This window comes from Pseudomonas sp. GLN_2 (assembly GCF_043106005.1).
In the GTDB taxonomy this organism is placed as follows: domain Bacteria; phylum Pseudomonadota; class Gammaproteobacteria; order Pseudomonadales; family Pseudomonadaceae; genus Aquipseudomonas; species Aquipseudomonas alloputida.
In genome coordinates, this window is record NZ_JBICMC010000087.1 from 1 (window position 1) to 111,798 (window position 111,798).

General features: G+C 61.6%; 106 protein-coding genes and 1 pseudogene (1 of these 107 only partly in view). 53 read left to right on the forward strand and 54 right to left on the reverse strand.

The window, feature by feature from the left end; translation table 11 throughout:
• Positions 1-17 precede the first annotated feature (17 nt).
• A complete protein-coding gene (locus tag ACF8Q6_RS20915; protein WP_392499408.1) occupies positions 18-1,685 on the reverse strand; it encodes a putative bifunctional diguanylate cyclase/phosphodiesterase in 1,668 nt (555 codons plus the stop codon).
• Positions 1,686-1,977: 292 nt separating this feature from the next.
• Here ACF8Q6_RS20915 and rep point away from each other — a divergent pair, with 292 nt between their 5' ends.
• Positions 1,978-3,987 carry a DNA helicase Rep gene (rep, locus tag ACF8Q6_RS20920; RefSeq protein WP_003253537.1) on the forward strand — a complete coding sequence of 670 codons (2,010 nt, stop codon included), beginning with the start codon at positions 1,978-1,980 and terminating at the stop codon, positions 3,985-3,987.
• A gap of 64 nt (positions 3,988-4,051) precedes the next feature.
• On the forward strand, positions 4,052-4,624 hold the full coding sequence (locus ACF8Q6_RS20925; RefSeq protein WP_003253535.1) for a xanthine phosphoribosyltransferase: 573 nt from the start codon (positions 4,052-4,054) through the stop codon (positions 4,622-4,624).
• A 110-nt stretch (positions 4,625-4,734) separates the two neighbouring features.
• On the opposite strand, the gene ACF8Q6_RS20930 is transcribed toward ACF8Q6_RS20925, so the two are convergent.
• From ACF8Q6_RS20930 to dadA, 6 genes are all read right to left on the reverse strand, one after another.
• Positions 4,735-6,594 (reverse strand): acetyl-CoA hydrolase/transferase C-terminal domain-containing protein, encoded by a 1,860-nt coding sequence (locus tag ACF8Q6_RS20930; protein WP_392491953.1) that lies wholly within the window; start codon positions 6,592-6,594, stop codon positions 4,735-4,737.
• A 78-nt stretch (positions 6,595-6,672) separates the two neighbouring features.
• Positions 6,673-7,524 carry an RHS repeat-associated core domain-containing protein gene (locus ACF8Q6_RS20935; protein ID WP_392491954.1) on the reverse strand — a complete coding sequence of 284 codons (852 nt, stop codon included), beginning with the start codon at positions 7,522-7,524 and terminating at the stop codon, positions 6,673-6,675.
• Between the two features lie 308 nt (positions 7,525-7,832).
• Positions 7,833-8,237 (reverse strand): cytochrome c5 family protein, encoded by a 405-nt coding sequence (locus ACF8Q6_RS20940; RefSeq protein WP_033723760.1) that lies wholly within the window; start codon positions 8,235-8,237, stop codon positions 7,833-7,835.
• 154 nt (positions 8,238-8,391) lie between these two features.
• The gene (locus ACF8Q6_RS20945; protein ID WP_003253526.1) at positions 8,392-8,940 is read right to left on the reverse strand and encodes a cupin domain-containing protein; all 549 of its coding nucleotides are present in this window, start codon (positions 8,938-8,940) and stop codon (positions 8,392-8,394) included.
• A 107-nt stretch (positions 8,941-9,047) separates the two neighbouring features.
• On the reverse strand, positions 9,048-10,121 hold the full coding sequence (gene alr / locus ACF8Q6_RS20950) for an alanine racemase (protein WP_392491955.1): 1,074 nt from the start codon (positions 10,119-10,121) through the stop codon (positions 9,048-9,050).
• A 143-nt stretch (positions 10,122-10,264) separates the two neighbouring features.
• Positions 10,265-11,569, reverse strand: coding sequence for a D-amino acid dehydrogenase (gene dadA / locus ACF8Q6_RS20955; protein WP_012054090.1), 1,305 nt, complete (start codon positions 11,567-11,569; stop codon positions 10,265-10,267).
• A 156-nt stretch (positions 11,570-11,725) separates the two neighbouring features.
• Between dadA and ACF8Q6_RS20960 the strand changes: the two genes are divergently transcribed.
• Complete coding sequence (locus ACF8Q6_RS20960) at positions 11,726-12,214, forward strand: Lrp/AsnC ligand binding domain-containing protein (protein WP_003253520.1); 489 nt, start codon at positions 11,726-11,728, stop codon at positions 12,212-12,214.
• Positions 12,215-12,216: 2 nt separating this feature from the next.
• On the opposite strand, the gene ACF8Q6_RS20965 is transcribed toward ACF8Q6_RS20960, so the two are convergent.
• Positions 12,217-12,570 (reverse strand): YkgJ family cysteine cluster protein, encoded by a 354-nt coding sequence (locus tag ACF8Q6_RS20965; RefSeq protein WP_392491956.1) that lies wholly within the window; start codon positions 12,568-12,570, stop codon positions 12,217-12,219.
• 130 nt (positions 12,571-12,700) lie between these two features.
• Here ACF8Q6_RS20965 and ACF8Q6_RS20970 point away from each other — a divergent pair, with 130 nt between their 5' ends.
• Positions 12,701-13,678, forward strand: a complete 978-nt coding sequence (locus ACF8Q6_RS20970) for an RHS repeat-associated core domain-containing protein (RefSeq protein ID WP_392491957.1) — start codon at positions 12,701-12,703, stop codon at positions 13,676-13,678.
• A 78-nt stretch (positions 13,679-13,756) separates the two neighbouring features.
• Positions 13,757-15,049, forward strand: coding sequence for an NAD(P)/FAD-dependent oxidoreductase (locus ACF8Q6_RS20975; protein WP_392491958.1), 1,293 nt, complete (start codon positions 13,757-13,759; stop codon positions 15,047-15,049).
• 199 nt (positions 15,050-15,248) lie between these two features.
• Here the strand turns inward: ACF8Q6_RS20975 and ACF8Q6_RS20980 are convergent, their stop codons facing one another.
• Positions 15,249-15,479 carry a DUF1127 domain-containing protein gene (locus tag ACF8Q6_RS20980; RefSeq protein ID WP_003253515.1) on the reverse strand — a complete coding sequence of 77 codons (231 nt, stop codon included), beginning with the start codon at positions 15,477-15,479 and terminating at the stop codon, positions 15,249-15,251.
• A gap of 178 nt (positions 15,480-15,657) precedes the next feature.
• On the opposite strand from ACF8Q6_RS20980, the gene ACF8Q6_RS20985 reads away from it, so the two are divergent.
• Both ACF8Q6_RS20985 and ACF8Q6_RS20990 read left to right on the forward strand, forming a co-directional pair.
• Entirely contained in the window at positions 15,658-17,088 is a 1,431-nt protein-coding gene (locus ACF8Q6_RS20985) for a PLP-dependent aminotransferase family protein (RefSeq protein ID WP_346641119.1), read from the forward strand.
• Between the two features lie 60 nt (positions 17,089-17,148).
• A complete protein-coding gene (locus ACF8Q6_RS20990; protein WP_392491960.1) occupies positions 17,149-18,702 on the forward strand; it encodes a phospholipase D family protein in 1,554 nt (517 codons plus the stop codon).
• Positions 18,703-18,738: 36 nt separating this feature from the next.
• On the opposite strand, the gene ACF8Q6_RS20995 is transcribed toward ACF8Q6_RS20990, so the two are convergent.
• Entirely contained in the window at positions 18,739-19,878 is a 1,140-nt protein-coding gene (locus ACF8Q6_RS20995; protein WP_392491961.1) for an MFS transporter, read from the reverse strand.
• A 110-nt stretch (positions 19,879-19,988) separates the two neighbouring features.
• Positions 19,989-21,482: an aldehyde dehydrogenase gene (locus ACF8Q6_RS21000; protein ID WP_010955785.1), complete on the reverse strand. Its 1,494-nt coding sequence runs from the start codon at positions 21,480-21,482 to the stop codon at positions 19,989-19,991.
• Between the two features lie 196 nt (positions 21,483-21,678).
• Between ACF8Q6_RS21000 and ACF8Q6_RS21005 the strand changes: the two genes are divergently transcribed.
• Together ACF8Q6_RS21005 and ACF8Q6_RS21010 are read left to right on the forward strand one after the other, a co-directional pair.
• Positions 21,679-22,038 (forward strand): cupin domain-containing protein, encoded by a 360-nt coding sequence (locus ACF8Q6_RS21005; protein ID WP_003258971.1) that lies wholly within the window; start codon positions 21,679-21,681, stop codon positions 22,036-22,038.
• A gap of 95 nt (positions 22,039-22,133) precedes the next feature.
• Entirely contained in the window at positions 22,134-22,337 is a 204-nt protein-coding gene (locus ACF8Q6_RS21010; protein ID WP_020190325.1) for a hypothetical protein, read from the forward strand.
• A gap of 66 nt (positions 22,338-22,403) precedes the next feature.
• Here ACF8Q6_RS21010 and rpmG read toward each other — a convergent pair whose 3' ends face one another.
• Both rpmG and rpmB read right to left on the reverse strand, forming a co-directional pair.
• On the reverse strand, positions 22,404-22,559 hold the full coding sequence (gene rpmG, locus ACF8Q6_RS21015; RefSeq protein ID WP_003253507.1) for a 50S ribosomal protein L33: 156 nt from the start codon (positions 22,557-22,559) through the stop codon (positions 22,404-22,406).
• Positions 22,560-22,570: 11 nt separating this feature from the next.
• On the reverse strand, positions 22,571-22,807 hold the full coding sequence (gene rpmB, locus ACF8Q6_RS21020) for a 50S ribosomal protein L28 (RefSeq protein ID WP_003253504.1): 237 nt from the start codon (positions 22,805-22,807) through the stop codon (positions 22,571-22,573).
• 361 nt (positions 22,808-23,168) lie between these two features.
• On the opposite strand from rpmB, the gene ACF8Q6_RS21025 reads away from it, so the two are divergent.
• The gene (locus ACF8Q6_RS21025; protein ID WP_392491962.1) at positions 23,169-24,758 is read left to right on the forward strand and encodes an ABC transporter substrate-binding protein; all 1,590 of its coding nucleotides are present in this window, start codon (positions 23,169-23,171) and stop codon (positions 24,756-24,758) included.
• Positions 24,759-24,891: 133 nt separating this feature from the next.
• Here ACF8Q6_RS21025 and radC read toward each other — a convergent pair whose 3' ends face one another.
• A complete protein-coding gene (gene radC, locus ACF8Q6_RS21030) occupies positions 24,892-25,572 on the reverse strand; it encodes a DNA repair protein RadC (protein WP_392490223.1) in 681 nt (226 codons plus the stop codon).
• Between the two features lie 126 nt (positions 25,573-25,698).
• Here radC and coaBC point away from each other — a divergent pair, with 126 nt between their 5' ends.
• The 4 genes and pseudogenes from coaBC (at position 25,699) to argB (ending at position 29,819) form a co-directional block, all read left to right on the forward strand.
• The gene (gene coaBC, locus ACF8Q6_RS21035; protein ID WP_003253409.1) at positions 25,699-26,910 is read left to right on the forward strand and encodes a bifunctional phosphopantothenoylcysteine decarboxylase/phosphopantothenate--cysteine ligase CoaBC; all 1,212 of its coding nucleotides are present in this window, start codon (positions 25,699-25,701) and stop codon (positions 26,908-26,910) included.
• Positions 26,911-26,915: 5 nt separating this feature from the next.
• Positions 26,916-27,371, forward strand: a complete 456-nt coding sequence (dut, locus tag ACF8Q6_RS21040; RefSeq protein WP_003253408.1) for a dUTP diphosphatase — start codon at positions 26,916-26,918, stop codon at positions 27,369-27,371.
• A gap of 144 nt (positions 27,372-27,515) precedes the next feature.
• Positions 27,516-28,883: pseudogene (locus tag ACF8Q6_RS21045) on the forward strand (phosphomannomutase/phosphoglucomutase); the annotation flags it as partial.
• A gap of 30 nt (positions 28,884-28,913) precedes the next feature.
• Positions 28,914-29,819 (forward strand): acetylglutamate kinase, encoded by a 906-nt coding sequence (gene argB / locus ACF8Q6_RS21050; RefSeq protein WP_004575216.1) that lies wholly within the window; start codon positions 28,914-28,916, stop codon positions 29,817-29,819.
• Positions 29,820-29,978: 159 nt separating this feature from the next.
• Here the strand turns inward: argB and pyrE are convergent, their stop codons facing one another.
• The gene (gene pyrE, locus ACF8Q6_RS21055; RefSeq protein ID WP_003253405.1) at positions 29,979-30,620 is read right to left on the reverse strand and encodes an orotate phosphoribosyltransferase; all 642 of its coding nucleotides are present in this window, start codon (positions 30,618-30,620) and stop codon (positions 29,979-29,981) included.
• 80 nt (positions 30,621-30,700) lie between these two features.
• On the opposite strand from pyrE, the gene ACF8Q6_RS21060 reads away from it, so the two are divergent.
• Entirely contained in the window at positions 30,701-31,480 is a 780-nt protein-coding gene (locus tag ACF8Q6_RS21060; RefSeq protein WP_003253401.1) for an exodeoxyribonuclease III, read from the forward strand.
• Between the two features lie 33 nt (positions 31,481-31,513).
• On the opposite strand, the gene ACF8Q6_RS21065 is transcribed toward ACF8Q6_RS21060, so the two are convergent.
• Together ACF8Q6_RS21065 and rph are read right to left on the reverse strand one after the other, a co-directional pair.
• Positions 31,514-31,882 carry a DUF4870 domain-containing protein gene (locus ACF8Q6_RS21065; RefSeq protein ID WP_003253399.1) on the reverse strand — a complete coding sequence of 123 codons (369 nt, stop codon included), beginning with the start codon at positions 31,880-31,882 and terminating at the stop codon, positions 31,514-31,516.
• Positions 31,883-31,905: 23 nt separating this feature from the next.
• Positions 31,906-32,628, reverse strand: a complete 723-nt coding sequence (gene rph / locus ACF8Q6_RS21070) for a ribonuclease PH (RefSeq protein WP_003253397.1) — start codon at positions 32,626-32,628, stop codon at positions 31,906-31,908.
• A gap of 228 nt (positions 32,629-32,856) precedes the next feature.
• Between rph and ACF8Q6_RS21075 the strand changes: the two genes are divergently transcribed.
• Together ACF8Q6_RS21075 and gmk are read left to right on the forward strand one after the other, a co-directional pair.
• A complete protein-coding gene (locus tag ACF8Q6_RS21075; protein WP_019752794.1) occupies positions 32,857-33,720 on the forward strand; it encodes a YicC/YloC family endoribonuclease in 864 nt (287 codons plus the stop codon).
• A gap of 13 nt (positions 33,721-33,733) precedes the next feature.
• On the forward strand, positions 33,734-34,354 hold the full coding sequence (gene gmk / locus ACF8Q6_RS21080; RefSeq protein WP_004575215.1) for a guanylate kinase: 621 nt from the start codon (positions 33,734-33,736) through the stop codon (positions 34,352-34,354).
• Positions 34,355-34,882: 528 nt separating this feature from the next.
• Here the strand turns inward: gmk and ACF8Q6_RS21085 are convergent.
• From ACF8Q6_RS21085 to ACF8Q6_RS21095, 3 genes are all read right to left on the reverse strand, one after another.
• Positions 34,883-36,424 carry an APC family permease gene (locus ACF8Q6_RS21085; protein WP_003253391.1) on the reverse strand — a complete coding sequence of 514 codons (1,542 nt, stop codon included), beginning with the start codon at positions 36,422-36,424 and terminating at the stop codon, positions 34,883-34,885.
• A gap of 119 nt (positions 36,425-36,543) precedes the next feature.
• On the reverse strand, positions 36,544-37,311 hold the full coding sequence (locus ACF8Q6_RS21090; protein WP_012054103.1) for a gamma-glutamyl-gamma-aminobutyrate hydrolase family protein: 768 nt from the start codon (positions 37,309-37,311) through the stop codon (positions 36,544-36,546).
• 4 nt (positions 37,312-37,315) lie between these two features.
• Positions 37,316-38,698, reverse strand: a complete 1,383-nt coding sequence (locus ACF8Q6_RS21095) for a glutamine synthetase family protein (protein WP_003253387.1) — start codon at positions 38,696-38,698, stop codon at positions 37,316-37,318.
• Positions 38,699-38,903: 205 nt separating this feature from the next.
• Here ACF8Q6_RS21095 and ACF8Q6_RS21100 point away from each other — a divergent pair, with 205 nt between their 5' ends.
• The 5 genes from ACF8Q6_RS21100 to ACF8Q6_RS21120 all read left to right on the forward strand — a co-directional run bounded on the left by ACF8Q6_RS21100 (position 38,904) and on the right by ACF8Q6_RS21120 (position 43,640).
• Positions 38,904-39,776 carry a LysR family transcriptional regulator gene (locus ACF8Q6_RS21100; RefSeq protein WP_003253385.1) on the forward strand — a complete coding sequence of 291 codons (873 nt, stop codon included), beginning with the start codon at positions 38,904-38,906 and terminating at the stop codon, positions 39,774-39,776.
• 240 nt (positions 39,777-40,016) lie between these two features.
• Complete coding sequence (gene rpoZ, locus ACF8Q6_RS21105) at positions 40,017-40,280, forward strand: DNA-directed RNA polymerase subunit omega (protein WP_003253383.1); 264 nt, start codon at positions 40,017-40,019, stop codon at positions 40,278-40,280.
• Positions 40,281-40,339: 59 nt separating this feature from the next.
• On the forward strand, positions 40,340-42,448 hold the full coding sequence (gene spoT / locus ACF8Q6_RS21110; RefSeq protein ID WP_047603718.1) for a bifunctional GTP diphosphokinase/guanosine-3',5'-bis pyrophosphate 3'-pyrophosphohydrolase: 2,109 nt from the start codon (positions 40,340-40,342) through the stop codon (positions 42,446-42,448).
• Positions 42,449-42,471: 23 nt separating this feature from the next.
• Entirely contained in the window at positions 42,472-42,852 is a 381-nt protein-coding gene (locus tag ACF8Q6_RS21115; RefSeq protein ID WP_009684531.1) for a RidA family protein, read from the forward strand.
• Positions 42,853-42,908: 56 nt separating this feature from the next.
• On the forward strand, positions 42,909-43,640 hold the full coding sequence (locus ACF8Q6_RS21120) for a hypothetical protein (protein ID WP_012054105.1): 732 nt from the start codon (positions 42,909-42,911) through the stop codon (positions 43,638-43,640).
• Positions 43,641-43,809: 169 nt separating this feature from the next.
• On the opposite strand, the gene ACF8Q6_RS21125 is transcribed toward ACF8Q6_RS21120, so the two are convergent.
• Complete coding sequence (locus ACF8Q6_RS21125) at positions 43,810-44,667, reverse strand: SDR family oxidoreductase (protein WP_392492008.1); 858 nt, start codon at positions 44,665-44,667, stop codon at positions 43,810-43,812.
• Between the two features lie 189 nt (positions 44,668-44,856).
• Here ACF8Q6_RS21125 and exbB point away from each other — a divergent pair, with 189 nt between their 5' ends.
• From exbB to ACF8Q6_RS21155, 6 genes are all read left to right on the forward strand, one after another.
• A complete protein-coding gene (exbB, locus tag ACF8Q6_RS21130) occupies positions 44,857-45,831 on the forward strand; it encodes a tonB-system energizer ExbB (RefSeq protein WP_143495791.1) in 975 nt (324 codons plus the stop codon).
• 3 nt (positions 45,832-45,834) lie between these two features.
• The gene (gene exbD, locus ACF8Q6_RS21135; protein WP_167066201.1) at positions 45,835-46,263 is read left to right on the forward strand and encodes a TonB system transport protein ExbD; all 429 of its coding nucleotides are present in this window, start codon (positions 45,835-45,837) and stop codon (positions 46,261-46,263) included.
• Positions 46,260-46,991, forward strand: a complete 732-nt coding sequence (locus ACF8Q6_RS21140) for an energy transducer TonB (protein ID WP_010955804.1) — start codon at positions 46,260-46,262, stop codon at positions 46,989-46,991. Before exbD ends, ACF8Q6_RS21140 begins: the two co-directional genes overlap by 4 nt.
• A 94-nt stretch (positions 46,992-47,085) precedes the next feature.
• Positions 47,086-48,012, forward strand: a complete 927-nt coding sequence (locus ACF8Q6_RS21145; RefSeq protein WP_003253362.1) for a hydrogen peroxide-inducible genes activator — start codon at positions 47,086-47,088, stop codon at positions 48,010-48,012.
• 3 nt (positions 48,013-48,015) lie between these two features.
• Positions 48,016-50,094, forward strand: a complete 2,079-nt coding sequence (gene recG, locus ACF8Q6_RS21150) for an ATP-dependent DNA helicase RecG (protein ID WP_014861179.1) — start codon at positions 48,016-48,018, stop codon at positions 50,092-50,094.
• A 78-nt stretch (positions 50,095-50,172) separates the two neighbouring features.
• Complete coding sequence (locus ACF8Q6_RS21155) at positions 50,173-51,576, forward strand: aminoacyl-tRNA deacylase and HDOD domain-containing protein (protein ID WP_012054109.1); 1,404 nt, start codon at positions 50,173-50,175, stop codon at positions 51,574-51,576.
• Positions 51,577-51,705: 129 nt separating this feature from the next.
• Here ACF8Q6_RS21155 and ACF8Q6_RS21160 read toward each other — a convergent pair whose 3' ends face one another.
• The 4 genes from ACF8Q6_RS21160 to ACF8Q6_RS21175 all read right to left on the reverse strand — a co-directional run bounded on the left by ACF8Q6_RS21160 (position 51,706) and on the right by ACF8Q6_RS21175 (position 54,048).
• The gene (locus ACF8Q6_RS21160) at positions 51,706-52,080 is read right to left on the reverse strand and encodes a helicase (RefSeq protein ID WP_161773576.1); all 375 of its coding nucleotides are present in this window, start codon (positions 52,078-52,080) and stop codon (positions 51,706-51,708) included.
• Positions 52,081-52,228: 148 nt separating this feature from the next.
• A complete protein-coding gene (locus ACF8Q6_RS21165) occupies positions 52,229-52,528 on the reverse strand; it encodes an HU family DNA-binding protein (RefSeq protein ID WP_003253355.1) in 300 nt (99 codons plus the stop codon).
• Positions 52,529-52,715: 187 nt separating this feature from the next.
• The gene (locus tag ACF8Q6_RS21170) at positions 52,716-53,864 is read right to left on the reverse strand and encodes an NAD(P)/FAD-dependent oxidoreductase (protein WP_392492005.1); all 1,149 of its coding nucleotides are present in this window, start codon (positions 53,862-53,864) and stop codon (positions 52,716-52,718) included.
• Positions 53,865-53,880: 16 nt separating this feature from the next.
• Complete coding sequence (locus ACF8Q6_RS21175; protein WP_003253349.1) at positions 53,881-54,048, reverse strand: rubredoxin; 168 nt, start codon at positions 54,046-54,048, stop codon at positions 53,881-53,883.
• A 225-nt stretch (positions 54,049-54,273) separates the two neighbouring features.
• On the opposite strand from ACF8Q6_RS21175, the gene ACF8Q6_RS21180 reads away from it, so the two are divergent.
• Positions 54,274-54,831, forward strand: coding sequence for a chorismate lyase (locus ACF8Q6_RS21180; RefSeq protein ID WP_012054112.1), 558 nt, complete (start codon positions 54,274-54,276; stop codon positions 54,829-54,831).
• Complete coding sequence (ubiA, locus tag ACF8Q6_RS21185) at positions 54,831-55,721, forward strand: 4-hydroxybenzoate octaprenyltransferase (RefSeq protein ID WP_004575206.1); 891 nt, start codon at positions 54,831-54,833, stop codon at positions 55,719-55,721. The genes ACF8Q6_RS21180 and ubiA overlap by 1 nt, the downstream gene beginning before the upstream one ends.
• Before the next feature lie 120 nt (positions 55,722-55,841).
• Here ubiA and ACF8Q6_RS21190 read toward each other — a convergent pair whose 3' ends face one another.
• A complete protein-coding gene (locus tag ACF8Q6_RS21190; RefSeq protein WP_012054113.1) occupies positions 55,842-56,213 on the reverse strand; it encodes a hypothetical protein in 372 nt (123 codons plus the stop codon).
• Positions 56,214-56,386: 173 nt separating this feature from the next.
• On the opposite strand from ACF8Q6_RS21190, the gene phoB reads away from it, so the two are divergent.
• The 3 genes from phoB to ACF8Q6_RS21205 all read left to right on the forward strand — a co-directional run bounded on the left by phoB (position 56,387) and on the right by ACF8Q6_RS21205 (position 59,946).
• Positions 56,387-57,076: a phosphate regulon transcriptional regulator PhoB gene (gene phoB / locus ACF8Q6_RS21195; protein ID WP_003253341.1), complete on the forward strand. Its 690-nt coding sequence runs from the start codon at positions 56,387-56,389 to the stop codon at positions 57,074-57,076.
• Positions 57,077-57,124: 48 nt separating this feature from the next.
• Positions 57,125-58,432, forward strand: a complete 1,308-nt coding sequence (gene phoR / locus ACF8Q6_RS21200; protein ID WP_003253338.1) for a phosphate regulon sensor histidine kinase PhoR — start codon at positions 57,125-57,127, stop codon at positions 58,430-58,432.
• A 173-nt stretch (positions 58,433-58,605) separates the two neighbouring features.
• A complete protein-coding gene (locus tag ACF8Q6_RS21205; protein ID WP_003253336.1) occupies positions 58,606-59,946 on the forward strand; it encodes a hemolysin family protein in 1,341 nt (446 codons plus the stop codon).
• A gap of 120 nt (positions 59,947-60,066) precedes the next feature.
• On the opposite strand, the gene ACF8Q6_RS21210 is transcribed toward ACF8Q6_RS21205, so the two are convergent.
• The 8 genes from ACF8Q6_RS21210 to ACF8Q6_RS21245 all read right to left on the reverse strand — a co-directional run bounded on the left by ACF8Q6_RS21210 (position 60,067) and on the right by ACF8Q6_RS21245 (position 70,575).
• On the reverse strand, positions 60,067-60,963 hold the full coding sequence (locus ACF8Q6_RS21210) for a peptidoglycan DD-metalloendopeptidase family protein (protein WP_012054114.1): 897 nt from the start codon (positions 60,961-60,963) through the stop codon (positions 60,067-60,069).
• Between the two features lie 146 nt (positions 60,964-61,109).
• Positions 61,110-61,994: a response regulator gene (locus ACF8Q6_RS21215; RefSeq protein ID WP_012054115.1), complete on the reverse strand. Its 885-nt coding sequence runs from the start codon at positions 61,992-61,994 to the stop codon at positions 61,110-61,112.
• Positions 61,995-62,157: 163 nt separating this feature from the next.
• On the reverse strand, positions 62,158-62,928 hold the full coding sequence (phoU, locus tag ACF8Q6_RS21220; RefSeq protein ID WP_003253329.1) for a phosphate signaling complex protein PhoU: 771 nt from the start codon (positions 62,926-62,928) through the stop codon (positions 62,158-62,160).
• 101 nt (positions 62,929-63,029) lie between these two features.
• Complete coding sequence (gene pstB / locus ACF8Q6_RS21225) at positions 63,030-63,863, reverse strand: phosphate ABC transporter ATP-binding protein PstB (protein ID WP_003253327.1); 834 nt, start codon at positions 63,861-63,863, stop codon at positions 63,030-63,032.
• 72 nt (positions 63,864-63,935) lie between these two features.
• A complete protein-coding gene (gene pstA / locus ACF8Q6_RS21230) occupies positions 63,936-65,552 on the reverse strand; it encodes a phosphate ABC transporter permease PstA (RefSeq protein ID WP_202607546.1) in 1,617 nt (538 codons plus the stop codon).
• Between the two features lie 71 nt (positions 65,553-65,623).
• Positions 65,624-67,912, reverse strand: a complete 2,289-nt coding sequence (locus ACF8Q6_RS21235; protein WP_392499426.1) for an ABC transporter permease subunit — start codon at positions 67,910-67,912, stop codon at positions 65,624-65,626.
• A 138-nt stretch (positions 67,913-68,050) separates the two neighbouring features.
• Entirely contained in the window at positions 68,051-69,049 is a 999-nt protein-coding gene (locus tag ACF8Q6_RS21240) for a phosphate ABC transporter substrate-binding protein PstS (RefSeq protein ID WP_012054118.1), read from the reverse strand.
• A gap of 236 nt (positions 69,050-69,285) precedes the next feature.
• The gene (locus ACF8Q6_RS21245; RefSeq protein WP_003253318.1) at positions 69,286-70,575 is read right to left on the reverse strand and encodes an MFS transporter; all 1,290 of its coding nucleotides are present in this window, start codon (positions 70,573-70,575) and stop codon (positions 69,286-69,288) included.
• Positions 70,576-70,936: 361 nt separating this feature from the next.
• Here ACF8Q6_RS21245 and ACF8Q6_RS21250 point away from each other — a divergent pair, with 361 nt between their 5' ends.
• Positions 70,937-71,335, forward strand: coding sequence for an acyl-CoA thioesterase (locus tag ACF8Q6_RS21250; protein ID WP_003253317.1), 399 nt, complete (start codon positions 70,937-70,939; stop codon positions 71,333-71,335).
• 71 nt (positions 71,336-71,406) lie between these two features.
• A complete protein-coding gene (locus ACF8Q6_RS21255; RefSeq protein ID WP_392493829.1) occupies positions 71,407-72,303 on the forward strand; it encodes a D-hexose-6-phosphate mutarotase in 897 nt (298 codons plus the stop codon).
• A 60-nt stretch (positions 72,304-72,363) separates the two neighbouring features.
• Here ACF8Q6_RS21255 and ACF8Q6_RS21260 read toward each other — a convergent pair whose 3' ends face one another.
• The 4 genes from ACF8Q6_RS21260 to purE all read right to left on the reverse strand — a co-directional run bounded on the left by ACF8Q6_RS21260 (position 72,364) and on the right by purE (position 74,884).
• Entirely contained in the window at positions 72,364-72,897 is a 534-nt protein-coding gene (locus tag ACF8Q6_RS21260) for a DUF3299 domain-containing protein (protein WP_012054120.1), read from the reverse strand.
• Between the two features lie 48 nt (positions 72,898-72,945).
• Complete coding sequence (locus ACF8Q6_RS21265; protein ID WP_003253308.1) at positions 72,946-73,191, reverse strand: GlsB/YeaQ/YmgE family stress response membrane protein; 246 nt, start codon at positions 73,189-73,191, stop codon at positions 72,946-72,948.
• 108 nt (positions 73,192-73,299) lie between these two features.
• Positions 73,300-74,382: a 5-(carboxyamino)imidazole ribonucleotide synthase gene (locus ACF8Q6_RS21270; protein WP_010955825.1), complete on the reverse strand. Its 1,083-nt coding sequence runs from the start codon at positions 74,380-74,382 to the stop codon at positions 73,300-73,302.
• 10 nt (positions 74,383-74,392) lie between these two features.
• On the reverse strand, positions 74,393-74,884 hold the full coding sequence (gene purE, locus ACF8Q6_RS21275; protein ID WP_003253304.1) for a 5-(carboxyamino)imidazole ribonucleotide mutase: 492 nt from the start codon (positions 74,882-74,884) through the stop codon (positions 74,393-74,395).
• Positions 74,885-75,153: 269 nt separating this feature from the next.
• Between purE and ACF8Q6_RS21280 the strand changes: the two genes are divergently transcribed.
• Entirely contained in the window at positions 75,154-75,780 is a 627-nt protein-coding gene (locus tag ACF8Q6_RS21280; RefSeq protein WP_392493830.1) for a zinc-dependent metalloprotease family protein, read from the forward strand.
• Here the strand turns inward: ACF8Q6_RS21280 and ACF8Q6_RS21285 are convergent.
• A complete protein-coding gene (locus ACF8Q6_RS21285) occupies positions 75,772-76,689 on the reverse strand; it encodes a LysR substrate-binding domain-containing protein (protein ID WP_010955826.1) in 918 nt (305 codons plus the stop codon). The two genes, ACF8Q6_RS21280 and ACF8Q6_RS21285, sit on opposite strands and share 9 nt — an antisense overlap.
• A gap of 182 nt (positions 76,690-76,871) precedes the next feature.
• Between ACF8Q6_RS21285 and aspA the strand changes: the two genes are divergently transcribed.
• From aspA to ACF8Q6_RS21305, 4 genes are all read left to right on the forward strand, one after another.
• On the forward strand, positions 76,872-78,296 hold the full coding sequence (aspA, locus tag ACF8Q6_RS21290; protein ID WP_029380744.1) for an aspartate ammonia-lyase: 1,425 nt from the start codon (positions 76,872-76,874) through the stop codon (positions 78,294-78,296).
• 231 nt (positions 78,297-78,527) lie between these two features.
• Entirely contained in the window at positions 78,528-79,520 is a 993-nt protein-coding gene (locus ACF8Q6_RS21295) for an AraC family transcriptional regulator (protein ID WP_392489551.1), read from the forward strand.
• 292 nt (positions 79,521-79,812) lie between these two features.
• A complete protein-coding gene (locus ACF8Q6_RS21300) occupies positions 79,813-80,856 on the forward strand; it encodes a histone deacetylase family protein (protein ID WP_003253293.1) in 1,044 nt (347 codons plus the stop codon).
• On the forward strand, positions 80,856-81,959 hold the full coding sequence (locus tag ACF8Q6_RS21305; RefSeq protein WP_010955830.1) for a polyamine ABC transporter substrate-binding protein: 1,104 nt from the start codon (positions 80,856-80,858) through the stop codon (positions 81,957-81,959). The genes ACF8Q6_RS21300 and ACF8Q6_RS21305 overlap by 1 nt, the downstream gene beginning before the upstream one ends.
• 31 nt (positions 81,960-81,990) lie before the next feature.
• Here the strand turns inward: ACF8Q6_RS21305 and ACF8Q6_RS21310 are convergent, their stop codons facing one another.
• Complete coding sequence (locus ACF8Q6_RS21310; RefSeq protein ID WP_392489550.1) at positions 81,991-83,520, reverse strand: PLP-dependent aminotransferase family protein; 1,530 nt, start codon at positions 83,518-83,520, stop codon at positions 81,991-81,993.
• Positions 83,521-83,609: 89 nt separating this feature from the next.
• Here ACF8Q6_RS21310 and ACF8Q6_RS21315 point away from each other — a divergent pair, with 89 nt between their 5' ends.
• Genes ACF8Q6_RS21315 through ACF8Q6_RS21325 form a run of 3 tightly spaced genes read left to right on the forward strand, consistent with a single transcriptional unit; the run spans position 83,610 to position 85,376 of the window.
• Entirely contained in the window at positions 83,610-84,239 is a 630-nt protein-coding gene (locus ACF8Q6_RS21315) for an FMN-binding negative transcriptional regulator (RefSeq protein WP_392489549.1), read from the forward strand.
• 11 nt (positions 84,240-84,250) lie between these two features.
• Positions 84,251-84,697 carry a GNAT family N-acetyltransferase gene (locus ACF8Q6_RS21320; protein WP_012054127.1) on the forward strand — a complete coding sequence of 149 codons (447 nt, stop codon included), beginning with the start codon at positions 84,251-84,253 and terminating at the stop codon, positions 84,695-84,697.
• Positions 84,698-84,704: 7 nt separating this feature from the next.
• On the forward strand, positions 84,705-85,376 hold the full coding sequence (locus ACF8Q6_RS21325; protein WP_004575198.1) for a GNAT family N-acetyltransferase: 672 nt from the start codon (positions 84,705-84,707) through the stop codon (positions 85,374-85,376).
• A 161-nt stretch (positions 85,377-85,537) separates the two neighbouring features.
• On the opposite strand, the gene oadA is transcribed toward ACF8Q6_RS21325, so the two are convergent.
• Positions 85,538-87,346 (reverse strand): sodium-extruding oxaloacetate decarboxylase subunit alpha, encoded by a 1,809-nt coding sequence (gene oadA / locus ACF8Q6_RS21330; protein WP_003253282.1) that lies wholly within the window; start codon positions 87,344-87,346, stop codon positions 85,538-85,540.
• 11 nt (positions 87,347-87,357) lie between these two features.
• Positions 87,358-88,773: an acetyl-CoA carboxylase biotin carboxylase subunit gene (locus ACF8Q6_RS21335; protein WP_003253279.1), complete on the reverse strand. Its 1,416-nt coding sequence runs from the start codon at positions 88,771-88,773 to the stop codon at positions 87,358-87,360.
• A 189-nt stretch (positions 88,774-88,962) separates the two neighbouring features.
• Here ACF8Q6_RS21335 and ACF8Q6_RS21340 point away from each other — a divergent pair, with 189 nt between their 5' ends.
• The gene (locus ACF8Q6_RS21340) at positions 88,963-89,925 is read left to right on the forward strand and encodes a LysR family transcriptional regulator (protein ID WP_003253277.1); all 963 of its coding nucleotides are present in this window, start codon (positions 88,963-88,965) and stop codon (positions 89,923-89,925) included.
• Here the strand turns inward: ACF8Q6_RS21340 and ACF8Q6_RS21345 are convergent.
• Together ACF8Q6_RS21345 and hexR are read right to left on the reverse strand one after the other, a co-directional pair.
• A complete protein-coding gene (locus tag ACF8Q6_RS21345; protein ID WP_392489548.1) occupies positions 89,867-90,085 on the reverse strand; it encodes a PA3496 family putative envelope integrity protein in 219 nt (72 codons plus the stop codon). The genes ACF8Q6_RS21340 and ACF8Q6_RS21345 overlap by 59 nt on opposite strands.
• Before the next feature lie 211 nt (positions 90,086-90,296).
• Positions 90,297-91,163 (reverse strand): transcriptional regulator HexR, encoded by an 867-nt coding sequence (gene hexR / locus ACF8Q6_RS21350; RefSeq protein WP_003253273.1) that lies wholly within the window; start codon positions 91,161-91,163, stop codon positions 90,297-90,299.
• A 103-nt stretch (positions 91,164-91,266) separates the two neighbouring features.
• Here hexR and zwf point away from each other — a divergent pair, with 103 nt between their 5' ends.
• The 4 genes from zwf (at position 91,267) to ACF8Q6_RS21370 (ending at position 96,616) form a co-directional block, all read left to right on the forward strand.
• Positions 91,267-92,709, forward strand: coding sequence for a glucose-6-phosphate dehydrogenase (zwf, locus tag ACF8Q6_RS21355; RefSeq protein WP_017148034.1), 1,443 nt, complete (start codon positions 91,267-91,269; stop codon positions 92,707-92,709).
• Positions 92,710-92,923: 214 nt separating this feature from the next.
• Entirely contained in the window at positions 92,924-95,110 is a 2,187-nt protein-coding gene (gene uvrD / locus ACF8Q6_RS21360) for a DNA helicase II (protein ID WP_004575197.1), read from the forward strand.
• A 130-nt stretch (positions 95,111-95,240) separates the two neighbouring features.
• Positions 95,241-96,095 carry a Tim44 domain-containing protein gene (locus tag ACF8Q6_RS21365; RefSeq protein ID WP_003253268.1) on the forward strand — a complete coding sequence of 285 codons (855 nt, stop codon included), beginning with the start codon at positions 95,241-95,243 and terminating at the stop codon, positions 96,093-96,095.
• A 113-nt stretch (positions 96,096-96,208) separates the two neighbouring features.
• Positions 96,209-96,616 carry an SMI1/KNR4 family protein gene (locus tag ACF8Q6_RS21370; RefSeq protein WP_003253266.1) on the forward strand — a complete coding sequence of 136 codons (408 nt, stop codon included), beginning with the start codon at positions 96,209-96,211 and terminating at the stop codon, positions 96,614-96,616.
• Positions 96,617-96,774: 158 nt separating this feature from the next.
• Here ACF8Q6_RS21370 and ACF8Q6_RS21375 read toward each other — a convergent pair whose 3' ends face one another.
• Positions 96,775-98,535: a cation:proton antiporter gene (locus ACF8Q6_RS21375; protein WP_003253264.1), complete on the reverse strand. Its 1,761-nt coding sequence runs from the start codon at positions 98,533-98,535 to the stop codon at positions 96,775-96,777.
• A gap of 339 nt (positions 98,536-98,874) precedes the next feature.
• On the opposite strand from ACF8Q6_RS21375, the gene ACF8Q6_RS21380 reads away from it, so the two are divergent.
• Positions 98,875-99,360 carry an acyl-CoA thioesterase gene (locus tag ACF8Q6_RS21380; protein WP_003253263.1) on the forward strand — a complete coding sequence of 162 codons (486 nt, stop codon included), beginning with the start codon at positions 98,875-98,877 and terminating at the stop codon, positions 99,358-99,360.
• Here the strand turns inward: ACF8Q6_RS21380 and pdxY are convergent.
• Positions 99,357-100,229 carry a pyridoxal kinase PdxY gene (gene pdxY, locus ACF8Q6_RS21385; protein WP_003253261.1) on the reverse strand — a complete coding sequence of 291 codons (873 nt, stop codon included), beginning with the start codon at positions 100,227-100,229 and terminating at the stop codon, positions 99,357-99,359. The two genes, ACF8Q6_RS21380 and pdxY, sit on opposite strands and share 4 nt — an antisense overlap.
• Before the next feature lie 120 nt (positions 100,230-100,349).
• Here pdxY and ACF8Q6_RS21390 point away from each other — a divergent pair, with 120 nt between their 5' ends.
• Positions 100,350-100,742, forward strand: a complete 393-nt coding sequence (locus ACF8Q6_RS21390; protein ID WP_003253259.1) for a DUF3301 domain-containing protein — start codon at positions 100,350-100,352, stop codon at positions 100,740-100,742.
• Here ACF8Q6_RS21390 and ACF8Q6_RS21395 read toward each other — a convergent pair whose 3' ends face one another.
• From ACF8Q6_RS21395 to zigA, 3 genes are read right to left on the reverse strand one after another with little or no spacing between them, the layout of a single operon-like run.
• Positions 100,743-101,714, reverse strand: coding sequence for a CobW family GTP-binding protein (locus ACF8Q6_RS21395; RefSeq protein ID WP_392489763.1), 972 nt, complete (start codon positions 101,712-101,714; stop codon positions 100,743-100,745).
• Between the two features lie 40 nt (positions 101,715-101,754).
• On the reverse strand, positions 101,755-102,381 hold the full coding sequence (locus ACF8Q6_RS21400) for a DUF1826 domain-containing protein (RefSeq protein ID WP_392489764.1): 627 nt from the start codon (positions 102,379-102,381) through the stop codon (positions 101,755-101,757).
• The gene (gene zigA, locus ACF8Q6_RS21405) at positions 102,378-103,586 is read right to left on the reverse strand and encodes a zinc metallochaperone GTPase ZigA (protein ID WP_392489765.1); all 1,209 of its coding nucleotides are present in this window, start codon (positions 103,584-103,586) and stop codon (positions 102,378-102,380) included. The genes ACF8Q6_RS21400 and zigA overlap by 4 nt, the downstream gene beginning before the upstream one ends.
• Positions 103,587-103,700: 114 nt before the next feature.
• Here zigA and ACF8Q6_RS21410 point away from each other — a divergent pair, with 114 nt between their 5' ends.
• Complete coding sequence (locus ACF8Q6_RS21410) at positions 103,701-104,081, forward strand: hypothetical protein (RefSeq protein WP_014754895.1); 381 nt, start codon at positions 103,701-103,703, stop codon at positions 104,079-104,081.
• Between the two features lie 272 nt (positions 104,082-104,353).
• On the opposite strand, the gene ACF8Q6_RS21415 is transcribed toward ACF8Q6_RS21410, so the two are convergent.
• Positions 104,354-104,881: a DUF3617 domain-containing protein gene (locus ACF8Q6_RS21415; RefSeq protein WP_003253248.1), complete on the reverse strand. Its 528-nt coding sequence runs from the start codon at positions 104,879-104,881 to the stop codon at positions 104,354-104,356.
• Positions 104,882-105,013: 132 nt separating this feature from the next.
• Here ACF8Q6_RS21415 and cls point away from each other — a divergent pair, with 132 nt between their 5' ends.
• Positions 105,014-106,453, forward strand: a complete 1,440-nt coding sequence (gene cls, locus ACF8Q6_RS21420) for a cardiolipin synthase (RefSeq protein WP_392489766.1) — start codon at positions 105,014-105,016, stop codon at positions 106,451-106,453.
• Positions 106,454-106,525: 72 nt separating this feature from the next.
• Here cls and cfaB read toward each other — a convergent pair whose 3' ends face one another.
• Positions 106,526-107,710, reverse strand: a complete 1,185-nt coding sequence (cfaB, locus tag ACF8Q6_RS21425; protein ID WP_020190282.1) for a C17 cyclopropane fatty acid synthase CfaB — start codon at positions 107,708-107,710, stop codon at positions 106,526-106,528.
• Between the two features lie 207 nt (positions 107,711-107,917).
• Here cfaB and lpdA point away from each other — a divergent pair, with 207 nt between their 5' ends.
• On the forward strand, positions 107,918-109,318 hold the full coding sequence (lpdA, locus tag ACF8Q6_RS21430) for a dihydrolipoyl dehydrogenase (RefSeq protein WP_088512625.1): 1,401 nt from the start codon (positions 107,918-107,920) through the stop codon (positions 109,316-109,318).
• A gap of 70 nt (positions 109,319-109,388) precedes the next feature.
• On the opposite strand, the gene ACF8Q6_RS21435 is transcribed toward lpdA, so the two are convergent.
• The 3 genes in view from ACF8Q6_RS21435 to ACF8Q6_RS21445 are tightly spaced (at most 18 nt apart) and all read right to left on the reverse strand, a layout consistent with a single transcriptional unit that may run on beyond the window.
• Positions 109,389-110,396 carry a transketolase family protein gene (locus tag ACF8Q6_RS21435; protein WP_392489767.1) on the reverse strand — a complete coding sequence of 336 codons (1,008 nt, stop codon included), beginning with the start codon at positions 110,394-110,396 and terminating at the stop codon, positions 109,389-109,391.
• Positions 110,393-111,241: a transketolase gene (locus ACF8Q6_RS21440; RefSeq protein WP_392489768.1), complete on the reverse strand. Its 849-nt coding sequence runs from the start codon at positions 111,239-111,241 to the stop codon at positions 110,393-110,395. Before ACF8Q6_RS21440 ends, ACF8Q6_RS21435 begins: the two co-directional genes overlap by 4 nt.
• Before the next feature lie 18 nt (positions 111,242-111,259).
• Positions 111,260-111,798, reverse strand: the final stretch of a protein-coding gene (locus ACF8Q6_RS21445; RefSeq protein ID WP_392489769.1) for an MFS transporter. The gene runs 763 nt beyond the window's last position; the window shows 539 of its 1,302 coding nt (coding positions 764-1,302); its start codon lies beyond the right edge, outside the window — the gene reads right to left on this strand; the stop codon is at positions 111,260-111,262.

Genomic DNA, 111,798 nt, shown 5'->3' on the forward strand with positions numbered 1-111,798 from the left:
GTGCCCGCGAAGAGGCCCTAAAGGACAGCCTCCAACTGGCGTCCGGGCGCCTGCAGCAAATACGCCATCAATTCCCCTATCGGTAGCGGTTTGCTGACCAGGAAGCCTTGCACCTGGTCGCAGCCAAACCCGCGCAGCAACGCCAGTTGCTCTTCACTCTCCACACCCTCGGCCACCACCTCGAGGTTGAGGTTGTGCGCCAGGTTGATCATGGCGTGTACCAGCTTGCGGTTCTCTTCGCGCATTTCCATTCCCGCAACAAAGCTGCGGTCCACCTTGAGCAAGGTGATCGGCAGGCTGTTGAGGTGCACGAACGAAGAAAACCCGGTGCCGAAATCATCGAGCGAGAAGCGCACGCCCAGGCGACCCAGCGCGTCCATGGTCTGGCGCACCACCTCGTTGCGGCGCATCACCGCCGTCTCGGTCAGCTCGAACTCAAGCCAGCGGGCATCCACACCGTGCTCGAGGATCAGGCGACTCAACGTGGCGAGTAGCTGGCTGTCCTGGAATTGGCGAAAACTCAGGTTGACCGCCATGTGCAGCGGTTCCAGGCCGCGCTCGCACAATGCCTGCATGTCACGCAGGGCACGGGAAATAACCCAATAACCCAAGGGCACGATCAGGCCGCTCTGCTCGGCCAGTGGCACGAACTCACTGGGTGGCAGCAGCCCGCGCTCGGCATGGCGCCAGCGCACCAGCGCCTCCAGGCCAACAATGCGCCCGTCAGCCAGGTTCAGGCGGGGCTGATAGTGCAGCTCCAGTTCGTCGCGGCGCAGGGCGCGGCGCAACTCGCTTTCCAGGTCGGCAAGGCTGCGGGCGTTGCGGTTGATGCGTTCGTTGAACACATGGAAGGTGCAGCCCTGGCTGCCCTTGGCCTGACGCATGGCGATGTGCGCGTGCCACATCAGCGGATCGGCGCCGCTCTGCGCGCGAGCATGTGCAAGGCCCAGGCTGCAGCCCAGCAGCAGGCTTTCGCCGTCGATCCAGTAGGGCTCTGCCAAGGCCTCGACGATGCGTTCGGCAATCCATTCGGCGCGGTTGACATCACGACGGGTGTCGATCAGCAGGGCGAACTCATCGCTACCCAGACGTGCCAGCTGGTCGCCCGCCTCCAGCTGATGCTTCAGCCGTGCCACCACCTGCAGGATCAACCGGTCACCGCTCTGGTGGCCCAGGGCGTCGTTGACGTGGCGGAAGTTGTCCAGGTCAAGGTGGCCAAGCGCGACACCACGGCCTTCGTTTTCGGCCAGGCGTGCATTGAGCAAAGCCTGGAAGCCCTGGCGGTTGGCGATGCCGGTCAGCGGGTCCTGCTCGGCAAGGCGCTGCAAGGTGGCGACCAGCACCCCTCGCTCTCGCACATGGCGCAGTGAGCGGCGCAAGGTATCGGCGTTGAGCTGGTCGCGCACCAGCCAGTCACTGACAGCGCTGGGCGCCGCCTCAGGCTCGTGTTCAAGCAGCAGGATAGTCGGCAGCTCGCAACGCCCGGGGGCGGGCTGCAAGCCTGGTGTTGCCAGCACGACGGCCTGGCGATCATGGCTGAACAGGCTGTCGACCGCCTCCCAGTTTGGCGCAGTCAGTAGCACGGCGCTGCCACCCAGTGCGGGCATGCACGCGTGCAACGAGGCAGCCCATTCCGGCTCATCGGCCAACAGCAGCAAACGCAAAGGTTCGACAGGCGTGGACAAGCGGGCTCCTTAGGGCTTGACGGTGCAACGAGATCTGGATGCTACTGCATTCAATGAAAATGATTTTCACTTTTATACATGGTTTTTTCGAGCGTAGCATTCCGACGTATTTTGTCGTGCATCCTGCGCGAAACGAGTCAAACCGGCAAATATGATTTTTTCAGCTACTAGCATTAGTGACACTAATGATTAGGCGGACAAAAGTCTGACTCAGACGTCAGACGGTCGCGCCACAACGGCCCCATGCCTGTTAGAATGCGCGGCTATTTTCTGGCGACCCCCGGTTTCTAGCATGTCCCGACTCAATCCCCGGCAGCAGGAAGCCCGTGACTATGTCGGCGGCCCTCTTTTGGTGCTCGCCGGTGCAGGTTCGGGCAAGACCAGCGTGATCACGCGCAAGATTGCCCACCTCATCCAGAACTGCGGCATCCGCGCCCAGTACATCGTGGCGATGACCTTCACCAACAAGGCCGCGCGCGAGATGAAGGAGCGGGTCGCCACCTTGCTGCGCCCGGGGGAAGGCCGTGGCCTGACCGTGTGTACGTTCCACAACCTGGGCCTGAACATCATCCGCAAGGAACACGAGCGCCTGGGCTACAAACCGGGTTTCTCGATCTTCGACGAGTCCGACATCAAGGCGTTGCTGTCGGACATCATGCAGAAGGAATACTCCGGCGACGACGGCATCGACGAGATCAAGAACATGATCGGTGCCTGGAAGAACGACCTGGTCCTGCCGCCTGAAGCCCTGGAAAAGGCGCGCAACCCGCGCGAGCAGACCGCCGCCATCGTCTATACCCACTACCAGCGCACGCTCAAGGCGTTCAACGCGGTGGACTTCGACGACCTGATCCTGCAGCCGGTCAAGCTGTTCCAGGAGCACCCCGAGGTGCTGGAGCGCTGGCAGAACCGCGTGCGCTACCTGCTGGTGGACGAATACCAGGACACCAACGCCAGCCAGTACCTGCTGGTAAAAATGCTGATCGGCATGCGCAACCAGTTCACCGTGGTGGGCGACGACGACCAGTCGATCTACGCCTGGCGTGGTGCACGCCCCGAGAACCTGATGCTGCTCAAGGAGGACTACCCCTCCCTGAAGATCGTCATGCTCGAGCAGAACTACCGCTCCACCAGCCGCATCCTGCGCTGCGCCAACGTGTTGATCGCCAACAATCCGCATGCGTTCGAAAAGCAGCTGTGGAGCGAAATGGGCGTGGGCGACGAGATCCGCGTGATCCGCTGCAAGAACGAGGAAGCCGAGGCCGAACGCGTGGCCATGGAAATCCTCACCTTGCACCTGCGCACCAACCGCCCGTACAGCGACTTTGCCATCCTTTACCGCGGCAACTACCAGGCCAAGCTGATCGAACTGAAGTTGCAGCACCACCAGGTGCCGTATCGCCTGTCGGGCGGTAACAGCTTCTTCGGCCGCCAGGAGGTCAAGGACCTGATGGCCTACCTGCGCCTGCTGGTGAACCCGGACGATGACAACGCCTACCTGCGGGTAATCAACGTGCCGCGCCGCGAGATCGGCTCCACCACCCTGGAAAAGCTCGGCAACTACGCCACCGAGCGCGGCATTTCGATGTACGCCGCCAGCGAAGAGCTGGGCCTGGGCGAGCACCTGGACGCGCGCTACACCGAGCGCTTGCAGCGTTTCAAGCACTGGCTGGACGGGGTGCGCCACAAGGTTGCCCTGGAAGACCCGATTGCCGCACTGCACGAAATGATCCGCGACATCGACTACGAAAACTGGATCCGCCAGCAGACCGCCAGCGACAAAGCTGCCGAGTTCCGCATCAGCAACGTCTGGTTCCTGGTCGAAGCGCTGAAAAACACCCTCGAGAAGGACGAAGAGGGTGACATGACCATCGAGGATGCCATCGGCAAGCTGGTGCTGCGCGACATGCTCGAGCGCCAGCAGGAAGAAGAAGAGAACGCCGAAGGTGTGCAGATGATGACCCTGCATGCCTCAAAGGGCCTGGAATTCCCCTACGTGTTCATCATGGGCATGGAAGAGGAAATCCTCCCGCACCGCTCCAGCATCGAGGCCGACACCATCGAAGAGGAACGCCGCCTGGCCTACGTGGGCATCACCCGCGCGCGCCAGACCCTGGCCTTCACCTTCGCCGCCAAGCGCAAGCAGTACGGTGAAATCATCGACTGCACGCCCAGCCGGTTCCTCGACGAACTGCCACCGGACGACCTGGCCTGGGAGGGCCTTGACGATGCGCCGGTCGAGGTGAAGGCCGCTCGCGGCAACAACGCCCTGGCCGATATCCGGGCAATGCTCAAACGCTGATCAACCATTACTCTTTAACTTTGCCGCCTCCAGCGGCAACCTTTGTTACATCGAGGAAATCACAGTGGAAGCACTGCATCAGAAGATTCGCGAAGAAGGCATCGTGCTTTCCGATCAGGTTCTCAAAGTCGACGCGTTTCTCAACCACCAGATCGATCCGGCGCTGATGCAGCTGATCGGTGACGAGTTTGCCCGCCTGTTCGCCGATGCCGGCGTGACCAAGATCGTCACCATCGAAGCCTCGGGCATTGCCCCAGCGGTAATGACCGGTCTGAAACTGGGTGTGCCGGTCATCTTCGCTCGCAAGCACCAGTCGCTGACCCTGACCGAAAACCTGCTGACCGCCTCGGTGTATTCCTTCACCAAGCAGACCGAGAACACCGTGGCCATTTCGCCGCGTCACCTCAACAGCAGCGACCGCGTGCTGGTGATCGATGACTTCCTGGCCAACGGCAAAGCCTCGCAGGCGTTGATCTCGATCATCAAGCAGGCAGGTGCCACCGTGGCGGGCCTGGGTATCGTGATCGAGAAGTCGTTCCAGGGCGGCCGTGCCGAACTGGACAGCCAGGGTTACCGCGTTGAATCGCTGGCCCGGGTGAAGTCGCTGGAAGGTGGTGTGGTCAGCTTCATCGAATAAGGCCTCACCGTCCCGGTGTAGGAGCGGGTTTACCCGCGAATGCGATATTGAATCTGCCATCGCATTCGCGGGTAAACCCGCTCCTACACGGGGCCAGTGTGCGCAAGCGATTAACCTGTAGCCTGTAACCCTGCCAGCAGTAGCCGCTGATAAAGCTCCTCTTTCAACCCTTGCGGAACCTCCAGCCGCATCCGCGCCAGATGCCGCTCATACCCCTCCGGCCCCGGTGCATCCAACGCTGCCTTGCCCAGCTCCAGCACCTCGCTCAACTTGAACTTGCTCTTCAACCAGTTCAGCGCCCGCAACAGATCCTGCTCCTCGGCCGTAAAGTCCGTGCCCATCGGATACTCCGGGAACAGCCGCACATGCTGTGCCCTGATGGCCTCCAGGCGTTGCGGGGTATTGTCGGTAAAGCGCGCCTCCAGCTGAAAGTCGTCGGCAAGCTTGCCAGCGTCTTTGGCCTGCTTGATCAGGCCCGGCTGAAACCGCGAATCGCTCACCGCCAACAACCGCGCAATCACTTCGCTGTCAGTCTGCCCACGCAAGTCCGCAATACCGTACTCGGTCACCACGATATCGCGCAGGTGCCGGGGGATGGTGCAGTGGCCATAGGTCCAGAACAGGTTCGAGGTCACCTCCCCGCCTGCCTCGCGCCAGCTGCGCAAGAGCAGGATCGAACGCCCGCCCTCCAGCGCATGGCCCTGGGCAACGAAGTTGTACTGCCCGCCCACGCCACTGAGCACGCGGCCGTCTTCCAGCTGGTCGGCCACCCCGGCGCCGAGCAGGGTCATGCCAAACGCGGTGTTGATGAAGCGCGCATCACGACGTTGTCGGCGCTTGAGTGCCTCCTGCCCATAGAGCTCGTTGATGAAGCTGATACGGGTCATGACAAACTGCGCGCGCTGCTCCAGCGGCATCTCGCGCAAGCGCTGGTAGAACGCTTGCGGGCCGAGGAAAAAGCCGCCATGCAGTATTGCGCCCTGCTCGTCCGCCGGGCGTCGTAGCAACCCTGCTTCGGCCAGCACCAGCAGGCCGTTGACGAACATCTCGCTGCAGCCGTACAAGCCGTGGCTAAGGGTGTCCAGGCCCCCTTCTCGCTCGATCAACGCCTGCCACGGTCCGACATCCAGCGCCTTGAGCACTGCACGGTAACCGGCGTTGTCGCCCTGACGTGCCAGCAATGCCGCGGCAACCGCATCGCCCATGGCACCAATGCCGATCTGCAGGGTGCCGCCGTCACGCACCAGGCTGCTGGCGTGCAGGCCGATGCAGTGGTCCTGAATGCCAACCGGCATGTTTGGTGTGGAAAACAGCCGACGTTGCTCGACTTCATCGAGCAGCAGGTCGAAGGCATCGATGGGCAGCTCGGCATCGCCTGGCATGTAGGGCAGTTCGGCATGCACCTGGCCCAGCATGAGGATGGTTTCGCCTGCAGCGCGGCGCTTGGCGATCATCGGCAGCAGGTCGAGAGTGATGTCTGGGTTGCAGGCCAGGCTCAGGTGCACGGGCTTTTCGGGGGTGGCGGCCACCAACTGGGCGACCAGGTTCAGGCCCTTGGCGTTGATATCACGTGCGGCGTGGCTGTAGTTGCTGCTGACGTAGTCCTGCTGGGCCGATTCGCTGTGCAGCAGGCTGCCGGGTTGCATGAAGAACTGTTCGACCCGAATATTGGGTGGCAACGTGTCGTTGCGCAGGTCTGCGAGGTAACTGAGCTCTTCATAGTCAGCGAAGACTCGCTCGACGAAGGGTTCGAGAAAGCGCCGCTGCAGGCCATCGCCCAGTGGCGGGCGGCCGAGGGAAAGTGCGGTATAGATGGTCAGGCGCCGTTCGGGCAGCTCGCGTACGCGGGCGTAAAGCGCGTTGACGAAGGCATTGGGTTTGCCCAGGCCCAAAGGCAGGCCCATGTGGATATGGGTTGGCAGCCGGGACAAAACCTCCTCGACAGCCTGGTCGATGGCGCAGAGGTGCATCAGAGCCTCCTGAAACATCCGTGGGTTCAGGGGTTGGACATGAGCTCAAGCGGGTTGGTTGCCTAGGGCAAACGCTGGTCAACCCCACCTTACTTTAAGCGTCTTACTAATTAAAAATGGAAATACCACTTCTTCGCTCACATGAACCTTGTGATACGCGCTCTTATCGATCGCTATCGCATTTTTATGAACATACCAATAGTCCTTACCGCGGACCCAGGATTCAGACTCATGGACGTAAAACCCTACTATAGATCCGTCCTGGCCTGTGTAGTTGCTGGCCGCATCAATATTCGTTGTGCCATAAACGTGCGCGCCGTAGGATCCATTCTTTGCATAGCCAGGATCGAGCCCGCTCAACAATGATTGAACATGCTTTTTCTGAGTGCCATGCACCATCCTCAATACATAGCCATCCGGCACACTTTTCAGCGATTTGACCACTTTGATCTTTGTATCGGAAGGTATATCACTGTAGGTCTTGGTAATTACTTCGGTTTCAACAACAATCGCCCGTTGCAACGTACCAGACGTCGTAGGCTTTTTCTTTGGAAAAAAATACCTGAACAATCGCGAGATAGGTTTGAATAAAGAGAAATAACCACTCGGATCTTCCCGGTTTACCGGATCCCCTAGACAGTAGGCATATGAGTTCAGACCACCCGCTGCGAACGGGCTCATGCTGTCGGGGCTAATGAAGCGCATCAATGATGGGTTGAATGCTCGACGACCGTTACCCAGTAGATAACAGCCAGTAACAGGGTCCTGTCGGCCACCATTAAAACCGAGCATGCTGTGGGACGTCGAGAGATAGCCATAAGGCGAATAGGGCAGAGGCCGAATAGCGCTGCCGGAGATGAGCCTTTGCGGCAGTGCTCGAGCGGCTGCATCCTGCTCAGTACAGTTATTGCTCACGATTTCCGGGTCCATTGTTAACCACCACCGCAATCAGAAACTTGAGTGTTCTCCACCCCTCCGAAAAATAGAACTGGTAAAAATGCTAGTTTTCATGGATCAGACTCAGACCCATTGGGGCCTCCTGGGATATCCATGGTTTTGACGCTGACGATTTGACAGCCTGCGCCTGCCCTTTTGCGGCTAAAGCCCTACAGGGGCCTCACTGCCTTGAATGCTGTGCTGTGCCTGTGGGAGCGGGCAAGCCCGCGAAAGGGCCAGCGCTGGCATCACAAAAACAAAGCCCGCCATCAACGGCGGGCCTCATGCAATTCAGCTGTAAATCACAGCCCGGACATTTTCTTGATCGCCCCTTTCAGGTCTTCATCCGAGCAGTCTGCACAGGTGCCCTTTGGCGGCATGGCGTTGATACCAGTAATGGCCTTGGCCAGGATGCCATCCAGGCCGCCCTGGTGGTCGGCGCGTTCTTTCCACGCGGCGGTGTCACCAATTTTAGGCGCGCCGAGCAAGCCGCTGCCATGGCAGGCGTTGCAGTGCTTGGCGATGATTTCATCCGGCGTTTTGGCTCCCCCGCCACCCGCTGCAGCGGCCACTTCCATGCCTTTGCACTCCTGGCCCTGGACGCACACCTGGCCAACCGGCTCCAGGCGCTTGGCAATGTCGTCATTGGTCGCAGCGGTTGCGCTCATTGCCCAGAGGGCGAATACGGCTGCTGGTACGGCCAGCATCTTCTTGATTTGATTCACGCGAACACCCTCATGGTGGCTAATCACGCTCGCGGCCACGGATCGGCGAGCGTTGAAAAGTATAGCGGGAACCCAGAGGCCGTGAAACGACCCCACACAGGAAAGGGGTATTGCCGAATCAATGCACTGCGCTGGATCAAAAGTTTGAAGGCGTCGCCGCACTGATCAGCCGCGCCGGCTGGTCGAATGGGTTGCGGAAGCGGTGCGGGCGGGTGCTTTCGAAGTAGTAGCTGTCGCCTTCTTCGAGAACGAAAATCTCGTTGCCGACCACCAGTTCCAGGCGGCCTTCAAGCAGGATACCGGTCTCCTCGCCGTCGTGGGTGAGCATCTCGGCACCGGTATCCGCACCTGGCGGGTACACCTCGGTCAGAAAAGCGATGGCACGGTTGGGGTGAGACTTGCCCACCAGCTTCATGGTCACCGCACCGTCCGAGATATCGATCAGCTCGTGGGCCTTGTAGACGATCTGAGTGGGGCTTTGGGGCTCCAGCTCGACCGAAAAGAATTCGACCATGGACATGGGAATGCCGCTCAGCACTTTGCGCAGCGAGCTGATAGAGGGGCTTACGCTGTTCTTCTCGATCATCGAGATGGTGCTGTTGGTCACGCCAGCACGCTTGGCGAGTTCGCGCTGCGACAGGCCCTTGAGCTTGCGGATGGCTTGCAGTCGTTCGCCGACGTCCAAAGCTGGAGCCTCCTGAAACGGTTAAAGGGGGGTGGATGTGAACGATATCATGGCAATGCCGTTCAGTATTTACAACACACCGCCCCCAACCTGTCCGCTTCAGCGTCTCATTCGCCGACGTAGTCCCGTGGTACTCGCTTCAGGTTGCAGAAGATCTGGTACGGAATGGTGCCCGCCTGCGCGGCCACTTCACTGGCCAGCACCTGCTTGCCCCAGAATTCGACCGGGCTGCCGACACTGGCTTGCGGTACGTCGGTGAGGTCGATGCTGAGCATGTCCATCGACACCCGGCCGATCAGCTGGGTGCGCTTGCCAGCGACCAGCACCGGGGTGCCGTTGGGCGCCTGGCGCGGGTAGCCATCGGCATAGCCCATGGCGACCACACCCACGCGGGTCGGCCGAGGGCTGACGAACTTGGCACCATAGCCCACCGGCTCGCCGGCAGGCAGCTCGCGTACGCTGATCACCCGCGATTGCAGGGTCATCACCGGTTGCAGGCGTGCGGCCTCGGCCTGCGCCACTTCGAACGGCGTGGCGCCGTACAGCATCAGGCCTGGGCGTACCCAGTCGCTGGGCGCTTGCGGCCAGCCCAGCACGCCGGGTGAGTTACGCAGGCTGCATTCGGCGGCCAGGCCCTGTCGGGCAGCTTCGAACACGGCAATTTGCTGGGCGGTAGCGTCAGCGTCCAGTTCGTCGGCGCGAGCGAAGTGGCTCATCAACACGATGCGCGAAACCTTGCCACTGGCCAGCAGTCGCTGGTAGGCATCGTGGTAGTCCTTGGGGTGCAGGCCAACGCGGTGCATGCCACTGTCCAGCTTCAGCCATACGGTGAGCGGTTTGTGCAGCGGGGTTTTCTCGATGGCTTCCAGCTGCCACAGCGAGTGCACCACGCACCACAGGTCGTGCTCGGCGATCAGTGCCAGTTCGCTGGCTTCGAAAAAACCTTCCAGCAGCAGCACCGGGGCATTGATACCGGCGGCGCGCAGGTCCAGTGCCTCCTCGATGCAGGCCACCGCAAAGCCGTCGGCCTCGGCCTCCAAGGCCAGGGCGCAGCGCACGGCGCCGTGGCCATAGGCGTCGGCCTTGATCACGGCGAGGGCTTTGGCACCGGTCAGTTCACGGGCCAGACGGTAGTTGTGGCGCAGGGCCTGGAGGTCGATCAGGGCGCGGGCGGGACGCATGGCGGCTGCCTTATGGTGGTTCGGGTTGAAATCAGTGGTGGATTCTTCGCGGCTTGTCCGCTCCCACAGGTCGTGCACAGCTTTCAAAAGCGGTGGTGCTCCTGCGGGAGCGGGCAAGCCCGCGAATGGGCCGGCACAGGCTATTACTGCTGGTGAGCCGGCGCGCTTTGCCCGTGCTTGGCCACTTCCCGGCTGTTGCCATACCGGGAAATATCCAGGCCTTCGGCACTGATCTGCGGCTTCTTGCGCGCAATCAGGTCGGCCAGCAAGCGACCGGAACCGCACGCCATGGTCCAGCCCAAGGTACCGTGACCGGTGTTCAGGAACAGGTTGCGGAACCCCGTGGCACCCACGATCGGCGTGCCGTCCGGGGTCGCCGGGCGAAGGCCGGTCCAGAAGCTGGCCTGGCTCAAGTCACCGCCGCGAGGATAAAGGTCGTTGACGATCATCTCCAGTGTTTCGCGCCGGCGCGGGTTCAGCGACAGGTCAAAGCCGGCGATTTCAGCCATCCCGCCAACGCGGATGCGGTTATCGAAACGGGTGATGGCAACCTTGTAGGTCTCGTCGAGAATGGTCGAGGTCGGAGCCATGTCGGCGTTGGTGATCGGCACGGTCAGCGAATAACCTTTCAGCGGGTACACCGGAGCCTTGATGCCCAACGGCTTGAGCATCTGTGGCGAGTAGCTGCCCAGCGCCAGCACGTAGCGGTCTGCCGTCTCCAGCTTGCCGTCGATCCACACGCCATTGATGCGGTCACCGGCGAAGTCCAGGCGCTGGATGTCCTGGCCGAAGCGGAACTCCACGCCCAGCTTCAACGCCATGTCGGCGAGCTTGGTGGTAAACAGCTGGCAGTCGCCAGTCTGGTCGTTCGGCAGGCGCAGGGCGCCGGCCAGGATATCTTTCACGCCGGCCAGGGCGGGTTCGACGCGGGCAATGCCGTCGCGGTCGAGCAACTCGTAGGGCACACCGGACTGTTCGAGTACGGCAATGTCCTTGGCCGCAGCATCGACCTGGGCCTGGGTGCGGAACAGCTGGGTGGTGCCCAGGCTGCGGTTTTCGTAGTTGATGCCGGTTTCGGCGCGCAGCTCGTCGAGGCAGTCACGGCTGTACTCGGACAGGCGCACCATACGCTCCTTGTTCACCGCGTAACGGCTGGCGGTGCAGTTGCGCAGCATCTGTGCCATCCACAGGTACTGGTCGACGTCGCCCGTGAGCTTGATGGCCAAGGGGGCGTGACGCTCCAGCAGCCATTTGATGGCTTTGAGCGGTACACCAGGGGCAGCCCAGGGTGAGGCATAGCCGGGCGAGATCTGGCCGGCGTTGGCAAAGCTGGTTTCCATGGCCACCGCCGGCTGGCGGTCGACCACCGTGACTTCGAAACCTTGCCGGGCCAGGTAGTAGGCACTGGCGGTTCCGATTACACCGCTACCAAGTACCAGAACTCGCATCGTTTTATCCCTCACACGCGGCGCGCCGCACACTTTTATTGAAATGGCATGAATGGGCGCAGTATAGGAATTTGAGACCAGTGCAATTCACTATATAAAAGCCTATTATTGGCGAGAATTCTCGGCAAAATCGCCTTTCACGGAGGGGCATCCCCTATGAGAACCCAGCACCAGACCAAGCGTGAACTGGACAAGATCGACCGCAACATCCTGCGTATCCTGCAGAATGACGGGCGTATTTCCTTCACCGAACTGGGCGAGAAAGTTGGGCTGTCCACCACCCCTTGTACCGAGCGGGTTCGCCGCCTGGAGCGCGAGGGCATCATCATGGGCTACAACGCCCGCCTGAACCCGCAGCACCTCAAGGGCAGCCTGCTGGTGTTCGTGGAAATCAGCCTGGACTACAAATCAGGCGATACCTTCGAGGAGTTCCGCCGCGCGGTTTTGAAGTTGCCCCACGTGCTGGAATGCCACCTGGTATCGGGCGACTTCGACTACCTGGTGAAAGCGCGTATTTCGGAAATGGCCTCGTATCGCAAGCTGCTCGGGGACATCCTGCTGAAACTGCCGCACGTGCGCGAGTCGAAGAGCTACATCGTGATGGAAGAGGTGAAGGAGAGCCTCTGTCTGCCGATCCCGGACTGAGGCTAGACCAGCACCTGGCGGGTGGTGGCAATGAACTGGTGGACCAACTGTTCAGCGGCGGGGTCGATCATCGGTTCAGGGCCACGACCACGCGGGCAGGCCATGCGCGGGGTGGTACCGAACAGCCGGCAGACCATCGGCCGCTCTTCATACACCGTGCAGCCGTTGGGGCCCAGGTGCACGCAGTCCAGACGCTCCAGAGCAGCGTCCTGCTCGGCCTGGGACTTGCGCGGCAGCCGGGCCATTTCTTCCGCCGAGGTGGTGACCGGGCCGCAGCAGTCGTGGCAGCCGGGCTCGCACTCGAAAGAGGGGATGAGTTCGCGCAGGAAGTGGATCTTGTGGCGGTTGCAGGACATGGCTGTAATATTTGCGTAACGCTTGTGCTGGATGGAAGCAGTGGACCTGATAATTTTGGCAGTTGTGGGAAAGCCTACTCATTCTACAAACTGACGAGACATCCCCCTTCAGCTAAGCGAGCCCCAGCTGATGAAGAACCACATTCTGTTCTTTTACAGCGGACTGAAGCTTATCGTGCTGAAAAGCACTCGGGAAACACAACGCATCTTCCGGGCATCAGATTTCTCCCTCGCCGAAATTAAGCCCACAGTCACCAATCTGCAAGCTATTGATCATCGGAAAACACCTTTGATGGGAAGCTCGGATGGTGCGGGTCGACCATTCACCTTTACTCCTTTTGGCCATATTTTCGCTAACTGCTCAACAAACATTGGCTTCACGGGGGAACGTTTGGATCTTGCCAGTGGATGCTATCCGCTCGGCGCCGGTCGCCGCAGCTATAGCCCTGTGTTGATGCGCTTCCTTAGCGGTGACTCACAGAGCCCGTTCTTCAAAGGTGGGACCAATGCTTATGCCTATTGTTTGAACGACCCCATCAACTACACCGACCCGTCGGGGTGCGCTGGAGAGTTCGGGAACTGGATCAGTTCAAAAGTCCTGCGCCGCCATCACCGGGCCCCGGCTACTCCGCCTCCCTACTCACCAACCCCTCCCGGCGTGCCAGCCCAACCGCTTGGGGCCGCAAACAATGAACAAGCTCCTCCTTCCTACTTTGGCTGGGGGGAAGCTCCCCCCCTGTACGATCAAGATGCGCCGCCCATCAACAGCAACAATCGATCACGGCCATACAGCAGTACACCGCAGCCAAGGGAGTCGGTTCTGGAACTGCGTGAAGGCAAACTGATAATGGTCAACTCACTCGCCGAGATTACTCAGGCGAAGTCGCAAGCCAATGACCCAGCGCTTTCACCGACTATCCGCCTTAGTGCGTCAAACACGCTGATACGCATGAGTCGCAACAATCTGCCCACACAAACCGACAGCGGAATACTTGCCGCAATCCGTACCGCTCATCAGCTATACGACATTCGTGGTGCCGGCACTATGGATGCGCCTGAACCAACGCAGGCCTTTGCCTTGCCGGTTGAGAGAGCCAGACGCCCCTGAATGGGCCGTTTGGTTGCCCCCTTCTTGATCCCGAGCTTATGCTCCATTTTTGGCCGATAACAACTCAGGACCTACCCAATGATCCACAGCGCGCAGCACGCCGCCTCCTATTACGCCGCCAGCAGCGCGCCACACCCCGACCACGCCTTCCTGCAAGGCGAACACAACGCTGACGTGTGCATCATCGGCGGCGGCTACTCCGGCCTGAACACAGCCATCGAGCTGGCCGAGCGTGGTTTCTCGGTCATCCTGCTGGAAGCGCGCAAACTTGGCTGGGGCGCCAGTGGGCGCAATGGCGGGCAACTGATCCGAGGGGTCGGCCATGGTCTGGAGCAGTTCCTCCCGGTCATCGGCGAAGAAGGCGTGCGCACCATGAAACTGATGGGCCTGGAGGCCGTACAGATCGTGCGCGAGCGGGTTGAAAAGCATGCCATCGCCTGCGACCTGGCCTGGGGCTACTGCGACCTGGCCAACAAACCCGCCGAGCTGCTGGGCTTTGCCCAAGACGCCGAGGACCTGCGCAGTCTGGGCTATGCACATGAGCTGCGGCTGGTCGGCAAGGACGATATCCACAGCGTGGTGGGTGCCGACTGCTATGTGGGCGGGCTGGTCGACATGGGCTCCGGGCATCTGCATCCGCTCAATCTGGCTTTGGGTGAAGCCGCCACAGCCGCCCGCCTGGGCGTGAAGTTGTTCGAGCAATCCGAAGTCACCCGCATCGACTACGGCACTGAAGTGCAGGTGCATACTGCCCAAGGCCGGGTACGCGCCAAGACCCTGGTACTGTGCTGCAACGCCTACCACAACGACCTCAACCGCGAGCTGGGCGGCAAGGTGCTGCCGGCCGGCAGCTACATCATCGCCACCGAGCCGCTGGGCGAAGAACGCGCACGCGCATTGCTGCCGCAGAACATGGCGGTGTGTGACCAGCGCGTAGCGCTGGACTACTACCGTCTGTCCGCCGACCACCGCCTGCTGTTTGGCGGTGCCTGCCACTATTCAGGCCGCGACCCGAAGGACATCGCCGCCTACATGCGGCCAAAGATGCTCAAGGTGTTCCCGCAGCTTGCCGACGTGCGCATCGACTACCAGTGGGGTGGCATGATCGGCATTGGTGCCAATCGCCTGCCACAGGTTGGCCGCCTGGCCAGCCAGCCGAACGTGTATTACGCCCAGGCCTACTCGGGCCATGGGCTCAACGCCACCCACCTGGCCGCACGCCTGCTGGGTGAAGCCATCAGCGGCCAGGAAAGCGGGCGCTTCGACCTTTTCAACAAGGTGCCGCACATCACCTTCCCTGGCGGCAAGCACCTGCGCTCGCCACTGCTGGCGCTGGGGATGCTGTGGCATCGCCTGAAAGAGCTGGCCTGAAAGTCCCCATCCTTGTGGCAGCAACTGTCTTGCTTAAAATCTAAGAGCTGACTAGCCCCTGTGGGAGCGGGCGTGCCCGCGAACACGGGCGAAGCCCGTGCCATCCTCCGCGACGCCTGCTTCGCGGGCGTGCCCGCTCCCACAGGGTCGGTGCAAGTTTCAAGTCTGGGGCACAACAGGCCCTCCAGCGACCACCGTGTCAGTCCTTCCAGAAGGGTTTCCGCCCTTCGATCCGGGCCTGCTCCCAGCTCAGCCCGACATCGCGCAACTCGTCATCGGTCAGCTGCAGCAACGCCCTGCGGGTATGCCAGCGATGCAGCATCAGCCCCCAACGCCCCAAACCCTCTGGCGCGTTGAACACCTTGGCCTGCTGCCCGGCTTCCAGTTCCTTGGCCAACAGTTGCAAGCGCACATCGCTCATGCCACCCATCACCGCATCCCCCCGTTCAGTGGTTACCGTGGAGAAAGCATGCGCGTCGGCACCCTCGACAATACAGATCCAATACAGCCTTATTATTCCCATACAGAATTGGCCGCTGGCCGACTGAATGCTGTATTTTCAGCCCAACTGTACCGGTCGCTATGCCAATGCAGCGCAGGAGTATGCCGTGACCCTCTACCTGAATCTCGCCGAAATACTCGGCGCCCGCATCGAGCAGGGGCTCTATCGCCCCGGCCAGCGCCTGCCGTCCGTGCGCGCACTGAGTGAGGAGCACGGGGTCAGCCTGAGCACCGTGCAGCAGGCCTATCGCATGCTCGAAGACAGCGGCATGGTCTCGCCGCGGCCCAAGTCCGGCTACTTCGTCAGCGACCAACGCCAGTTGCCGGCACTGCCCGCAGTCAGCCGCCCGGCCCAGCGCCCGGTGGACATCTCGCAGTGGGAACAGGTGCTGGAGCTGGTGCGCAGTACGCCGCGCCAGGATGTGGTGCAACTCGGCCGCGGCATGCCCGACATCGACAGCCCCACCCTGAAGCCGCTGCTGCGCAGCCTTGCCCAGTTGAGCCGGCGCCAGGACATGCCTGGCCTGTACTACGACAACATCCACGGTAACCTGGCCCTGCGCGAACAGGTGGCCCGGCTGATGCTCGACTCCGGCTGCCGCCTGGGGCCGGCCGACCTGGTGATCACCACCGGCTGCCATGAGGCGCTGTCATGCAGCATCCGCGCAGTCTGCGAGCCAGGCGACATCGTCGCGGTCGACTCGCCCAGCTTCCACGGCGCCATGCAAACCCTCAAGGGTTTGGGCATGAAAGCGCTGGAAATCCCCACCGACCCGGTCACCGGCATCAGCCTGGAGGCGCTGGAGCTGGCCCTGGAGCAGTGGCCGATCAAGCTCATCCAGATCACCCCCAGCTGCAACAACCCGCTGGGCTACATCATGCCCGAGGCACGCAAGAAGGCCCTGCTGAGCCTCGCCCAACGCTATGACGTGGCGATTCTGGAAGACGATGTGTACGGCGACCTGGCCTATACCTACCCACGCCCACGCACCCTGAAGTCGTTCGACGACGATGGCCGCGTGCTGCTCTGCAGTTCGTTCTCCAAAACCCTCGCGCCCGGCCTGCGGATCGGCTGGGTGGCGCCCGGGCGCTATCTGGAGCGCGTGCTGCACATGAAGTACATCAGCACCGGCAGCACCGCCAGCCAACCTCAGCTGGCCATCGCTGACTTCATCGCCGGTGGGCACTACCAGCCCCATGTGCGGCGCATGCGCAGCCAGTACCAGCGTGGCCGTGACCTGATGGGCGACTGGGTGACCCGCTACTTCCCGGCGGGCACCCGGGTCAGCCGGCCCCAGGGCGGCTTCATGCTGTGGGTGGAATTACCCGAACATCTCGATACGCTTCGGCTGAACCGCGCTTTACTGGAGCAGGGCGTGCAGGTGGCCGTGGGCAGCATCTTTTCGGCCTCGGGCAAGTTCCGCCACTGCCTGCGCATGAACTTCGCCGCCAGGCCAACGCCGCAAATCGAAGCCTCCGTGCGCAAGGTTGGTGAAACCGCCCTTCGTCTACTGGATGACGAAAGCGCCGACGCGTAACTTTGCGCCGCCCGTCACGGTCAAACCCCTAAAGCCCTTGCTGCACAGGACGGTCCACCCTTGAGACTCCAGCGAGCCTTGCCTCTGCTGCTGGTGTTGTTGCTCGGCCTTGCCGGTTGCACAAGCATCAGCGCGCCCCGCGAAACCAGTCAGGCGTTGCCTGCCCACGACTCGGCCTTTGGCCGCTCGGTGCTGCGCCAGGCCGCGCCCTATGGCGGCCGCTCGGGCTTTCGCCTGCTGCCCAACAGCAATGAGGCATTTCGCGCCCGCGCCGAACTGATACGCAACGCCCAGGCGAGCATCGACCTGCAGTACTACATCGTCCACGACGGCCTCAGTACCCGCGCCCTTGTGCATGAACTGCTGCGCGCTGCCGACCGTGGCGTGCGCGTGCGCATCCTGCTCGACGACACCACCAGCGACGGCCTGGACACTGTCATGGGCACCCTCGATGCCCACCCGAACATCCAGATTCGTGTGTTCAACCCACTGCATCTGGGGCGCAGTACCGGCGTTACGCGCGCCGTGGGCCGGCTGTTCAACTTGTCGCGCCAGCACCGGCGCATGCACAACAAACTGTTCCTGGTGGACAACAGCATGGCCATCGTCGGCGGGCGCAACCTGGGCGACGAGTATTTCGATGCCGAGCCCAACCTCAACTTCACCGACATCGACCTGCTGGGCGTGGGCCCGGTAGCCGAGCAGCTGGGGCACAGCTTCGACCAATACTGGAACAGCGCCCTCAGCCGGCCGATCACCGACTTCCTCTGGCATGACCCGGATGCCAACGACCTGCGGGCCAGCCGCCAGCGCCTGGAAGTGTCGCTGGCCAAAGCCAGGACCCAGCGCAAGGCCCTGTACGACCGCTTGATGGCCTACCAGTCGCAGCCGCGCCTGGATGTGTGGCGCAACGAGCTGATCTGGGCTCACGCACAGGCGCTATGGGATGCGCCCAGCAAGGTGTTGGCCGAAGGCGAACCGGACCCGCAATTACTGCTGAGCCAGCAACTGGCACCGGACCTGGCTAACGTTCACCGCGAGTTGGTCCTGACATCGGCCTACTTTGTACCGGGCGAACCGGGGCTGCTGTACCTGACCGGCCGCGCCGACGCTGGCGTTTCGGTGAAGCTGCTGACCAACTCGCTGGAAGCCACCGACGTGCCGGCAGTGCATGGAGGCTATGCACCCTATCGTCGTGCCTTGCTTGAGCACGGGGTGCAGCTTTACGAGCTTCGCCGCCAGCCAGGCGACCCCAGCGCGGGGCGACTGAGTTTCCGTGGCAGCTCGGATTCGAGCCTGCACACCAAGGCGATCGTGTTCGACCGGCGCAAGACCTTCATCGGCTCGTTCAACTTCGACCCGCGCTCAGTATTGTGGAACACCGAGGTTGGGGTACTGGTGGACAGCCCGGAGCTGGCCGAATACACCCGCGAGCTGGCCCAGCAGGGTATGGCGCCAGCGCTGAGCTATCAGGTGAAACTGATAGGTAACAAGCTGGTATGGGCGACCGAGGACAATGGCCAACGGCACGTGCTGACGTCTGAGCCGGGTGGGGTCTGGCGGCGGCTCAATGCCTGGATCAGCAAGGCGGTTGGCTTGGAGAAGATGCTGTAGCTGCGATTCCGTGGGCCTTGCGGCCCCCAACAATCATCAGGCAGAAACCGGCTCAAAGGCTCCGCGCCGCCGGGTCAATACCACCAACCCCGCAGCCCCGGCCGCCATCAGGAACAGCAATGCATGCCCGCTGACCCACTGGCTCCCCGCCCCCGCCAACAACGGCCCGAGCAAACAGCCAATACCCCACAGCTGAGCCACGTGGGCATTGGCCCGTACCAACTCATCATCGCGGTAGCGCTCACCGATCAGCACCAGCGACAAGGTGAACAGGCCGCCGGCACTGGCGCCGAACAACACCCACAATGGCCAGATAACCGGTGTGTGCAACAGCAGCGGGATCGCCAGGCTGGACACCAGCAGGGTTACCGCGCAGCCAGTGAACAAGGTACGTCGCGACATATGGTCGGCCAGCGCGCCGATGGGCAACTGCAGCACCGCATCACCCACCACCACGGTACTCACCATGAACAAGGCGATTTCGGTACTGAAGCCCTGCTGCAGGCAATACACCGGCAGCAAGGTGAGGATCATCGCCTCGAACGAGGCGAACAGGGCAATGGCCCAGGCAATTACCGGCAAGCGTCGGCAGAAAGCGAACAGGTCGCCAAAGGTGACACTGCAGGCTTCCGTGCTCGGCGCCCCACCACGCCCCAGCAGAACCAGCGGCGCGGCCAGCAGCAGGCCGGTCGCCGCCCAGAAGCCGAAGTCGTCATCAGAGCCGAGGAAACCCAGCACCAACGGCCCGGCCAACTGGCTCAGGGCGTAGCTGCTGCCATACAGCGCCACCAACCGGCCACGCCACTGTTCGACCACCAGTTGGTTGATCCAGCTTTCGCCAAGGATGAACACCACGGTCAGGGACATGCCGATCATCAGCCGCAGCAGCAGCCATAACGGGTAACTGGGCAGCAGCGCGAGCAGGCCAATCGACAGCGCCCCGCCCCACAGGCACAGGCGCATCGCCGACGGTACGCCAACCCACCCTGCCAGGCGGCTGGCCAGGCTGGCGCCGGCCAGTACGCCCAACGCCGGCATTGCCGCCATCACGCCGATGGCGAAGCTGCCGTAGCCCCAGGCCTCCAGGCGCAGGGACACCAGCGGCATGCTCACGCCGAGCGCCAGCCCGACACTGAGCACCGATGCCAGTACGGCGAAGTAGGTACCCCAACGCATTGCAGCCTCCCAGCCAATATTTCCAGGGGCCCATTTGCGGGCAAGCCCGCTCCTGCATCGGTCGCGAAGACCTGCAGGAGCGGGCTTGCCCGCGAAAAGGACCTACCGGGTTACAGCTTGATCCAGGTCGCCTTCAGCTCGGTGTACTTCTCCAGTGCGTGCAGCGACTTGTCACGGCCGTTGCCCGACTGTTTGAAGCCACCGAACGGCGCGGTCATGTCGCCACCATCGTACTGGTTGACCCAGACGCTGCCCGCACGCACGGCACGGGCGGTCTTGTGGGCCTTGGAAATGTCCGAGGTCCAGATACCGGCTGCCAGGCCATACGGGGTGTCGTTGGCAATGGCCACGGCTTCTTCGGCGGTGTCGAAGGCAATCACCGACAGCACCGGGCCGAAGATTTCTTCCTGGGCAATGCGCATGGCATTAGTCACGCCGTCGAAGATGGTCGGCTCGACGTAGGTGCCGCCGGTCTCTTCCAGGGTGCGCTTGCCGCCGGCCAGCAGCTTGGCGCCGTCCTTGTGGCCAGCCTCGATGTACGACAGTACGGTGTTCATCTGCTGGGTATCGACCAAGGCACCGACAGTAGTCTGCGGGTCCAGCGGGTTGCCTGGCTTCCAGCCTTTCAGGGCCTCTACCACCATCGGCAGGAACTTGTCCTTGATCGAACGCTCGACCAGCAGTCGGGAACCTGCAGTGCACACTTCGCCCTGGTTGAAGGCGATGGCGCTGGCGGCGGCTTCGGCGGCAGCTTGCAGGTCCGGGGCGTCGGCAAAGACGATGTTCGGGCTCTTGCCACCGGCTTCCAGCCAGATGCGCTTCATGTTCGACTCGCCCGCGTAAACCATCAGCTGCTTGGCGATCTTGGTCGAACCGGTGAACACCAGGGTATCGACGTCCATGTGCAGGGCCAGTGCCTTGCCCACGGTGTGGCCATAGCCTGGCAGCACGTTCAGCACGCCAGCCGGGATACCGGCTTCGATTGCCAGTTGGGCGATGCGGATGGCAGTCAGCGGCGATTTTTCGGACGGCTTGAGCACGACCGAGTTACCGGTGGCCAACGCCGGGCCGAGCTTCCAGCAGGCCATCAGCAGCGGGAAGTTCCAAGGTACGATGGCACCGACCACACCTACCGGCTCGCGGGTAACCAGGCCAAGCTGGTCATGCGGGGTCGGGGCAACTTCGTCGTAGACCTTGTCGATGGCTTCGGCAGTCCAGTGGATGGCTTGGGCCGCACCAGGGATGTCGATGCTGGAGGAGTCGCCAATCGGCTTGCCCATGTCCAGCGTTTCCAGCAGCGCCAGCTCTTCGACGTTCTTGCGCAGCAGGTCGGCGAAGCGGATCAGCTTGGCCTTGCGCTTGGCCGGGGCCAGCTGCGACCACACGCCGGAGTTGAAGGTGGCACGGGCGTTTTCAACAGCGCGGTTGGCATCGGCCAGGTCGCAGCTGGCAACCTTGGCCAGGAAGCGTCCGTCGACCGGGCTCAGGCACTCGAAGGTTTCACCGGATACGGCATCGGTGTATTCGCCGTTGATGAAGGCACGGCCTTCGATCTTCAGTTGCTGGGCACGTTGTTCCCAGTCCGCACGGGTCAGGGTGGTCATACGAAACTCCTCCTCTTGTTTAGGTGCAACGCCGCACTGAGGACTCACAGGCGTTGTCAGAATTCTGGCCGGGCGCCACGCGCACACTGGCAAGCGATACCCTAAACCAGCCGGGGTAAACTATCAATATATTTGACACGAGAGGCTCAAAAGCCTACTGATGTTCATTTTATTAAACAACAACAGGAGCCGAACCATGAGCATTGATAGCATCATCGACTTCGCCCAGGTCATCACCGAGGCCGAACGCTACCGCCCGGCTGCAGAGAAAATCCTCAAGGGCGAGCCGGACCAGGCGGTCTACAACCATTATTCCAGCCCGTGCGGGCAGTTTGCCGCTGGCGTATGGGAAGGTGAGGTGGGCCAGTGGACAGTGAACTACACGGAGCACGAATACTGCGAGATCGTCCAGGGCGTTTCGGTGCTGCGCGACCAGGACGGTGGGGCGAAAACCCTGCGTGCCGGCGATCGGTTCGTCATCCCCGCCGGCTTCAAAGGCACTTGGGAGGTGCTGGAGCCGTGCCGCAAGATCTATGTGATGTTCGAGCAGAAATAACCACAGAAGTATCTATGTAGCGCAGGCAGTGCGCAGGCATGCGTGAGGATGGCCCTGCCCATGTCGGGCCATCCAACTTCAACAGGAAGAACGCCATGACCAACGAAGAAGTGCTGCGAACCCTTGCCCACCTGGTCGGCACCCCTTACGCGCCAGCGCTCAAAGACACCATCCGCACCCTCACCGGCCGCACCCGGGTGGTCGGCCCAAACGAGATGTGCACCCGCGAGTACGACGTCGAGCGCATCCAGATCAAGGCCGGTGCCGACCTGCTGATCCAGGGCTTCGACTTCAACTGACCCTGCAACAGCCAAAAAAAAACCCGCATCCGAAAGGAGGCGGGTTTTTTTCAGGTCGCCGATCAATTACTTGATCTTGGCTTCCTTGTACACCACGTGCTTGCGAACAACCGGATCATATTTCTTGATCTCGATTTTGTCCGGGGTGGTGCGCTTGTTCTTGTCGGTGGTGTAGAAGTGGCCGGTGCCGGCACTCGAAACCAGACGGATCAATTCACGCATGATGCTCTCCCTTAAACCTTGGCGCCAGCTTTACGGATGTCAACCAGAACGGCGTCGATGCCGCGCTTGTCGATGATACGCATGCCTTTGGCGGAAACGCGCAGACGCACGAAACGCTTCTCGGATTCAACCCAGAAACGGTGGTGCTGCAGGTTCGGCAGGAAACGACGACGGGTTTTGTTGTTTGCGTGGGAAATGTTGTTCCCGGTTACTGGACCCTTACCAGTAACTTGACAGACTCTCGACATGACTCAGCCCTCTAAAACCACATGCCCAACCCGGCATGGGTTGGCCGCTTAATCTCTCAGTCTTTGGCGCCTGAGCGCCGTGATTCTGGAGGCCTTATCGACCGGATCCGCTTATGCGACAGGCCGAGCCCCTAGAAAAGAGCGCTGCTTTATACCAGAAAGACTTGGCTGCAACAACAGTAGATGCACATTACCGCTAGCCAGAACGCGCCGGGCCAGCATAGCGGCAGGCCCCGCCAGTCGTCGACCGCTCGTCGCAAGATTTGCAAAAAAGGGTGTGGTCATTTGCCGGCGGGCGCACTAGGGTAAGCCTTTTCCAGACTGCACTGGCAGATGGGCCACTGACAGCCAAGGAGCCACCATGCGTGTCGCCGCACTTTCCTTATTGTTCACCACCCTGTTCGCCACTGGCGCTGCCCAGGCCGCTCCGCTGAGCGTTTGCAGCGAGGCCAGCCCCGAAGGTTTCGACGTGGTGCAGTACAACTCGCTCACCACCACCAACGCCACCGCCGACGTGCTGATGAACCGCCTGGTGGAGTTCGATGCGGCGCAAGGCAAGGTGGTGCCGAGCCTGGCGACCAGCTGGACGGTATCGGCCGACGGCCTGGTGTATGACTTCACCCTGCGCGATGACGTCAAGTTTCACAGCACCCCCTACTTCAAGCCAAGCCGCAAGCTGAATGCCGACGACGTGCTGTTCAGCTTCCAGCGCATGCTCTACCCGGCCCATGCCTGGCACAAGACTGCGCCGGGCGGCTACCCGCATGCCCAATCGCTGCAGCTGGGCAGCCTGATCAAGGCGATCGAGGCACCGTCGCCGAACACCGTGCGCTTCACCCTCAGCCACCCGGACGCCACCTTCCTGGCCACCCTGAGCATGGGCTTCGCCTCGATCTACTCCGCCGAATACGCCGACAAGCTGCTCAAGGCCGGCACACCGGAAAAGCTCAACAACCAACCGATCGGCACCGGGCCGTTCGTGTTCCAGCGTTTCCAGAAAGACGCCGTGGTGCGCTACCGCGCCAACCCGGACTACTTCGCCGGCAAGCCGGCGGTCGACCCGCTGATCTTCGCCATCACCACCGATGCCAACGTGCGCCTGCAGAAGCTCAAGCGTGGCGAGTGCCAGGTTGCCCTGTCGCCCAAGCCGTTGGACATTGCCGAAGCGGGCAAGGACGGTAACCTCAAGGTGGCCACCACCCCGGCATTCATGACTGCCTTCGTCGCCATCAACAGCCAGCACCCGCCGCTGGACAAGCCGGAAGTGCGCCAGGCGATCAACCTGGCTTTCGACAGGCAGGCCTACCTCAAGGCCGTGTTCGAAGACTCTGCGGTGGCTGCCAACGGCCCCTACCCGCCTAATACCTGGAGCTACGCCAAGGACCTGCCCGGCTACCCGCTGGACCTGAAGAAAGCCAAGGCCCTGCTGACCAAGGCCGGGCTGGCCGAAGGCTTCAGTACCACCATCTGGACCCGTCCCTCGGGAAGCCTGCTCAACCCCAACCCCAGCCTTGGCGCGCAGATGCTGCAAGCCGACCTGGCGAAGATTGGCGTGAAAGCGGAGATCCGCGTGATCGAGTGGGGCGAACTGATACGCCGCGCCAAGGCTGGCGAGCATGACTTGCTGTTCATGGGCTGGGCGGGCGACAACGGCGACCCGGACAACTTCCTCAGCCCGCAGTTTTCCTGCGCGGCGGTCGAGTCAGGGACCAACTTCGCACGCTTCTGCGACAGCCGCCTCGACCAGCTGATCAGCGCCGGGCGCACCACCAACGACCAGAGCGTGCGCAGCCGGCTGTACCAGCAGGCGCAGACACTGATCCAGCAGCAGGCGCTGTGGGTGCCACTGGCGCACCCGACGGCGGCGACCTTGCTGCGCCAAGGCGTCGAGGGGTACCAGGTGAGCCCGTTCGGGCGGCTGGATTTCAGCAAGGTGACGGTGACCAAGTAAGCCTGTACCGGCCTCTTCGCGGGTGAACCCGCTCCTACAGGACAGCGCCAGCCTGGCAGTTGACGCTACCCCTGTAGGAGCGGGTTCACCCGCGAAAGGGCCGACACTGGCGGCACAAGTTCCACAGGCTTCTTCAGACCACAATCCACCCATGCTCGACCATCGACAACGGCTCCCCATCACCAATGATGATGTGATCCAGCACCCGCACATCGATCAACGCCAGCCCCCGCTTCAACGACAGGGTCAAATGCACATCGTCCTGACTCGGTTCACTGATTCCTGAAGGATGGTTGTGGCACAGGATCAATGCCGCAGCGTTGTGCACCAGCGCCCGCCGCACCACCTCTCGCGGATAGACACTCGCCCGATCTATCGTGCCCCTGAACAGGATCTCGAATGCCAGTGGCCGGTGCTTGGTATCGAGAAACAGACACCCGAACACCTCGCTGGCCTCATGCCTGAGCATGGCTTTCAAGTAGCGTCGCACCGCTGCCGGGCTGTCCATGGCAGACTCCCGCTCAATCGACGTTGCAAGGTGCCTGCGGCCGATCTCAAGCAGTGCCTGCAGCTGGCTGTACCTCACCGGGCCCAACCCGAGCTCGCCGACGAAGGCCTCGCGGTCGGCCTCCAGCAACCGGCGCAAGCTGCCGAACTTCACCAACAAGCCTCGCGATAGCTCCACGACATTGCGCCCACGTATGCCTGAGCCGAGAAAAACGGCCAGCAGCTCCGTATCTGTCAGGCTCCCTGCCCCGCGCTGCAACAACTTCTCCCTAGGCCGTTCTTGCGCCGGCCACTCCCTGATGTTCATTCCGCCCCTGCCTTTGCTGCGGCCCATTTCGGCCCTGTGTTAATCTATTTCGCCTCGTACATGCGACGTTCCGCCGCAGGCATTTTCAAACGTCGCCGCCCGCTCTCACTGGAAAAAGGCAAGCCTATGCAGCGGCTGTATCGCAAGCGCATCGTTCTCGGCGTGGGTGGCGGCATTGCCGCCTACAAAAGCGCCGAGCTGATTCGCCGTCTCCTCGAGCACGGCGCGCAGGTGCGCGTCGTCATGACACGGGGTGGTGCCGAATTCATCACCCCGCTGACCCTGCAGGCGCTGTCGGGCCACCCCGTGCACATGGACCTGCTCGACCCGGCCGCCGAAGCAGCCATGGGCCATATCGAACTGGCCAAGTGGGCGGACCTGGTGTTGATCGCCCCAGCCACCGCCGACCTCATGGCACGCATGGCCCAGGGCATGGCAGACGACCTGCTGACTACGCTGGTGCTGGCCACTGACGCCACCGTCGCCGTGGCGCCGGCGATGAACCAGGCCATGTGGCGCGACCCGGCCACCCAGGCCAACCTCGAGCTGCTCAAGAGCCGTGGCATTCAGGTGTTCGGCCCGGCATCCGGCAGCCAGGCCTGTGGCGACGTCGGCCTGGGGCGCATGCTAGAAGCCACCGACCTGGCCTGGTGCGCCGCGGAAAGCTTCAAGCGCCAGGCACTGACCGGCAAGCACGTGCTGATCACCGCCGGGCCGACCCAGGAAAACATCGACCCGGTGCGCTACATCACCAATCATAGCTCCGGCAAGATGGGCTTCGCCCTGGCCGAAGCGGCCGCCGAAGCAGGGGCTCGGGTGACCCTCGTCACGGGCCCTGTGCACTTGCCGACCCCTGACCGGGTCAGCCGCATCGACGTCGTCAGCGCGCGAGACATGCTCGCGGCCTGTGAAGCGGCCATGCCGTGCGACCTGTTCATTGCCTCGGCAGCGGTTGCGGACTACCGCCCCGAAGTCGTTGCCACACAAAAACTGAAGAAAGATCCTACGACCGGCGACGGCATGCTGCTGCAGATGGTGCGTAATCCCGATATCCTTGCCACCATTGCTGGCCGCGCCGACCGCCCGTTCAGCGTCGGCTTTGCCGCCGAAACCGAGCACCTGCTCGATTACGCCACGCGCAAGCTCAAGGACAAGAACCTCGACCTGATCGTCGCCAATGATGTGGCCAACCCCAGCATCGGCTTCAACAGCGAAGAAAACGCCTTGACCGTGATCGACCGCCAGCAGCACCAGACCCTCTTCGCGCAGACCAGCAAGGGCAAGATCGCCCGGCAACTGGTCGCCTTCATCGCCGAACGGCTTAACCAGGTTCAATAAGTTACATGCACGCTCTTCAAGCCAAGATCCTCGACCCACGCCTGGGCAGCGAATTCCCGCTACCCGCGTACGCTACCCCCGGCTCCGCCGGCCTCGACCTGCGCGCTCTGCTCAAGGAAGACACCCTCCTCGAACCGGGCCAGACCATCCTGATTCCTACCGGCCTGTCGATCTACATCGGCGACCCGGGTCTGGCAGCAGTCATCCTGCCGCGCTCGGGCCTGGGCCATAAGCACGGCATCGTGCTGGGCAACCTGGTCGGCCTGATCGATTCGGACTACCAGGGCGAGCTGATGGTGTCGTGCTGGAACCGCGGCAACACGCCGTTCACCATCGCGGTTGGCGAGCGCATCGCCCAGCTGGTGCTGGTACCGGTGGTGCAGGCTCACTTCGACATCGTCGAAGCATTCGACGAAAGCCAGCGTGGCGCTGGCGGCTTCGGCCACTCCGGCAGCCACTGAGCCGGCAAATGACCGTTCAGGCCAAGGATGGCGAACTCTCTGGCGAAACCACCGTCCAAGCGTTCAGTTTGCGCCTGCCCAGAAAGCCTTTGACTAATGGAGCTTCCAGAGATGAACGACATGGCCCACCTGGTCCCCGCCGCATTGCCCGACAGCATTTTCCGCGCATATGACATACGCGGCGTGGTCGGCAAGACCCTTCACGCCGAAACCGCCTACTGGATCGGCCGCGCCATCGGCGCGCAAAGCCTGGCCCAGGGCGAACCGCAGGTTTCGGTAGGGCGCGATGGCCGCCTGTCGGGCCCGATGCTGGTGGAACAGCTGATCAAAGGCCTGGTCGATGCGGGCTGCCACGTCAGCGACGTCGGTCTGGTGCCTACCCCGGCGCTGTACTACGCAGCCAACGTGCTGGCCGGAAAGTCCGGTGTGATGCTGACCGGCAGCCACAACCCTTCGGACTACAACGGTTTCAAGATCGTCATCGCCGGTGACACCTTGGCCAACGAACAGATCCAGGCCCTGCTGACCCGCCTGAAAACCAACGACCTGACCCTGGCCCAAGGCCGCGTGGAAAAGGTCGAGATCCTCGACCGCTACTTCCAGCAGATCGTCGGCGACGTAAAGCTGGCGAAAAAGCTCAAGGTGGTGGTGGACTGCGGCAACGGCGCCGCTGGCGTGATTGCACCGCAACTGATCGAAGCCCTGGGCTGCGAAGTGATCCCGCTGTTCTGCGAGGTCGACGGCAACTTCCCCAACCACCACCCGGACCCGGGCAAGCCGGAGAACCTCGAAGACCTGATCGCCAAGGTCAAGGAAACCGGTGCCGATATCGGCCTGGCCTTCGACGGTGACGGCGACCGCGTTGGCGTGGTGACCAACACCGGCAGCATCGTCTACCCCGACCGCCTGCTGATGCTGTTTGCCCAGGACGTGCTGTCGCGCAACCCGGGCGCCGAGATCATCTTCGACGTCAAATGCACCCGCCGCCTGACCCCGCTGATCGAACAGCACGGTGGCAGCGCCTTGATGTGGAAAACCGGCCATTCGCTGATCAAGAAAAAGATGAAGCAGACCGGTTCGCTGCTGGCAGGCGAGATGAGCGGTCACATCTTCATCAAGGAACGTTGGTACGGTTTTGACGACGGTATCTACAGCGCTGCGCGCCTGCTGGAGATCCTCAGCAAGACCGAGCAGAGCGCCGAAAACCTGTTTGCCGCCTTCCCGAACGATATTTCCACGCCGGAAATCAATATTGATGTGACCGACGAGGGTAAATTCAGCATCATTGATGCACTGCAACGCGACGCCGACTGGGGCGAAGCCAACCTGACCACCATCGACGGTGTGCGGGTCGACTACGCCAACGGCTGGGGCCTGGTACGCGCCTCCAACACCACCCCGGTGCTGGTGCTGCGTTTCGAGGCCGACAGCGACGCCGAATTGCAACGTATCAAGGATGTTTTCCGCACCCAGTTGCTGCGGGTAGAGCCTGAGCTGCAACTGCCGTTCTGACCGACTATCTGTTCCTTACAGGAGCCCTGCATGACCCTCGATCGCGATGCCGCTTCCCATGTAGCCGAGGTTTTGTCCGAAGCACTGCCTTACATCCGCCGCTTTGTCGGCAAGACCCTGGTGATCAAGTACGGCGGCAACGCGATGGAGAGCGAGGAGCTCAAGACGGGCTTCGCCCGTGACATCGTGCTGATGAAGGCTGTGGGCATCAACCCGGTGGTGGTCCACGGCGGTGGCCCGCAGATCGGCGACCTGCTCAAGCGCTTGTCGATCGAGAGCCACTTCATCGACGGCATGCGCGTCACCGACTCGGCGACCATGGACGTGGTGGAGATGGTGCTGGGTGGCCAGGTCAACAAAGACATCGTCAACCTGATCAACCGCCACGGCGGCAGCGCCATCGGCCTGACCGGCAAGGACGCCGAGCTGATCCGCGCCCGCAAGCTGACCGTCAGCCGCCAGACACCAGAGATGACCACCCCGGAAATCATCGACATCGGTCACGTCGGTGAAGTGGTGAGCGTGAACACCGACCTGTTGAACATGCTGGTGAAGGGCGACTTCATCCCGGTCATCGCGCCAATCGGCGTGGGTGCCAACGGTGAGTCGTACAACATCAACGCCGACCTGGTGGCGGGCAAGGTGGCCGAAGCGCTGAAGGCCGAGAAGCTGATGCTGCTGACCAACATCGCCGGCCTGATGGACAAGCAGGGTCAGGTGTTGACGGGCCTGACCACCGAGCAGGTCAACGAACTGATCGCTGACGGCACCATTTATGGCGGCATGCTGCCGAAGATCAAGTGCGCGCTGGATGCGGTGCAGGGCGGCGTGAACAGCTCGCACATCATTGATGGCCGCGTGCCGAATGCAGTGCTGCTGGAGATTTTCACCGACAGCGGCGTGGGCACCCTGATTACCAACCGCAAGCCGCGCTGATTGATCGGCTAGCTTGCACTGGCCTCTTCGCGGGTAAACCCGCTCCTACAAAGGAAATCCCCGTGTAGGAGCGGGATTACCCGCGAAAGGGCCAGATCAGGCGGCACAAAAAAAGGCGACCCTCTGAAGAAGGTCGCCTTTTTCATTCCTAGGCCAGGATCAGATCCCGTACTGCGCCCGATAGGCCTCCACAGCCGGCAGGTGCTGCTTCAACTGTGGATCGTCAGCCAGGAACTCCAGCACCTGGGTCAGCGAAACAATGCTGACCACCGGGATACCGAAGTCGCGTTCCACTTCCTGAATCGCCGACAGTTCGCCATTGCCGCGCTCTTCACGGTTCAGCGCAATCAGTACACCAGCGGCCTTGGCCTGCTGGGCGTTGATGATCTGCATGACTTCACGAATGGCGGTACCGGCGGTAATCACGTCGTCGATGATCAGCACGTCACCGGCCAGCGGCGCGCCGACCAGGCTGCCACCTTCGCCGTGGTCCTTGGCTTCCTTGCGGTTGAAGCACCATGGCACGTCGAGCTGATGCTGGTCGGCAAGGGCCACGGCGGTAGTCGCCGCCAAAGGGATACCTTTGTAGGCCGGGCCGAACAGCACATCGAAGGGGATTTTGCTGTCGACGATGGCGGCGGCGTAGCAACGGCCTAGTTCAGCCAGGGCGGAACCGGTGTTGAACAGGCCGGCATTGAAGAAATACGGGCTGGTACGCCCCGATTTCAGGGTGAATTCACCGAAACGCAGTACCCCGCGATCGATGGCAAAACGGATAAAGTCGCGCTGATACGGCTGCATGAATAGTCCCGGACACCACGGATTTAGCTAAATGGGTTGAGCTCGGGTATCATACACGCACGAGATTTATGGGGCCATTTATGCGGATCATCAGTGTGAACGTAAATGGCATTCAGGCTGCGGCCGAGCGTGGTTTGCTCAGCTGGCTGCAAGCCCAGAATGCCGACGTCATCTGCCTTCAGGATACCCGCGCCTCGGCCTTTGAACTCGACGACCCAGCTTTCCAGCTCGATGGCTATTTCCTTTATGCCTGCGACGCGGAGGTGCCTGCCCAAGGTGGTGTGGCCCTTTACTCGCGCATGCAGCCCAAGGCAGTCATCACCGGCCTGGGCTTCGAGACAGCCGACCGCTACGGGCGTTACCTGCAAGCAGATTTCGACAAAGTCAGTATTGCCAGCCTGCTGCTGCCTTCGGGCATGAACGGCGACGAAGACTTGAACCAGAAGTTCAAGTTGATGGACGACTTCGCCAAGTACCTGGACAAGCAGCGTCGCAAGCGTCGCGAATACATCTATTGCGGCTCGTTCTACGTGGCGCAGCAGAAGCTCGACATCAAAAACTGGCGTGACAGCCAGCAGTCGCCAGGCTTCCTGGCGCCAGAACGCGCCTGGATGGATGCAATCACTGGCGAGATGGGGTATGTCGATGCCTTGCGCGAAGTCAGCCGTGAAGGCGACCAGTACAGCTGGTGGCCAGACAACGAGCAGGCCGAGATGCTCAACCTGGGCTACCGGTTCGACTACCAGATTCTCACCCCGGGCCTGCGCCGCTTTGTACGCAACGCTCGCCTGCCGCGTCAGCCACGCTTCTCCCAGCATGCGCCGCTGATCGTCGACTATGACTGGACGCTGACCATCTAAACGGCCATTGGGGCTGCGTTGCAGCCCCAATGGCTATTTGATCGGCCGCCAGATCATCGGGTAGCGATAAGGCTTGCCCTCATTCGCCCGCACCGCCGCAATGATGATCAATATCATCACTGCCACCGTGAGCATGGCAAACAGCACCAGCCCGATAAACACGAACATCAGCAGAAAGCAGATGAACCCGGCAATGGTCACGCTGATTTGAAAGTTCAGCGCCTCTTTGCCCTGGGCGTCGATAAAAGGGTCTTGCTCGCGCTTGAGGTGCCATAGCACCAGCGGGCCCAGCAGGTGCCCGAGCGGCACTACCAGGCCCAACAGCGCGGAGAGGTGGCAGAACATCGCCCATTGCCGGATTTCGGCATTGGGCGGGGTGATCGACAGGTTCGAATCGCTCATGCCCCGCACCTCCGTGGCTGGCTTCAGTCAGCCAGTGCTGCCTGCTGCAGCTCGAAAATCTCGTTCATGCCCTTCTGCGCCAGAGCGAGCATGGCGTTGAAATCTTCCGGCTGGAACGGTGCGCCTTCGGCAGTACCCTGCACTTCGATGAAACCACCAGCGCTGGTCATGACCACATTCAGGTCGGTTTCGGCTGCGGAGTCTTCCAGGTAGTCCAGGTCGAGCACCGCTTCGCCCTGGTACATGCCGACAGATACCGCTGCGATCATGTGCTTGAGCGGGTTGCCGCCCTTGAGGCCGCCGCGCTTCTTGATCACTGCCAAAGCGTCGCACAAGGCAACCATGGCGCCGGTGATGGACGCGGTACGGGTACCGCCATCGGCCTGGATCACGTCGCAATCGACGTACAGGGTGATGTCACCGAGCTTGCTCATGTCCAGCGCGGCGCGCAGCGAACGGCCGATCAGGCGCTGGATTTCCAGGGTGCGGCCACCCTGCTTGCCACGGCTGGCCTCACGCTGGTTACGTTCGCCGGTGGAGCGCGGCAGCATGCCATACTCGGCGGTCAGCCAGCCTTGGCCCTGGCCTTTGAGGAAGCGCGGTACACCGTTTTCAACGCTGACCGTGCAGATGACTTTGGTGTCACCGAACTCGACCAGTACCGACCCTTCGGCGTGCTTGGTGTAGTTGCGGGTGATGCGGATCGAGCGGAGCTGATCGGCAACGCGACCACTTGGACGTTTCATCTGGGATACCTGTACTGGGACTTTGAATCTGCCGAGCATTATAGAGCCCGCAGCCCGGGGAAGACATGCCTATTGTCGCGCCCGGCACAGCCCGTCGCCTTTTCCTACCGCAGTAGCCACCCGTCGGTAACATAGGCGGATTGGGCGCCACGGCGACACTGCGCTACAATCCTGCGCCTTGCAGCCGAGAGGCTCCCACCGTTCATTCATCTACGCGAGGTACTCCCCATGGTGCACAGCATGACCGCTTTTGCTCGTGTCGAGCGCGCCGGCAGCCAAGGCACCCTGGTCTGGGAGCTGCGTTCGGTCAACCACCGTTACCTGGAGCCGCACCTGCGCCTGCCCGAGGCCCTGCGCGACCTCGAAGGCGGTGTACGTGAAGGCCTGCGCCAGGGCCTGTCACGCGGCAAGGTGGAATGCACCTTGCGCCTCAACGAAGACAGTAATGGCAAACCGCTGAAAGTGGACCATGAGCGCGCCGCGCAACTGGTTGCCGCCGCCGAGGAAGTGGCCAGCCTGATCAAGCAGCCTGCCCCCCTGAACCCGCTGGAAGTGCTGTCATGGCCAGGCGTGCTGGTGGCCGACACCAGCGACCCACAGGCACTGAACGCCGAAGCCATGGCGCTGTTCGACGAAGCGTTGGCCGAACTCAAGGCCGGGCGCCAGCGCGAAGGCCAGGAACTGGCGCGGCTGATCAACGAACGCCTGGACAACATGGCCAGCGAAGTCACGACCCTGCGCGCCCTGGTGCCGCAGATGCTGGCGGCGCAGCGGCAGAAGATTCTCGACCGCTTCGGCGACATGCAAGCCGAGCTGGACCCACAGCGCCTGGAGCAAGAGATGGTACTGCTGGCCCAGAAAAGCGACGTGGCAGAGGAACTCGACCGCCTCAGCACCCACGTCACCGAAGTGCGCCGCGTGCTCAAGGGTGGCGGCGCCGCTGGCCGGCGCCTGGACTTCCTGATGCAGGAGCTCAACCGCGAGGCCAACACCCTTGGCTCCAAGGCCTTCGACCCACGCAGCACGCAAGCGGCGGTCAACCTGAAGGTACTGATCGAACAGATGCGTGAACAAGTACAGAACATCGAGTAAGGCCACCCCGACCATGAACCACAGCAGCGGCACCCTCTACATCGTTTCGGCCCCCTCGGGTGCCGGCAAGACCAGCCTGGTCACCGCCCTGACCAAAGACGACCAGCAGATTCGCGTCTCGGTCTCGCACACTACCCGCGCCATGCGCCCGGGCGAGCAGCACGGGGTGAACTATCACTTCGTCGTCCACGAGGAGTTCAAGACGCTGATCGCGCAAGGAGACTTTCTGGAGCATGCCGAAGTGTTCGGCAACTTCTACGGTACTTCGCGCAGCGCGCTGCAGCACACCCTGGACCAAGGCTACGACCTGATCCTGGAAATCGACTGGCAAGGTGCCCAGCAAGTGCGCAAGCTGATGCCAGAGGCGCTGTCGGTGTTCATCCTGCCTCCAAGTCAGGAGGCGCTTCGCCACCGCCTGGACGGACGCGGGCAGGACAGCGAAGAGATCATTGCCGGGCGCATGAAGGAAGCGGTCAGCGAGATGGTGCACTACGACGAGTATGACTACGTGATCATCAATGATGATTTCGACGCGGCGCTGGCAGACTTGAAAGCGGTGTTCCGCTCGAATCGGCTGCTGTTGAAGAAGCAGCAGCAGCGTCATGCGGCGCTGCTGAAGCAAATGATCGGCTAAAGATCGATGGGGGCTGCATTGCAGCCCTTCGCGGGCACGCCCGCTCCCACGGGTTAATCACTGCCTTGAGGCTTGTGCCGCACCTTTGGGAGCAACTGTCTTGCTCAATTTCTAAAAGCTGGCGCGATCCGAGTGGGAGCGGCCTTGTGTCGCGAAAGGGCCGCGAAGCGGCCCCCGCATTATTTGCATCGACGCTGAAATCCCGGGGCTGCTGTGCAGCCTTTTCGCGACACAAGGCCGCTCCCACAAGGACTGCGCCAGGCTTTAGATGTGGACGGCGACTTTTAGGGCTTCCAGCGCCGGTTCGACCCTGATGCCCAGCACTGCCGCCAGTCCATTACCCGTGCCAGGTCCTGCTGCCCCACCATGACCATCTACAGTTCATACCTGTAGGAAACAACGGCGACCCTAGGGTTGATGGGTGGGCTTGCGGTGATGATGTTTCTCGATACCGCGCTGGGCTGAGGCTGAGCACCGGCCTGTGGGAGCGGGCGTGCCCGCGAAGGGCCGCAGAGCGGCCCCATTGGTTTATTCCTGCAGTGGCAAGGTAGCCTGCTGACGCAGGGTAGCCCCGAGGAAGTACGCCGGCGCACGCATGCGCGACAGCATCATCAGGCCGATACCAAGCACCGAGATGATCGCGGCAATCACGAACACCAGCCCCAGACCGCCCACATGCGAGCCGCTGCCGAAGTCCGGCGACGCACTGTCGATGGCGGTACGCACGAAGATCACCGACAAGATCACCCCACCCACCAGCGGGCACAGGCCGCGCATGATGAAGTGGCGCAGGCTGTCGAACAGGCTGCCGCGGAAATACCAGACGCAGGCAAATGCGGTCAGCGAATAGTAGAAGCAGATCATCATGCCCAATGCCGTGATGGTATCTGCCAGCACGTTCTCGCTCAGCGTACGCATGGTCACGTAGAACAGGCCTGCGGCCAGGCCGGCGCAGATGGTGGCATAGCGCGGCGTTTGCGAGCGCGGGCAGACGCTGGCGAACTTCTGCGGCACCGCGCCGTAATAACCCATGGCCAACAGGGTGCGCGCCGGCGCCACGAAGGTGGACTGCAGCGACGCCGCCGTACTGGCCAGCACAGCGATGGACATCAGGATCGCCAGCGGCCCCATGACCGGGCCGGCCAGGTGGGCAAAGACGTTCTCCTGGATGCGCGGGTTGTTCAGGCCCAGGCCCGTTTCACTGATACCGGCAAACTGCAGGGTGGCGATGGCAGTGAACAGGTACAGGCCGAGAATCAACATCACGGTCCAGGTAGCGGCCTTGCCCGGCACCTCTTCGCTGCCCACCGATTCTTCACTGACGGTCAGGCAAGTGTCCCAGCCCCAGAAGATGAAGATCGACAGTGACAGGCCAGCGGCAAAGGCCGAGAACGACTCGACACCGAACGGGTTGAACCAGGCGAAATCGAACGCCAGCGGTGGCGGCGCGGTGGTGCCGCCGAAAGCGGCGAAAGCAAAGCCGATCAACACCAGCAACTGCAGGGCCACCAAGCCGTACTGCACAGTCATTGTGGTGGCGATACCCCGACAGCAGATCCACACTGCCAAACCAATGAACACGCAACAGGTAACGATGTTGATCAACAGGTTGTCGGCCAACGCTGCCAGCTCATGCTTGCCGGTGATCTGGCCAAGGAACAGGTAGAAGAAGTCCACCGCCACACCTGCCAGGTTCGACAGCACGATCGTGGTGGCAACCACCAGTCCCCAGCCGCCGATCCAGCCGATCATCGGGCCGAATGCACGCGCCGACCAGGTAAACGAAGTACCGCTGTCCGGCTCCGCCGAGTTCAGCTCGCGATAGCCCAGGGCAACCAGCAGCATCGGCAGGAAGCCCACGATGAACACGGCCGGCAGGTGGGCGCCCACCTCACGCACGGTAGGGCCAAGGGCCCCAGTCAGGGTATAGACCGGGGCGATGGTGGAAATGCCCAGCACCACGCTGGCCAGCAGGCCCAAGCGGCCCTTGGCCAGGCCTTTGCTGCGCTGAGTGTTGCCCGCGTCGGCCGCCACATCGGGTGGGCGGCCGGCTTCTGTGTAATTGCTCATGAGTATTTGCCGTAAATTTTGGAATTGTTTTAACAAGCCTTGGGTACAAGGCTCGCTTTCACTCATTGAAAGCTTGCTATCGGGGACGAGTCATCCGAGACCTTCGGCTGACGTCAGAATCATTCCTGCCGTGAGCCCTCCCGTGCTGCGTAGGCATTGCAGGCCTCGCGAAACGCCTGAAACAGACGCAGCGAAACCGGGTTTTCGTTGAAGCGCCACTCCGGGTGCCACTGCACCCCGAGCACAAAGCCCGGTGCCGCAGGCATGGACACCGCCTCGATCAGGCCATCCGGGGCCCGTGCCTCGACGCGCAGGCCTGGGGCCAGACGGTCGATGCCCTGGCTGTGCAGCGAATTGACCTCGAACTGCGCCGCCAGGCCCAGGCGCTCGAACAACCCGCCAGGCTCGATACTGACCGAGTGACGAGGGCTGTATTGCACCTCCAGGGGGGCATCCTCGGGTTCGCGGTGGTCAAGGTAGCCTGGCAGCTCCTGCACACGCTGGTGCAGGCTGCCGCCAAGGGCCACGTTCAGCTCCTGGTAGCCTCGGCAGATGCAGAATACGGGCACACCGACGGCAATGGCTGCCTGCAGCAGCGGCAGGGTCAGGCGATCACGCGCCAGATCATGCCGGGTACCCGCCACACTGGGGGCGCCATTGTAATGATGCGGCTCGATATTTGAAGGCGAGCCGGTAAAAACAATGCCGTGCAGGCGGGCCAGCAGCGCTTGCGTGTCGCTGCCGCCATCACGGGCCGGCAAGATCAGTGGCAAGCCGGCAAAGCCGGCTGCCTCGACATACTTGTCGCCGACCGTGTGCGAGGAGTTCTTCCCTACCTGCTGACGGCAGGCGCTGACACCGATCAAAGGGACCGCATTTGCGCTCATGGGGTTACACCGTGTGCAGGTACCAGTTGTACTCGAGGTCTGAAATCGACACTTCGAACTCGGCCAGTTCGCTTTCCTTGCAGGCCACGAAGATATCGATGTAGTCCGGGCTGATGTATTGGTTGAGGACTTCGCTGTCATCCAGCGCGCGCAGGGCATCGCGCAGGTTGTTCGGCAGGCTTTGCTCCAGCTGCTCGTAGGAGTTGCCTTCGATCGGCGCCTCGGGCTCGACCTTGTTGGTCAGGCCATGGTGAACGCCGGCAAGGATCGCCGCGAGCATCAGGTACGGGTTGGCATCGGCGCCGGCTACACGGTGCTCAAGGCGCACATTGTCGCTGCTGTCGGTGGGCACGCGTACGGCCACGGTGCGGTTGTCCAGGCCCCAGCTCGGCGCATTGGGCACGTAGAACTGCGCACCGAAGCGGCGGTAGGAGTTGATGTTGGGACACAGGAAGGCCATCGACGCCGGCATGGTTTCCAGCACGCCACCAATGGCGTGGCGCAACGTATCGCTTTGCAGCGGATCGTCACTGGCGAAGATGTTCTTGCCGGTTTTCTTGTCCAGCAATGAAATGTGTACATGCAGGCCATTGCCTGCCTGGCCCGGGTAGGGCTTGGCCATGAAGGTGGTGTCCATTTCATGGTCGTAGGCGACGTTCTTGATCAGGCGCTTGAGCAGGATCGCATAGTCACAGGCCTTCAGCGGATCCGCCACGTGGTGCAAGTTGACCTCGAACTGCGCCGGGGCGCTTTCCTTGACGATGGCGTCGGCAGGCAGGCCCTGTTCCTTGGCTGCTTCGAGCATGTCCTGCAAGCAGTCGGCGTACTCGTCGAGGTCGTCGATCAGGTACACCTGGGTCGACTGCGGGCGCTTGCCGGAGATCGGCGAGCGCGGCGGCTGCGGGCGGCCGTTGAGGTTGTCCTGGTCGATCAGGTAGAACTCAAGCTCGAACGCGGCGCAAATATCCAGGCCCAGGTCGTCGAACTTGCTCACCACCTGGCGCAGCACTTCACGCGGGTCGGCGAAGAACGGCTGGCCATCCAGCTCGTGCATGGTCATCAGCAGCTGGGCGGTGGGGCGCTTCTGCCACGGCTCGTCCGACAACGTGCCGGGGATCGGGAAACAGATACGGTCGGCGTCGCCGATGTCCAGGCCAAGGCCGGTGCTTTCGACAGTGGAACCGTTGATATCAAGGGCGAACAGCGATGCGGGCAGGTTGATGCCCTTCTCGTACACCTTGTGCAGGCTGGCCCGCTCGATGCGCTTGCCACGTACCACGCCATTCATGTCGGAGATCAGCAGGTCTACGTACTGCGTGTCCGGATGGGCCTGGAGGAAGTCATTCATCTCGCTGGAAGAACTGGCGCACGGGGTTACCGACGTCATGGTGTACATCCTTTGATGTGCTGCGGCGATGTGGGGATACGGCTGGCGCCTCACGGGCGACGATGGTTGCAGCTGTTGTTCTTTTCACTTTCCCATCGTGGGGACTGGTTACCCGACCGGGCGCATTGATTCCGGGGGGCCGTTTCACTATAAAATGGCCCAGACGCAACAGACATTGGCAATTTGGCAAGCAGAGCGTGCACCAATGCAATATCAGATAACCCACGCAGACCTCTCTCTGGTCCTGGCACTGGAACGTGGCCGCTCGCTGGCCAAAGCCGCCGAACTGCTCAAAGTCGACGTTTCGACCGTATTCCGCTCGATCCGCCGATTGGAGTCAGCGCTGGGCACTGCTTTGTTCGTCAAGAGCCGAAAGGGCTATCTGCCGACTGACACCGCACAGGCCTTGGCCGAGCAGGCCGAACGTGCCGAGCAGGCGCTGGAAGCGGCGCGCATTGCCATGACCAGTGGCGAGCAGGTGGTCAGCGGCACGGTGCGCCTGACCTGCACAGAGGCGGTGATGCACAGCCTGTTGCTGCCGGCGCTGGCCGAGTTCATGTCCAACTACCCGGCGTTGTCACTGGAGATGGGCACCTCCAATACCTTCGCCAACCTCAGCCGGCGCGACGCCGACATCGCCCTGCGCCTGACCAACACACCTCCGGAGCACCTGGTTGGCCGCAACCTGGGTTCGACCTCCTATGTAGTCTGCGGCCAGCCACAGTGGCGCGAGCGCCTGAGCGAGTCCCCCGCCAGCGTGCCGTGGATCGCACCAGACGACTCGATGCAGGACCACCCTACGGTGGTCTGGCGCAACCAACAACACCCGGGCCTGAGCCCGCGCTACCAGTGCAGCAGCATGTCGACCATCGCCCAGTTGGTAATGGCCGGCCTGGGCGTGGCAGCACTGCCGGACTACATGGTGCATGCGCTGCCTGGGGTGGATGCTCTCAGCGGTCCCCTGCCCGGCTGCGACACTCAGCTGTGGTTGCTGACCCGGCCGGATTGCCGGGCGCTGCGCTCGGTGCAGACCTTGTTCGAAGAGCTGACCCCGCGGTTGCGTGACGCGATGCTCTGAGGTTATCGTCAACCTCATGCACTGAGGGTGTCTGTTCCGGCCCTTTCGCGGGTAAACCCGCCGCTACAAGCTACGCGGTCCCTGTAGGAGCGGGTTCACCCGCGAAGAAGGCATCGCAGGGTTTGCAGGTACCGCCCGGCAAAACAGCGCTTCCCTATTGGCTGGTGAATTTTTATACTATCGAGTCCGCCTGCCCATTAATGGGCTGCACGCCCACCGCAATTGCTACTGAGGAAGACCATGGCCCGCGTAACTGTTGAAGACTGCCTGGAACACGTGGATAACCGCTTTGAGCTGGTCATGCTCTCGACCAAGCGCGCTCGCCAGCTGGCGACCGGCGGCAAAGAGCCACGCGTTGCGTGGGAAAACGACAAGCCAACCGTTGTTGCCCTGCGTGAAATTGCCGAAGGCATCGTCACCAACGAGTTCATCGCCGCTGAAGAGATCGTCACCGAGGATCCGGTGTTCGCCGCGTTCGAGGACGAGAACAACGAGGCTGTCTGATTGATGCCAGGTCGACGTCGTACGGCGCAAGGCCCTCTTCCTCGGCAGGAGGTGAACCCATGCCGGGTATAGAAGCCTTGGCCGAACGGCTGTCGACCTATCTTGGCCCCGAACAGGTCAACCTGGTTCGGCGTGCCTATTTCTACGCCGAACAGGCTCACGATGGGCAACGCCGCCGCAGTGGCGAGCCCTACGTGACCCACCCGCTGGCCGTGGCCAGCATCCTCGCCGACATGCACATGGACCATCAGAGCCTGATGGCGGCCATGCTGCACGATGTGATCGAAGACACCGGCATCGCCAAGGAAGCCCTCAGCCAGCAGTTTGGCGAGACCGTGGCCGAACTGGTCGATGGGGTCAGCAAGCTGACCCAGATGAATTTCGAGACCAAGGCCGAGGCACAGGCGGAAAACTTCCAGAAGATGGCCATGGCCATGGCCCGCGATATCCGCGTGATCCTGGTCAAGTTGGCCGACCGCCTGCACAACATGCGCACCCTGGAAGTGCTGTCTGGCGAAAAACGCCGGCGCATCGCCAAGGAAACCCTCGAGATCTACGCCCCCATCGCCAACCGCCTGGGGATGCACACCGTGCGCGTGGAGTTCGAAGACCTTGGCTTCAAGGCCATGCACCCAATGCGCTCGTCGCTGATTCATCGTGCAGTGAAGAGCGCACGCGGCAACCGCAAAGAAATCGTCGCCAAGATCGAGCACTCGCTGGCCAACTGCCTGGCCGCCGACGGCATCGAGGGCGAGGTCAGCGGTCGGCAGAAACACCTCTATGGCATCTACAAGAAGATGCGCGGCAAGCGCCGTGCCTTCAACGAGATCATGGACGTGTATGCCTTCCGCATCATTGTCGACAAGGTTGACACCTGCTACCGCGTGCTCGGCGCCGTGCACAACCTGTACAAGCCGCTGCCTGGACGCTTCAAGGATTACATCGCGATCCCCAAGGCCAATGGCTACCAGTCGTTGCACACGACCCTGTTCGGCATGCACGGCGTGCCCATCGAAATCCAGATCCGCACCCGCGAAATGGAAGAGATGGCCAACAACGGCATCGCCGCGCACTGGCTGTACAAGTCAAACGACGACGAGCAGCCCAAGGGCAGCCACGCGCGTGCCCGCCAGTGGGTCAAGGGTATCCTCGAACTGCAGCAACGTGCCGGCAACTCCCTGGAATTCATCGAGAGCGTGAAGATCGACCTGTTCCCGGACGAGGTCTACGTGTTCACGCCCAAAGGCCGGATCATGGAGTTGCCCAAAGGCTCCACGGCCGTCGACTTCGCCTACGCGGTGCACACCGACGTTGGTAACAGTTGCATCGCGTGCCGCATCAACCGCCGCCTGGCGCCGCTGTCCGAACCGCTGCAAAGCGGCTCGACAGTGGAAATCGTCAGCGCCCCGGGCGCTCGGCCCAACCCGGCCTGGCTCAACTTTGTGGTTTCAGGCAAGGCACGCACGAATATCCGCCACGCGCTAAAGCAACAGCGCCGCTCCGAATCCATCAGCCTGGGCGAGCGCCTGCTGAACAAGGTGCTCACTGGCTTCGACAGCAGCCTGGAGAAAATCCCCCAGGAACGCATCGAGTCTATTCTCGCCGAGTACCGCCTGGAGCTGATAGAAGACCTGCTCGAAGACATCGGCCTGGGCAACCGCATGGCCTACGTGGTCGCGCGCCGCCTGCTGTCGGCCGAAGGCGAACAGTTGCCGGCGCCAGAAGGCCCGCTGGCGATCCGTGGCACCGAAGGTCTGGTGCTGAGCTACGCCAAGTGCTGCACGCCGATCCCGGGTGACCCGATTGTCGGCCACCTCTCGGCCGGCAAAGGCATGGTCGTGCACCTGGAAAACTGCCGCAACATCAGTGAAATCCGCCACAACCCCGAAAAGTGCGTGCAACTCTCCTGGGCCAAGGACATCACGGGCGAGTTCAATGTCGAACTGCGTGTCGAACTGGAACACCAGCGCGGGCTGATCGCCCTGCTGGCCAGCAGCGTCAACGCCGCCGACGGCAACATTGAAAAGATCAGCATGGACGAACGCGACGGCCGTATCAGCGTGGTCCAACTGGTGGTCAGCGTGCACGACCGCGTGCACCTGGCGCGTGTGATCAAGAAGCTGCGTACCCTGACCGGTGTGGTCCGCATCACCCGCATGCGTACGTAGTCCGCCAACCGCAAGGAGTCATCATGAGCAAAACCGTCATCAACAGCGACAAGGCCCCTGCCGCCATCGGCACCTACTCGCAGGCGATCAAGGCCGGCAACACCGTGTACATGTCGGGCCAAATCCCTCTGGACCCGAAGACCATGGAACTGGTCGAAGGCTTCGAAGCCCAGACCGTGCAGGTGTTCGAGAACCTCAAGGCCGTGGCTGAAGCGGCTGGCGGTTCGTTCAAGGACATCGTGAAACTGAACATCTTCCTCACAGACCTGAGCCACTTCGCCAAGGTAAATGAGGTGATGGGCCGCTACTTCGAACAGCCCTACCCGGCCCGCGCCGCCATCGGCGTTGCCGCGCTGCCGAAAGGCGCCCAGGTCGAAATGGACGCCATCCTGGTCATCGAATGATGCCCTGGTGACGGGCCCTGCCCGTCACCCTCCTTCCTCTGCAAGGTTACCCCGTCATGCGTCAAGCACTGCCCTTCGCGCTGGCAGCCCTGCTACTGGGCGGCTGCACCAGCCACAAACCCGAAGATTTCAACGGCATCTGGATCAACCAGGAAGCCATCACTGCGGCGGTCAAAGCCGGCAGCCTGCGCCAGGCGCTGAATGAGCACGGCCCAGTGTTCGAGTGGAAGCTCGACGTGGCCAATCAGCAAGCTAGCTATAGCAATGGTTTCGAGGCCGCTGACGGCCAGCTGAGCGCCAATGAAAAGCAATGGCAGGCCCGTTTCCAAGGCGGCCAGACCGAGCAGCTTTCGCTCGATGGCGACGAGCTGCTGGCCGTCGACCAGAACGGCACCAAGCAAACCTTCGTGCGCGCCAAGACACCGGCGGCAGCCAATGCACCACTGGGCAGCAGCTTCGAGAAGGCGCTTTACCAGGCCTACCTGGGTGGTGACTGGAAGATCGTCGACGGCCAAGGCAAAGGTGCCAGTGTACGCTTCAGCGATACCGGCAACGTCACCGGCCTACCGGGGCCGGACCGCTTCGCCCTGTGCCTGGCAGGTGATTGCGCGACCATGGGTGGCAACAATGACAGCCTGTGGCTGGAGCGCAACCAGCGTGGCGCACCGTTCATCATCAAGCGCGATGGTGACAAGCTGGAGATTTTCCAGGCAGTGAACCGTGCACAGCCGGATGAAATGCCAGAGCTGGCAGCGGGCAAGCGTCAATGGGCGCTGGAGCGCAGCTGAGATGATGCGCGGTCCCTGTAGTAGCGGGTTTACCCGCGAAAAAGACACCGCGGTGGATGGCACGGGCTTCGCCCGTGTTCGCGGGCAAGCCCGCTCCCACAGGGATCGCGCCAGCTTTTAGAAATTGAGCAAGACAATTGCTCCCACAAGGCATCGCGCCACTTGCCAGCTAGGCTTTTCCTGCAAGGATTGCGGCGTAGCCTTCCTTGTAGCTCGGATACTCAGGCGCCCAGCCGAGCGCCCGCGCCCGGGCATTGCTGCAGCGCTTGCTGCCAGTACGCCGCACCCGCTGCTCATCGGACCATTCGGTAACCCCCATGTACGCCCGTAGCCAGGCCACCACATCGGCCAGTGGCGCCGGGTCGTCATCAACGCCAATGTAGCAGTCGTCCAGAGCCTTGCCATCAGCATCGGCCTGCAGCAGAAACGCCAGCAGGCTGGCGGCATCTTCGGCATGAATGCGATTGCCATACAGCGGTGGCTCCTCGGCAACGCGGTAACCCTGACGCACCTGGCTCAGCAACCACTCACGCCCTGGGCCATAGATACCGGTCAGGCGGACCACGCTCGCCGGGATGCCGCTGGCCAGTGCCAACCGTTCAGCCTCCAGCATCACACGCCCGGAATAGCCCTCAGGCTCGGTGGCAGCGCCCTCCTCTATCCACTCGCCGCCTTTCTGCGCATACACACTGCTGCTTGAGATGAACAGCAGCCGACGCGGGCGCTGGCCACGCTCGGCCAACCAGGCCAACACATGGCGCAAACCATCGACATAGGCTGCTTGGTAACCCGCCTCATCGTGCTGGCTGGCCGCCACGCAGTACACCAGGTAGTCCAGCGGGCCCTGTGGCCAGGACTGCGGTATCGACGGTTCGGCCAAATCTGCGGCAACCGGCTGAACCCCTGCGGGCAGCTGACCAACAGAACGGCGCAGGCCGCTTACCTGCCAGCCTTTAGCCAACATCTGCTTGGCCAGACGCCCACCCACATCACCACAACCCACCACCATCACGGAAAGGCCTGACATCTCTAAACTCCCTAGACCAATTGATCAGCCTGGCCACGCTACACGATGGGCGGCTAGACCATAGGCGAAAAAAGCTACAATATTACTTTTGTTAACAAGAATTACTTGCAATAATGGCCGCCAAATTGTTCTCGGCCTACATCGAGGCCTTGGAGAACGTTCACTTTTTCTTCATCAGGTCCGGCCAGCATGACACGTACTCAACCTTCCGCTTCGCCAACCCCGTCGCGCGCCTGGCGCGCCATCGCCGCGCTGACACTCAGCCTGGTGCTGGCCCCGGTGGCCATGGCCGATGAGCCAACCACCAACAGCGCCACACCTGCCGCTGCTACTGCCCCGGCCGCACCCGCTGCTGCCCCGGTCGATGCGCCGGCGCCTGGTGCCACTGCCACCAACCCGGCAGATACAACGGCCGCAGCAGACCCAAGCGTTCAAGCCCTGGTCGAAGACACCTCGCTGGGCATGGCCCATGACCTGTCCCCATGGGGCATGTACAAGAACGCCGACATCGTGGTGAAGATCGTCATGATCGGCCTGGCCATCGCCTCCATCATCACCTGGACCATCTGGATTGCCAAAGGCTTCGAGCTGATGGGCGCCAAACGCCGCCTGCGGGGTGAAATCGCCCAGTTGAAGAAGTCCACCACCCTGAAGGAAGCCAGCGAGGTTTCCAACAAGGAAGGCACCCTGGCCCATACCCTGGTCCACGATGCCCTCGAAGAAATGCGTCTTTCGGCTAACGCTCGCGAAAAAGAAGGCATCAAGGAGCGCGTCAGCTTCCGTCTGGAGCGCCTGGTGCATGCCAGCGGCCGTACCATGAGCAGCGGCACCGGCGTCCTCGCAACCATCGGCTCCACTGCGCCGTTCGTTGGCCTGTTCGGTACCGTATGGGGCATCATGAACAGCTTCATCGGCATCGCCAAGACCCAGACCACCAACCTGGCCGTCGTTGCCCCAGGTATCGCCGAAGCGCTGCTGGCCACTGCTCTGGGCCTGGTCGCGGCAATCCCGGCCGTGGTCATCTACAACGTCTTCGCCCGCTCCATTGCCGGTTACAAGGCGCAGGTGTCCGATGCCTCCGCCCAGGTACTGCTGCTGGTCAGCCGTGATCTGGACCACCAGGGTAGCGAGCGCGCCGCCCCGCACATGGTGAAAGTGGGGTAAGCCATGGGCCTGCATCTCAACGAAGGTGGCGACGACCTCGCCGAAAACCACGAAATCAACGTTACGCCGTTCATCGACGTGATGCTGGTGCTGCTGATCATCTTCATGGTCGCCGCCCCCTTGGCCACGGTCGACATCAAGGTCGACCTGCCGGCCTCCACCGCCAAACCGGCGCCAAGGCCGGAGAAACCGGTGTTCGTCAGCGTCAAGGCCGACCAGAAGCTGTATGTCGGCGACGATCAGGTTGCTGCACCCGACCAGCTTGGCCCGATGCTCGACGCCAAGACCAAGGGTGACAAGGAAACCACCATCTTCTTCCAGGCTGACAAAGGCGTGGATTACGGCGACCTGATGGAGGTGATGAACACCATGCGCGCGGCCGGCTACCTGAAAGTCGGTCTGGTAGGTCTCGAGACGGCAGCCAAGAAATGATGAAAACGCGCTCTAACATGGCGCGCTACGGTGGCAGCCTGGCGATCGTGCTGGGTGTGCACGTGGTCGCCGTGCTGCTGACGCTCAACTGGTCGGTGCCACAGGCCATCGAGCTGCCCCCGGCAGCGATGATGGTCGAACTGGCACCGTTGCCGGAGCCTGCGCCACCACCACCCCCAAAGGCAGCTCCGCAGCCACCGGCCCCGGTCGAGGAACCACCGTTGCCGAAGCTTGCAGAAGCGCCCAAGCCCAAGATCGCCATCCCCAAGCCGCCCAAGCCGAAGGCCAAGCCCCAGCCGCCCAAGCCCGAGAAAAAGCCTGAGCCGCCGAAGGAAGCACCGCCCACCGAGCAAACGGTGGACGCACCGCCCAGCAACTCGCCACCGCAGAAGTCTGCGGCACCGGCACCGAGCATTGCGTCCAACAGCAACGCCTTGCCAACCTGGCAGAGCGACCTGCTGCGCCACCTTGCCAAGTACAAGCGTTACCCGGAAGACGCGCGCCGTCGCGGCCTGCAAGGCATGAACCGCCTGCGCTTCGTGGTCGACGCCGAAGGCAAGGTCGTGTCGTACTCCATGGCCGGTGGCTCGGGCAGTGCCGCACTGGACCGGGCGACCCTGGAAATGATCCGTCGGGCCGGCACGGTACCCAAGCCGCCACCCGAGTTGCTGAACAATGGCACGATTGAAGTCGTGGCACCGTTCGTCTACTCACTGGACCGCCGCTAAGACTTTTGTTTCTGTCACAATTCGGCAAGTCTGATAACGTGCGTCTATCGATTGCAGCCGCTATGCTGGGCTCGCAACTTCATGGACGCACGTTATGACCCTCACAGAATTACGCTACATCGTCACACTCGCCCAGGAACAGCACTTCGGCCATGCTGCCGAGCGCTGTCATGTGAGCCAACCCACCCTGTCGGTCGGTGTGAAGAAGCTCGAGGACGAGCTTGGCGTTCTGATCTTCGAGCGCAGCAAAAGCGCAGTACGTCTGACCCCGGTCGGCGAAAACATCGTCGCCCAAGCGCAGAAGGTACTGGAGCAGGCCCAAGGCATTCGCGAGCTGGCCCAGGCCGGCAAAAATCAGCTGACCGCTCCGCTCAAGGTTGGCGCTATCTACACCGTCGGCCCCTACCTGTTCCCGCACCTGATCCCGCAGCTGCACCGCGTAGCGCCGCAAATGCCGCTGTACATCGAAGAAAACTTCACCCACGTACTGCGCGAAAAGCTGCGCAATGGTGAACTGGACGCGGTGATCATCGCCCTGCCGTTCAACGAAGCCGACGTGCTGACGCTACCGCTATACGACGAACCGTTCTGCGCCCTGATGCCTGCCGACCACCCATGGACGGCGAAGAAGACCATCGACACCGCCATGCTCAACGACAAGAGCCTGCTGCTGCTTGGTGAGGGCCACTGCTTCCGTGACCAGGTACTGGAAGCCTGCCCTACCCTGAACAAGGGGGGTGAAGGCTCAAGGCATACCACGGTTGAGTCCAGCTCGCTGGAAACCATCCGTCACATGGTGGCTTCCGGCCTTGGCGTATCGATCCTGCCGCTGTCGGCAGTGCACAGCCATCACTATGCCCCCGGCGTCATCGAAGTGCGCCCGCTGACGGCACCGGCACCGTTCCGCACGGTCGCCATCGCCTGGCGCGCCAGCTTCCCGCGGCCAAAGGCCATCGAGATCCTCGCCGATTCGATCCGCCTGTGCTCGGTCGCCAAAAACCCTGCGGAACAACCGGCCTGAGTCATGAGTGAGTTGTCGAAGGTCCCGGTCACAGTACTGAAAGGCGTGGGCGAGGCGATGGCGGAGAAACTCGCCAAGGTCGGCCTGGAAAACCTGCAGGACGTGTTGTTCCACCTGCCCCTGCGCTACCAGGACCGTACGCGCGTGGTGCCAATCGGCCAACTGCGTCCCGGCCAGGATGCGGTTATCGAGGGTGTGGTCAGTGGTGCCGATGTGACCATGGGCAAGCGCCGCAGCCTGGTGGTGCGCCTGGGCGACGGCAGCGGTGTGCTGACATTGCGCTTCTACCACTTCAGCAACGCGCAGAAGGAGGGCCTGAAGCGGGGCACCCACCTGCGCTGCTACGGAGAAGCCCGCCCCGGCGCTTCGGGCCTGGAAATCTACCACCCGGAGTACCGTGCGCTGAACGGCAACGAGCCACCACCACCGGTGGAGCAGACCCTGACGCCGATCTACCCGTCCACCGAAGGCCTTACCCAGCAACGCCTGCGCCTGTTGTGCCAGCAGAGCCTTGCGCTGCTTGGCCCGCGTAGCCTGCCCGACTGGCTGCCTGACGAACTTGCCCGGGACTACCAGCTGGCACCCTTGGACGAAGCCATCCGTTACCTGCACAACCCGCCGGCCGACGCTGACCTCGACGAGCTCGCCGAAGGCCAGCACTGGGCTCAACACCGCCTGGCCTTCGAAGAGTTGCTGACCCATCAGCTGTCCCAGCAACGCCTGCGCGAAAGCCTGCGCAGCCTGCGTGCGCCGGTACTGCCCAAGGCCACGCGCCTGCAGGCGCAATACCTGGCTAACCTGGGCTTCCAGCCGACCGGCGCGCAGCAGCGGGTAGCCAACGAAATTGCCTACGACCTTAGCCAACACGAACCGATGATGCGCCTGGTGCAGGGCGACGTGGGTGCCGGCAAGACCGTGGTCGCTGCACTGGCGGCGCTGCAGGCGCTGGAGGCTGGCTACCAGGTGGCATTGATGGCACCCACCGAGATCCTCGCCGAGCAGCACTACATTACCTTCAAGCGCTGGCTGGAACCGCTGGGCATCGAAGTCGCCTGGCTAGCCGGCAAACTCAAGGGCAAGGCCCGGGCCGCCTCCCTGGAGCAGATCGCCAACGGCGCACCCATGGTGGTCGGCACCCACGCGCTGTTCCAGGAAGAGGTAAGGTTCAAGCACCTGGCCCTTGCGATCATCGACGAACAGCACCGGTTCGGCGTGCAGCAGCGCCTGGCCCTGCGCAAGAAGGGTGTGGCCGGCGAACTGTGCCCGCACCAGTTGATCATGACCGCCACACCTATTCCGCGCACGCTGGCCATGAGCGCCTACGCCGACCTGGACACCTCGGTGCTCGACGAATTGCCGCCAGGCCGTACGCCGGTGAACACCGTGCTGGTGGCCGACAGCCGCCGCTTCGAAGTGGTCGAGCGGGTACGCGCCGCCTGCGCCGAGGGGCGCCAGGCCTATTGGGTATGCACGCTGATCGAAGAGTCCGAAGAACTCACCTGCCAGGCCGCCGAAAGCACCTACGAGGAGCTTGGCAGCGCGCTAGGCGAGCTGAGGGTGGGGTTGATCCACGGGCGCATGAAACCGGCGGAAAAAGCCGAGATCATGGCCGAGTTCAAGGCTGGCAACCTGCAGCTTTTGGTCGCCACCACGGTCATCGAGGTGGGCGTGGACGTGCCCAACGCCAGCCTGATGATCATCGAGAACCCCGAGCGCCTGGGCCTTGCACAGTTGCACCAGCTGCGCGGCCGGGTAGGCCGAGGCAGTGCCGTGAGCCATTGCGTGCTGCTGTACCACCCGCCGCTGTCGCAGATCGGCCGCGAGCGCTTGGGGATCATGCGCGAGACCAACGACGGCTTCATCATCGCCGAAAAAGACCTTGAACTGCGTGGCCCGGGCGAGATGCTCGGCACCCGCCAGACCGGTCTGCTGCAGTTCAAGGTCGCCGACCTGATGCGCGACGCCGACCTGCTGCCGGCCGTGCGCGACGCGGCCCAGGCCTTGGTATCACGCTGGCCGGAACACGTCAGCCCGCTGCTGGACCGCTGGCTGCGCCACGGCCAACAATATGGCCAAGTGTGACGCCAGTCCCAGAATGGATCCAGATTTGCTCGCAGGCTGGTTATACTTCGCGTTTAAAAGAAACAGTGGATACGGACCATGACTGAAGTTGCCCTGGACACCGCAACCCCACACGCCCCCTCCGTCATCAGGCTGCTGCTCGACAAGCTCGGCGTGCCCTACCGCCAGGTGGTCGAACACTCGCACCTGCCTGCGGCTTCGCGGGTGCAGGCTGTCCTTCTCGACGACGAGGTCGGCGCCCTCATGGTGCTGTTCCCGCAGAGCCACCTGCTGGACCTCAACCGCCTGGCCGAGCTGACCGGGCGCAAGCTGACCGCGGTGTCGGTGCCGCGCCTGAAGCAGATGCTCGACAAGCACCACCTCAAGGCCCTGCCGGGCATCCCGGCACTGACCAGCTCACCATGTCAGTACGAAAAGAGCCTGCTCGACGCCGAAACTGTCTTTATCCAGTCAGGCGAAGCCGGCCTGTTGCTGGAAATCGAACGCGCACACTTCAAGCGCATGCTGGCCAAGGCCAGCGCCAGCAGCTTCGGCCAGCAAGTCGAAGCGATCAGCCCCAATCTCGACCGCCCCGATGACGACACCCGGGAAATCACCGATGCGGTCCAGGCCTTCACTGCCCGACGCATTCAGAAACGCCTGGAAGAAACCATCGAAATTCCACCGCTCGCCGACACCGCGCAGAAGATCATCAAGCTGCGGGTAGATCCCAACGCCAGCATCGACGACATCACCGGCGTAGTCGAAACCGACCCGGCGCTGGCGGCACAGGTGGTGAGCTGGGCTGCATCGCCCTACTATGGATCACCGGGCAAGATCCGCTCGGTGGAAGACGCCATCGTGCGTGTGCTGGGTTTCGACCTGGTGATCAACCTGGCCTTGGGCCTGGCGCTGGGCAAGACCTTGAGCCTGCCCAAAGACCACCCGCAGCAGGCCACGCCCTACTGGCAACAATCGATCTACACCGCCGCGATCATCGAAGGCCTGACCCGCGCCATGCCGCGCGCAGAACGCCCCGAGGCCGGGCTGACTTACCTGGCCGGGCTACTGCACAACTTTGGCTACCTGCTGCTGGCGCACGTGTTCCCACCGCATTTTTCGCTGATTTGCCGCCACCTTGAGGTCAACCCGCATTTGAACCACACCTATGTGGAACAACACTTGCTGGGCATCAGCCGCGAACAGATCGGTGCCTGGCTGATGAAGCTGTGGGACATGCCAGAAGAGCTGTCGACTGCCTTGCGCTTTCAGCACGACCCAGCCTACGACGGCGAATATTTCGCGTTCCCCAACTTGGTGTGCCTGGCCACCCGCCTGCTGCGCTCGCGAGGTATAGGCTCAGGGCCGCAGGAAGAGATTCCTGACGAGCTGTTGGAACGCCTGAGCATTACCCGGGACAAGGCTGAGGATGTGGTGAACAAGGTGCTCGAAGCCGAGAACCTGTTGCGTGAGCTGGCTTCGCAGTTCCACGCACCGCATTAAGCATTAGCACATAGCCTGTGGGAGCGGGCATGCCCGCGAACACCGGCGAAACCGTTGCCATGCACCGCGTCGCTTGTTTCGCGGGCACGCCCGCTCCCACAGGTAAAGCATGGGCATCCCCGTCGGGCTTCAGCCTTTCTTCTTGGGTTTCAGGTATTTCATCAACCCTTGGAACCACATCACCAGCGCCGGATTGCCCTTGATCTGGATGTGCTTTTCCTGAATCCCCTGCATGAACGCCAGCTGCTTGTTACCCGCCTGCATGGTGGCGAAGCCATAAGCGGCGTCCCTGAAGGCAATGGCGAACGCCGGCTGTGGGTGCGCGCCGCCCTTGCTGCTGATGCGCTCGTTGTTGACGATGAAGTGTCGGGCGACCTTGCCGTCCAGGGTCTGCATCTGGAACACCAGGTCCTTGCCCTTGAGCTGCTGCTGGAATGCGGGGTTATTACGGCTGGCCCTGGCCATCAACAGCCCCATGGCCCAGAGAAGAAAGCGGAACTTCATCAACGCGCCTCGGATGAAAAGTGACTAAGGCGCGCAGTTTATCCTTTTCCAGAACTATTTATGCAAGTTCGAAACATTTTACCTGCAGAAAGCACAACGGGCGCCTTGGGGCGCCCGCTTGGCCGATACTGGGGTTGTCAGGGAGCGATCACTTGCCTTTCTTGGCTGGCTTGGCGGGGGCGTTAACGCTGTCACGCAGGTTCTTGCCAGGCTTGAAGGCCACGGTATTGCTGGCCTTGATCTTGACCGGTTCCCCAGTTTGCGGGTTCTTGCCGGTACGCGCACCGCGATGACGTTTTTCGAAGGTGCCGAAACCGACCAGGGTCACGGTGTCCTTGTCCAGGGCACCGGTGATGCTGTCGAGAATCGCGTTCAAAACCTGATTGGCCTTTTCCTTGGTCAGATCAGCCTTATCGGCGATGACGGCGGCGAGTTCTGGTTTGCGCATAGTGAAGCCTCTTTGACGGAATTCTTGTTGTTATGCCGTGCTGCCTCTGGGAGCAGCGCTCAAGGCACCGCAGGCTCTAATCTGCGGCAGACGGGAGTGAGAATGGCACGAGCTCAGGGGCCGCGCCAGTATCTGGGCGGCCATTGTGCAGGCAACAACAGGATAAATCCGACAGAACAGCCGCTATTTACGCCATAACCGCTGGTAACTGACGATTCAGCGCCAGCTTCTCCATCACCGCCGCTCCGGTCAGGGCGTAGCCCAACAACTTGCCGTCGGCATCAAGGCAAAGCACCTTGAGGTCACTGCCCTGTCCCTCTACCTGCCAGGTGCCTTCGCAACCCTGGGGCGCTGGCGAGACGACCAGCGGACAGGCCGGGGTTTTCACGGTGATAGGCATCGGCCCGTAGGAAACTGCCGTCGGCTTGCCGGCCAGGGTTTGCGCCAGCGCCCGGGCACAGCTCATCAGCGGCATCACGTACAGCAGGTTGATGCCATCGACTTCGGCACAGTCGCCAAGGGCGAAGATGTTGGCGTGTGATGTACGTAGCTCGCGGTCTACGCTTACACCTCGATTGGTCTGCAGCCCAGCTGCGGCAGCCAGGTCGGTACGTGGGCGCAGGCCGATGGCCGAAACCACCAGGTCGCAGGCAATCACGCTGCCATCCGACAGGTGCGCCTCCAGGCCTTGGGTCACCTGCTGCAGGCGGGTCAGCACCGGCCCCAAGTGAAAGCGTACTCCCAGCCCCTCCAGCCCACCCTGTACAGCCGCCGCAGCGGCCGGGTGCAGCAGGGTCGGCATGACCTGTTCACACGGCGCCACAACGTCGACCTTGAAACCACCCAGGCTCATGTCGTTTGCGAATTCGCAGCCGATCAAGCCGGCGCCGAGGATCAGGACACGCTGCTTGCCCGCGGCGGCAGCACGGAAGCGCGCGTAGTCCTCCAGATCGTTGATCGGGAATACCAGATGGCCGCCATCACCCTCGATCGGCACCTGCACGGTCTGCGCCCCCCAGGCCAGCACCAGATCGCGGTACTCCACGGCCTCTTCGCCGATCCACAGCCGCTTGTGGCCCGGGTCGATGCCGCTGATGCGGGTATGGGTCCGGACCTCGGCGTTCAATTGCTCGGCCATGGCACCCGCCTCAGCCATGCACAGGCCGTCGGCGTTCTTCTGCTTGGCAAAGCCCATGGACAGCATCGGCTTGGAGTACGAACGACCATCGTCGGCGGTGATCAGCAACAGCGGCGTCTGCGTATCGAGCTTTCGAAATTCACGGGCCAGGTTGTAGCCCGCAAGGCCGGTACCGATGATTACCACAGGGGACGTCATGTCGTGCTTTCCTCGATTAACCGATGGAGATCATTTCAAAGTCGCTTTTGCCGACGCCACAGTCGGGGCACAGCCAGTCCTCAGGTACATCCTCCCAACGGGTGCCGGGGGCGATGCCGTCGTCGGGCCAGCCTTCGGCTTCGTCGTAGATCAGGCCACAGACAATACATTGCCACTTTTTCATCAGATCTATTTCCTCGGTTCAGGCTGGGGCTTGTGTTGCGGCTGATGGCCTCTTGGCGGGCAAGCCCGCGCCTACAGTGACCGCGCAGGCCGGGCGGGCTTGCCCGCGAATGGGGCCAGCGCGCAATGCGTGGGGGCTTTGTAGCGGCCCTGCCGGCAGTATGCAAGCAGTTGGGGCAATCATGCTAAGCTCGCCGCCTCTCTGGCTGTAACAAAGCATACCGACGTGTCGTACGAATCCCCGCAAGCAGCCGCTGTCGCGTGGCTGCCGTATTCACAGCTGGCGACCGACATCGACCAGCCCACCCTTGACTGGCTGTTCGACGAGGGCTCGCTGACCCGCCGCCTGACCCGTCTGTCCATCGATCACTTTTCCGTCACCCCGCTGTTCGAGGGCTGGCAGCCGCTGCGCGATGACGAATGCCAAGCGCTGGGCATCGCTGCTGGCGCCGAAGGCTGGGTGCGCGAAGTGTACCTGCGCGGCCATGGCCAACCTTGGGTTTTCGCCCGCAGCGTGGCCAGCCGCAGCGCACTGGAACGTGGTGGCCTGGACCTGGAGTCCTTGGGCAGCCGCTCGCTGGGCGAGTTGCTGTTCTGCGACCAGGCGTTCATCCGTCATCCACTCGAAGTGTGCACTTATCCACAGGCCTGGCTGCCGTCCGAAGCTGCACATGCGGCGCTTTGGGGCCGCCGCTCGCGCTTCGAGCGCAACGGCCTGGACCTGCTGGTGGCAGAAGTGTTTCTGCCGGCATTGTGGCAAGCGGCCAAGGAGGAAAACCGCTGATGTACCTGCAACTGCTCAAGTCGCTCAACCGCCTGCATCCACGGGCCTGGGACTTCGTCCAGCTCAGCCGCATGGACCGGCCGATAGGCATCTACCTGCTGTTGTGGCCGACCCTGTCGGCAGTGTGGATTGCCGGCAATGGGTCACCCACCCTGGCCAATGTGCTCATCTTCGGCCTTGGTGTGGTGCTGATGCGCGCGGCCGGCTGCTGCATCAACGACTTTGCCGACCGCAAGGTTGACGGCCACGTCAAGCGGACCGCAGACCGCCCCTTGGCCAGCGGCCGGGTGCGGCCACGCGAGGCGCTGACACTGTTCGCGATTCTGGTCGGGGTGAGTTTCCTGCTGGTGCTGTGCACCAACAGCCGCACCGTCTGGCTGTCGTTCGGGGCGGTGGCCTTGGCATTCTGCTACCCGTTCATGAAGCGCTACACCTACTACCCGCAGGTGGTGCTGGGGGCGGCGTATTCGTGGGGCATTCCCATGGCTTTCACAGCCGCTGGCGGTGAATTGCCGGCCGGCGCCTGGCTGCTGTATATCGCCAACCTGCTGTGGACGGTGGGTTATGACACCTATTACGCCATGGTCGACCGCGATGACGACCTGAAAATTGGTGTGAAATCCACTGCGATCCTGTTCGGCGACGCTGATCGCAGCATCATCCTGACCCTGCAGCTGCTGTCGCTGGGCTGCCTGTTGCTGGCCGGTAGCCGCTTCGACCTGGGTGGCTGGTTCCACCTTGGGTTGCTGGGTGCGGCGGCGTGCTTTGCCTGGGAATACTGGTCAACGCGCAAGCTGGACCGGGAATCGTGCTTCAAGGCATTTCTGCACAACCACTGGGCGGGGATGCTGGTGTTTATCGGAGTTGTACTGGATTACGCGTTGCGCTGAGTATTTTGGGGCTGCTGCGCAGCCCATCGCGATACAAGGCCCCACACATTGATCGGCGTACGTCGAACCATGTGGGAGCGGCCTTGTGTCGCGATGGGCCGCGCAGCGGCCCCGGCTATCTCAAGGCTTGGCAACGTGCCAGACGTCTTTCATGCCGTCACCGGTCATGTCACCGGCCTTCTTGTCCTTGATGAAGGTATACAGCGGCTTGCCGTCGTAAGCCCACTGCATCGAACCGTCGTCACGCTCTACATGGGTCCATTTATCCTTCGGTGCTTCGTCTTCTTTCTTGACCATCAACGGTGGCCAGTTCTTGGCGCACTCGCCATTGCACATCGACTTGCCACCCGCATCCTTGTCAAAGGTGTACAGGGTCATGCCGGCCTCATCGACCCACTTGCCATCCTTCTCCATGGCATGGTGGGCCAACGCCACCCCCGGGAGCGCCAACGCAGTGAAAAGGGCCATCCAGCTCAGCGTATGTCGTGTCATTGGATTCACCATTGTTTCGGGGGGAAATGAGTTCGGGTTGCCATTAAAGCGGCCCTCTGTAGCCTAGTTCAGTCACGGAATGTCGCCAGAACGGCCAACACCCTGTCACACAGCTGCAATAATTCCGTTATCTAATGCGGGCCAAGACACCGAATCCAGGAGAGGTTTTGAGCATGGTAGGCAGGAACATTCTGATCGTCGACGACGAAGCGCCCATTCGCGAGATGATCGCCGTTGCCCTGGAAATGGCCGGCTATGACTGCCTGGAAGCGGAAAACTCCCAACAGGCACACGCGATCATCGTCGACCGCAAACCGGACCTGATCCTGCTCGACTGGATGCTGCCGGGCACCTCCGGCATCGAGCTGGCCCGCCGCCTGAAGCGCGACGAGCTGACCGGCGATATCCCGATCATCATGCTCACCGCCAAGGGTGAAGAGGACAACAAGATCCAGGGCCTGGAAGTGGGCGCCGACGACTACATCACCAAGCCGTTCTCGCCGCGTGAACTGGTAGCGCGACTGAAAGCCGTGCTGCGCCGCACGGGTCCGAGCGATAGCGAGGCGCCGATCGAGGTCGGCGGCCTGCTGCTCGACCCGATCAGCCACCGTGTGACCATCGACGGCAAGCCGGCCGAGATGGGCCCTACCGAATACCGCCTGCTGCAGTTTTTCATGACCCACCAGGAGCGTGCCTACACCCGAGGCCAATTGCTGGACCAGGTGTGGGGCGGCAACGTCTACGTCGAGGAACGTACCGTCGACGTGCACATCCGTCGCCTGCGCAAGGCGCTGGGTGAAGCTTACGAGAATCTGGTACAAACCGTCCGGGGCACTGGCTACCGCTTCTCGACCAAGAGCTGATCGAGCTCTGGAGCGCCAAGCTGCACATCGTTGTACAAGGATCGTCAATTGAACCAGAACTGGCATGCAACCCTGATTCGCCATCTGCTGTTGCTGATTACCGTCTGCCTGATCGGCGGGCTGGTCAGCGGCTACTATGGCTGGAGCCTGGCCATTGGCCTGGCGCTCTATCTGGGCTGGACCCTCAAGCAACTGCTGCGCTTGCACGACTGGCTGCGCAATCACCAACCCGACGAAGCACCGCCCGATGGCTACGGCCTGTGGGGCGAGGTATTCGATAGCATCTACCACCTGCAACGCCGCGACCAGCGCGTACGGGGCCGCCTGCAGGCAGTGATCGACCGGGTGCAGGAGTCCACTGCTGCGCTGCGTGACGCGGTGATCATGCTCGACAGCGACGGCAACCTGGAATGGTGGAACCGCGCCGCCGAGACCCTCCTGGGCTTCAAGACCCCACAGGACGGCGGCCAGCAAGTGACCAATCTGGTGCGCCATCCGCTCTTCAAAGAGTACTTCGAGGCAGAAAACTACCTCGAACCGCTGGAAATCCCTTCGCCAATCAATGACCGCATGCGTGTGCAGTTGCACATCACCCGCTACGGCAACAATGAACACCTGATGCTGGTGCGCGATGTCACCCGTATTCACCAGCTGGAACAGATGCGCAAGGACTTCGTCGCCAACGTGTCTCACGAGCTGCGCACGCCGCTGACGGTAATCACCGGCTACCTGGAAACCCTGCTGGACAACGTCGAGGACGTGAACCCGCGGTGGAGCCGCGCCCTGCAGCAAATGAGCCAGCAAGGCTCGCGCATGCAAACCCTGCTCAACGATTTGTTGCTACTGGCCAAACTGGAAGCCACCGATTACCCATCGGACAACCAGCCGGTGGCGGTCGATGCCCTGCTCGCCGCCATCAAGAACGACGCCCAGGCCCTGTCCGGGCCGCGCAACCAGCGCATCAGCCTGGAAGCTGCGCCTGGCGTCAAGCTGAAGGGCAGCGAGTCGGAATTGCGCAGTGCCTTTTCCAATCTGGTGTTCAATGCAGTCAAGTACACCCAGGACGAAGGCAGCATCCGCATCCGCTGGTGGGCCGATGCCCAGGGCGCACACCTGTCGGTGCAGGACTCGGGGGTGGGCATCGATGCCAAGCACTTGCCACGCCTGACCGAGCGCTTCTACCGGGTAGACTCCAGCCGTGCATCGAATACCGGCGGTACCGGGCTGGGGCTCGCAATCGTCAAGCATGTGCTGATGCGCCACCGCGGCAAGCTGGAAATCAGCAGTGTACCGGGGCATGGCAGCACCTTTACCTGTCACTTTGCGCCAGCACAATTGGCCAACGAAAAGGCTTGAGATTGAGGCTGCTGCGCGGGCCTTCGCGGGCATGCCTGCTCCCACAGGGACTGCAATGAGTCCGCTGCCCTTTGCTTTTACGGCCCCAGCCGCTACATTGGATCCCCCGTGCCAGCAAAAGCTGGCACTTTTTTTCTCTCTATCTCAAAGACGGACCCCGTAAAAACTCCATCATGGACCCTTCCTCTGGTATTAGCCTCACCTCGTTATTCGCCGACTTCGGCATGATCATCTTTGCCTTCCTGCTGGTGCTGCTCAACGGCTTCTTCGTTGCTGCGGAGTTCGCCATGGTCAAGCTGCGCGCTACACGCGTAGAGGCCATCGCCGAAAAGCACGGCTGGCGTGGCAACATCCTGCGCAAGGTTCACAACCAGCTCGACGCCTACCTGTCGGCCTGCCAATTGGGCATCACCCTCGCCTCGCTGGGCCTGGGCTGGGTGGGTGAGCCCGCCTTCGCCCACCTGCTGGAACCATTGCTGGCCTATTTCGGCGTGGACAGCGCCGAGCTGGTCAAGGCGATCTCGTTCTTCGTCGCCTTCTTCGTCATCTCGTACCTGCACATCGTGGTCGGCGAGCTGGCCCCCAAGTCCTGGGCTATCCGCAAGCCAGAGCTGCTGTCGCTGTGGACCGCCGTGCCGCTTTACCTGTTCTACTGGGCGATGTACCCGGCCATCTACCTGCTCAATGCCAGCGCCAACACCATCCTGCGCATTGCCGGCCAGGGCGAGCCTGGCCCGCACCACGAGCACCACTACAGCCGCGAAGAACTTAAGCTGATCCTGCACTCCAGCCGTGGCCAGGACCCAAGCGACCAAGGCATGCGCGTGCTGGCCTCGGCCGTGGAAATGGGCGAGCTGGAAGTGGTCGACTGGGCCAACTCGCGTGAGGACATGATCAGCATCGACGCCCATGCGCCTCTGAAGCAGATCCTGGCCCTGGTGCGCCGCCACAAGTTCAGCCGCTACCCGGTGTACGACGCCGAGCGCGAAGAATTCACCGGCCTGCTGCACATCAAGGACCTGCTGCTGGAGCTGGCTGAGCTGGAGCACTTGCCAGAGACCATCGACCTGGAGGACCTTGCCCGGCCACTCGAACGCGTGTCGCGGCACATGCCGCTGGCCCAGTTATTGGAGCAGTTCCGTAAGGGCGGCGCGCACTTCGTGCTGGTAGAGGAAGCCGATGGCAAGGTGATCGGCTACCTGACCATGGAAGACGTGCTGGAAGTGCTGGTGGGCGACATCCAGGACGAGCACCGCAAGACCGAGCGTGGCATTCTCGCCTACCAGCCGGGCAAGTTGCTGGTGCGCGGCGACACCCCACTGTTCAAGGTCGAACGCCTGCTGGGTATCGACCTTGACCACATCGAGGCCGAAACCTTGGCCGGGTTGATCTACGAGACGCTCAAGCGCGTGCCGGAAGAAGAGGAAGTGCTGGAAGTCGAAGGGCTGCGCATCATCATCAAGAAGATGAAAGGCCCCAAGATCGTACTGGCCAAGGTACTGAAGCTGGATTAATGGCCAAGGGGCTGCTGCGCAGCCCATCGCGACGCAAGGCCGCTCCCACAGCTACAGCACCTGCCTCTGGCTATGTGGGGCCTTGTGTCGCGAAAGGCCTGCGAAGCAGGCCCGGCAATCTCAAGGGTTGCCGGCAGTGAAATCCGGCATCCCGCTGATCGGCCTGTCGAAGCGGTAAGGTATCGACTCCAGCGCCAACCCCACATTGCGCTGCACCACAAAATGCAGGTGCGGCCCAGTGCTGTTGCCGGTATTGCCCGACTTGGCCAGCATCTGGCCCTGCCGTACCCGTTGCCCCTCCGCCACCACCACCGAACCACGCATCAGGTGAAGGTAGACGCCCATGGTGCCATCCGGGTGCAAAATCCTGACAAAGTTACCCGAGGGGTTGGGGCCGCGCCCGCTCTGGCTGTTCTGCGTCTTCACCACCACCCCTTCCCGCGCCGCGATGATGGGGGTACCTTCGGGCATGGCGATATCCATGGCGTAGCGCCCTCGGGGCCCAAAATGACTGACACGGCCATTGGGGCCCTGAGTGACGCGGAACGGCCCGCCAATCCACGGGAACGCATAGCGGAAGCCTAGCGGCCGTTTGCCCGGATCACCCATGGCCTGCAGCAGGGTCGAACGGTAGTTCAGCAACAGCCCGGGCCGCCCCCTGAGCACACTGAGCATCTGCGTGGTGCGCGGCGGCAGCAGCCGGCGCACGATACGCGGGGCATCACCGCCTTGTGCGTTGACCAGGTTGTCCAGCCGCAACTCTACCTCTACCGGCACATGCAGCTCGTTTCGTGCCGAAAAGCTCACGCCACCGTCGAAGGTTTTCGCGTTCAGCAGTACCTGGCCTTCGAGCGTTTCGACCATGGGCTCGAGCAACACCAAGGGCTTGGCGCCGGGGCCAGGGCGGTCGGAATAGGAGACGACACCGGAATCGTCAGTGATCTTGTAGAGCGTCACGCCCTGGCTCGACGCCGAGGCCATGAGCAATGCACAGAACAGCAACAGGCGCGCGGGCATGATAGTGGCTTTTTGACAGTTATGATCTGTCGAAGCCTAGCAGCGGGTTTTACGGTAGGTATTGCAGTTGGTCGGATGGGGCAACTCGGGCTTGGGCAGGAGCAGCCGTGTGCTGCTCCTGCCCAAAGCATGACGCGGGGGCGGGGTCAGGCACCGGGGGTGAAGTGCTTCTGCGCAGTGCCGCGGGCAATCAACCGAGACAGGTAGTCGAGCTTCTGGGCATCCTGGTCGACAAACTTGAACGTCAACTGCAACCAGTCGCTGTCAGGTTTTGGCTCCAGCGCCGCCACCGCATGCAGGTAGCCGTTCAGGCGAGCGACTTCGGCACTTTCGCCCTGCTCCAGGTCCAGCACCGCACCTTCCAGCACCTGTGGCAGCACTTCGCTGCGGCGTACCACCAGCAGTGCCTCTTTCAGGCTCAACGCCTTGATCACGCATGGCTGCATGCCACTGGCCAGGCGCAGCTGGCCCTGGCCACGGCCGCTCGGCGCGGGGGCAGCAGGTGCGGGTGCGGCGACCAAAGGCTTGGCCGGTACCGGCGCCGCAACCTTGACCGCTTCGGGCTTGCCCGCCGTCAGCGCGTTCAACGAATCGTTGGCAAACGCCGGGTTGGCTCGCGCCGGGCCGATGGCCATCAGGCTGTCGAGCTTACCGATCTTGGTCAGGGCTTTTTTTACCTTGGTCAGCAGTTGCTCGTTGGTGAACGGCTTGCCTACAAAATCGGAAACGCCCGCCTGGATCGCCTGAATGACGTTTTCCTTGTCGCCACGGCTGGTCACCATGATGAACTGCAGGTTCTTCAGTGCAGGCTGCTGACGGCACCAGGTCAGCAGTTCCAGGCCTGACATTTCCGGCATTTCCCAGTCGCAGAGGACCAGATCGAACGCTTCCTTGCCGAGCATGGCCATGGCCTTGCGACCGTTGACCGCGTCGTCGATGGCCATACCCGGGAAGGCGTTGCGCAGACACTTGCGGACCAGATCACGGATAAACGGGGCGTCATCCACGACCAGCACATTCACTTTACTCATCGATACTCCTTATGAATCCCGACTAGCCTACTGCCAAATGATGGCCATTTGCTACAACCTGGTCACGCCGGGACTTCTTCACATCGTTCGCGGGTGCCTGCCGGCTCTCGACCGCAAACGAAAACGCCCGGCCAAGGCCGGGCGTCGATGCTCGGGAGCAACCTTACTTATCGTCAGATTCACCCGGAACATTAGCCTTTTCGCCGTTGGCGACAGCAGTGCCCTGCACTTCTGCCGTCATGCGCTTGAGGCCCATGTGGCGCACGTCGGTACCGCGCACCAGGTAGATCACCAGTTCGGAGATGTTGCGCGCATGGTCGCCAATACGCTCCAGCGAGCGCAGCACCCAGATCACGCTCAGAACCCTCGAGATAGAGCGCGGGTCTTCCATCATGTAGGTCACCAGCTCACGCAGCGCGGTCTTGTATTCGCGGTCGATGGTCTTGTCGTACTGGGCCACCGACAGCGCCAGGTCGGCGTCGAAGCGGGCAAAGGCGTCCAGCGCATCCCGGACCATGTTGCGCACCTGGTCGCCAATGTGGCGCACCTCGACATAACCACGCGGCGACTCGCCCTCTTCGCACAGCTGGATGGCGCGGCGGGCGATCTTGGTCGACTCGTCACCGATGCGTTCCAGGTCGATCACCGACTTGGAAATGCTGATGATCAGGCGCAGGTCCGAGGCCGCTGGCTGACGGCGGGCGAGGATGCGCAAGCACTCCTCGTCGATGTTGCGCTCCATCTGGTTGATCTGCTCGTCAACCTCGCGCACCTGCTGGGCCAGACCAGAGTCGGCTTCGATCAGCGCGGTAACCGCGTCGTTGACCTGCTTTTCCACCAGCCCGCCCATGGCCAGCAGGTGGCTGCGCACCTCTTCCAGCTCGGCGTTGAACTGCTGGGAAATGTGATGGGTAAGGCTTTCTTTGTTGATCATCGTTTTGTCCTTTGGTAGCGCGGCCCTGTAGGAGCGGGTTCACCCGCGAACACCGGCAACGCCGGTGCCAGACACCGAGGTGCCTGTTTCGCGAGCGGCGCTTAGCCGTAGCGACCGGTGATGTAGTCTTCGGTCTGCTTCTTCGCCGGGTTGGTGAACAGGGTATCGGTATCCCCGAATTCGACCAGTTTGCCCATGTACATGAACGCGGTGTAATCCGAAACACGCGCCGCTTGCTGCATGTTGTGGGTCACGATGACGATGGTGTACTTGGATTTCAATTCATAGATCAGTTCTTCGACCTTCAAGGTCGAGATCGGGTCCAGCGCCGAGCACGGTTCGTCAAGCAGCAGCACCTCCGGCTCCACGGCAATGGTACGGGCGATGACCAGACGCTGCTGCTGGCCACCGGACAGTCCCAGCGCCGACTCGTGCAGGCGGTCCTTGACCTCGTCCCACAAGGCCGCCCCCTTCAACGCCCACTCGACGGCTTCATCAAGCACGCGCTTCTTGTTGATGCCCTGGATGCGCAGGCCGTAGACCACGTTCTCGTAGATGGTCTTGGGGAACGGGTTCGGCTTCTGGAACACCATGCCCACACGCCGGCGCAGTTCGGCAACGTCTTCACCCTTGCGGTAGATGTTGTTGCCGTACAGGTTGATGGCACCTTCCACACGGCAACCGTCAACCAGGTCGTTCATCCGGTTGAAAGTGCGCAGCAGGGTCGACTTGCCGCAGCCGGATGGGCCGATGAAGGCGGTCACACGCTGCTTCGGGATGTTCATCTGCACGTCGAACAGCGCTTGCTTGTCGCCATAGAACAGGCTCAGGCCCGGTACTTCGATGGCCACGGTTTCTTCAGCCATTCGCAGGCTTTGCTTGTTGCGGCCCAGGGCAGACATGTCGATGCCATGGGTGTGGGAATCTTGCTGCATGGTCAACTCCATACGCTATCAAGTCGTTTCAAAGGGCCGCCCGGCTTACGGGCGGCACGCTTGCAATCAGGGTCAGCCGTCCAGCGCCTTGTACTTCTCGCGCAGGTGGTTGCGAATCCACACGGCAGAGAGGTTGAGGGTCGCGATCACCAGCACCAGCAGCAGCGCAGTGGCATAAACCAGCGGCCGCGCAGCTTCGACGTTCGGGCTCTGGAAGCCGACGTCATAGATGTGGAAGCCCAGGTGCATGATCTTCTGGTCCAGGTGCAGGTACGGGTAGTTACCATCCACCGGCAGCGACGGCGCCAGCTTCACCACACCTACCAGCATCAGCGGCGCCACTTCGCCGGCGGCACGGGCCACGGCGAGGATCATGCCAGTCATCATGGCCGGGCTGGCCATGGGCAGGACGATTTTCCACAGGGTCTCGGCCTTGGTTGCGCCCAGCGCCAGCGAGCCCTCACGCACGGTGCGCGGAATTCGCGCCAGGCCTTCTTCGGTGGCCACGATCACCACCGGTACCGCCAGCAATGCCAGGGTCAGCGATGCCCACAGCAGGCCCGGGGTACCCAAGGTCGGCGCCGGCAGCGCTTCGGGGAAGAACAGGCGGTCGATCGAGCCGCCCAGCACATAGACGAAGAAGCCCAGACCGAACACACCGTAGACGATCGCAGGAACACCGGCCAGGTTGTTCACCGCAATACGGATAAGCCGGGTGACCGGGCCCTGCCTGGCGTATTCACGCAGGTACACGGCAGCCAGCACGCCAAACGGGGTAACGATCACGGCCATGATCAGGGTCATCATCACGGTACCGAAGATGGCCGGGAAGATACCGCCCTCGGTGTTGGCTTCACGCGGGTCGTCGCTGAGGAACTCCCAGACCTTGCCGAAGTAGGTGCCCAACTTGGTGAACGCCGACATGCCGTTCGGCTGGACAGCATGCACTACCTTGCTCAGGTTGATTTCCACTTCACGGCCGTTGCCATCCCGGGCCACCAGGCTGTCGCGGGAAAAAGCCTGGTGCAGGCCGGTCAGGCGGTCTTCGATGGCCTTGTAGCGGCTGTTCAGTTCGGCACGGTCGGCGTCCATGTCGGCCTGGGCGGCGGCGTCCAGCTTGCCGTCCAGCTCCAGCTTGCGCGCTTGCAGGCGCAGGCGCTCAAGGCCATGGTTGATGGCACCGATGTCCTTCTTCTCCAGCTGCTGCAGCTCGCTGTTGAGCTGGTTGGCACGCTTGAGGCGGGCCTGCAGTTCGCTCCAGGCAGCGGGGCCTTCGGCAACCACGCGGCCTTGTTCCTTGACGCTGACCAGGTAGCCATAGAAGTTGCCCCACTCGCGGCGCTCAAGGGCCATCAAGTCAGCCGGGCGCTGTTCGTCGACCAGCCAGTCGCCGACCACCCAGGTAAAGTCGCTGCCATTGAGGTCGCGGTTACCCACCTTGATCAGCTCGCGGGTCATGAACTCCGGCCCCTGGTCAGGCACTGGCAGGCCAGCCCCCTTCAGACGAGCACGGGGTACTTCCTCCTTCTGCACCACTTCGCCAATGACAACGTGATCGGCCTGGCCCGGCACCTTGTAGGTGGCCTGGACAAGATCGGCTGGCCAGAAGTGGCCCAGGCCGCGCACGGCGATGACCGCCAGCAGGCCGACGGTCATGATCACGGCCATGGCCACCGCGCCGCCGCTCATCCAGACGCCTGGGGCGCCGCTCTTGAACCAGCCTTTGAGGGAATCCTTTTTCACGGATCGCTACCTTTCTATCAAAGCGACGAGTATTTCTTGCGCAGACGCTGGCGAATCAGCTCGGCCAAGGTGTTCATGATGAAGGTGAACATCAGCAGCACCAGGGCAGCCAGGAACAGCACGCGATAGTGGCTGCCACCGACTTCCGATTCCGGCATTTCCACAGCCACGTTGGCGGCCAGGGTGCGCATGCCCTCGAACAGGTTCATCTCCATCACCGGCGTGTTGCCGGTAGCCATCAGCACGATCATGGTCTCGCCTACCGCACGGCCCAAGCCGATCATCAACGCCGAGAAGATGCCCGGGCTGGCGGTGAGGATGACCACGCGAGTCAGGGTCTGCCAAGGCGTCGCGCCCAGTGCCAGCGAGCCCAGGGTCAGACTGCGCGGCACACTGAACACGGCATCTTCGGCAATCGAGTAGATGTTCGGGATGACCGCGAAGCCCATGGCGATACCGACTACCAGGGCGTTGCGCTGGTCGTAGGTGATGCCTAAATCGTTGGTGATCCACAGGCGCATGTCGCCGCCGAAGAACCAGCTTTCCAGGTGCGGGCTCATGGTCAGGGCGAACCAGCCGGTGAACAGGATGACCGGAATCAGGATCGCCGCTTCCCAACCATCCGGTACACGCAGGCGGATCGACTCCGGCAGACGGCTCCAGAAGAAGCCGGCCAGCAGGATACCGATCGGCATCAGCAGGAACAGGCTGAACACACCGGGCAGGTGGCCTTCCAGGTACGGGGCCAGGAACAGGCCGGCGAAGAAGCCGAGGATCACCGTCGGCATCGCTTCCATCAGCTCGATCACCGGCTTGACCTTGCGGCGCATGCGTGGGGCCATGAAGTAGGCGGTGTAGATGGCTGCGGCAATGGCCAGCGGGGCGGCCAGGATCATGGCGTAGAACGCGGCCTTCAGGGTTCCGAAGGTCAGCGGCGACAGGCTCAGTTTGGGCTCGAAGTCAGTGTTCGACGCGGTCGATTGCCAGACGTATTTCGGCTCGTCGTAGTTCTCGTACCACACCTTGCCCCACAGCGCGCTGAACGAAATTTCCGGGTGCGGGTTGCGCAGGCTCAACGGCAACAACTTGCCACCTTCTTCGATGATGATGCGGTTGGCGCGTGGCGACAGGGCCAACGTGCCAGGGCCTTCGGCAGCCGGCTCTACCAGCAGGGTTCGGTGTGCAGTGCTGTGGAACACGCCCAGTTTGCCTTCGGCGTCGAGGGCGATGAAGCCCTTGCGGCGCTCTTCGGCGTCGATCTGCACGATCGGCGCATTGCCCAATTGGAAGGTACGGATCTGCTTGAAGCGCGATTCGCCATCCGGGTCACGGGCCATGAACCACTGGGCCAGCCCCCCCTTGGAATCACCGATGATCAGCGAAATGCCGCCAACCAGCTGGGCCGTGGCAGTAATTTCGGTGTCGGCGCTATCAGACAACTTGTAACGGCCGTTGAGGCTCTTGTCGCGCAGGCTGAACACATCGGCCGTGGCACGGCCGTTGATCACGTACAGCCAGTGCTGGCGTGGGTCGATGAAGATATTCTTCACCGTCTCGGTCATTTGCGGCAGTTCGATGCGGTTCTGCTCGGTGGTGACCTCTTCGGTCATCATGTTTTCCGTGCGGGTCAGCTCGACCACCTGCAGGTGAGCACCGGTAGAACCGGCCAGCAGCAGGGTGTCGCCATTGACGTTGACGCTGACGTGGTCCAGCGCACGCCCCTGCTCGTCGAGCACGAACGATTGCTCGCCGTATGGGTAGTCGATGCCAGGGGTGATGGTTTTCTTGTTGTCCGGGTAGGTGATCTTGTAGGTGTGCTGGAAAACCAGCGCCTGGCCATTGGACAGGCCCAGCACCACCAGCGCGCTGCCCGGCTGGTCAGTACTGATGGACGTGACCTGGGTGTCTGCTGGCACGGGCAGTTCGACACGCTTGAGTTCGTTACCGGTCTTGGTATCGAAGAACAATGCCTGGCCCTTGTCCGAAACACGCATCCCCACCTGATTCTGCTCTTCAAGCGCGATCATCAGTGGCTTACCGGCATCCTGCTGCAGCCAGGTCGGCTCCAGGGCTTTCTTGCTGGTCAGCTCGGCGCCCTGGAACAGTGGCAGCACCACATAAGCCAGGTAGAAGAAGATCAACGTGATTGCCGCCAATACGGCAAGCCCGCCTACCAGTACATACCAGCGGGTCAGGCGGTCCTTGAGCGCGCGCATGCGGCGCTTGCGTTGCAACTCGGGCGTATTGAAATCAATGCGCACGGGCTGGGAGTTTTGGGTCATGTTGGAATTGGCCAGATCATTCATGCGCACACCCTAGCGGTCCCGTGTGACAAAAACATTACAAAGTGGTGACGCGCGAAAGCCCGCCGCACAGGGAACCTGGCTTCGGACTGGAAATTCGTGGAAGAGGCCGGGCTGTGGCACCGGCCTCCTCTTAATTACTTACTTCTTTGCAACGTTACCGGCGTGCGACAGGCCCAGGTCAGCCAGGGTCTTGTCGACGACTTTGGCCGGCAGCGGGATGTAGCCATCCTTCACCACCACCTGCTGGCCCGCTTGCGACAGCACCAGCTTGACGAACTCGGCTTCCAGCGGGGCCAGAGGCTTGTTCGGCGCCTTGTTGACGTAGACGTACAGGAAGCGCGACAGCGGGTAGGTACCGTTCAGGGCGTTGGCTTCATTGTCTTCAACAAACTCGCCACCGTCTTTCTTGGCCAGGGGTACGGTCTTGACGCTGGCGGTCTTGTAACCAATACCCGAGTAGCCGATACCGTTCAGCGAGGAGCTGATCGACTGCACGACCGAAGCCGAGCCAGGCTGTTCGTTGACGTTAGGCTTGAAGTCGCCTTTGCACAGGGCTTCTTCCTTGAAGTAGCCGTAGGTGCCCGATACCGAGTTGCGGCCGAACAGCTGGATTGGCTTGTTGGCCAGGTCGCCGGTCACACCGACGTCGCCCCAGGTCTTGATCTCGGCCTTGCCACCGCACAGGCGGGTGGAAGAGAAGATGGCGTCAACCTGAGCCATGGTCAGGCCCTTGATTGGGTTGTCCTTGTGCACGAACACGGCCAGGGCGTCGACGGCGACCGGGATGGCGGTCGGCTTGTAGCCGTACTTCTGCTCGAAGGCTTGCAGCTCGACGTCCTTCATCTTGCGGCTCATCGGGCCGAGGTTGGCGGTGCCTTCGGTCAGCGCGGGTGGCGCGGTAGAAGAGCCGGCAGCCTGGATCTGGATGTTTACGTTCGGATATTCCTTCTTGTAGGCCTCGGCCCACAGAGTCATGAGGTTCGCGAGAGTGTCGGAACCAACGCTGGAGAGGTTGCCCGAAACACCCGTGGTCTTGGTGTAGGTCGGGATCGCAGGATCGACAGCGGCTACCGCGTTGGCGGTTGCAACGCCAGCGGCGGCAAAGGTAAGGGCCGCCATCAAACGCTTCAGTTTCATGCCTTGCTCCTAGCAGGAATATTGGGGTGTTGGATGGAACGGGCCCAAGTATCGGCAGGCCGCATGAACACGATATGACTTCATTATGACAATTGGATGAAAGGCCATCACTGAAAGCAGGTGTGGCCTCTTCGCGGCTAAAGCCGCTCCTACAGGTTCGGTGTCGGCCTTGAGGCCTGTGCCAAACCCTGTAGGAGCGGCTTTAGCTGCGAAGAGGCCAGTAGCCGTAGCGCAGATCAGCGCTTGTTGGCGAGCAGGTACAGGCCCACGGCCAGACCGACGGCGCACAGGCCTGCCACGTAGTAGGCAGGCGCCATCGGGCTCACCTTCAGCAGTGCGGTCACCACCATCGGCGTCAGCCCGCCAAAGATGGCGTAGGCCACGTTGTACGAGAACGACAACCCGCTGAAACGCACCACCGCCGGGAACGCTTTGACCATTACATAAGGCACTGCGCCAATCACACCCACGCACAGGCCGGTCACGGCATACAGCGGGAACAGCAACTCGGGGCGGGTCGGCAGGCTGTGGTAGAAGGTCCAGGAGCTGGCCAGCAGCAGCAGGCTGCCGATCACGAACACGCGGCCTGCACCAAAGCGGTCGGCCAGGCTGCCGGCACCTATACAACCAAAGCTGAGCAACACGATGGCCAGGCTGTTGGCTTTGAGCGAGTCGGTCGGGCTGATGTGGTAGAAGCTCTGCAGCAGCGCCGGGGTCATCAGGATGACCACCACGATGCCGGCTGAAAGCATCCAGGTCAGCAACATCGACAGAATGATCGGGCCACGGTGATCGCGCAGCACAGCGCGCAGCGGCAGCTCCTCGGCCAGTGCCTTGCGTTGCTGCATTTCGGCGAACACCGGGGTTTCGTGCAGCCAACGGCGCAGGTACACCGAGAACAGGCCGAACACACCGCCAAGCAGGAACGGGATACGCCAGGCGTAGTCAGCCACTTCTTCCGCGCTGTACACGCTGTTGATCAGGGTCGCTACCAGCGAGCCCAGCAGAATGCCGGCAGTCAGGCCGGCGGTCAGGGTGCCGCAGGCATAGCCGGTGTTGCGAGCCGGCACATGTTCAGAGACGAACACCCATGCGCCCGGTACTTCGCCACCGATTGCCGCGCCCTGGATCACGCGCATCAGCAACAGCAGGATCGGTGCCCACATGCCGATCTGCGCATACGTCGGCAGCAGGCCCATGATCAGGGTCGGCAGGGCCATCATGAAGATGCTCAGGGTGAACATCTTCTTGCGCCCGAGCAAGTCGCCGAAGTGGGCCATGATGATGCCGCCCAGCGGCCGCGCCAGGTAGCCGGCGGCGAAGATGCCGAACGTTTGCATCAGCCGCAGCCACTCGGGCATGTCGGCCGGGAAGAACAACTTGCCCACCACCGTGGCGAAGAACACGAAGATGATGAAATCGTAGAATTCCAGCGCACCGCCCAGGGCGGACAGTGAGAGGGTCTTGTAGTCGCTGCGGGTCAGCGGCCGCGAGGGCTGCTCGATACTGCTGGGCACGGAAGTCATCGCTCGTTGTTCTCTTTGTAGGGCATGCAGGCCGCTTGGCGCGCGGCTTCTGGATGGGAGACAGGCGAAGATAGCAAATTGCCGAGCTACGCCGAAAGCGATACAAAATCCACACAGATATTCGTGAATGCGCGGTCGTCGCTGGCCGTTATGCCCTATATACTGGCAATTCGTAGGATTATGTTGCTCCTAACGTGGGATGTTGTGCGAAAACGCCGGTCACTATTGTCAGGCGGTTTCGCAGAGTTTCCCTACGGCCGCCCAGTGAAACGAAATCGGCGTAGTATGTTTCAAGCTGAATCGTTTACCCGGCCTTTGCGCCACACCAACGAAAAGCGTCACGGGTCAGAGGCCCCATCGCATGATTGAGCTCGAACAAGAAGATCCAATCCCGCAAGGCGACCTGGCCTTGCAAATCACCGCATTGCCGCGAGAAACCAATGGGTTTGGCGATATTTTCGGCGGTTGGCTGGTTGCGCAGATGGACCTGGCAGGCACGGCCATGGCCAGCCGTGTCGCCGGCGGCCGCGTAGCCACCGTCGCCATCGACCGCATGGCCTTCCTGGTGCCCGTCGCGGTCGGCGCACAGCTGTCTTTCTATACCCAGACCTTGGAAATCGGCCGCAGCTCGATCCAGATGATGGTCGAAGTGTGGAGCGACGACCCGCTGTCCAGCGAATGGCGCAAGGTCACAGAAGCGGTATTCGTCTTCGTCGCCATCGACGGCAGTGGTCGTACCCGCTCGGTGCCTCGTCGCTGAGCCACGCTGGCGGTAAACTCATTGCATCTGCCCGGGTCCAAGGCCCACTGGCAATCAATGAGAAGAACGCAATGGCTACCTTTCAGGTCGTAACCGAGCAACATGGCGAACTCAACTGCTGGCGTATCAGCAGTGACCGTGCCGAACTCCTGATCGCCCAGCAGGGCGCACAGGTCCTCAGCTACCAGCAGGTGGGCGAACCGCCACTGCTGTGGCTGAGCGACCAGGCCATCTTCCGCCAGGGCAAGTCGGTACGCGCCGGGGTACCGGTGTGCTGGCCATGGTTTGGCAACCTGCAGCGCAACCCTCAGGCCGTCCAGGCCATGTACCAGGGAATACCGGCGCCTGCCCACGGGCTTGCGCGCACGCGTGACTGGAAATTGCTGGGTATCGAAGAAGTGGGCGAGGCCCTGCGGATCGAGTTCGAACTGCCTGAAGCGCGGGGCGACCTGCCCGGTTGGCCCCATGATGTCGAGCTGAAACTGGTGGTGGAGATGGGCGCAGACCTGACACTGAGCCTGACCAGCCGCAACATGGGCAATACCCCCGTGACCATCAGCCAGGCCCTGCATAGCTACTTCGCGGTCAGCGATGTGCGCCAGGCGCGGGTCGAGGGTGTCGACGGGCTGGGTTATATCGAGACCCTGGCGGGCTGGGAACAACGCCAACAGCAGGGGGCACTGACGTTTGCCGGGGAGACGGACCGAATCTACCTGAATACCCCGCAGACCCTCAGCATCGTCGACCCGCATTGGAATCGGCGGATTACCTTGACCAGCAGCAGCTCGCGCTCGGCGGTGATCTGGAACCCGTGGACCGAGCGGGCGAAGGAGCTGGCGGACATGGCTGATGATGGCTGGCAGCGGATGCTGTGCATCGAGACGGCGAATGTGTGGGATGACCTGGTGGAGTTGAAGCCTGGGGCGAGTCATTCGCTGGGCGTCCAGATCGGTTGTGAAAATATCTGAGCCCTGCTCTTTTATTACCGGCCTCTTCGCGGGCTTGCCCGCGAAGAGGCCGGGCAATTATCAAAGGTCTGCGTCTTCCACCACCCTCACCTTGTCTGCATCCAGCGCATAGGCCGCATCGGCCAGGTCATTGCTGACCTTCTCCACCTTCAGCTTGCCGCTGACCCACAGCGGGGTGTAGATGTCATCGATCTTCAGGCCTTTCGGGTAGCGCACCAGTACCAACTGGTTGGGCGGCGGTGGCGGCACATGGATGCACGCCCCCGGGTACGGCACCAGGAAGAACAACGTGCTGTTGCCCTTGGCGTCACTCTCCAGCGGCACAGGGTAGCCACCCAGGCGGATATCCTTGCCATTCATGGCCGCAACGGTCTTGGTCGAGTACATCACCGCTGGCAGGCCCTTGCTCTGCTTGAGGCCTCCCTTGGCGGTAAAGGTGCCCATGGCTTCCGGTGAGTTGTGGTCGATTTCAGGCATTTGTTCCAGCGCCTTCTGGTCCGACCGGGGCATCAGCTCCAGCCAGTCGGTTTCGGGCAGTTCGGCATGGGCCAGGGTACTGGCCAACAGCAAGGGGACAAGGAAAAAGGCACGCATGAAAATGCTCGGCAACTCGAATGAATTGCCGAGCATTCTAACCAGTAATCAGCGTTTCTTGATGAATCCGTAGATCACCAGCAGCACCACGGCACCGACCAGCGCGCCAAGGAAGCCCGCCGCTTGCCCTGCCTGGTATATACCCAGCGCCTGGCCGCCATAGGTAGCCAACAAGGAGCCGGCAATACCCAGCAGGATGGTCATGATCCAGCCCATGCTGTCATCGCCCGGCTTGATGAAGCGGGCCAGCAGGCCGACGATGAGGCCGATGAAGATGGTTCCAATGATACCCATGGCAATCCCTCTGCAGTGAAGTTGGAACAAGCCAAAGCCTAGACGGGCTTCGGCTTGTTGCCATATTCAGAGGGCATGCCGCTTGCGGAAGTTCGATTCGAAGCCCGATCAGTTACTGATCAGCGCCTCTACTTCGGCAATCTTGCGCTCGAGGGTGGCCATGTCAGGGCAGCGCAGGGTGGCGTGTCCTACCTTGCGGCCAACCTTGAAGGCCTTGCCGTAGTGGTGCAGGTGACAGTCGCCGATGGCAACAACCTTGTCCACGGCCGGCACTTCACCGATGAAGTTGAGCATCGCGCTCTCGCCCACCTTGGCGGTCGAGCCAAGTGGCAGGCCGGCAACGGCACGCAGATGGTTCTCGAACTGGCTGCACTCGGCGCCTTCGATGGTCCAGTGCCCGGAGTTGTGCACGCGCGGGGCGATTTCGTTGGCCTTCAAGCCACCGTCAACCTCGAAGAACTCGAAGGCCATCACGCCAACGTAATCCAGCTTCTGCAACACACGGCCGACGTAATCTTCGGCCAGAGCCTGCAGCGGGTGTGCCTGGCTGGCTACCGACAAGCGCAGGATGCCGCTCTCGTGGGTATTGTGCACCAGCGGGTAGAAGCGGGTTTCACCATCGCGGCCACGCACGGCGACCAGCGACACCTCGCCGGTGAACGGCACGAAGCCCTCCAGCAGGCATGGCACGCTGCCCAGCTCGGCGAAGGTACCCACCACGTCTTCTGGCGTGCGCAGCACCTTCTGGCCCTTGCCGTCGTAACCCAGCGTGCGGGTTTTCAGCACGGCCGGCAGGCCGATGCTGGCCACCGCGGCGTCCAGATCTGCCTGCGAGAGGATGTCGGCGAAGGCCGGGGTGGGGATGCCCAGGTCGCGGAACATGCTCTTTTCGAACAGGCGGTCACGGGCGATGCGCAGCGATTCGGCGCTGGGGTACACGGGCACGAACTGCGAGAGGAAGGCCACGGTCTCGGCCGGGACGCTTTCGAACTCGAAGGTGACCAGGTCGACTTCGTCGGCCAGCTGACGCAGGTGGTCCTGATCGCCGTAGTCGGCACGCAGGTGCTCGCCCAGGGGCGCAGCGCAGGCGTCCGGTGCCGGGTCGAGGAAGGCGAAGTTCATGCCCAGCGGAGTACCCGCCAGGGCCAGCATGCGGCCCAGCTGGCCGCCACCGATTACACCGATCTTCATGGGTTGAGCCTCAAGCCTGGCGCGGGTCTGGGTTGTCCAGCACGGTGTCGGTCTGTTCCGTGCGGAACTGCTTCAACGCCGCGTGGTACTGCGGGTACTTGGCGCCCAGAATGCTGGCCGACAACAGGGCAGCGTTGACCGCACCGGCACGGCCGATGGCCAGGGTGGCAACCGGCACACCGGCTGGCATCTGCACGATCGACAGCAGCGAATCGACGCCCGACAGCATCGACGACTGCACCGGCACGCCCAGCACCGGCAGGTGGGTCTTGGCGGCGCACATGCCTGGCAGGTGGGCTGCGCCACCGGCACCGGCGATGATCACCTCGATGCCACGGCCCTCAGCCTCCTCGGCATACTGGAACAGCAGATCCGGGGTGCGGTGGGCGGAAACCACCTTCACTTCGTAGGGAATGCCGAGTTTTTCCAGCATATCGGCGGTGTGGCTAAGGGTGGACCAATCGGACTTGGAGCCCATGATCACGCCAACCAGTGCACTCATCGTCGAGCCTCTCCTGCAAGCGCCTTCTGGCGCGCTAAAAGCAACAAGCCACGCAGGTGGGCCGGCGTGGCTTGTCATACGGATTCTGAATCGACCAGGTCGGCCGAAGGCGCGGGATTGTAACGTATTTAAAGGCTGGCCGCCCACCCCTACAAGCACATGCCGGATCAAAGGGCAAGCTGTCTCGTGGGACAACTTTTTCCTGCTGCCTCGGGGTCGACGAGTGCTACACGCTTGCAGCCCTTACTCGCGCACCTTGGTACGTCTACATGAAAACTCCATGCTCTTTCGCACTTTCGTTTGGCCTGGTACTCAGCATGCAATTGCCTAGTGCTTCGGCAGCCCACGCGCTCACCGTTACCGTCTATGTGCACGACGACCTGGCCGATATGCACGACGGGCAATTGAACGAAGACTACTTCCAGCATTGGCTGAACGAAATGCGCCGTTTCAGCCAACATCCCATCGAAGTGATATTTCAACGCAATGTAAAACACATAACCGATATTGCTTATGCAGGAATGCCGTCCGAAAAGCTCCTGGACGCTTTCAGCCAGCAGGTGTATGCACAAAAGCGACACCGGCTCTACTCTCTCATGGATAAACATCTCCTGCTCACCCGCAACAGCTACGATCACAGCGGTCTGAACTACAACGCCGGCGTGGCCTATTTCAAGCAGAAAACGGCCATTGCCTCTGTGGCCGCATACGGTGCTGCAGCTCATGAAATCGGCCATCTGCTAGGCGCCACGCATGAAGACGCCGAACTGAAGTTCAATGGCTGGGTGTGCGAAACGTACACGCACCCCCGTGTACCGGCACGATCCAACTGCTACCGCTACAGCGACAGGAATCGTGCAAATATCACTGATTACCTGAAGGACAATTCAAAGTGACGCTTCACCTTGTGCGCCAGACGACTCCAGCTTGCGCCATAGCAAGCGCACGTTAGCCTTACGCACCAAAGCACAGCGGTACAGGCGGATTTCCAGCGGCACATGCCATTGGCTACCGCCGCAGATCGCCAGTTCACCGCGTTCGAGCTCGCCACGCATCGACAGGCGCGGCACCCAAGCGATGCCCATCCCCTCCAGGGCCATGCTCTTGAGGCTGTCGGCCATGGCGGTTTCGTAGACGGTGGTATAACGCAGGTTGCGCTGGCGCAACAGCAAGTTGACCGAACGGCCGAGGAATGCGCCGGCAGTGTAGGCTAGCAACGGCACACTGCCCTCGCCCTCAAGGTCGAACAACGGCTTGCCATCCGCATCCACGGCGCACACCGGCAGCATTTCAGTGGTGCCCATGTGCAGCGACGGGAAGATCTCGGCATCCATCTGCAAGGCCGCGTCCGGGTCGTAGAACGCCAGCATCAGGTCGCAGCCGCCTTCGCGCAGTGCATGCACAGCATCTCCGACGTTAGTCGCAACCAGGCGGGTGGCGATGTTCAAACCGTCGTTGCGCAGCTGGGCCACCCAACGGGGGAAGAAACCCGACGCCAAGGAGTGTGCCGCAGCCACCTGCACCACTTCGCCCTGCCCGCCTTCCAGGTGATGCAAATGGCGGAGAATTTCGCTCAACTGGTCGACAACAGTACGTGCTGTGACGAGAAACAGCTGACCCGCCTCGGTCAGCTCGATGGGTGTGCGAGAGCGGTTCACCAGTTGCAGGCCCAGCGCCGCCTCAAGGCTGCGAATGCGCCGGCTGAAGGCCGGTTGGGTCACGAAACGCCGCTCTGCGGCCTGGGAAAAACTGCGGGTAGCGGCCAGAGCACTGAAGTCTTCCAGCCATTTGCTTTCAAGGTTCACGAAGCACATCTCCCGGCGCGCACCAAAATGGAACACGCTCGAATATCAATTGGCGTCACATGAAACACTATGCCGTTTGTGCATAGGTTAGCGTGCAATAGCATTGGCCGCAAAAACACCTTCAGGCCTAGGATTGGCGCCATTCCGGCATGTGCCGGGTCAAAATCGAGATGATATACATCATGTCCTCTGCTGCATCGTTCCGCGTCGAAAAAGACTTGTTGGGTACCCTTGAAGTTCCTGCAGATGCCTACTACGGCATCCAGACCCTGCGCGCTGCCAACAACTTCCACCTCTCCGGTGTTCCGCTGTCGCACTACCCGAAGCTGGTCGTGGCCCTGGCCATGGTCAAGCAGGCCGCTGCCGACGCCAACCGTGAGCTGGGTCACCTGAGCGATGCCAAGCACGCTGCCATTTCCGCAGCCTGCGCCCGCCTGATCAAAGGCGATTTCCACGACCAGTTCGTGGTTGACATGATCCAGGGCGGCGCTGGTACTTCTACCAACATGAACGCCAACGAAGTCATTGCCAACGTTGCGCTGGAGGCCATGGGCCACCAGAAGGGTGAGTACCAGTACCTGCACCCTAACAACGACGTGAACATGGCGCAGTCGACCAACGACGCCTACCCGACCGCAATCCGCCTGGGCCTGTTGCTGGGTCACGACGCGCTGCTGGCCAGCCTTGATAGCCTGATCCAGGCCTTCGCTGCCAAGGGTAAAGAATTCGACCACGTACTGAAGATGGGCCGTACCCAGCTGCAGGACGCCGTCCCGATGACCCTGGGCCAGGAATTCCGCGCCTTCGCCACCACCATGACTGAAGACCTGCAGCGCCTGCGCTCGCTGGCTCCGGAACTACTGACCGAAATCAACCTGGGCGGTACCGCCATCGGTACTGGCATCAACGCCGACCCTGGCTACCAGGCCTTGGCCGTACAGCGCCTGGCCACCATCAGCGGCCATCCGCTGGTACCGGCTGCCGACCTGATCGAAGCCACCTCCGACATGGGCGCCTTCGTGCTGTTCTCCGGCATGCTCAAGCGCACCGCGGTCAAGCTGTCGAAGATCTGCAACGACCTGCGCCTGCTGTCCAGCGGCCCGCGTACCGGCATCAACGAGATCAACCTGCCAGCGCGTCAGCCAGGCAGCTCGATCATGCCAGGCAAGGTCAACCCGGTTATTCCAGAAGCTGTGAACCAGGTGGCCTTCGCCATCATGGGCAACGACCTGGCCCTGACCGTCGCCGCTGAAGGTGGTCAGCTGCAGCTGAACGTGATGGAGCCGCTGATCGCCTACAAGATCTTCGACTCGATCCGCCTGCTGCAACGCGCCATGGACATGCTGCGCGAGCACTGCATCGTCGGCATCACCGCCAACGAACAGCGCTGCCGTGAACTGGTCGAGCACTCGATCGGCCTGGTTACCGCACTGAACCCGTACATCGGCTACGAGAACGCCACCCGTATCGCCCGCGTTGCCCTGGAAAGCGGCCGCGGCGTACTGGAACTGGTGCGCGAAGAGAAGCTGCTGGACGACGCGATGCTCGACGACATCCTGCGTCCGGAAAACATGATCGCTCCACGTCTGGTTCCGCTGAAGGCGTAATCAGGCCGCTGTAAACAGTCTCACCAGGTCGAGGGACTAGACACCTCTCAACCTTTCCAAGGCCCGAGCGCTTGCTTCGGGCCTTTTTTTTTGCCTGAAGGTTTTGGAGACCGCTATGCAGGCCTTCGCAACACCCGGCCGCACCGGCAGGGTATGTGGTTTGCCTGCAGCCTCGGATATCGGCACACAACTTGCTCCATAATGCATCCCAGTCCAACGGGATTACCCAGCATGCTGCACAGCCACCTGACCACCCTCAACGCAGTTTCGCTGATCCTCAACGTCTTCCAGGCAGACGGTTACGAGGCGTCGGCGTTGCTGGCCGGCAGCGGCATTGGCCCGGCAGACCTGGGGCATGCCGATGCGCGCATCACCACCCAGCAGGAGCTGCAGGTTTGCGCCAATGCTGTGGCCCGGCGCGAGGACATTGGCCTGGAACTGGGCCAGCGCATGCGTGTGTCGTGCTACGGCATGCTCGGTTACGCGCTGCTCTCCAGTGCCACTTTGGGTGACGCCTTACGCCTGGCACTGCAGTATCCGGCACTGCTGGGAACAGTCTTCAAGCTGCGCTTGCTCGACGACGGCCAACGTGTCTGGTTCAGCGCCAGCGATTACCAGGACAGCCCGGCGCTGAGCGCCTTCAACGCCGAGTTCTGCCTGGTGTCGCTGAAAGTCATCTGTGACGACCTGCTTGGCCGGCCATTGCCGCTGCTTGGCGCACGCTTCGAACACCCTCGCCCTGGTTACCACGCGCTCTATGCCGAAGCGTTTCAATGCCCGATCGGTTTCGCCGCCGAGGACAATGCCTTTGCCTTCGAACGGCGATGGCTGGATATGCCGCTGCCGCTGGCCGACCCGATTACTCACAAAGCCATGAGCGAGCGCTGCCGGCGCCTGAACCTTGAATTTACCGGTCGCCAGGCATGGCTGGGGCGGATTCGCCAGCTGCTGGCGCAGCAACTGGACGCAGCACCCGGGCTGGAAGGGCTTGCGCGGCAGATGAACTGCTCGTCGCGCACCCTGCGCCGGCATTTGCAGGCGCTGGGCAGCAGTTATCAACAGCTGCTGGATGAGCTGAGGTTCGAGCGGGCCAAGCAGTTGCTGGCCGATGAGCAGATGCCGATCTACCGGATTGCGGAGACTTTGGGGTTCAGTGAGACGGCCAGTTTTCGGCATGCCTTCCAGCGCTGGAGTGGCGTGGCGCCCAGCCATTTTCGTGGTTGACCTGTTCTGGCCTCTTCGCGGGTAAACCCGCTACAGGGGCGTCACAACCCTGACGCCCTGGTGGCCATCGTAGGAGCGGGTTCACCCGCGAAAGGGCCGGGCCTGCCGGCCAATGTCCAAAGGCCGTTCACCGTTGCCAACGCTGCCTTACCCGCGACGAGGCTGGGATAGGTCACCACCCATCTGGCCATAGACCTTGGCCATATCGATCCCCTTTTGGCCGTTTGTGTCGTTCTCCCCTGCTGATCAGCCCATGACAATGGACCCACGCCAGTCCCACCGGAGAACAACAATGCTGACGATCTATTCCGATGACCACCGCCTGCACCACGGCCGCTGCGAGCTGATCGATGGCAAGCTGATGCCCTGTTTCGAAATGCCTTCGCGCGCCGACCATGTGCTCGACCAAGTGAAAACCCGCAACCTCGGCGACATCCAGGGCCCGACCGACTTCGGCCGTGCGCCGCTGTTGCGCGTCCACAGCGCCGATTACCTGGATTTCTTCGAAGGCGCCTGGGCCCGCTGGGCTGCACTGGGCCAAGAGGGTGACCTGCTGCCCTTCACCTGGCCAGCCCGCACACTGCGCCAGGTCAAGCCGACCGGCCTGCATGGCGAACTGGGTTACTACAGCTTCGATGCCGGCGCCCCCATCACCGCAGGCACCTGGCAGGCGGCCTATAGTGCTGCACAAGTTGCCCTGACCGCCCAGGCAGCGATTCAGCAAGGCGCCCATGCGGCGTTCGCCCTGTGCCGTCCGCCAGGGCACCACGCTGCCGGCGAAGTGATGGGCGGCTACTGCTATCTGAATAACGCCGCCATCGCTGCCCAGGCCTTCCTCGACCAAGGCCGACGCAAGGTCGCCATCCTTGACGTCGACTACCACCACGGCAACGGTACCCAGGACATCTTCTACAGCCGCGACGACGTGTTCTTCGCCTCGATCCACGGCGACCCGCAGGACGAATTCCCATTCTTCCTCGGCTATGCCGATGAAACCGGCGAAGGCGCAGGCCAGGGCTACAACATCAACTACCCCTTGCCGGCCGGTAGCGACTGGGCCGCCTGGAGCGCAGCCCTGGAGGATGCCTGCAAGCGCATCGCCAGCTATGACGCCGACGTACTGGTCATCTCACTGGGTGTGGACACCTTCAAGGACGACCCCATCTCGCAGTTCAAGCTGGACAGCCCGGACTACCTGGAAATGGGCAAACGCATCGGCCAACTCGGCAAGCCGACCCTGTTCGTGATGGAAGGCGGCTACGCTGTGGAGGAAATCGGCATCAACGCGGTCAATGTGCTGGAAGGCTTCCAGCGCGCCCAGCCAGGAGCCCGATAATGGTCCGACTCAAACGTCTGCTCGCCCCGTTCATCGCTGCCACCCTGTTCGCGGGCGCCCTGCATGCGCAAGCCGAGCAGCGAACCCTGCGTGTATATAACTGGTTCGATTACATCACGCCGCAGACCTTGACTGCCTTCCAGAAGGACAGCGGCGTGAAGCTGGTGTACGACATCTTCGACACCAATGAGGCATTGGAAGCCAAGCTGCTAACCGGCAACTCCGGCTATGACGTGGTAGTACCGTCCAACGTATTCCTCGCCAAGCAGATCGAAGCCGGGGTGTTCCAGCCGCTGGATCGCAGCAAGCTGCCGAACTGGCAACACCTGGACCCGGCACTGATGAAGCTGATCGAAGCTAACGACCCGGGCAACAAGTTTGCCGTGCCGTATATGTACGGCACCGTGCTGATCGGCTTCAACCCGGCCAAGGTCAAGGCTGCACTCGGCGACAACGCGCCGGTGGACAGCTGGGACCTGATCTTCAAGGAAGAGAACATCGCCAAGCTCAAGCAGTGCGGCGTGGCCCTGCTCGACTCGCCGTCGGAGATTCTACCGCTGGCCCTGCAGTACCTGGGCTTGCCGCCGAACAGCGACAAACCGGCTGACTACAAGAAGGCCGAGGAGCTGATGCTGAAGATTCGTCCGCATATCACCTACTTCCACTCCTCGAAGTACATGGCAGACATCGCCAATGGCGACATCTGTGTGGCAGTGGGCTACAGCGGCAGCTTCTCGCAGGCAGCCAACCGCGCCCGTGAGGCGAACAACGGCGTGGTGGTGGACATGCGCCTGCCCAAGGAGGGCGCGCCGATCTGGTTCGACATGCTGGCGATTCCAAAGGGCGCAGCAAACCCGGAGGATGCGCATACGTTCATCAATTACCTGCTGCGGCCAGAGGTGATTGCGCCGATCAGCGACTTCGTGGGGTATCCGAACCCGAACAAGGATGCGACCGACAAGGTGAATCCGACGATTCGCAACAACCCCAACCTGTATCCGACGGCAGAGGCGATGGCCAAGCTGTATACCCTCAAGCCTTTGACGCGAAATGCCGAACGGGCCAGAACCCGCGCCTGGACGCGGATAAAGTCCGGTACCTGATGTTGAACCGGGGGCTGCTTTGCAGCCCCCTTCATTTTCTCCAGACTTTGCGTAGTTTCATCAAGGCCTCGGCAATCTCGCCCTCCGGCACTGCCGCAAAGCCCAGTACCAGCCCTGCCCGCTTATCCACAGGCACCTCGCAGTCCGCCAACCAGAAATTGCTCAGTGGTGTCACTTCCACCCCCACCGCTTCAGCCGTGGCCACCAACTCCTGCTCCCGAGCAAAGTTATCCACATCGACCTTCACATGCAGCCCAGCCGCCACTTCCGGCATTGCGCCCAACCCCGGAATATCCACAGGCCAACCGGCCTTGAGCACATCGCGCCGCTTCAATGCCGCCTTGCGCATACGGCGGATATGCCGCTGAAAATGGCCACGGGCCATGAACTCGGCCATCACGCACTGACTGCTGACCTCCGAATGCCGCATTGCCAACGCTTTGCCTTGGCTGAAAGCCTGCACCAGCTTCGACGGAAGCACCAGGTAGCCCAGACGCAACGCCGGGAAGGCGATCTTGCCGAAGGTGCCGACATACAGCACCCGCCCGTGCCGGTCGAGCGCTGCCAGCGGGGCCAGCGGTGCACCGCTGTAGCGATACTCGCCGTCGTAGTCGTCCTCGATGATCCAGCCGTCACTGCGTTCAGCCCAGGCCAGCAATGCCAGGCGACGTGCAAGGCTCATGGTCACCCCGGTCGGGTATTGGTGCGCAGGCGTGACATAGGTCAGTCGGCAATCCATCAACTGCTCCAGCCGGCTGCAGTCCAGCCCGTCTTCATCCACAGGCACGCCACACACCCGGCCGCCCGCGAGCGTGAAGGCATGAGCGGCCGCCCGATAGCCTGGGTTTTCCACAGCCACACCGTCGCCCGTTTGCAACAGCAACTGTGCACAAAGGCTGATGGCCTGCTGCGCACCGCCTGTGATCACAATTTGTTCAGCCGTACAGCTCAGCCCCCGCGAGCGGCGTAGATAGGCCGCTATCAGATCGCGCAAAGCCGGCTCGCCAGCGGGGTCACCATAGCCCAGTTGCGCAGGGGACGGGTTGCGCCAGAAACCCGCCTGTAGCTTGGCCCAGACGTCAAACGGGAACAGGTCAAACGCCGGAATGCCAACGCGAAAAGCACGCGGCGCACCGCTTCTGGGCGGTGGCAAATGGTTGTTTTTCAGGCGCTGCAGAGGTGCGCCTAAAAGCCTCCCGCTGGATAAATCCTCAGTATTTTCTTCACGAACTGTGGATAACCCTGTTGATAAGCCCAGGTATAACCCTGTGGATACTTGTGTGGACAGTTTCGGCAGCCGGCTAACGTAGGTGCCATCACCGACCCGGCTTTCGATGAAGCCCTCGGCATACAGTTGATCGTAGGCGCGCACCACGCTGTTGCGTGAAAGCGCCAACATGGCAGCCAGGTCGCGCGTAGCCGGCAGGCGAGTACCACTGCTCAGGCGCCCATCCAGTACCCGCGCTCGCAACACCTGATACAGCTGCTGGCTAAGCCCGCGGCTGCGATCCAGGGCGATCCCGGCAGGGTCGAAAGGCAGGATGAGGGGCGGCTCGCGCATGATATTGGACCTATGAAAACAGGCATTAATGGATCTTACACAGAACCAATAGCCTGCCTAGGATGGAGCCATTCGACAAGGATCCCGCCATGTACAACAGTAAGCCGCACCAGGAACACGACCTCACCCGCTTGCACCAGCACATGCTAGACACCCGCCTGGCCGTTCTGGTCAGCCAGGGCGAACAGGGCCTTCTGGCCACGCACCTGCCGGTGCTGGTCGATACCGCCGAGGGCGATTTCGGCACCGTGTATGCCCACCTGGCCCGGGCCAACCGCCAATGGCAAGACCTGCAGCACGGCGGCGAAGCACTGTTGGTATTCCCCGGCGCCGATGCCTATGTCAGCCCCGGTTTTTACCCAAGCAAGGCCGAAAACCCAAAGGTGGTGCCGACCTGGAACTACCTGGCGGTGCACGCTTATGGCCCGGCCGAAGTTATCCATGAGGCCGAGCCGCTACTGGCTATCGTAAGCCGCCTGACCGACCGCCATGAACAGGGTCGCAGCGAACCCTGGAAAGTCACCGATGCCCCTGCCGACTACATCGAGGGCATGCTCCGCGCCATCGTCGGTATCCGTCTGCCCATCGCGCGCCTGCAAGGTGCGCGCAAGCTCAGCCAGAACCGCTCCAGGCACGACATCGATGGCGTGCGCGAGGGCCTGAGCGCCAGCCCCGATCAACGGGACAATCAACTCGCGGCGCACATGCGCCAACTCTGAAGGAATAGCCCATGCCCAACCTTACCCTGCGCCCTGTCACTGCCCAAGATCACGCGGCCTGGCACGCCCTGTGGCAGGCCTACTTGCACTTCTACGAGACCGAGCTGGCCGATGCCGTCAGCCTGAGCACCTGGCAACGCCTGCTCGACCCCAGCGAGCCAACCCATTCGACACTGGCCTGGGTCGATGGCAAGGCGGTGGGGATGGTCAACTTCATCTACCATCGTTCCAACTGGAGCATCGAGAATTCCTGCTACCTGCAGGACCTGTATGTGGACAGCACGCAACGTGGCCTGGGCATTGGTCGACAGTTGATCGAGCACGTCTACACCACTGCCAAGGCCGACAACTGCATCAAGGTGCACTGGCTGACCCACGAAACCAACGCCACCGCCATCAGCCTGTACCAGCAGGTTGCCGAGCGCTCGGGCTTCATCCAATTCCGCAAAGGCTTGTAGGCCGCACATGACAGACGCATTGAACTGGAAACCCGCCGCAACCCCCAAGGCCGAGCCCATTGAAGGCCGCTTCATCCGCCTGGAGAAACTCGATCCAGGGCGCCATGGCGAAGACCTCTGGGAAGTGCTGCAGGGTCCGGCCTCCGATCCGGTGCTGTGGGACTACCTGCCGTACGGCCCGTTCGCCGAACGTGCCGCCTTTGACCGCTGGCTGGAAGGCAACGCTGCTGGCCGCGACCCGCTTTTCTACACCGTCATCGACCGCGCCAGCGGCCAGGCCCAAGGCATCCTCAGCCTGATGTCGATCGTGCCTGACCACGGTCGGATCGAGATCGGCCACATTGCCTTCGGTGCCGCCATGCAGCGTACGCCCAAGGGTACCGAGGCGGTGTACCTGCTGGGCAAGCTGGGCTTCGCGCTGGGTAATCGACGGCTGGAGTGGAAGTGCAATAACGCCAATGCCCGCTCCAAACGTGCGGCAGAGCGATTCGGCTTCGTCTACGAAGGGGTGTTCCGCAAGCACTTGGTGGTAAAAGACCATAACCGCGATACGGCGTGGTATTCGATTACCGATGATGAATGGCCGGCGGTAGCTGCCGGGTTTGAGCGGTGGTTGAGTGAAGAGAACCAGCAGCCGGGTGGCCAGGTGGAAAGCCTTGAGGTGTGCCGCCGAGGTTGAACGGTGTGCAGAATCAGCTGGCCTCTTCGCGGGTGAACCGCCCCTACAGGGATGCGCGTTGCAAGGTGCGGGTCTACCCGCGCAGAGGCTAGTGATTCCGGCACAAAAAAAGGGGAGCATCCGCTCCCCAGAGGTTAACCACTTGTAGATGAGGGCTTAAATCAGCCCTCGATCTCGATCAGGATCTCACCCGGCGTCACGCGATCACCCTTGGCCACATGGATGGCCACAACCTTACCGGCGATGGCCGCCTGCACTTCGGTTTCCATCTTCATGGCTTCGGTGATCAAGACCGCCTGGCCGGCCTTGACCATGTCACCTTCCTTGACCAGCACATCAACGATGTTCCCCGGCATGGTGGTGCTTACGTGGCCAGGGTCGGTCGCTTGCTTGCGCTTGCTGCCGCCACCGCTGACGAACTCGTTGAGTGGCTCGAAGACCACTTCCTCCGGCATGCCGTCGATCGACAGATAGAAGTGACGCTTGCCTTCGGCCTTCACGCCCACACCGGTGATGTCGACGCGGTAGGTTTCGCCGTGTACGTCGATGACGAACTCGGTCGGCACGCCTTCACCGCCTGGGGCAGCCACGGCACCGGCTTCCGGAATCGGCAGCAGAACTTCAGGCGTCAAGGTGCCAGCTTCGCGTTCTTCGAGGAACTTGCGGCCAATGTCCGGGAACATGGCGAAGGTCAGCACGTCTTCTTCGCAACGGGCCAGGGCACCGATGTCGCTACGCAACTTGGCCATTTCCGGCTTCAACAGGTCAGCCGGGCGCACATCGATCACTTCTTCGCTGCCGATAGCCTGGCGACGCAGTTGCTCGTTGACCACACCCGGGGCCTTGCCATAGCCACCTTGCAGGTACAGCTTCACCTCATTGGTGATGGTCTTGTAGCGCTCACCCGCCAGCACGTTGAAGAAGGCCTGGGTGCCGACGATCTGCGAGGTCGGGGTGACCAGCGGTGGGAAGCCGAGGTCCTCACGCACACGCGGGATTTCGGCCAGCACTTCGTTCATGCGGTTGAGGGCGCCCTGCTCCTTGAGCTGGTTGGCCAAGTTGGAAATCATGCCGCCCGGTACCTGGTTCACCTGCACCCGGGTGTCCACCGCGGTGAACTCGCTTTCGAACTGGTGGTACTTCTTGCGCACGGCGTAGAAGTACAAGCCGATCTCCTGCAGAAGCTCCAGGTCCAGGCCGGTGTCGAACTCGCTGCCCTTGAGCGCAGCAACCATCGACTCGGTACCCGGATGGCTGGTGCCCCAGGCGAAGCTGGAGATGGCGGTATCGATGTGGTCCGCGCCATTTTCCACAGCTTTGAGCTGGCACATGGCAGCCAGGCCGGCGGTATCGTGAGAGTGGATGAACACCGGCAGCGACTGTTCAGCCTTCAGCGCCTTGACCAGCTCGCCAGTGGCGAACGGGGTCAACAGGCCAGCCATGTCCTTGATCGCCACCGAGTCGCAACCCATGGCTTCCATCTGCTTGGCCTGGTTCACGAAGGCTTCGATGGTGTGTACCGGGCTGGTGGTGTAAGCGATAGTGCCCTGGGCGTGCTTGCCGGCGGCCTTGACCGCTTCGATGGCCACGCGCAGGTTACGCACGTCGTTCATGGCGTCGAAAATGCGGAACACATCGATACCGTTGACCGCCGCCTTGGCGACGAAGGCCTTGACCACGTCGTCGCTGTAGTGGCGGTAGCCCAACAGGTTCTGGCCGCGCAGCAGCATTTGCAGGCGGGTGTTTGGCAGCGCAGCGCGCAGCTTGCGCAGGCGCTCCCACGGGTCTTCCTTGAGGAAGCGCACGCAGGCGTCGAAGGTGGCACCACCCCAGACTTCCAGCGACCAGTAGCCAACCTTGTCGAGCTTGTCGCAGATCGGCAGCATGTCTTCGGTACGCATGCGGGTAGCCAGCAGTGACTGGTGAGCGTCGCGCAGGATCGTGTCGGTTACGTGAATTTTCTTGGACATTATGGGGTTCCTCACAGGCCTGCGTGGGCGGCGATGGCGGCGGCGATGGCCAGGGCCAGCTCTTCGGGTTTGCGCTTGATCGAGTAGTTGGTCAATTCAGGGTGGCTTTCGACAAAGCTGGTATTGAACTGGCCGCTACGGAATTCCGGATTGCGCAGGATTTCCTGGTAGTACGCGGCGGTGGTCTTCACCCCTTGCACGCGCATGTCGTCCAGGGCCCGCAGGCCGCGGTCCATGGCTTCTTCCCAGGTCAACGCCCACACCACCAGTTTCAGGCACATGGAGTCGTAGAACGGTGGAATGGTATAGCCGGTGTAGATCGCCGTGTCGGTGCGCACGCCCGGGCCGCCGGGGGCGTAGTAACGGGTGATCTTGCCGAAGCTGGGCAGGAAGTTGTTTTTCGGATCTTCAGCATTGATACGGAACTGCAAGGCGTAGCCGCGGTGCTGAATGTCTTCCTGCTTGACCGACAGTGGCAGCCCCGAGGCGATGCGGATCTGCTCACGCACGATGTCGATACCGGTGATTTCCTCGGTAATGGTGTGTTCCACCTGCACCCGCGTGTTCATTTCCATGAAGTACACTTCGCCATCGGCGAGCAGGAACTCCACGGTACCAGCGTTCTCGTAATTCACCGCTTTGGCCGCACGCACCGCCAGGTCGCCGATGTAGGCGCGCTGCTCAGGAGTGAGCTGTGGGCTCGGGGCAATTTCGATGAGCTTCTGGTTACGACGCTGGATAGAGCAGTCGCGCTCGAACAGGTGCACTACGTTACCGAAGCTGTCACCGAGAATTTGCGCCTCGATGTGCTTCGGGTTGACGATGCATTTCTCCAGGAACACTTCGGCCGAACCGAATGCCTTGGTCGCCTCGGAAATGACCCGTGGGAAGTTCTGTTCCAGTTCTTCGCGGCTATTGCAACGGCGAATACCACGGCCGCCACCACCGGAGGTAGCCTTGAGCATCACCGGATAACCGATGCGGTCACCTTCGCTCAGGGCTTCATGAATATCGGCAACGTTGCCTTCGGTGCCCGGGGTTACCGGCACACCGGCGGCGATCATGGTGCGGCGCGCTTCGGTCTTGTCGCCCATACGGCGAATCACGTCGGCGGCCGGGCCAATGAACTTGATCCCGCGCTCGGCGCAAATTTCTGCCAGTTCGGCGTTTTCCGAAAGGAAACCATAGCCCGGGTGCAGGGCATCACAGCCGGTTTCCACAGCCAGGTTCACCAGCTTGCGCGGGTTCAGGTAACCGGCCAGCGGCTCGGCACCGATGCTGTGTGCTTCGTCAGCGCGCTTGACGTGCAGGGCATGCCGGTCGGCGTCGGAAAAGATCGCTACCGAGCGAATGCCCATCTCGGCGCAAGCACGCACGATCCGAACTGCGATTTCACCTCGGTTGGCGATCAGGATTTTTTTTATCACTGGAGTCTTCCCAAAGCCGTAGGAACAGTCGAGCCGGTTCTACCGGTCGGCGCGTGACCAGACGATGCTGGCCAGTCGCGTATTCACCCTAGCGCTGTAGGTCGATAAACAAAAATCAATATTTGTTAGAGGCTGTATTAGCAAAAGCTTATAGTTGGGTAACAAGGTGTTGCCGAAGAGCTGATTAAAATGCGTAAGTCCTTGATGCGTATGACATTGCGTCAACTCCAGATCTTCAACGAGGTGTGTGATTTGCGGTCGTACAGCCGTGCTGCGGAGGAGATGGCGCTGACGCAACCCGCCGTTAGTCTACAGATCCGTCAGCTTGAAGAGCTGATCGGCCAGCCATTGTTCGAGTACGTGGGCAAGAAGCTCTACCTGACCGAGGCGGCCGAAGCCCTGCAGCGCGCCAGCCACGATATCTTCGGGCGCCTGGAGAGCCTGGACATGCAGCTGTCGGACATGCAGGGCTCACTGCAGGGTCAGTTGAAACTGGCGATCGAGTCCAGTGCCAAGTACTTCGTGCCACACCTGTTCGCCGCCTTCAAGCAGCGTCACCCGGAAGTCAACCTGACCCTGACGGTAGTCAACCGTGCCCAAGCCATCCGCCGCCTTTCCGATAACCGCGACGACCTGATCATCATGTCGATGGTGCCGCAAGACATGGGCCTGGAGTTTCTGCCGTTCCTCAACAACCCGATCGTTGCGGTTGCGCCGCCACAGCACCCGCTGTGCAAGCTGGACCAGTTACGCATGCAGGACCTGGAGCCTCATACGCTGCTGGTCCGCGAGCAAGGTTCGGGAACACGCAAGGCGTGCGAAGAGTACTTCAAGGACAAGCGTGTGCATTTCGCCCAAACGCTTGAAGTAGCCTCGGCCGATGCCCAGCGCGAATGCGTGATCGCCGGGCTGGGGATCGCCCTGTTGACCCGTCACGCAGTCAACCTGGAATTGGCTACCGGGATGCTGAAGGAATTACCGGTCGAGGAGCTACCGCTGTACCGTAGCTGGTGCGTGGTGCAGGCCAAGGCCAAGCGGCAGTCGCCGGTGGCCTTGGCGTTTCTTGCATTCATCCGCGGTGAACGTGCGTTGATCAGCGCGCTTGTTGAACGTTTTTCGGGGAAACTGCCGCCGACGACTGCCATACCGTGAGTGCTTGCAGCTCGGGGTAGTCCGCCAGCTCGCGGAGCAGTTGACGTTGGTCGCAATAGCTCTCGATCGCGCGGCGGTATTCCATACGACGCTGATCTTTTTCCTGCTGCTTGCGAGCCTTGGCGTTGGGTTGGTACGTACCGTCGAAGTCACGAGCCATTGCCTGTCTCCCAGATAGTATGCGGGAGTTTCAGACTGGCCTTGATGGTTTACCGTTTGGCGGTGGAATGGTGACAGAATCGTGAATTTTCACTGCCTGTACCGGCCTCTTCGCGGGCTTGCCCGCTCCCACTGGAATTGCACCGATTTATAGAGGTGCACAGTACCTGTGGGAGCGGGCAAGCCCGCGAAGAGGCCAGTGCAGGTTGAATTCAGTCGTCGGTAGCCTTGATCGACTTGGGCGACAGACGCAAGCTGCGCAGGCTGCGTTTCACGCTCTTCAGGTGGTTGACCAGGCTAGGCCCGCGCGCCATGGCAACGCCCATGGCCAGCACGTCGATCACCACCAGGTGGGCAATACGCGAGGTCAGTGGGGTGTAGATCTCGGTGTCTTCATGCACGTCGATCGCCAGGTTGACCGTCGATAGCTCGGCCAGCGGCGTCTGGCTGGGGCACAGGGTAATCAGGTTGGCGCCGCTCTCACGGACCAGGTTGGCAGTGATCAGCAGGTCCTTGGAACGGCCCGATTGGGAGATACACACCGCCACATCTCCCGGTTTCAGGGTAACCGCCGACATCGCTTGCATGTGGGGGTCGGAATACGCTGCCGCGCTGAGCAGCAGGCGGAAGAACTTGTGCTGGGCATCGGCCGCAACGGCACCGGATGCGCCAAAGCCATAAAACTCTACCCGCTGCGCCTGGGCCATGGCGCTCACGGCTTGTTGCAGTGCCTGCGGATCAAGGTGCTCGCGCACTTCCATCAGGGTGTGCAGGGTAGTGTCGAAGATCTTCAGACTGTAGTCGGCGACCGAATCGTCTTCGTGGATAGCGAACTGACCGAAGCTGGCCCCGGCAGCCAGGCTTTGCGCCAGCTTCAGCTTCAGGTCCTGGAAGCCCGAGCAGCCTATGGCCCGGCAGAAACGCACGATGGTCGGCTCACTGATACCCACGCTGTGCGCCAAATCGGCCATGGAGCTGTGCATGACGGCAGCCGGGTCGAGCAGCACGTGGTCGGCCACTTTCAGTTCCGATTTGCGCAGCAGGTGGCGCGATTGGGCGATATGTTGCAACAGATTCACAGGCTGGACTCGGTTATGATCGGCGTGCCGGGTTGTAGCTTTCTTGTAGTTATACTACATGGACGCCAACCCGCCCAGTTAAACGAACGTGGAGAGTGGTGGTTTGACTATTCCTTGCGACATTCTGGTCTTCGGCGGCACCGGTGATCTGGCCCTGCACAAATTACTTCCGGCGCTCTACCACCTGTTTCGCGAGGCCCGTCTGAACCCTGCCGTGCGGGTCATCGCACTGGCCAGACGCAACCTGCCACGCATCGACTATCTCAAGCTCGCCGAACGCCATTGTCGGGCGCAGATTGCCCGCAGCGACTTCGACGAAGAGGTATGGCAGCGGTTTTCCGCACGGGTCGACTACTTCCCGATGGATGCTTCACAGAGCGCCGATTTTGGCCGCCTGGCACGCTACCTGGGTGAACCCGGCGGGCTGACGCGCATCTTCTACCTGGCCACCGCCCCCAACCTGTTCGTGCCAATTGCCAACCACCTGCGCATTGCCGGGCTGGCCGACACCGAAGCGCGCATCGTGCTGGAAAAACCGATCGGCCATTCCCTGGAATCCGCCACTGCCATCAATGAAGCCATTGGCACGGTGTTCGAAGAAAGACAGGTGTTCCGCATCGACCACTACCTGGGCAAGGAAACCGTGCAGAACCTGATGGCCCTGCGTTTTGCCAATGCCCTGCTGGAGCCGGTGTGGCGCAACAACCAGGTCGACCATGTCCAGATCAGCGTTTGCGAGACACTGGGCGTAGAAAACCGCGGTGCCTACTACGATCGCGCCGGAGCTATTCGCGACATGCTGCAGAACCACCTGCTGCAACTGCTTTGCCTGGTGGCCATGGAGCCACCCGCGCAGTTCGAGGCAGAAGCGGTACGCGACGAAAAGGTGAAAATCCTGCGCGCCCTCAAGCCGATCACCGGCCAGGATGTACAGGACAAGACGGTACGCGGCCAATATGGTGCCGGGCGTATCGGCGGCCAGGAAGTGCCGGCCTACTACTTTGAAAAGGACGTCGACAACGACAGCGATACCGAAACTTTCGTGGCCATCGAGGCGCACATCGAGAACTGGCGCTGGGCGGGCGTGCCTTTCTATCTGCGCACCGGCAAACGCATGGCGCGGCGCGCTTCGCAGATCGTCATCCAGTTCAAGCCAGTGCCTCACGAACTGTTCAGCGGCGGCCAGGTCAACCAGTTACTGATACAGCTGCAACCGGACGAACGCATCAGCCTGCGCATGATGACCAAGAGTCCAGGCAAAGGCATGCGCCTGGAACCCGTGGACCTGGACCTTAATCTGGCCCAGGTGTTCAGCCAGACTCGCCGCTGGGAAGCCTACGAGCGTCTGCTGCTGGATGTGCTCGAAGGTGATTCGACGCTGTTCATGCGCCGCGATGAAGTGGAAGCAGCCTGGGCCTGGGTAGATCCAATCATCAAGGGCTGTGAAGAGCACTTCCAGGCGCCCCGCCCCTACCCGGCTGGCAGTTTCGGGCCCGAGCAAGCCAACAGCCTGCTCGCCAGGCATGGCAGGCACTGGCATGGCTGAATGACCTGCGCGATGGCGCGACCTTTAATCTGAAACAGCAGCAGATGAAATTCGAAGGTGCGAAATCCATAACGTGAAGGCCTCCGACTAACGATGCCTCAGCCAGCTTGCGCAGGCCGAGACCTGGCCCCGGACCGATCAGCGGGATGCCGCCAGGTGAATATTCATACAGTAGATATTTGCCCCTTACCCGGCATCGCCCTAGAATGGCCCGATGCGCACAGACGACCTCTCTCTCCTGCTGAATTCCCTCAACGATGCCCAACGCCAGGCCGTAGCGGCCACGCTCGGGCGTCAACTGGTGCTTGCCGGCGCCGGTTCCGGTAAAACCCGCGTGCTGGTACACCGCATCGCCTGGCTGATCCAGGTCGAGCAGGCGTCGCCGCACTCGATCCTGTCGGTGACGTTCACCAACAAGGCCGCAGCAGAAATGCGCCAGCGGATCGAGCAACTGTTGGGCATCAACCCGGCAGGCATGTGGGTCGGCACCTTCCACGGCCTGGCCCATCGCCTGTTGCGGGCCCACTGGCAGGAAGCGCGGCTGGTGCAGAACTTCCAGATCCTCGACAGCGACGACCAGCAGCGCCTGATCAAGCGGGTCATGCGCGAGTTGGGCCTGGACGAGCAGAAGTGGCCGGCACGCCAGGCCCAGTGGTTCATCAACGGGCAGAAAGACGAAGGCCTGCGCCCGCAGCATATCCAGGCGGGGGGCGACCTGTTCCTGGCGACCATGCGCGAGGTCTATACGGCCTACGAGCAGGCGTGCGAGCGCGCCGGTGTCATCGATTTCTCCGAGCTGCTGCTTCGTGCCCTGGACCTGTGGCGTGACCACCCGGGCCTGCTGGAGCACTATCAACGACGCTTCCGCCACGTGCTGGTGGACGAGTTCCAGGATACCAACGCCGTGCAGTACGCCTGGTTGCGCCTGCTGGCACGCGGTGGCGACAGCCTGATGGCGGTAGGCGATGACGACCAGTCGATCTACGGCTGGCGCGGCGCCAAGATCGAAAACATTCACCAGTACACCGCCGACTTCCCCGACGCCGAAATGATCCGCCTGGAGCAGAACTACCGCTCCACCGGCGGCATCCTCAAGGCGGCCAACGCGCTGATCGCCAACAACAGCGGGCGCTTGGGCAAGGAACTGTGGACCGACATGGGCGAAGGCGAACCACTGACCCTGTACGCGGCCTACAACGAGCACGACGAAGCGCGCTATGTCGTGGAAACCATCGAGAGCCTGGTCAAGCAGGGCAATGCGCGCAACGAGATTGCCATCCTGTACCGCTCCAACGCCCAGTCGCGCGTGCTGGAAGAGGCCCTGCTGCGCGAGCGCATCCCCTACCGCATCTATGGCGGCCAGCGCTTCTTCGAGCGCGCCGAAATCAAGAATGCCATGGCTTACCTGCGCCTGATCGAAGGGCGTGGCAACGATGCCGCTCTGGAACGGGTGATCAACGTGCCGCCGCGGGGTATTGGCGAAAAGACCGTCGAAGCCATCCGTGAGCACGCCCGTCACAGCCAGCTGTCCATGTGGGAGGCCATGTGCCAGCTGCTCGCCGCCAAGGCCCTGAAGGGCCGCGCCGCCAGTGCCCTGGGGGCCTTTATCGAGCTGATCGAGGGGCTGGCCGCCAAGGTTGTGGACATGCCGCTGCATACCATGACCCAGACCACCATCGAACAGTCCGGCCTGATCACCTATCACCAGGAAGAAAAAGGTGAAAAGGGCCAGGCACGCGTAGAAAACCTTGAGGAACTGGTCAGTGCGGCACGCAACTTCGAGTCCACCGACGAAGACGCCGACCTGTCCCCGCTCTCGGCCTTCCTTGGCCACGCCTCACTCGAAGCTGGCGATACTCAGGCTGACGAGCATGAAGACAGCATCCAGCTGATGACCCTGCACAGCGCCAAAGGCCTGGAGTTCCCCTATGTGTTCCTGGTGGGCATGGAAGAAGGCTTGTTCCCGCACAAGATGAGCCTGGAAGAACCCGGCCGTCTGGAAGAGGAACGACGCCTGGCCTATGTAGGCATCACCCGCGCCATGCGCCAGCTGGTCATGACCTATGCCGAAACACGCCGCCTTTATGGCAGCGAGACTTACAACAAGGTGTCGCGTTTCGTGCGTGAAATTCCGGCCGGCCTGGTTCAGGAAGTACGCCTGTCCAACAGTGTCAGCCGCCCGTTCGGCGGGGCCAAGACGGCCACCAACAGCAACCTGTTCGCCAATGCCAGCATTCCGCAGACCGCGTTCAACCTTGGCCAGCGTGTGCAGCATGCAGTATTCGGCGAAGGCGTGATCCTAAACTTCGAGGGTTCTGGCGCTCAGGCGCGGGTGCAGGTGAATTTTGCCGAAGGTAGCAAATGGCTGATGCTGGGGTATGCCAAGCTCGAGGCTGTCTAAAGCCCACAAGGGTCGGCCTGCCAACTTTGTAACATCAGGCAAAAGCTCGAAACACTATGTCGCTGGTCATGTGCCCGGGAACCTGTGCACCATGACGCGCGTGCAATCCACAACAGGGGATATCCCACTTATGCAACGTTTTCTTAGCATCGCACTGGCGCTCTGCGTCGGCCTGACGCTGAGCCTGGACGCCAGCGCCAAGCGTTTCGGCGGCGGCAAGAGCTCGGGCTCCGCGCCTATCCACCAGACCCGCCAGGCTACGCCAACCACGCCTGCTGCCGCGCCGACCGCACCTGGCCGTGCACCGGCTGCCGCCAGCGGTGCTTCGCGCTGGTTGGGCCCACTGGCCGGCCTCGCCGCCGGTGGCCTGCTGGCTTCCATGTTCATGGGCGACGGTTTCGAAGGCTTCCAGATCATGGACTTCCTGATCGTGGCGCTCATCGCCTTCCTCGTGTTCCGCTTCATCGCCGCGCGCCGCCGCCAGCAGCAGCCACAAATGGCCATGCCAGGCCATGCGCCGATGCAGCGTGAGGCTCACGCTCAGCCTGCGCAACCGTCGATTTTCGGTGGTTCGGCCGCACCTGCTGCAGCAGCCGCACCGGTGATCAACGCCCCGGCCTGGTTCAACGAGCAGAGCTTCCTGGCGGCAGCCCGTAACCACTTCCAGTCGCTGCAGCAGCACTGGGATGCCAATGAAATGGACAAGATCAGCGAGTTCGTTACCCCGCAAATGCTTGAGTTCCTCAAGCGTGAGCGTGCTGAACTGGGTGATGGCTTCCAGTCCACCTACATCGATAACCTGGAAGTGCAACTGGACGGTGTCGATGACCGCGCCGACCGCACCGACGCGACCCTGACCTTCCGTGGCGTGTCGAAGAATTCGCGCTTCGACCAGGGCGAAGTGTTCAGCGAAAGCTGGCACATGGTTCGCGCCCAAGGCGAGAACCAGCCTTGGCTGGTAGCCGGTATCCGTCAAAACGGCTAATCGCTGCGTGCTAAACAGAGAACCCCGGGCTTGCCCGGGGTTTTTGCTTTTGCCAAAGTGGGCTACTAGGGTATAAGGCGCAGCGTTGTCATCTAGGTCAGAGGAAGTGAACCGTGGAAGAAGTGATCGAACAACTCCGTGAAGCGAATGAGCCAGTACCAGTGCCCCTGGAGCTTCCCGATGAAGACCAGCTGGTAGAGATCGAAGAACAGCTGTTCATCAATATTCCATTCGTGTTCAAAGAGTTTCTGCTGACCGTAAGTGATGTGGTTTACGGCTCCCTTGAGCCTGTTACCGTCACTGATCCGCAGTCGCACACCTACCTGCCAGATGTGGCCTCCAACGCCTGGGATGCCGGCGTACCGCGTGACCTGATTCCGCTGTGCCAGGACGGCGACAATTACTATTGCGTCGAAGAGGACGGCACCGTGGTGCTGTGGGATGCCGAAGAGGAAATTGTCGGCGAAGACAGTTGGGAATCGGTGTGGCACTGGGCGCGAGATGTTTGGCTGGAGAGCTGATCGCTAGCACCTATAGAGAAGCTCGCGATCTGAGTCAGTAACAATGACGTCTCAGCGCCTCAAGGTCTTTAAAATCGCCAGGCTTTTTGCGCCTGGCGACATCGCTATAACCCCATCTCCTCGGGCGGGCGAGATACCTTGCCCAGGGCGTAACCCCCTCAGTGCGAGTTCTCGCGACTGTTCTCCAGCGTCTCCAGCAACGCGATCTGCATGCGCGTGTGCACGCGGATAAACCAGCGCCACAACAACGCCACCACCACCGCAGCTACCACGGCAATCACCAGCAGCAATTCGCTGGTGGGCAGAATGCTGGCGGACAATGCCGACAACAGCAGGAAAATCACCAGCAGCGACAACAGCGGGATCACTTCGGCGATCACACGGCGCACGCGCTGGGTATGTCGCCCGGCCATTTCCGGCTTCACGCCCATCTCTGCCAGCAGCATCGAGAGTGCCTTTAGCTTGCGGTACGCGGCGATCAGGAATGGCAGTGACAGCAACAAAGCAGCCCCCCATATGACGGCCTTCTGCTGGCTGACATCGCTGACCCACTCACTGAGCCAATTGCCGATACGCCCTGCAAAGTAGCCGCCACTGAAGAAGATGGCGATCACCAGCGCCAGGTTCACCCCAACCTGCAACAGGATACGCCGGATCATCGCCGCCAGCATGGCACTCTCGCCCTGCGGCTGGATGTTGCGTAACCACTCGCCATACAACGACAACACGCGTGCGAGGCGGGCGGGCACCACATTGCCCAGTTTCTGCGACAACGGGTCAGCCGCGCGGATCAGATAGGGTGTCAGCAACGTGGTGATTGCCGATACCGCCACCGCCACCGGGTAAAGGAAGTCGCTGGTCACCTGCAGGGTCATGCCCAGCGCGGCAATGATGAAGGAGAACTCGCCGATCTGCGAAAGCCCCATTCCCACACGCAAAGACGTACGCCCGTCATTGCCGGCAATGAACGCCCCCATGCCGCAAGACAGCATTTTGCCCAGCACCACCGCCAGGGTGATGACAACGATAGGCCAGGCATAGTCGATCAGTACCTGAGGGTCGATCATCAGGCCGATGGCGACAAAGAAGATGGCACTGAACAGGTCGCGTACAGGCTCGATCAGGCGTTCGATCTTCAGCAACTGGCGTGATTCGGCCATGATCGCGCCAATCAGGAAAGCGCCTAGCACCATGCTGTACTCCAGCTTCACAACCAGCAGGCAGAAGCCGAAACACAGGCCCAGAACAGTGATCAGCAACATTTCGTTGCTTTCGAACTTGGCGACATAGGCCAGTAACCGCGGTACCAGCAAAATACCGATGACCAAGGCGACGATCATGAACAGCGACAGCTTGCCGACAGTGGAGAACACTTCGCCCGAGCTGACCGTGCCGCTGACCGCGATGCCCGACAGCAGGGCAATGATACCGATACCCAGAATGTCCTCGACGATCAGCACGCCGAAGATCAGCTGGGCAAAGCGCTCGTTCTTCATCTTCAAGTCGTTGAGCGCCTTGACGATGATGGTGGTGGAGGAAATGGCCAGGATGGCGCCCAGGAACAGTGAATCCATGGTGCTCCAGCCAAACCAGCGGCCAATCTCGAAACCGATCCAGATCATCAGGACGATTTCCAGGAACGCTGCGATGAACGCCGTGGCACCGACCTTGAACAGCTTGCGCAAGCTGAACTCGAGCCCCAGGCAGAACATCAGGAAGATCACCCCCAGTTCGGCGAGGGTCTTGATGGTGTCTTCGTCATGAATCAGGCCGAACGGCGGAGTGTGCGGGCCAATGATGAAGCCGGCGACAATGTAGCCCAGCACCACCGGCTGCTTGAAACGGTGAAAAAGAATGGTGACCACGCCAGCGACCAGCATGATGACTGCCAGGTCCTGGATGAAGCTGATGGCATGCATGGCGTGATACTCCTTTTCTCGTCTTGTGAATGCCTGGGCAGACCGCTCCTCTGCCGAGGCAAACCTGAGCGAGCAGCAAGTACATACTGTATTGAATCCGGGAACACCCATGTTGCATGGGCGTACTCAGGTTAACATCGCACTCCGCCGCAAAAAGCCAGTGCAATATGCAGAAACAGATCGGCTGGAAAAGCGCCGCTGATGGCATGATCAGCGTGACGATGATGCGCCAACCAACGTCCCGTATCAGCAAGGCACATTCAAAAGAGGGGAACAGCAGTGTCAGCAGATAACGCCCTCCATTCGCCCGATTCAGCGCAACCTCACCGTGAGCACACTATGGAACCTGGAAACGCCCAGCTGAGCATGACCGTCCTGATGACCCCGGACATGGCCAACTTTTCTGGCAACGTACATGGCGGCACCCTGCTCAAGTACCTCGACGAAGTGGCTTATGCATGCGCCAGCCGTTATGCCGGCAGTTATGTGGTGACCCTGTCGGTCGACCAGGTGATCTTCCGTGAACCCGTGCACGTGGGTGAACTGGTGACTTTCCTGGCGTCGGTCAACTACACCGGCAACACTTCGATGGAGGTTGGCATCAAAGTGGTGACCGAGAACATTCGCGAGCGCTCGGTGCGCCATTCCAACAGCTGCTTCTTCACCATGGTCGCGGTCGACGACAACCGCCGCCCGGTGCCGGTGCCACCACGCCAGCCGCACAGCAGCGAAGAAAAGCGCCGCTTCCTGCAAGGCCAGCAGCGCCGGCAGATCCGCCAGGAACTGGAAAAGCGCTATCAGGACTTGAAAACCGACGCCATTTAAAGCGCCAGTAACTGCGCTTCGAAGCGCACCCGTGGGTGCGCAATGCGGTCCTGGGCCCGTACCAACTGCAATTCGTAGCTGGCGCAGGCCTGGGTTTCCAGCAGCACTTCATGCACTGCCGCAGCCGTGAATTCGAATGCCTGCACCCAGCTGTCGCCGAGCAGCACACGCGCCAGGAACAAGCCTGAGGTCAGGTCACCCACCCCCACCGGCTGACGCGGAAACGCCAGCAGTGGGCGGCGCAAGTGCCAGCTGTGCTCGGCGGTCACCAGCAACATTTCGAACTGTTCTTCGGCCCGCCCGGGGTACGCCAGGTGCTTGACCAGTACAACCTGCGGCCCACGCTGCAGCAGACTGCGCGCCATGTTCACGCAATCCTCCAGCGACTGGGCGCGGCGCCCACAGAAGCTGTCCAGCTCCAACTGGTTGGGGCACAGGATGTCCGCTGTGGCTGCAGCCTCGTCAAGCAGAAACTCACTGACTTCGGGCGGCACAATGCAGCCCTTTTCCGGGTGCCCCATGACCGGGTCGCACAGGTATAACGCTTTTGGGTTTACCGCCTTGATCCGCTCGACGCCGGCCAGGATCGCTCGCCCTTGTTCAGCACTGCCCAGGTAGCCGGAAAGCACTGCATCACAGTGGCCCAGCTCGCCGATATTGGAAATGCCTTCCACCAACGCAGGAATTTGCGCTGGGGCAAGCACTTCACCCGCCCACTGGCCATACTGTGTGTGATTGGAGAACTGCACGGTATTGAGTGGCCAGGCATTGACCCCGATACGCTGCATGGGGAATACCGCGGCGCTGTTGCCGGCGTGGCCGAACACCACGTGGGACTGAATGGCGAGCAGGTGCGGGGTACGTTTCATGCGGGAGGTTTCCAAAGCTGTTTCTAGGATTGTGCGCAGCGCAGTATGAACTCGATTGCTACCTGTACGACAGGCCAGGAACGCAGTTAAGCTGGATCTACCTGTTTGGAGCATATGCAAATGTTGACCCTGGAGAACCTCTTCGTCCTGATGCTGGTAGCCACGGCAGGCGCCTGGTTGTGGCACAACCATGGGTTGCGTGAAAAGGCCCTGGAACGGGTCAAACAGCATTGCGCCAAACTCGACCTGGAGTTGCTTGACGATGCCGTAGCGCTCAAGCGCATCGCCTTTGTCCGGGATGCCAATGGCCGCAAGCGCCTGGCACGCGTCTATGCCTTCGAATTCACCGTCACGGGTGAGCAACGTCACCCCGGCACCGCGACCCAGTTCGGCGCCCACAGTGTGCAGATCGAGCTGGCGCCCTACCCGTTCGAAATCAAGACCCCACCGCGCGCCGACAACGTCATAGAGATGCAGCAATGGCGCCAGGAGCATAACCGCTGGCGCAACTGATCAACTGACGCGACATTCATTCAACCCGGCTTGCAATGCGGGTTGCGGTTGCGGCTGATCGAAAATCAGCTCGATACGCGTGTCCTTCCGCCAGTCGCTGAGCTGCCAAGCGGGCATATCCCCATTCAGCCCATTGAATGACCACCAGCCCTCCATGCTGTGGATAACTCCCTTGGCCCGTCGCCATGGCCAAGCACACAAGAAAGCCTTTAGCCGCTGTGGATAAAACTGTTGGCCGGGGTGCCACCGCCAGCCAATACTCCAACCACCCTCTCCCTGCTGGGCAAGGCAAATCGGTTGACTCGGGTCAGCCCACAGTGCTGCTGGATCGATTCCAGGATTGTCGACAATCCTGTTTTTCAAGAATTGGCTGTCAACAATCTGTGGAGATACCGTCGGGAGGCCGGACAAAGGCAACTGCCCCTGCACGGTCCACATGATATTTTTTTCTTTAAATTTATTACTTATCAACAACTTATGGATTTCATCCACAGCCTCTGACTTATTGAAAACCACGCTTTCAGAGGCGTTGAGAGCCTGCTGTTGAGCCTCTGGAAGAGGCTCGTTTCGAGCCATGGCCTGGGCATCCACAACCATCAGGAGTGGCTGAATTGTCAGCACTCCAACCCAAGGCGCTTGTTGCAGCTGAGCCAGCAGCTGCACGGGATGGCCCAGGCCGGAAGGTTCGATAAACAGCCGGTCAGGCCGCGATTTGCGCAGCAGTCGTCCCAGGCCCACCTGGAACGGCATGCCGTTGACGCAGCACAGGCAGCCGCCTGCGACCTCGCCGATGGCGATGCCGTCTTCGTCACGGCTGAGTAAGGCTGCATCCAGGCCGACAAGGCCGAACTCGTTGATCAATACCGCCCAGCGCTCGTTGGCTGGGCGCTGAGCCAGCAAGTGACGGATCAGCGTGGTCTTGCCAGCACCCAGCGGGCCGGCAATTACATGGGTGGGAATGTTCTGCAGCATGGGATGGTTTCAGGCAGCGGTGATGCCTCACTATGCGCCGTCAGGCCAGCCAGTCAAGGCTGAGCAGCAAACGCCCCTGCCGCGTAGAAGGGGACCGATGCACCAGGCCTGCCCCTTCGTTACCCTGCCATTTTTCGCCTTTAAGTATCGCAACCTCGGCGGCTTGAAGGTGCTGGATGTTATCCACAGGTGGCTGAGCTGTGTGTAACTCTCCACGACAGCTATCCCGCTCTTGCAACCACTCACTACCTGGGCCGACGTAAGTGGTGAGCAAGCGCAACGGTACGTTATCCACATGGAAGCGTGGGCACATCGGAGCGTTCAACACGCGCAAGCGCAAACCGATCCGTCGTGCGCCAACCAGACAGGTATAAGCCGCCACCAACCACGTCACATCAGCAACGAAAGCTTCATACCCATGCAAATCCGCCGCTTCACGCAGCAGATCTGGCAATACCGGCTTCTGTTCCTCGTCCACATCAATTACCCGCTGATCAGCCAAGGGCTGGCCAAGGCTGATCACCAATGCGGCAAAGTCCTGCAGTTGTGCCGGCAAGCGCCGCCGCCAGACGGCCAGGTTCACGCCATCCTGCAGCACTTCGGCCAGCACTTGGGGCGTCTCGCCAAACACCTGAAAGATATCCACAGGTCGGTGTGCGGGGTTCATGCTGCCGCTTCCTCATGCCATGGGCCAAATGGGTCAGGTAAACGCAGCCAGCCCATGTGACCCAAGCCCATTTCTTGATCCGTCAACAGGCACGCATCCAGGGCTGTGGATAATTTTTCGACGTCGATATTCTGCCCAATAAACACCAACTCCTGCCGGCAGTCACCGGTGTCGGCGGTCCAGTGTTTCAAGATCGCATTCGTGTTATCCACATCCTGTGGCCACTGCTCGCGTGGCACGAAGCGCCACCAGCGGCCAGCCAGACCATGGCGCATCATGCCGCCCGCTTGCGACCAGCTGCCAGCTTCCTGATATTTGCTGGCCAACCAGAAAAACCCTTTGGAACGCAGCAGCCTGCCGTTTTCCCAGTCCTTGTGGATAAAGTCGTAAAAGCGCTGTGGATGAAGCGGGCGTCGGGCCTGCCAGGTCATGGCCGCGATTCCGTACTCTTCGGTTTCTGGTACATGTTCACCGCGCAGCTCCTGCAACCAGCCTGGTGCCTGGGCCGCTTGATCGAAGTCGAACAGCCCGGTGTTGAGGATACGTGCCAGCGGCACTTGGCCCATGACCATGGGTACGATCTGCGCCCGGGCATTGAGGCTGCGCAAAATGGCGATGAGTTCTTCACGCTCATGTTGGCTGATCAGGTCGATCTTGCTCAGCAGCAGTACATCTGCGAACTCGACCTGTTCGATCAGCAAATCACTGATCGACCGCTCGTCTTCTTCGCCCAATGTTTCACCACGGCTGGCCAGGCTGTCTGCTGCTTGATAGTCGCGCAGGAAGTTCAAGCCGTCGACCACGGTGACCATGGTGTCCAGTCGCGCCATATCGGACAGACTGCGACCCAGCTCGTCACGGAAAGTGAAGGTCTCAGCCACTGGCAGCGGCTCAGAGATACCGGTGGATTCGATCAACAAATAGTCGAAACGTCCCTCTTCGGCCAGCCGTGCAACCTCCTCAAGCAGGTCTTCGCGCAACGTGCAGCAAATGCAGCCGTTGCTCATCTCGATCAGTTTCTCCTCAGCGCGGTTGAGGCTGACATTGCGCTGCACCTCACTGGCATCGATGTTGATTTCACTCATATCGTTGACGATTACCGCCACCCGCAGGTTGTCGCGGTTGCGCAGCACATGGTTGAGCAGCGTGCTCTTGCCGGCGCCCAAGAAGCCGGACAGCACGGTGACGGGAAGACGATTGGACATGGCGAACCCCTTCAGGCAGACGCATTCGAAACGATGCATTGCATAATGTTATAAAGTAACAATACAATTTCGCCAAGTGGTTCTCGACGGACGAGTGCTCACAGGGGATGAAAAATGAATCTGCCACGCGTCATGGCATTGCTGGTGCTCACCATGCCTGCCTCGCTGTTGGCCATGCCGCAAAACAGTGCATTGGCCCTTTGTACGCGAAGCGCGACGCTGCTCGCTTGCCAGGACGGCAAAGGTAACTACTACAGCGTGCGCACCGAAGGCAGCACGTTCTACCTTCGCGGCTATGACTTCAGCAGCCGCCGACTATGGGCACAAACCAACAGCCGCTATGGCACGCTGACTTTTTTTACCGGCCTGGCCAGCAATGGTGAGGCCTGGGTGGGTTACAGCCGCCGAGTAGGCTGGACCACCTTGAACCGCGTATCGAGTTCCAGCGGGGAGCGCTTCAAGCTGCATTGCAGCTTGATCGAGGGCTGCCGTTGATGCCTTCTTTTGTTTTGAAGGCTTTGCCTCTACTGCCGCCTATTCGCACATCAGCTTCGAGCGCTTGCTGAAAATGCCTGCCTTGATCAGCCTTTCTCAGGCCGAAAAGCTATGCGGTAACCGCGTCGAGGCTAGGATTGAAAATGAAATGTTCCACGTGGAACTATTCGTTTCCCTACCGACTTCTGGAACTGGCCATGCTCGGCTGCTCGAACGGCAACAGAGGCTGCATGCCCACGACGCGGTTGCCACCAGCCAGTGGCAATGGGATTTCAGCTGCGCGGTTTGACCGTACCGCAGTCATTGCCTAGCCACACCGCACGCGTGTTCATGCTGCCTTGCTGCTGCACACCCGAAGCGTTGAACGTGCCACTGACCTGGGTGGTGAATTCCCGATCACTGAGAAATGTAGCCTGGCCACTACCCTGTGCCTTCGGGCAGCTGAACTGAAATTTCCACACGTTACCGGTACGGTCGGTAATCTTCTGAGTGCAGCCCGATTTCGGGTCCTGCAGCGGAATATCATTCGTTGCCACCTGTTCTGGTGTCAGGCACGAACGCACACCCTTGCCACCTACACTGACCCCTTGTTTGGCCAACACCCCCTCCATCATTGCGCGCTGCTCTGGCGGCAGGTTCTTCAACTGGCCAAGCATGAATTCCATGTCGGGTAGCGGCTTGCCATCGACCTGCATGTTGCTGGTGGTCAGCTCCCACAACCCCGGTTGCAGCATCTGGGCTTGCACCAGCGGACTGCTCATGCCTAGGGCCAACGCCAACAGTGGCAGACGAATCTTCATGGACGAACGCTCCTGGAAAAAAACCGGTCAAACGGGCCGGACTGAGCCTTAGACGCCAAATCCGCCTGCGGGTTGCAGGCGGACCGGGAACGTGTTCTGTTACCTCAAGTGTACTCGGCAAGCAGGATGCATATGGATTACCACAGCCCCTACTTCTTTGGTTACCTACTCGGCATGATCCACCTGCTGGGTATAGTCGCCGCACTGCATGCGCTGTTCACCGTGCGGACAGCTCAGGGAGCCATTGCGTGGGCGATGCCCTTGCTCTTCATCCCCTACCTCACCTTGATCCCCTACCTGATCTTCGGCGCCCGCTCGTTCTATGCCTACATCAAGGCTCGGCGTCAGGCCAACCAGGAAATGCACGTGGCCATGGCCAACCTCAACTGGCGGCCCTGGGTTGAAGAAGCCCTGACCGCCCGCGAGTCCGAAAGCTACACAGCCTTGCGGGCGATGCCCAAGCTGGGTCGCATGCCATGCCTGGCAAATAACCAGGTAAAACTGCTGATCAATGGCAAGGCCACCTTCGATGCCATCTTCGCAGCCATCGAAAAAGCCCGCGATGTGGTATTGGTGCAGTTCTTCATCATTCATGACGACACCCTCGGCAAGGCACTGCAGCAACTCTTGCTACGCAAAGCCGCCGAAGGCGTGCAGGTGTTCGTGCTGTACGACCGTGTCGGCAGCCACGCCTTGCCGGCCAGCTACAGCCAGATGCTGCGGGACGGCGGCGTGCAGATCCATGCATTCGCCACCCGTCGCGGCTGGTTCAACCGCTTCCAGGTGAACTTCCGCAACCATCGCAAGATTGTGGTGGTGGATGGCTTGCTCGGCTTCATTGGCGGTCACAACGTGGGAGACGAGTACTTGGGTAAACACCCGCAGCTTTCACCCTGGCGTGACACCCACGTACAGATCAGCGGGCCGGTACTGGCCTGCCTGCAAGAGTCGTTCGCCGAGGACTGGTATTGGGCCACGCGCCAGCTACCGCCGCTGATCCTGCCCGATACGTACCCGGACAACGGTGTGCTGTGTCAGGCCTTGGCCAGCGGCCCGGCAGACCCACAAGAAACCTGCTCGCTGTTCTTCCTTGAGGCGATTCATTCGGCCACCCGCAGGGTGTGGATCACCAGCCCCTACTTCATCCCTGACGAGGCCGTGTTCGCCGCCTTGCGGCTGGCGGTACTACGAGGAGTCGATGTGCGGGTGCTCATCCCGTCACGGCCGGACCACCGCATCGTCTACGCCGCCTCCAGCCTGTTTGCCTTCGAAGCGGTGCGCGCGGGGGTACGTATGTTCCGTTACCAACCCGGGTTTCTGCATCAGAAGGTGGTGCTGGTGGATGATGACGTCAGCGCGATTGGGAGTGCCAACCTGGACAACCGCTCGTTCCGTCTGAACTTCGAGATTACCCTGCTGACAGTCGATCGCGGCTTCGCCGACCAGGTCGAGCACATGCTCCACGAAGACTTCGAACACGCGCGGGAAATTACTGCAGAAGACACCCAAGACACCCATCGACTACAGCAATTGGGGATGCGGATTGCGCGGCTGATATCGCCGATTCTTTAGGCTGAGTACACCCGTTCAAAGCGGCCTTCTCGCGCTAAAGGCCGCTCCTGCAAAGCTGCGACACTTACGATTTCAGCGGTACAAATCTTCCCGCGTCCAAGGCAGGTCATGATGCCCATCGGCGTATGGCTTCACGGCCAATATCTGGTGCAGGTTGATCCAGCCCTTCTGAAAGGCGTAGGCACACCCGGCCAAGTACAAACGCCAGATCCGCAGGGTCTTCTCAGGCACCAGCGCTGCCGCCTTGTGCAACTGGTTCTCCAGGTTCTCGCTCCAGTGGTGCAAGGTTTTAGCGTAGTGCAGGCGCAGGCTCTCCACGTCCACCACCTCCAGCCCGGCTTCACAGATACTGGCGCTGATCATCGACAGGTGCGGCAGTTCGCCGTGGGGGAATACATAACGATCAATGAACTCACCCGCCCCGCGCCCGACCGGTCGGCCATCGACGTGCTTGGCAGTGATGCCGTGGTTCATCACCAGCCCCCCTTCCCTCACCGCCCCAAACAACTTCTGGCAATACAGCGCCAGGTTGGCATGCCCGACATGCTCAAACATACCCACGCTGACAACCTTGTCGAAGCGGCCATCCTGGGGCAGATCGCGATAATCGAGAATCTGCAGGTCAACCTTGTCGGCAAGCCCTTCCGCTTGTACACGCTTGCGGCCGAGCTTCAATTGCTCCTTGCTCAGGGTAATGCCGAACACCTTGGCGCCATATTCACGGGCAGCGAACCGCGCCAGCCCGCCCCAGCCACAGCCAACATCGAGCAGGTAGTCACCGGCATCCAGGCGCAGTTTGCGGCACAGGTGGTCGAACTTGTCCTGCTGCGCCTGGTCGAGCGTATTGTCCGGCTCACGGAAGTAGGCGCAAGAATAGGCCATGTCCTGGTCCAGCCAAAGCTGGTAGAACGCGTTGGACACGTCATAGTGGTAGGAGATGGCTTTTGCGTCGGTGCTCTTGTCATGAGATACACGTGGCGGCGGCGTTTCATCCTCATCCGCCAGCAGCGCTTCGCTCAGCTCGTCGCACACGCGGATGGCCTCACCGATATCGCCTTCCAGCTCCAGCTTGCCTTCGACGAATGCGGTGCCTAGCTGGTCCATGCTTGGGTGGGTCAACTGGCTGATCAGCTGCGGCTCCTTCACCAGAATGGTGACCTGAGGACTAGGCCCAAGATCAAACTGGTTACCGTCCCACAGCTTCAGCCTCAGCGGCAGATGCAAGCTCTGCAATGCAGGTGGAAGTTGAGCAAGCATGAAACACCCCTCCTGTCCGTAATTGGCCACGACGCCTAATATTTCGAACGTCACCGGATCAGAGTAGTTCATCTGTAGGATGTTTCCTCTAAGCAAGACCTTGGTCTAGAACCAACTGATCTTATCCACACAGCAGATTGTATACAATCACTGCGTCTCAGCTTAACCTTGTGCCCTCTCGCGCTTCTACATCCTGGAGTTGAACCCATGAAATCCTATGACGTGGTGATCATCGGCGGTGGCCCTGGCGGCTACAACGCAGCCATCCGTGCTGGCCAGTTGGGCCTGAGCGTTGCCTGCGTGGAAGGCCGCTCGACCTTGGGCGGTACCTGCCTGAACGTCGGCTGCATGCCATCCAAGGCGCTGCTGCATGCTTCGGAGCTTTACGAAGCTGCCAGCGGTGACGAGTTCGCCCACCTCGGTATCGAAGTAAAGCCCACCCTCAACCTCGCCCAGATGATGAAACAGAAGGATGAGAGCGTGACAGGCCTGACCAAGGGCATCGAATACCTGTTTCGCAAGAACAAGGTCGAGTGGATCAAAGGCTGGGGCCGCCTGGATGGCATCGGCAAGGTCGTGGTCAAGGCCGAAGACGGTAGCGAAACCGCGTTGCAGGCCAAGGACATCGTCATTGCCACCGGCTCTGAGCCCACCCCTCTGCCAGGTGTGACCGTCGACAACCAGCGCATCATCGACTCGACCGGCGCGCTGTCGCTGCCGCAAGTGCCCAAGCACCTGGTCGTCATCGGTGCTGGCGTGATCGGTCTTGAGCTGGGTTCGGTCTGGCGCCGCCTGGGTAGCCAGGTCACTGTCATCGAATACCTGGATCGCATCTGCCCAGGCACTGACACGGAAACGGCCAAGGCCTTGCAGAAGGCGCTCGCCAAGCAAGGCATGGTGTTCAAGCTGGGCAGCAAAGTGACTCAGGCTACCGCAGGTGCCGATGGCGTCAGCCTGACGCTGGAGCCTGCCGCCGGTGGTACTGCAGAATCGCTGCAAGCCGATTACGTGTTGGTGGCTATCGGCCGCCGCCCTTATACAAAAGGGCTGAACCTGGAAAGCGTGGGCCTGGAAGCCGACAAGCGCGGCATGCTCAGCAACGAGCACCACCGTACCTCAGTGCCGGGTGTCTGGGTGATTGGCGACGTCACTTCGGGCCCAATGCTGGCGCACAAGGCCGAAGACGAAGCGGTGGCCTGTATCGAACGCATCGCCGGCAAGCCCCACGAGGTCAACTACAACCTCATCCCTGGCGTGATCTATACCCGCCCGGAGATGGCCACCGTGGGCAAGACTGAAGAGCAGCTCAAGGCCGAAGGGCGTGCCTACAAGGTTGGCAAGTTCCCCTTCACCGCCAACAGCCGTGCCAAGATCAACCACGAGACCGAAGGCTTCGCCAAGGTCATCGCCGATGCCGAAACCGATGAAGTACTGGGTGTGCACCTGGTGGGCCCAAGCGTCAGCGAGATGATTGGTGAGTTCTGCGTGGCTATGGAGTTCTCGGCCTCGGCAGAAGATATCGCCCTCACCTGCCACCCTCACCCGACGCGCTCCGAGGCCCTGCGCCAGGCGGCGATGAATGTGGATGGCATGGCCATGCAAATCTGACGAACCCCATTCGCTGCGTCGGGGATAGAGCCGCCTTTAATTCCGGCCGGCTCTATCTTCAGGTATCAAGTCACAGCCAAGCCTTGATCCGCGCGCTCACCGCGTCGGTAGAGATACCGTAGCGGTCATGCAGCGTCGGCAGAGCGCCGGCATCGAGGAAGGCATCGGGCAAGGCGATCTGGCGGAATGTCGGCGTTACTCCGTTGCGCAGCAGCAGGCCCGCCACCGCCTCGCCGAGGCCGCCGATGATCGAATGGTTTTCGGCGGTGACCACCAACCGTCCGGACTTGCGTGCCTCAGCCAGAATCGTCTGTTCGTCCAGTGGCTTGATGGTGGGTACGTGCAGTACTGCCACATCGACGCCATCCTTCTGCAACTGCGCTGCGGCCTCTAGCGAACGCATGGTCATCAGACCGGTGGAAATGATCAGCACGTCCTTTCCGGTACGCAGGGTCTTGGCCTTGCCGATCTCGAACTTGTAGCCATATTCATCCAATACCAGCGGCACGTTGCCGCGCAGCAGGCGCATGTACACCGGTCCCTGATGGGCGGCGATGGCAGGCACCGCCTGCTCGATTTCCAGAGCGTCGCATGGGTCGACGATCATCAGGTTCGGCATGGCGCGGAAGATTGCCAGATCATCCGTTGCCTGGTGGCTGGGGCCGTAACCGGTGGTCAAGCCCGGCAACCCGCAGACGATCTTGACGTTGAGGTTCTCCTCGGCGATGGCCATGCAGATAAAATCATAGGCCCTGCGCGAGGCGAATACCGCGTACGTGGTGGCGAACGGCACGCAGCCTTCGCGTGCCATGCCAGCGGCTGCACTCATCAGCAATTGCTCGGCCATACCCATCTGATAAAAACGGTCCGGGTGCGCCTTCGCGAAAATGTGCAGGTCGGTGTACTTGGACAGGTCCGCCGACAGGCCGACGATGTCCGAACGCTGTTCGGCCAGTGCCGCCAACGCCTGACCGAACGGCGCTGAGCGGGTGGCCTGGCCCTCGGCAGCGATCGAAGCGATCATGGCCGAGGTTGTCAGGCGCTTCTTGCCGGTTTCGGTGGTGTTTACGCGGCTCATACAGTTCTCCCGACCTGAAGGTTTTGCAATGCAAGATCCCACTCGTTTTCATCGACGCGGATGAAGTGGGTTTTTTCACGTGACTCGAGAAAGTCCACACCCTTGCCCATCTTGGTATCGCAGATGATGACCCGCGGCTGTGCCCCTTGATGGTTGCGTGCGGCGTCGAACGCGGCGACCAGGGCGCCGATGTCGTTGCCGTCCACGCGCTGGGTAAACCAGCCAAACGCCTGCCAACGGTCAACGATGGGCTCGAAGGCCAGCACTTCGCTGGAGTAGCCGTCGGCTTGCTGGTTGTTGACGTCGATGATTGCGATGAGGTTGTTCAGTTTCCAATGTGAGGCCGACATCGCGGCTTCCAAGGTTGAACCCTCGTTCAATTCGCCGTCCGAGAGCAGGTTGTAGACAAACGAATCCGAGTTCTTGCGTTTCAGGCCCAGGCAGGCGCCGACCGCTATGCCCAAGCCGTGGCCGAGCGACCCCCCGGTTATTTCCATGCCCGGCGTGTAAGCGGCCATGCCCGACATCGGCAGGCGGCTGTCGTCCGAACCATAGGTTTCCAGTTCCTCCAGGGGGATCACGCCGGCTTCGATCAGCGCTGCATACAGGGCGATGGCGTAGTGACCGATGGACAGGTAAAAGCGGTCGCGTTGCTCCCATTCGGGGTTGTGGGGCTGATAGCGCAGCGCATGGAAGTACGACACGGCCAGCAAGTCAGCGGCGCCGAGGGCCTGGCCGACATAACCCTGGCCCTGGACCTGCCCCATGCGCAGGGCATGGCGGCGAATGTTGTACGCGCGTTCGGCGAGCGCCGAGAGCAAGTTGTCGGGTGCGTTGACAGTCATGGTGACTACTCCAGCGAGTTAACGATTGACCGATGCGGCGGGAATGCGCAGGACCAGCGTGGCCCCCGCGAGCAGCACTGCGGTGATCAGGTACATGCCGATGGCACTGGAACCGGTGGAAGCGGTGATCCAGCCGATCAGGTAAGGCGAGCAGAAACCGGCAAGGTTGGCGAAACTGTTGATACCGGCGATACCTGCTGCGGCTGACACGCCGCCGAGCAGCGTAGTGGGCAGCATCCAGAACAGTGAGGAAGCCGAGAGCACGCCAGCTGCTGCAAGGCACAGGCTGAGTACCGACAGCAGCAGGTTGCCGCCCAGCAGCGCCGCCAGCGTCAGGCCGATGGCACCTGCGATCATCGGGGCAACCAGGTGCCAGCGACGTTCGCGATGCTTGTCGCCACTACGGCCCATCAGCAGCATGGCGGCGATGGCGCACATGTAAGGCAGGCTGGTCAGCATGCCGATGTGCAGTGGGTCCGATACCCCGGCATTGCGGATCAGGGTCGGCAGCCAGAAGGTGATCGCGTACTGGCCCATTACGACACAGAAGTAGATGC

What these genes read in the sequence shown, in the direction of transcription:
- ACF8Q6_RS21215 (WP_012054115.1), bottom strand. Translation starts at nt 61,994, where the DNA reads ATGAGTAAAGTGAATGTGCTGGTCGTGGATGACGCCCCGTTTATCCGT.
- ACF8Q6_RS21300 (WP_003253293.1), top strand. Translation starts at nt 79,813, where the DNA reads ATGCTGACGATCTATTCCGATGACCACCGCCTGCACCACGGCCGCTGC.
- ACF8Q6_RS21270 (WP_010955825.1), bottom strand. Translation starts at nt 74,382, where the DNA reads ATGAAGATCGGTGTAATCGGTGGCGGCCAGCTGGGCCGCATGCTGGCC.
- phoB (WP_003253341.1), top strand. Translation starts at nt 56,387, where the DNA reads ATGGTAGGCAGGAACATTCTGATCGTCGACGACGAAGCGCCCATTCGC.
- ACF8Q6_RS21365 (WP_003253268.1), top strand. Translation starts at nt 95,241, where the DNA reads ATGCAACGTTTTCTTAGCATCGCACTGGCGCTCTGCGTCGGCCTGACG.
- phoU (WP_003253329.1), bottom strand. Translation starts at nt 62,928, where the DNA reads ATGATCAACAAAGAAAGCCTTACCCATCACATTTCCCAGCAGTTCAAC.
- exbB (WP_143495791.1), top strand. Translation starts at nt 44,857, where the DNA reads ATGACACGTACTCAACCTTCCGCTTCGCCAACCCCGTCGCGCGCCTGG.
- ACF8Q6_RS21410 (WP_014754895.1), top strand. Translation starts at nt 103,701, where the DNA reads ATGAATCTGCCACGCGTCATGGCATTGCTGGTGCTCACCATGCCTGCC.
- alr (WP_392491955.1), bottom strand. Translation starts at nt 10,121, where the DNA reads ATGCGTCCCGCCCGCGCCCTGATCGACCTCCAGGCCCTGCGCCACAAC.
- ACF8Q6_RS21395 (WP_392489763.1), bottom strand. Translation starts at nt 101,714, where the DNA reads ATGCTGCAGAACATTCCCACCCATGTAATTGCCGGCCCGCTGGGTGCT.
- ACF8Q6_RS20935 (WP_392491954.1), bottom strand. Translation starts at nt 7,524, where the DNA reads ATGGACCCGGAAATCGTGAGCAATAACTGTACTGAGCAGGATGCAGCC.
- ACF8Q6_RS21265 (WP_003253308.1), bottom strand. Translation starts at nt 73,191, where the DNA reads ATGGGTATCATTGGAACCATCTTCATCGGCCTCATCGTCGGCCTGCTG.
- recG (WP_014861179.1), top strand. Translation starts at nt 48,016, where the DNA reads ATGAGTGAGTTGTCGAAGGTCCCGGTCACAGTACTGAAAGGCGTGGGC.
- ACF8Q6_RS21155 (WP_012054109.1), top strand. Translation starts at nt 50,173, where the DNA reads ATGACTGAAGTTGCCCTGGACACCGCAACCCCACACGCCCCCTCCGTC.
- uvrD (WP_004575197.1), top strand. Translation starts at nt 92,924, where the DNA reads ATGCGCACAGACGACCTCTCTCTCCTGCTGAATTCCCTCAACGATGCC.
- ACF8Q6_RS21065 (WP_003253399.1), bottom strand. Translation starts at nt 31,882, where the DNA reads ATGAGCGATTCGAACCTGTCGATCACCCCGCCCAATGCCGAAATCCGG.
- ACF8Q6_RS21000 (WP_010955785.1), bottom strand. Translation starts at nt 21,482, where the DNA reads ATGACCACCCTGACCCGTGCGGACTGGGAACAACGTGCCCAGCAACTG.
- ACF8Q6_RS21165 (WP_003253355.1), bottom strand. Translation starts at nt 52,528, where the DNA reads ATGCGCAAACCAGAACTCGCCGCCGTCATCGCCGATAAGGCTGATCTG.
- cfaB (WP_020190282.1), bottom strand. Translation starts at nt 107,710, where the DNA reads ATGCTTGCTCAACTTCCACCTGCATTGCAGAGCTTGCATCTGCCGCTG.
- dadA (WP_012054090.1), bottom strand. Translation starts at nt 11,569, where the DNA reads ATGCGAGTTCTGGTACTTGGTAGCGGTGTAATCGGAACCGCCAGTGCC.
- ACF8Q6_RS21345 (WP_392489548.1), bottom strand. Translation starts at nt 90,085, where the DNA reads ATGGCTCGTGACTTCGACGGTACGTACCAACCCAACGCCAAGGCTCGC.
- ACF8Q6_RS21340 (WP_003253277.1), top strand. Translation starts at nt 88,963, where the DNA reads ATGCGTAAGTCCTTGATGCGTATGACATTGCGTCAACTCCAGATCTTC.
- ACF8Q6_RS20965 (WP_392491956.1), bottom strand. Translation starts at nt 12,570, where the DNA reads ATGTCCTGCAACCGCCACAAGATCCACTTCCTGCGCGAACTCATCCCC.
- rep (WP_003253537.1), top strand. Translation starts at nt 1,978, where the DNA reads ATGTCCCGACTCAATCCCCGGCAGCAGGAAGCCCGTGACTATGTCGGC.
- ACF8Q6_RS21175 (WP_003253349.1), bottom strand. Translation starts at nt 54,048, where the DNA reads ATGAAAAAGTGGCAATGTATTGTCTGTGGCCTGATCTACGACGAAGCC.
- ACF8Q6_RS21235 (WP_392499426.1), bottom strand. Translation starts at nt 67,912, where the DNA reads ATGAATGATCTGGCCAATTCCAACATGACCCAAAACTCCCAGCCCGTG.
- ACF8Q6_RS21245 (WP_003253318.1), bottom strand. Translation starts at nt 70,575, where the DNA reads ATGACTTCCGTGCCCAGCAGTATCGAGCAGCCCTCGCGGCCGCTGACC.
- ACF8Q6_RS21100 (WP_003253385.1), top strand. Translation starts at nt 38,904, where the DNA reads ATGCAATATCAGATAACCCACGCAGACCTCTCTCTGGTCCTGGCACTG.
- argB (WP_004575216.1), top strand. Translation starts at nt 28,914, where the DNA reads ATGACCCTCGATCGCGATGCCGCTTCCCATGTAGCCGAGGTTTTGTCC.
- ubiA (WP_004575206.1), top strand. Translation starts at nt 54,831, where the DNA reads ATGTACCTGCAACTGCTCAAGTCGCTCAACCGCCTGCATCCACGGGCC.
- exbD (WP_167066201.1), top strand. Translation starts at nt 45,835, where the DNA reads ATGGGCCTGCATCTCAACGAAGGTGGCGACGACCTCGCCGAAAACCAC.
- ACF8Q6_RS20980 (WP_003253515.1), bottom strand. Translation starts at nt 15,479, where the DNA reads ATGGGTGGCATGAGCGATGTGCGCTTGCAACTGTTGGCCAAGGAACTG.
- ACF8Q6_RS21090 (WP_012054103.1), bottom strand. Translation starts at nt 37,311, where the DNA reads ATGAGCGCAAATGCGGTCCCTTTGATCGGTGTCAGCGCCTGCCGTCAG.
- ACF8Q6_RS21400 (WP_392489764.1), bottom strand. Translation starts at nt 102,381, where the DNA reads ATGAACCCCGCACACCGACCTGTGGATATCTTTCAGGTGTTTGGCGAG.
- lpdA (WP_088512625.1), top strand. Translation starts at nt 107,918, where the DNA reads ATGAAATCCTATGACGTGGTGATCATCGGCGGTGGCCCTGGCGGCTAC.
- ACF8Q6_RS20930 (WP_392491953.1), bottom strand. Translation starts at nt 6,594, where the DNA reads ATGCACCTCTGCGCCATCGACCAGGCTGTCGAGGAGGTTTTGTCCCGG.
- rpmG (WP_003253507.1), bottom strand. Translation starts at nt 22,559, where the DNA reads ATGCGTGAATTGATCCGTCTGGTTTCGAGTGCCGGCACCGGCCACTTC.
- ACF8Q6_RS20970 (WP_392491957.1), top strand. Translation starts at nt 12,701, where the DNA reads ATGAAGAACCACATTCTGTTCTTTTACAGCGGACTGAAGCTTATCGTG.
- ACF8Q6_RS20975 (WP_392491958.1), top strand. Translation starts at nt 13,757, where the DNA reads ATGATCCACAGCGCGCAGCACGCCGCCTCCTATTACGCCGCCAGCAGC.
- ACF8Q6_RS21025 (WP_392491962.1), top strand. Translation starts at nt 23,169, where the DNA reads ATGCGTGTCGCCGCACTTTCCTTATTGTTCACCACCCTGTTCGCCACT.
- pyrE (WP_003253405.1), bottom strand. Translation starts at nt 30,620, where the DNA reads ATGCAGCCGTATCAGCGCGACTTTATCCGTTTTGCCATCGATCGCGGG.
- ACF8Q6_RS21190 (WP_012054113.1), bottom strand. Translation starts at nt 56,213, where the DNA reads ATGACACGACATACGCTGAGCTGGATGGCCCTTTTCACTGCGTTGGCG.
- radC (WP_392490223.1), bottom strand. Translation starts at nt 25,572, where the DNA reads ATGAACATCAGGGAGTGGCCGGCGCAAGAACGGCCTAGGGAGAAGTTG.
- ACF8Q6_RS21115 (WP_009684531.1), top strand. Translation starts at nt 42,472, where the DNA reads ATGAGCAAAACCGTCATCAACAGCGACAAGGCCCCTGCCGCCATCGGC.
- ACF8Q6_RS21210 (WP_012054114.1), bottom strand. Translation starts at nt 60,963, where the DNA reads ATGCCCGCGCGCCTGTTGCTGTTCTGTGCATTGCTCATGGCCTCGGCG.
- ACF8Q6_RS21085 (WP_003253391.1), bottom strand. Translation starts at nt 36,424, where the DNA reads ATGAGCAATTACACAGAAGCCGGCCGCCCACCCGATGTGGCGGCCGAC.
- gmk (WP_004575215.1), top strand. Translation starts at nt 33,734, where the DNA reads ATGAACCACAGCAGCGGCACCCTCTACATCGTTTCGGCCCCCTCGGGT.
- ACF8Q6_RS21120 (WP_012054105.1), top strand. Translation starts at nt 42,909, where the DNA reads ATGCGTCAAGCACTGCCCTTCGCGCTGGCAGCCCTGCTACTGGGCGGC.
- ACF8Q6_RS21005 (WP_003258971.1), top strand. Translation starts at nt 21,679, where the DNA reads ATGAGCATTGATAGCATCATCGACTTCGCCCAGGTCATCACCGAGGCC.
- rpmB (WP_003253504.1), bottom strand. Translation starts at nt 22,807, where the DNA reads ATGTCGAGAGTCTGTCAAGTTACTGGTAAGGGTCCAGTAACCGGGAAC.
- ACF8Q6_RS21060 (WP_003253401.1), top strand. Translation starts at nt 30,701, where the DNA reads ATGCGGATCATCAGTGTGAACGTAAATGGCATTCAGGCTGCGGCCGAG.
- ACF8Q6_RS21125 (WP_392492008.1), bottom strand. Translation starts at nt 44,667, where the DNA reads ATGTCAGGCCTTTCCGTGATGGTGGTGGGTTGTGGTGATGTGGGTGGG.
- ACF8Q6_RS21315 (WP_392489549.1), top strand. Translation starts at nt 83,610, where the DNA reads ATGTACAACAGTAAGCCGCACCAGGAACACGACCTCACCCGCTTGCAC.
- ACF8Q6_RS21295 (WP_392489551.1), top strand. Translation starts at nt 78,528, where the DNA reads ATGCTGCACAGCCACCTGACCACCCTCAACGCAGTTTCGCTGATCCTC.
- ACF8Q6_RS21435 (WP_392489767.1), bottom strand. Translation starts at nt 110,396, where the DNA reads ATGAGCCGCGTAAACACCACCGAAACCGGCAAGAAGCGCCTGACAACC.
- purE (WP_003253304.1), bottom strand. Translation starts at nt 74,884, where the DNA reads ATGAGTGCACTGGTTGGCGTGATCATGGGCTCCAAGTCCGATTGGTCC.
- ACF8Q6_RS21095 (WP_003253387.1), bottom strand. Translation starts at nt 38,698, where the DNA reads ATGACGTCGGTAACCCCGTGCGCCAGTTCTTCCAGCGAGATGAATGAC.
- ACF8Q6_RS20940 (WP_033723760.1), bottom strand. Translation starts at nt 8,237, where the DNA reads ATGCTGGCCGTACCAGCAGCCGTATTCGCCCTCTGGGCAATGAGCGCA.
- ACF8Q6_RS21010 (WP_020190325.1), top strand. Translation starts at nt 22,134, where the DNA reads ATGACCAACGAAGAAGTGCTGCGAACCCTTGCCCACCTGGTCGGCACC.
- pstA (WP_202607546.1), bottom strand. Translation starts at nt 65,552, where the DNA reads ATGAGCGGCGGCGCGGTGGCCATGGCCGTGATCATGACCGTCGGCCTG.
- ACF8Q6_RS21160 (WP_161773576.1), bottom strand. Translation starts at nt 52,080, where the DNA reads ATGAAGTTCCGCTTTCTTCTCTGGGCCATGGGGCTGTTGATGGCCAGG.
- ACF8Q6_RS20960 (WP_003253520.1), top strand. Translation starts at nt 11,726, where the DNA reads ATGAGAACCCAGCACCAGACCAAGCGTGAACTGGACAAGATCGACCGC.
- ACF8Q6_RS21075 (WP_019752794.1), top strand. Translation starts at nt 32,857, where the DNA reads ATGGTGCACAGCATGACCGCTTTTGCTCGTGTCGAGCGCGCCGGCAGC.
- ACF8Q6_RS21325 (WP_004575198.1), top strand. Translation starts at nt 84,705, where the DNA reads ATGACAGACGCATTGAACTGGAAACCCGCCGCAACCCCCAAGGCCGAG.
- zigA (WP_392489765.1), bottom strand. Translation starts at nt 103,586, where the DNA reads ATGTCCAATCGTCTTCCCGTCACCGTGCTGTCCGGCTTCTTGGGCGCC.
- rpoZ (WP_003253383.1), top strand. Translation starts at nt 40,017, where the DNA reads ATGGCCCGCGTAACTGTTGAAGACTGCCTGGAACACGTGGATAACCGC.
- ACF8Q6_RS21380 (WP_003253263.1), top strand. Translation starts at nt 98,875, where the DNA reads ATGGAACCTGGAAACGCCCAGCTGAGCATGACCGTCCTGATGACCCCG.
- aspA (WP_029380744.1), top strand. Translation starts at nt 76,872, where the DNA reads ATGTCCTCTGCTGCATCGTTCCGCGTCGAAAAAGACTTGTTGGGTACC.
- spoT (WP_047603718.1), top strand. Translation starts at nt 40,340, where the DNA reads ATGCCGGGTATAGAAGCCTTGGCCGAACGGCTGTCGACCTATCTTGGC.
- ACF8Q6_RS21310 (WP_392489550.1), bottom strand. Translation starts at nt 83,520, where the DNA reads ATGCGCGAGCCGCCCCTCATCCTGCCTTTCGACCCTGCCGGGATCGCC.
- ACF8Q6_RS21140 (WP_010955804.1), top strand. Translation starts at nt 46,260, where the DNA reads ATGATGAAAACGCGCTCTAACATGGCGCGCTACGGTGGCAGCCTGGCG.
- ACF8Q6_RS21170 (WP_392492005.1), bottom strand. Translation starts at nt 53,864, where the DNA reads ATGACGTCCCCTGTGGTAATCATCGGTACCGGCCTTGCGGGCTACAAC.
- ACF8Q6_RS21280 (WP_392493830.1), top strand. Translation starts at nt 75,154, where the DNA reads ATGAAAACTCCATGCTCTTTCGCACTTTCGTTTGGCCTGGTACTCAGC.
- ACF8Q6_RS21260 (WP_012054120.1), bottom strand. Translation starts at nt 72,897, where the DNA reads ATGCGTGCCTTTTTCCTTGTCCCCTTGCTGTTGGCCAGTACCCTGGCC.
- ACF8Q6_RS21255 (WP_392493829.1), top strand. Translation starts at nt 71,407, where the DNA reads ATGGCTACCTTTCAGGTCGTAACCGAGCAACATGGCGAACTCAACTGC.
- ACF8Q6_RS21440 (WP_392489768.1), bottom strand. Translation starts at nt 111,241, where the DNA reads ATGACTGTCAACGCACCCGACAACTTGCTCTCGGCGCTCGCCGAACGC.
- ACF8Q6_RS21415 (WP_003253248.1), bottom strand. Translation starts at nt 104,881, where the DNA reads ATGAAGATTCGTCTGCCACTGTTGGCGTTGGCCCTAGGCATGAGCAGT.
- ACF8Q6_RS21205 (WP_003253336.1), top strand. Translation starts at nt 58,606, where the DNA reads ATGGACCCTTCCTCTGGTATTAGCCTCACCTCGTTATTCGCCGACTTC.
- ACF8Q6_RS20995 (WP_392491961.1), bottom strand. Translation starts at nt 19,878, where the DNA reads ATGCGTTGGGGTACCTACTTCGCCGTACTGGCATCGGTGCTCAGTGTC.
- cls (WP_392489766.1), top strand. Translation starts at nt 105,014, where the DNA reads ATGGATTACCACAGCCCCTACTTCTTTGGTTACCTACTCGGCATGATC.
- pdxY (WP_003253261.1), bottom strand. Translation starts at nt 100,229, where the DNA reads ATGAAACGTACCCCGCACCTGCTCGCCATTCAGTCCCACGTGGTGTTC.
- ACF8Q6_RS21240 (WP_012054118.1), bottom strand. Translation starts at nt 69,049, where the DNA reads ATGAAACTGAAGCGTTTGATGGCGGCCCTTACCTTTGCCGCCGCTGGC.
- dut (WP_003253408.1), top strand. Translation starts at nt 26,916, where the DNA reads ATGCACGCTCTTCAAGCCAAGATCCTCGACCCACGCCTGGGCAGCGAA.
- coaBC (WP_003253409.1), top strand. Translation starts at nt 25,699, where the DNA reads ATGCAGCGGCTGTATCGCAAGCGCATCGTTCTCGGCGTGGGTGGCGGC.
- ACF8Q6_RS21145 (WP_003253362.1), top strand. Translation starts at nt 47,086, where the DNA reads ATGACCCTCACAGAATTACGCTACATCGTCACACTCGCCCAGGAACAG.
- pstB (WP_003253327.1), bottom strand. Translation starts at nt 63,863, where the DNA reads ATGCAGCAAGATTCCCACACCCATGGCATCGACATGTCTGCCCTGGGC.
- ACF8Q6_RS21250 (WP_003253317.1), top strand. Translation starts at nt 70,937, where the DNA reads ATGATTGAGCTCGAACAAGAAGATCCAATCCCGCAAGGCGACCTGGCC.
- ACF8Q6_RS21320 (WP_012054127.1), top strand. Translation starts at nt 84,251, where the DNA reads ATGCCCAACCTTACCCTGCGCCCTGTCACTGCCCAAGATCACGCGGCC.
- ACF8Q6_RS21305 (WP_010955830.1), top strand. Translation starts at nt 80,856, where the DNA reads ATGGTCCGACTCAAACGTCTGCTCGCCCCGTTCATCGCTGCCACCCTG.
- ACF8Q6_RS21375 (WP_003253264.1), bottom strand. Translation starts at nt 98,535, where the DNA reads ATGCATGCCATCAGCTTCATCCAGGACCTGGCAGTCATCATGCTGGTC.
- rph (WP_003253397.1), bottom strand. Translation starts at nt 32,628, where the DNA reads ATGAAACGTCCAAGTGGTCGCGTTGCCGATCAGCTCCGCTCGATCCGC.
- ACF8Q6_RS21390 (WP_003253259.1), top strand. Translation starts at nt 100,350, where the DNA reads ATGTTGACCCTGGAGAACCTCTTCGTCCTGATGCTGGTAGCCACGGCA.
- oadA (WP_003253282.1), bottom strand. Translation starts at nt 87,346, where the DNA reads ATGTCCAAGAAAATTCACGTAACCGACACGATCCTGCGCGACGCTCAC.